The organism is Pontibacter silvestris (assembly GCF_020907275.1).
GTDB lineage: Bacteria > Bacteroidota > Bacteroidia > Cytophagales > Hymenobacteraceae > Pontibacter > Pontibacter silvestris.
Genome location: NZ_JAJJWI010000003.1, coordinates 115,343 through 230,685, shown reverse-complemented (window position 1 = coordinate 230,685; position 115,343 = coordinate 115,343). Strand labels below are relative to the sequence as shown.

Genomic DNA, 115,343 nt, shown 5'->3' with positions numbered 1-115,343 from the left:
GATAAGTACCTGGTAACCTTAACTACTCGCTGGGATGGTTCTTCCCGACTTGCAGCGGGAAATAAGTGGAGTTCATTCCCTTCTGCTTCTTTTGCATGGAGGCTTTCAGAAGAAGATTTCCTAAGAAGTTCAGGGTTGGTGTCTGACCTTAAGTTACGTTTAAGTGCTGGTATTTCGGGTAATAATAATGGAGTAGATCCATATGGAACACTTGCTAACATTAGCTCTCCGCTGCAATATGATTTTGATGGCAGCCTTGCGTTAGGTTACAGATCTAATAACCTGGTAAACCCAGACCTTACGTGGGAAAAAGCCCGCGAATACAACATAGGTGTTGACTTTGGCTTCTTTAATGGGCGGATTTCAGGTTCGATTGATGCGTATGACAAGCGCTCCAACGGTTTAATTCTGGAAGTAGAACAACCAATAGAGTCCGGGTGGGAGAGTGTGTTTGCAAACGTAGGAGCTGTCAGAAACAGGGGTGTTGAGGCTGTGCTTCGTACGGTAAACATTTCAAATAATGATTTCTCTTGGTCTACTAATTTCACCTTCGCTCATAATAAAAATACTATTCTGGAATTGTTGAATGGTGAAGAGGATATGGTTGGTAACGGTTGGTTTATAGGGGAGCCTGTTAACGCAAACTACAACTATGCATTTGATGGTATCTGGCAAGAGAGCGAGCGGGAACTGGCACTGGAATATGGACAGTTGCCTGGTCAGGCCAGAGTAAAAGATTTAAATAATGATGGTGTTATTAACAGTGATGACAGAACTATCATAGGTAGTTCTAATCCAAGCTGGACAGGTGGCTTCTCGACTAACCTTGTCTATAAGCAGTTTGATCTTTCAGCCGCATTATTCACAAGGCAGGGGGTCCAGGTTGTAAGCCCTTTCCACAACGAGTTTCTGAATCTGGCTGACAGAGGGCGTACGAAGCTTAACGTAAACTATTACATGCCGGAGAACACGGTTACACAAGCACGTGAATCAAATGAGTATCCGCAACCAAACAATGTTGGCCAGTACTGGAGCGAGATAAGAGCTTATAAAAACGCTTCTTTTGTGAAGGTACAGAATATCTCTTTAGGTTACACCTTCTCACCTGATCTGCTGCAAAAGCTAAGAATTAAGAGCACAAGAGTTTATGCAAATGTTCTGAACCCATTTGTCTTTACAAAATATGATGGTTTTGACCCTGAATATGCTAGAGAAAGCCTAGTTAACAGTGGTACCAGTAATATTACTTATCAGTTCGGAGTTAATCTGAAATTCTAATTAGAGACAGAAATGAAAAAATATAACAGTTTATTGGGATTTTTGATGGTTCTCTTGGTTGCTACAGGGTGTAGCGACTTCTTAGAGGAAGAAAATCTTTCAAATGCAAATTCAGAAGAATATTTTACCACTGAATCTGGCTATGAGAGCCTGGTGAACGCATGCTATTCACGTTTACGTCCTATATATAAAGAACCATGGCTTTTTACTGCCGGTACAGATATGTATGTGGAAGGACGAAATACGCAGCCAGTTGGAATTAGCGAGTACAGAGACCTTGCTCCCACTACATCAGAGGTAGAGTCTTTCTACAGGAATGTTTATGCTGCTATTCAAACCTGTAACGAAGCATTGTATTTTAATGACAAAACAGAGGCTACAGCTAATCTTAATGTCCTCAAGGGGGAAGTACAGTTTCTCAGAGGATATTATTACTTCCTGTTAGTGCAGCAGTTTGGTGGAGTAAGTATTGTAACAGACAGAATCAATGCGCCTGTTTCTCAATTCGAAAGAAACTCTGCTGAAGAAGTGTATGACTTTATTATAGCCGAAATGAATGAGGCCCTTGACCTTGTGCCTGAAAACAGCAGCGAATTTGGGCGTGTAAACAAGCGGGTAGTTCGCCACTATCTTGCTAAAGTTTATCTGACCCGTGGCTATGAAGAGTTTGGTACAGCGGCGGATTTTGAGCAGGCAGCAGCGCTGGCTGATGAGGCTATCGCAGGTCAATCGCTTACTACTTCGTTCGAGGAGGTATTCACGCCTGGTAGCGAGAAAAATAGCGAGGTATTATTCTCCATTCAGTATGATGCGGTATCAATGCCTAATCTTTCTAATAGTGGCAGCAACCAAAACTACTTCTTTGGCCCTTATATGGGGGGGCAGGGAGCTGCTGAAGGTTATCCTTACCGTTCTTACAGCCTGGTGCCAACCATGTATGTGTTTGACCTCTTTACCGAAAATGACACCAGGTTTGAAGGCACTTTTATGATTAACTATTACGATCGCTACTATGACTATTATGATAGAGCAGATGAGCGGGAAGACCTTAATATTCAATACTACTATGCTCCAAAATGGTCTTTAGCAGATACTACTGCATGGAGAGCCGCTGATCCAGCGCACAGAGCTGAAACTACCATAGTGCCATACTCCCCAGAATGGGAGGCCTCTACATCTACTGTTTTAGACAACGCCACTCCTGCTGTTAAAAAGTTTGATGATCCTACAGCTGTATTTTCTAATGGTGGCAGCAGTACCCGCGATGTATTCTTAGCTCGGTTAGCTGAGACTTACTTAATTGCAGCCGAAGCTTATTATCAAATGGGTGATGCGGGTACCGCCGCAGAAAGAATCAATGAAGTAAGAAGAAGAGCCGCTAAACCTGGTACAGAAAGTGAAATGATGATTACAGCAGCGGATGTGACCATTGATTTTATACTGGATGAAAGAGCAAGAGAGCTGGTTGGAGAGTACCATCGTTGGTTTGATCTGAAGCGTACAGGCACTTTGATGGAAAGAACCAGAGAATATAACCGGGATATAAAAGAGTGGTACAGCTTAGGCGTTGACCCTTTCCTGGGTGTGGATGGTAACTATAAAATACTGAGACCTATACCACAAGATGCTTTAGACCTGAATGATGCAGATATAGCTCAAAACCCAGGGTACTAATCTAAAGCTTATTTGGTAAGCTAAAAAGCAAAGGCAGGTAATAGCTTGTGGAATATAGCTATTACCTGCCTTTGCTTTTAAATCTTGCTTAGCTATAACAAGTTAAGATTTCCTCTTGAATAGTGATTTATTAAACTTACCATATATGGCCTCTCATAGATGCTGTAGTTAAATTATAGCTTAGTATTAAGCAACTTTTGAGGGTTACAAAGGTTTTATCGGGGTTAGTGTTTATACAAACTGGTATTATGCATGATACAACAGGATAGATGATTTATGCTGAAATTATACCTTAGAATGGTAAGTTGTGGAGTTATACTAGTGGCAGTTCACATAGTAAAGATTAAGCAGCACAATTGTGATGGATACTATCGCTATTGATAATTACTATTATGGATAGACGTTCTTTTCTGGCCTTAACAGCAGGATTTCCTTTTCTGTTTACAAGTAATAATCTCTTTGCAGGGGCTGGCAAAACTACTTGTGCCCTGGACAATACTTCGGCCTTTAGCAAAAGACTTAAACCTGTAGGGCGCGTGCTGGAAATGGAAGGGTACTACGTGTGGGGAACAAGCCCGATTATTGGGACTGATGGAAAAACGCATGTGTTCTTTTCGAGGTGGCCTGCCGAGAAGAAAATGGGTGGCTGGATTAATAGCTCTGAAATAGCCCATGCAGTAGCCGATTCACCGGAATCTCCTTTTGAGTTTGTGTCCACGGTGTTTGCTCCCAGAGGCGATGGCTTTTGGGATGGTACAACCTGCCACAACCCCCACATAAAGTTTGTTGATGGCAAATACTGTCTGTTCTATATGGGCAATTCCAATCGGAAAACAGACACCAAACGTGTGGGCCTAGCCATAGCAGATTCGATTTACGGACCCTGGCAACGTCCGGATCAGCCGCTATTAGAAGCAGGTGTAGAAGGAGCATGGGACGATCATTGTACGACAAATCCATCCTTTGTAAAACACCCTAATGGGCAGTACTGGCTCTACTACAAGTCTTGGAACACCTATGAGTACGAGAATTATACAGATCCTAAAATAAGAAGCAACCGAAAATATGGGTTAGCTATAGCAGATAAGCTGCAGGGGCCATATACAACATATGCAGGCAATCCAATAATAGATTATTCTGCTCTTGGTAATAATATACAGGCAGAAGACGGGCATGTGTGGTACGAAGATGGTAAGTTTAAAATGCTGATGCGCGACATGGGGTTCTTTAATCACCAATATGGTTTGTACCTGGAGTCAAAAAATGGTATAAAGTGGAGTGAACCTCAAATTGCTTTTTACAACACCGATCACTATTTCTCACAACCACCGGCACCAGGTCATTTATCAAAGTACGGGCGCTTCGAGAGGCCACAGTTACTCCAGCAAAATGGCAGACCTACACACCTTTTCCTGGCATCACAAGGCGGAAAGTATATGACATCAAGTGCGTTTATTTTTCAGGTAGCGCCATCAACCAAAAGCTAAGGCATATAAACCATTACTATATGAATAACTTTAAATTTGTCGTATCTGCACCAGGTAAATGCATGACTGCTTTTGCGCTGTTACTCCTGCTTGGTTGTAGTGCAACCGATAGCACAATAGGCACATTACCTGAAAAGATAGACCGCTATGGACTGGTGACACGCCACAATATTACCTTAACAGAACCAGATACCTTAGCCTCACTGTCAGTGGGCAATGGAGACTTTGCATATACTGTAGATATTTCAGGTTTACAGAGCTATCCGGAATATTATGAAAATGGCGTATCGCTGGGAACGCAATCGCAGTGGGGCTGGCACTCAGTGCCTACCGATCAAAATTATACTCTAGAGGATGTAGCAAGATATGATACGGCTGCTAATGGCAGAGTTATACCATTCCCGGTGCAGCACAAAGGTAGTGGCCGTATGGTAGATGCCATGAACTGGCTGCGCACTAACCCGCACAGGCTACACCTGGGAGTAATAGGTTTAGTACTGCTGAAAGAAAACGGCGAGCAGGCAGAGATACAGGAGTTACAGAAGGTAGACCAAAAACTGGATTTGTGGACAGGCAAAATTAAAAGCAAATATGAGGTGGAAGGAACGCCTGTAATGGTAGAACTGTATAGTCATCAGGGTGAAGATGCCATTGCTGCACGAATTACGTCTCCGCTTATCTCTAAACAGCGGCTAAAAGTGTCGCTCAAGTTTCCATATGGTGCAGATTGTCATGTATGCCCGGGATACAACTGGGATGATCAGGATAAACACACCACAACCCTTGCCCGGTCTGAGTCAGGTGTAAATCAGGTCCAACTTAAACGACAGTTGGATACGACGGTTTATTATACCAATGTTCGCTGGAATGAGAAAGGGGAGTTTACAGAAAAGGAAAAACATCATTATGAGCTAATACCATCGGCAGATCAGGAAAGCCTGGAGTTTACAGTTCTATTCAGTCAAAACCAGACAAACCGGATACCTGATTACGAAGCCACAGAAGCAAACAGCGAAGCCAACTGGAAAAACTTTTGGACAAAGGGAGGCGCCATAGACTTTTCAGGCTCAACAGACCCAAGAGCAAGTGAACTGGAGCGGCGGGTGGTTTTATCGCAATATCTTACCAAAATACAATGTACAGGAGACTTGCCTCCACAGGAAACTGGCCTTACCATGAACAGCTGGTATGGCAAACCACACCTGGAAATGCACTGGTGGCACGGCGTTCACTTTGCCTTATGGAACAGATTGGATCTGCTGGAGAAAAGCCTGCCTTGGTACAAAAAAGTAATGTCTAAAGCCAGAGCCACAGCTAAATGGCAGGGTTATGAGGGGGTAAGATGGCAGAAAATGACAGATCCTTACGGTAATGAAAGTCCGTCCAGCATTGGGCCATACCTTATCTGGCAGCAGCCGCATATTATTTACTTCTCAGAGTTGGTGTACCGCCAGCATCCTAACAAAGAAACGCTCGAAAAATATAAAGACCTGGTGTTCGAGACGGCTAACTTTATGGCCTCTTTTCCTACTTACAATCAGCAGGATCAGAAGTATCATCTAGCTTCACCCCTTATACCTGCACAAGAATTGTTTCCTGCTAAGGAGACCAATGATCCTCCTTTTGAACTCGCCTATTGGCATTATGCACTGTCGGTGGCGCAGGAGTGGAGATTACGCTTAGGACTGCCTGAAGATGAAAAATGGCAGGCTATTATCAATCAACTGGCTCCTTTGGCTATCAAAGATGGGTTATACTTACCAAGTGCTACGCATCCGCAGGCTTATGAAGATGATTTTTACCGCCGTGACCACCCGGTAGTGCTAGGTGCTTATGGGTACCTGCCACTCAGCGAGAAAATTGATACAGCCATTATGATGAACACTTACAAAGAGATTCTGAGTAAATGGCAATGGGAAACCACCTGGGGCTGGGACTACCCTATGATGGCTATGAGCGCAGCCAAATTAGGTGCTCCTGAAAAAGCAGTGGATGCCCTGTTTCTTGATGCGCAAAAGAACACTTACCTGCCGAACGGACATAATTACCAAGATAAGCGGCTCCGTATTTACCTGCCAGGCAACGGTGGTTTGCTAACTGCTGTGGCCATGATGGCAGCAGGTTGGGATGGCGCACCCGACAAGCCTGCACCAGGTTTCCCGGATAATGGAAAGTGGAAAGTAAAATGGGAGGGGCTGCATAAAATGCCTTAACTTTTAAAATACTGCGTTATGATGAGAAAAGGATTAAGTAGCAATGGCATAAGCTTAGTGCCATTGCTGTTTCTTGTTTTGCTTTTTAAGCAATCAATCGCTGCATCACCATGGCCTGAACCTGAAATTCCGGCATCATTAAAGTGGTCAGAAAGAATGGCTTTGTCTATAATGAAGAACAACCCGGAGCCCTGGATGATTGAGTTTTCGGAAAAGCCTGTTTGGAGTTATCCACAGGGGCTTGTATTGCATGCGTTTGAGGAAATAAACAAGCAAAGCCCAAAGCAGCAGTACCAGGATTACATAAAGGCCTATGCAGATCTTATGATTGATGAGCAGGGCAACATTAAAACCTACGATGCCACTTCGTTCAATATTGATATGCTCAATTCTGGAAAGATACTTTTTAATCTTTATGAAAAGACAAAAGACGAAAAGTACAGAACAGCCATTGAAACACTACGGAATCAACTGAAATGGCAGCCCCGCACTACAGAAGGAGGCTTTTGGCACAAATTGCGTTACCCTTGGCAAATGTGGCTGGATGGTGCGTATATGGGTTCTCCTTTCTTAGCGCAATATGGTAAAACTTTTGGCGACCAGAAAGCTTTTGATGATGTGGCAACACAGCTGATTCTGTTGGAGAAACATACCAAGGATAAGCAGACAGGACTGTTGTACCACGGCTGGGACGAAAGCAGGCTGCAGCCCTGGGCCAACCCACAAACTGGTACTTCTCCTAACTTTTGGGGCAGGGCAATGGGCTGGTATGCTATGGCTATAGTAGATGTGCTCGATTATTTCCCACAGGATCATCCTAAACGAAAAGAAATTATAGCCATACTACAGCGCTTGGCACCGGCACTTCAAAAATATCAGGATGCCAAAACAGGACTGTGGTACCAGGTGGTAGACCAAGGCACGCGCCAAGGCAACTACTTGGAAGCCTCTGCCTCCAGTATGTTTGTTTATGCGCTGGCTAAAGGAGTTAACAAAGGCTATTTAGACAAAAGTTTTCGAAAAGTGGCCGAAAAAGGGCACAAAGGCATTACTGATAACTTGGTAACTGTAAAAGCTGATGGAGAGGTAAACCTGAACCATGTATGTGCCGTGGCAGGTCTGGGGGCAGGCCGTAACGGTACTTTTGAATATTATGTAAACGAAAAAATCATGACAGACGACCCCAAAGGTACAGGCTCTTTCATTTTAGCAAGTCTTGAACTAAATAAATAACATAACCAAATGAAGCAAAATACCCTTAAGTATAAAATGTGTAGTTGGAAATATCTCTTCGCTTATGCGGTGCTGGTTGTGGCTGCCGTAAGCTGCACCAGTAAAACCAGCCCGGTAATAACTGCCGAAGCTAATCCCTGGAGTGGTATAGAAGAAATAAGAAAGCAGATAAAGGCACCAGCCTTTCCTGAGCGTGATTTCCTTATTACGGAATACGGCGCAATAGAGGGAGGAGAAGTGAAGTCTACCGAAGCCTTCAAGAAAGCAATAGAAGCTTGCCACAACAGCGGTGGAGGGCGTGTGGTGGTGCCAGGGGGTGTGTTCTTAACAGGGGCTATACATTTGAAAAGCAATGTTAACCTGCACCTTAAAGACAACGCCACCATACTTTTTAGCCGTGACACAGCCGACTATTTGCCGGTCGTATTCACACGTTGGGAAGGCATGGAACTGATGAATTATTCCCCTTTTATTTATGCTTATGAGCAGGAGAATATTGCCATTACAGGAAACGGAACCTTAGACGGTAATGCAAACAACGAATATTGGTGGCCCTGGTGCGGAGCTAAAAAGTTTGGCTGGGTAGAAGGCACGCCAAAACAAACACCCGCCCGAAATCTTTTGCATCAGCAGAACCACCAGGAGCAGGACCCTGCTACCAGAATATATGGAGCTGGTCATTACCTGCGCCCTCAGTTTGTGCAGCCTTACAAGTGTAAGAATGTACTTATAAGCGGTGTGAAAATGGTTAATTCACCCATGTGGAATCTGAACCCGGTGCTATGCGAGAATGTAACCATAGACAATGTAAAGGTAGTCTCGCTTGGCCCCAATAACGACGGTTGTGATCCGGAGTCGTGCAAAAATGTGCTGATAAAGAACTGCTATTTCGATACCGGAGATGACTGTATAGCCATTAAGTCAGGTCGCAACGAGGATGGTAGAAGAATTGGCAGACCATCCGAAAATATCATTATAGAGGCTTGTGAAATGAAAGACGGACACGGTGGAGTAGTAATAGGTAGCGAAATATCGGGTGGAGCCAGGAATATTTATGCCCTTAACTGTACCATGGATAGCCCAAACCTAGATCGTGTGCTACGTATTAAAACAAGCTCACAGCGTGGCGGCACAGTAGAAAACATCTTTATGAAAGATGTGAAAGTAGGCACTTATAAAGAAGCTGCTGTAAAGTGCAATATGTTCTATGAAGAGGCCGGAGATCATATGCCAAGCATCCGGAACATTTTGGTAGAGAATCTGCAGGTGCAAAACGGGGGGAAGTATGGTGTCCTGGTTAATGCTTATGAGGAGTCACCGGTGGAGAACCTGCGGTTGGTGAACTGTACCATCAATGGTGTGGAAGAACCTGTGAAAGTTGATCATGTGAAAGGTTTGAAGTTTAAAAATGTTACGATAAACAAACAGCCTTACCAATATGATAGTGCTACTGCTAAAGAGTAGTAGCAATCATGATATAAATTATTAGGGTGTTAACTGTTTTTCTGAAGAACAGTTAACACCCTAATAATTTATGACAGTTGGCAGTTTATAACAAGTACTTAAGTAAGAAGATTATAAAATATGGCAGGATGGTGCAGGATGCTTCTGTGACAAACGAATAGTAGTTTTATCTCAAATTAAGTGACTTCTATTCTAAATAAAGCACGAATGCATTTGATAATATGAAGAAAAAACTACATTATGCGCACTATGTATTTTGGGCATTGCCAATGCTTGGCCTCGGGACTACTATTGCTCAGGCTGAAAGCAAAGCTAGCTACAAGAAATTAGCTATCGCTAAAGCAGAAGCTACCTTAGCAACAGCTATTAATTATCACACAGGTAGAGAGGGAAGCAGTGCAGAAATAGTAAAGCTTGCAGATGTTACTGTTACAGGTAGAGTGACCGGAGAAAACGGTGAGGGTTTGCCTGGGGTGACCATTCAGGTAAAGGGTACCACACAAGGTACAGCAACAGATGTAGAAGGAAACTTTTCGCTTATCCTTCCAGATGGGAATGCGACTCTTGTGGTATCTTATGTAGGGTATGCTACGCAAGAGGTTGCTGTTAATAACCGGGCTACGGTTAATATATCTTTGGCAACGGATGCGGAAGCACTGGAAGAAGTTGTGGTAATTGGTTATGGTACCGCACAGAAGAGCGATGTAACAGGTTCTTTATCGTCTGTAACTGCTGAGCAGATTGAGCAGGTGCCAGTGCAAAACATTACACAAGCCCTGCAAGGCCGGGCAGCTGGTGTGGATATAGCTGCCGGTACTTTCAGGCCTGGTGAGGTGCCAGCCATTACGATCAGGGGTAACCGCTCCATAAGTGCCACTAATGAACCGTTATATGTTGTGGATGGTATACCGTTAGCCCAAGGTAGCGGCCTCAATGATTTCAATCCCTTAGATATTGAGTCTATTGAAATTTTGAAAGATGCATCTTCCACGGCTATCTATGGGTCGAGAGGTGCTAACGGGGTAGTGCTGGTTACAACTAAAAAAGGGAGAGAAGGTAAGTTTTCTGTCAATTATGATACTTATGTTAGCTTAGACAGGCCACTGGTTACCCTGGACTTGTTTGATGGCCCTGGGTTTGCAGAACTCAGGCGCGAATCTTACAGGAATCTTGAAGAAACCAATGATCAAATCTATAGTACACCTTATCCTAACCCTGCAGATGATTTTAGGTTATTTGGACGAGACCCCTACACATGGGCTTCGTTGGCAATGGGGTACGAGTGGGAAGACCAGGAAAACCTAATCCCGAGATACAGACAAGCTACCCCAGAAGAGCAGGAGCAATACGGGGTAACACAAATACCCATTTATAATCCGGCAAATGTACGAAGTACAGACTGGCAGGACATGGCTTTGCGTGATGCCGTTACGCAAAACCACCAGATTATGATAAGGGGTGGTTCTGAAAAAATTAGGGCAGCTTTTTCAGCGGGTTATTTAGATCAGGAAGGCATTCAGCCGGGACAGGATTTTAAACGATATAATACCCGCCTAAATGTGAATTATGATGTGGCTAAGTTCCTGACGATGGGAGCCTCTGTTAATGCAAACGTCAATATTCAGAATCTAGGCGGAAATATTTATGGTCGATTTATTTCACAAATACCACTTGCCGTCCCTTATGATTCGGCTGGAAACTTTATACAACTTCCAGGAGCTGACGATCAAGTTTATAATCCTATCCGTGAGGCTGATCTGGTTTTTAATGAGCGTCGTACTACCCGTTTTTTTGGTAGCTTTTATGCCGAAGCAAAATTGCTGGAAGGTTTGCGTTACCGCCTAAACTTCGGCCCGGATTATCGGCAGACCAGAAACGGTACATTTGAGAGTGGCTTGTCCGCTGAACGACAAGGTACTTCGAGGGCTGTAAACAATCAAAGCCAGAACTTTACGTATGTAGTTGAAAACCTGTTATTCTACGACAAAACCTTTGGCGTAGACCATAACTTAGGAGTAACATTACTGCAAAGTATCCAAAAGGATAGAAGTGAATCTATTGGCATTACCGCTACAGATTTTCCTTACGAAAGCCAGCTGTGGTACAACATAGGAACTACAAATCAAGGTCAGCCAAGCGCTTTTTCCAGTGGCTATTCTCTGAGAACATTACAATCCTGGATGGGACGTGTGAACTATAGTTTTAAAGATCGCTACTTGTTAACAGCCTCTGGCCGTTATGATGGCTCATCTGTATTGGCCCCAGGCAACCAATGGGATTTCTTCCCTTCGTTTGCCCTTGCCTGGAAAGCAGAGGAAGAGGAATTTTTAAGAGATGTAGCTTTTATTAACCAATTGAAATTGCGTGTTGGCTACGGTGCGGTTGGGCAGTCTTCTATAGATCCTTACCAGACAGGTGGTATATTGGCACGTACACCTTATGTATGGAACGAATCCCCAGCTTACGGCTACGCGCCATCTGGCCAAAGGTTACCAGATTTAAGTTGGGAAAAAACCAGTACTATTAACGCCGGTATTGATTTTGCCTTTCTTGACTATAGAATCAGTGGTACGGTAGATGTATACCGGGCAAACACTACGAATTTGATTATGCCAAGATCATTACCAACAGCATCTGGTTTTGGGAGTGTATTACAGAACATTGGCGCTACCCGTAACACAGGTATTGAGGTTTCTTTAACTACCGATAATATACGGTCTGTGGATGGATTTAATTGGAGTACTGACTTTATCTTTACTAAAAATAAAGAAGAATTTGTTGAAACTCACCTTGGCGAGATAGACGATGTTGGCAACAGGTGGTTTATTGGCCAGCCGTTAGGAGTTTATTATGACTATAAGTTTGATGGCATCTGGCAAGCAGATCAGGCAGACCAAGCCGCTCAATATGGGCAGGTACCTGGTGACATAAGAGTGGTTGACGTAAATAATGATAATCAGATTAATGCGCAGGACCTGATGGTGCTAGGTTCTAACAGGCCTAAATGGTCGGGTAGTATAAACAACAGGTTTTCTTACAAGGGATTTGAGCTAACGTTCCTAGTATATGCAAGAATAGGCCAGATGATAAATAACGCGATGTATCGCCCAGGACTTGGCGGCCGTTACCAGAGCATCGCTTGGGACTACTGGACTCCTACTAATCCAAGTAACGAATTCCCTCGACCTATCAAAGACATGGACATTTCAGAGTATGGCCAATCATTGCAATATCAGAACGGAGATTTTGTGAAAGTGCGAAATATATCTTTAAACTATACTTTTCCGCAGTCCTTTGTCTCTAAATTTAAGGGAAGCAATTTAAATGTTTATGTAAATGTGGTTAATCCATTCTTATTTACTGATTTCGAAGCACTTGACCCCGAGGTTACGGATCCGGGCACAGGTACTGCGGAGAATAGACGCGCCCTTGGCCTAAGTACCAGGAGCTTTGTATTTGGTTTAAGGGTAGGATTTTAACACATAGATAAAGAAATGAAAAAGAAAAATATATTAATAGCAGCTCTCTTATCGCCACTGCTGCTGTTTAGCACTACCTCCTGCGAGGACTTTATGGAAGAAGAGTTGGTAGGTACGCTAACGGAAGACTATTATAATACCGAGCAAGGGGTAGAAGACTTGATAGATGCAGCCTATGAGCCAACTCGTACAAAGTTTACCTACGAATGGGCATATGCTTTATGGAACTTTGGGACCGACGAATTTACCAATGGTGATCAGGTGAATTTTAATTATTACAACACCTATGATAGTCGGCTAAATGCTAATCCAGCAGACCCGGATGTTTTTATGCATGAGGTTTGGAGCATGTACTATGACGGTATCAACAGGGCAAATACAGGGCTCCAGTACATACCACAAGTTGAGGGTGAGCGAATATTGATAACGCCTGAGGCTAAAGCAAGCCGCATGGCAGAACTGCGTTTCTTGCGTGGGCTGTATTACTTTACGCTGGTACAGCAGTTTGGAGCTATACCTTTGGTGCTTGAGCCAACAGAAGGTATCAGAACAGAGTTTTCCAGAGCCCCGGTGCCGGATGTATACAAAGTTATTATAGCAGACCTAAGATTTGCCTCCGAAAATTTACCCGCTACTCAACCTGACTTTGGGCGGGCAACCAAAGGAGCGGCCCAGCATTATCTGGCAAAGGCTTATCTAACCCGGGGCAGTGCCAGAACCGACCAGCGAGGCCAGCAGCCAACTGATATGGATAGCGCTGCCTATTATGCAGATCAGGTTATTAACTCTCCTGTATATTCTTTAGAGGATAATTATGCTGACCTGTGGGTTCTTTCCAGCTATGATGATAATGTAAATACGTCCCAAACAAGTGAAGAAGTTATTTTCTCTGCACAATGGAACGATGACCCTTTGATTGCCGGACGCTACGGAAACCAGACGCACCTGTACTATATCATGCAGTATGATAACCTCCCTGGTATGATACGTGACATTGAGAATGGGCGGCCTTTCCGCCGATTGATGCCTACGGATTATACCATGGATATTTATGACCGTAAAAACGACTCTCGTTTTTATAAGAGTTTCAAGTTAGCTTGGATCGCTAATAACCCGAATACTATCCCAACATGGAGTGCTGCCAATGCCCCTGACCCTAGCTTAGTGGGTCAGCCTAAGTTTACGGAGGGCGATACAGCGGCTTACATCTGGGTAAATATGCCGGAGACTGCTTTAACACAAAACATGATCGATGCCTCACGCTATGCTATCTTCCCACGTTATTACACAAACGAAAACGGAGAATTAGTATCGGCATTTGCTACCAGAAATAGGTATCCGACGCTGGTAAAGTGGCTTGATCCATTCCGGCAAAGTGCTAACCAGCAACAAGGTGTGAAAGATGGCCTATTGGCTCGTTTAGGAGAAACATACTTAATAGCTGCCGAAGCTTACGGTAGAATGGGAAATTATGCCAAAGCCCTAGAATATGTGAACGTATTACGCCAGCGGGCAGCTTATAAAGCCGGAGAAGTAAAGCGGGCAGAGTATTGGCTTGTAGAAGGCGGTGAGAGAGGCGATATGTCAAGCACATATGAAGAGATAATGGCTACAGAAGAGTTGTTTACCACCAATGCGCCAAGCGAAATGTATCCCGCTAATGTTACGTCAACAGAAGAAAGGTTTATCCATTTCATATTAAATGAAAGAACCCGTGAGCTGGCAGGAGAATTCCATCGTTGGGAGGACCTCGTTCGTACTGAAACATTGGTAACTAGAGCTGAAGCATACAATCCAGATGTTGAAAATATACAGGACTTTCATTCACTGCGACCAATTCCGTTGCAGCACCTGGAACGAGTAACGAGCAATGGGGAACCTCTTACTTCCGATCAACGGCAAGCAGAACAAAACCCAGGCTATTAATTTTCTTTAGACTTTTAAGAAAGGGGAACAGTGATCTTAAATCCTGTTCCCCTTTTCCTATAATAATAGATCTGTTAGATTATCATAAGTGTGTCTTATGACAATCTATTCTTCGTTGCTCTGTTGCCATTTCTTGCTTTAGTGATAGTTTATCTCTTTTTAACTAACAATTGGTAGTATATTCCGTTTAAGCAGTAATCTATAATAGATCCTTACAGTCTCGTTACCGGTTCTAATAGCTTTTCTGGCATGCTAAAAGCCATAGAAAGATGGTCTTCCTTTGGTTTTACAAATCGACAATTATACTGCCAGTAAGTTTGATATTAGAGGTGCACAAGTACCTTTTAAAAGCTATAAAAGATATGAATTCCTTGGTAAGGACATTCGTCAGATAACAGTAAAAGCCATTGCAACATGAGCGAAAAAGTACAGAAAGCACCGCTGATAAGTTCAGGCAACACTTGGGCCTTTGTCCTCATCACCAGCCTTTTCTTCCTCTGGGGGCTGGCCAACAACATGACCGACACGCTCCTGGCTGCCTTCAAGCGGATCATGAGCATGTCTGACTTCCAGACTTCGTGGATACAGATGGCCTTCTACGGTTCCTACTTTTGCCTGGCCCTGCCTGCGGCTATCCTGATAAAGAAATACAGCTACAAGACAGGTATTCTGCTGGGCCTGGGCTTGTTTATATTGGGCTCGCTGCTTTTCTACCCGGCAAGCATTACCATGTCTTACACGCACTTCCTGGTGGCGCTCTATGTATTGGCAGGAGGGCTTTCTGTACTGGAGACGGCGGCTAACCCTTACATTGTAGCTATGGGAGCGGAGGACTCAGGTACCAGAAGGTTAAATCTGGCGCAGGCTTTTAATCCTATCGGTTCTATTACAGGTGTGCTGCTGAGTAAGGTTTTCATCCTTTCACGGCTTAACCTTTCCGGAGCGGAGGAGCGTGCTGCCATGAGTGCCGAGCAGCTGCGTAATGTGCAGTCTGAGGAGCTGACAGCGGTGATGGGGCCTTATGTGGGCGTGGCCTTTTTCCTGATCGTGCTCTGGGTGGTGGTCAAGCTTACGGATATGCCAAAGGGTTCTGATGCGGGTTCTAAACTTGATCTGGGTACTGCTTTCAGGAGATTGGCAATGAACCCGCATTACGTGTGGGCGGTGGTGGCACAGTTTTTCTATGTGGGGGCCCAGATAGGGGTGTGGTCCTTCACCATACGCTATGTGATGCAGGAGCTGCGGCTGGACGAGGAGGGGGCAGTAAGCTATTACATGGTGGCTTTGGTGCTGTTTATGGCCTGTCGCTTTGTGTTCACCTTCCTGATGCGCTACATTAGCCCAAGGCTTCTGCTGTTGGGAACAGCAGTGGCAGCGTGTGTATGTATGCTCATTGTCATCTACGGCAGCGGTCAGGTGGGAGTGTGGGCCTTAGTGGCTACCTCAGGTTGTATGTCGCTGATGTTCCCCACTATCTACGGACTGGGCATCAGAGGGCTGGGGCAGGACACCAAGATCGGTGGCTCAGGACTGGTGATGGCTATTCTCGGTGGAGCGGTACTGACGGCGGTACAGGGGCAGGTTTCCGATGCGGCACAGGATGTCAGTACTGCCTTTTACGTGCCGCTTGCTTGCTTTACAGTCGTGGCTATTTACGCGTTAACGAAGGGTAAGCCTAAGACAGTTTCTAAGAAAGTGCACAGTAAAAGCACTGCGGCTTTATCAGATGAACCTCTTAAAGAGGTGGTGCAGTAAGTCAGATACAGCACCCATAACTCCAAGCCAGTTTGCTTTAACTCATAAGGGTTTATCGTGCCAAACCGGACAGAACAGGATACTTCTGTCAGAACAGCCAACTATATTTATTGTAGTTGGCTGTTTCTTTAACAGAAAAGAAAAGTACAGGGACAAGCGGAGTTGGCATGAGTTGTTTTAAAGTTTATTGATATGAGAAGAATAACAGTATCAGTGTTAGTAGGTATACAGGTCCTTTCTGTCTGTTTCTGTTCTAAGGCACAGCAGGTAATGGAGACTGGTTCTCAAAAGCCTATGCCGCAGGAGTGGATTGATAAAGATACAGGGCACAGAATTAAGCGCATCTCTTTAAGCGAAGGCAGTAACGCCAGTTTTTACTTTCATAATAATCCTTTCCTAAAGCAAAAGAAAATCGAAGGCAATGTGATGGTGTATTATAATACAGATGCAAAGAACAACAAGCAACTTTGTACTGTTAACCTTAAAACATTAAAAACTGAGCAACTTACTGATAATGCTTCTCCAAAAAAAGGAGAATTACTGGCACCAAAGCACCGTGAAGCCTTCTACCAGAGCAACGACAGTATATTTGCCACCAGTATAGACACTAAAAAAACAAGGCTAGTGTACGTTTTCCCCAAGGATATAAGGGGAAGCATTACTACACTAAATGCTGATGAAACATTGCTGGGCGGTAGCTTTGCCGGGCCTGAGAAAGATGAAATTTACAGGAAGTACCCTGAAAAGAGCGATTATTTTAATCGAATCTACGATGCGAAAATTCCACATACCTTATTTACCGTAAACCTTAAAACAGGCGAACTAAAAGAGATACACCAGGAAAATACATGGTTAGGCCACATCCAGTTTTCTCCTACCGATCCTGACCTGCTGATGTTCTGTCACGAAGGCCCCTGGCATAAAGTAGACCGCATCTGGACTTATAACATGAAGAGCGGTAAAGTAAAGAAAATGCATACCCGCACGGTGGAAAACGAAATCGCAGGGCATGAGTTTTTTAGCCCCGATGGCAAAACCATTTGGTTCGATCAACAGGTGCCTAGAAGTGTTGCCTTTTATCTGACTGGGACAGATGTTACTACTGGTAAAGAGAAGCAATACCAGATTGATCGGAATGAGTGGTCAATTCACTTTAATGTGTCATCGGATCAGAAGTTGTTTGCAGGAGATGGCGGTGACCAAGGGCAGGTAGCCAAAGCAGAAGATGGCATGTGGGTTTACCTTTTCCGCCCCGAAGGTAACCGGCTTAAGTCAGAGCGGTTAGTCAACATGAGGCATCACTATTATAGACTCGAACCCAACGTTCACTTTTCACCAGACGGGAAGTGGGTTATTTTCAGGGCCAACTTTGAGGGTGAAAGCCAGGTGTATGCAGTGGAAATAGAAAAGAGTGGGAAAAAGCTAGGTGCTACGTATTAGTTACTCTTGTTAGACATAGCATAAGTAAATGTAAAGTAAAAACTCTGTGCTGATCTACAGGGCAGACAAATGTTTTAACCTGTTTTAGGGGAAGTGTTTTCAGCTTAAAAAAAGTCATGTTAGATGAGAAAAACTGCTAAATGTATTGGTGTGCTGGGTGTTTGCTTATCCATGCTTGGCAGCTTTACAACTTTTGGACAAGATAAGGAACAACCGAAATGGCCTGCTATAACACAGGAGACCAAACCCTGGACCCGCTGGTGGTGGATGGGAAGTGCTGTAAATCAACAGGACCTGACCCAGCTAATGGAGCAGTACCAGAAGGCTGGTTTGGGTGGTGTGGAAGTTACGCCTATCTACGGTGCAAAAGGATATGAAAATCAGTTTATTGATTTTCTGTCTCCGAAGTGGATGGAGATGCTTACCCATACCTTGAAAGAAGGTAACCGGCTGGAGATGGGCGTAGATATGGCACAGGCATCGGGCTGGCCATTTGGCGGTCCGTGGGTAAGTCAGGAAGATGCCTGTAAATATGTAGCGCATAAAACTTATTCACTTAAAGGTGGTGAAAGCCTAAAAGAGCCGGTGCAGTATATGCAGGAACCTTTGGTACGGACCGTGGGGGAGAAGATTGCCATCGCAGAGCTACAGGAGCCAATCTCGAAGAACCCGAACCTTCAACTGCATGCCTTTGACCAGGTAAGGTTTCCGAAGCTGCTTCCGCTGCAGGCATTAATGGCATATTCCGATAAAAGAGATGTACTGAACCTGACAGAAAAGGTAGGTGAAAATGGTAACCTTAACTGGAAAGCACCTGCCGGAAACTGGGCCCTATATGCCATATTCCAGGGGTGGCATGGTAAGATGGTGGAGCGTGCTGGGCCGGGAGGTGAAGGCGATGTGATAGATCATTTCTCGGAGCAAGCAACAGAAAATTACTTAACGTATTTTGATAAGGCGTTTGAAGGACAGGATATAAAATCATTACGCGCCTTTTTTAACGATTCTTATGAAGTAGACGATGCGCAGGGTGAGGCCAATTGGACACCTCAGATGTTTGAGGAGTTCGAAAAACGCCGTGGTTATGATTTACGCAAGCACCTTCCTGCACTATTTGGTAAAGACACTGAAGAAAACAATCAGCGGGTGCTCTGTGACTACCGCGAGACTGTTGCCGACCTGATCCTGGAAAACTACACAAAGGAGTGGCATGAGTGGGCTGAAAAGCATGATGCACTTATTCGTAACCAGGCGCATGGCTCACCCGCGAATATCTTGGACTTATATGCTGCTACAGATATACCGGAAATAGAAGGAACAGATATCCAACGCATAAAGTTTGCCTCTTCTGCGGCTAATGTTACAGGTAAAAAGCTTATTTCTTCGGAGTCGGCAACATGGGAGAATGAACACTTCTTGTCCAGGTTAAGTGATGTTAAGAAAGCCATGGACCTTTTCTTATTAGGAGGCGTAAATCACACCTTTTATCATGGTACCAATTACTCACCTGGGGAGGCAGAGTGGCCTGGCTGGCTGTTTTATGCTGCAGTACATTTTAACCCAAACAACACCTTTTGGACAGACTTTGCAGCTCTTAATACCTATGTAGCACGTTGTCAGTCTTTCCTGCAGTTGGGCAAGCCTGACAATGATGTGTTGCTTTACCTGCCGATCTACGATTCGTTCTCGACACCAGGCAGATCATTACTTCAGCACTTTGACGGAATAGACCACGGCTTTAAAGGAACAGGTTTGGAAGCCAGTGCCGAAACCATGTGGGAGAAGGGCTACAGCTACGACTTTATTTCTGATCGCCAGTTACATAATGTAAAAGAAGATAGCAAAAAATTAGTAACAGGTGACATTGCTTATAAAACTATAGTTATACCAGACGCTCACTTTATACCACTGGAGACATTTGAGAAACTGGTACAACTAGCTAAAGATGGTGCAACTGTAGTAGTTTATAGAAACCTGCCAACCAGTGTGCCTGGGCTAGGTAATCTGAACGACCGACAAGAGGGATATCAGAAACTACTAGCTCAGCTAAACTTTACAAATACTGATAAAGCAGATATCAAAAAAGCTATGGTTGGAGAAGGTGCTTTTATGGTTGGAGACGATTTAGATCAGGTCTTAAGCTATGCTGGTGTACAACGTGAGCAATTAGCAGATAAAGGTTTACAATACGTTCGCCGAAAGCACGATAAAGGCAACTATTACTTTATGGCTAACCCAAACGACAAAGCTTTTGCAGGCTGGGTAGCTTTGCAGGCAAATACTCAGGCAGTGGCATTGTTTAACCCTATGACCGGAAAGGCGGGCTATGCTGATCTGCGTAAATCCACAACAGGCAAAAGCGAAGTTTATGTACAGTTGACACCAGGTGAATCTGTTATTCTCGAAACCTCTGATGCGCCTGCCAATGGAGCACATTATACTTTCCACAAACCAGTTGGCAATGCGCAGGAGCTAAAAGGCAGTTGGTCTGTAAATTTTATGGAAGGAGGCCCTAAAATCCCCTCTGAAGTAAAGACGGCAGCGTTGAAGTCCTGGACAGCTTTTGGTGGAGTAGATGTGAAGAACTTTTCCGGTACAGCAAAATATGCCCTGTCATTTTCAAAGCCTAAGGGTAAAGCGGAAGCTTGGCTACTTGATTTGGGGCGTGTGGAAGAGAGTGCGCGGGTTGTGCTGAATGGTGTCGCATTAGATACACTTATTGGGCCTGCTTATCAGGTAACTGTTCCACAGAGCTTACTTAAGCGGAAGAATGTGTTGGAAGTTTATGTCTCTAACGCTATGGCAAACCGGGTAGCTTACTTGGACCGCAACAACATTACTTGGCAAAAGTTCTATAACATTAACATGTCTGCTCGCTTGCCTGAAAACAGGGATAAGAATGGTGTGTTTACAGCTTCTAAATGGCAACCCAAAAACTCTGGTTTGATAGGCCCTGTAACGTTTACTCCGGTAAAGGCTATATCAGGAAACTCCACAGAAAACAATAAAGAACAAGTATTATCACAATAAAAAAAGCATGCTTAACAGAAAGCTTTTACTGATCTTTTTACTTCTGCTTAGTATCGCAGAGGCTTATGCTAAATCTCCTGAAAAGCGGGAGGTGAAATATCTCTCAGGTACTGATAATAAGAACACTGTAGCTTGGAACTTCTACTGTACAGGTGGCCGGAAAAGTGGCTATTGGACCACCATACAGGTGCCATCGCACTGGGAGCAGCAAGGCTTTGGTACCTACAACTATGGGCGCGATTATGTGACCTATGGTAAAAGCTTCCGCTTTGCTGATGAAAAAGGCATGTACAATCACACTTTCCAGGTGCCAAAAGACTGGAAAAATAAAGATGTGTACATTGTCTTTGAAGGTTCTATGACCGATACCGAAGTTATGATAAACGGTAAGCTTGCCGGGCCCACGCATCAGGGAGCTTTTTATCAGTTTAAGTACAACATCAGCGATAAACTAGAGTTCGGCAAGGATAACTTATTAGAGGTTATGGTTAGTAAAATGTCTGCCGATCCTTCTGTGAACAATGCAGAACGTTTAGCTGATTACTGGATATTCGGAGGAATTTTCCGGCCGGTATATCTAGAAGCCTTTCCAAAAGAGCATGTGGCGTACACCGCCATAGATGCAAAAGCAAATGGCTCTTTCTCCATGAATGTTCACCTGAGCAACCCGCAGCAGAACCACGAAGTGGTGGCAGAAATTATAGATGTAGCTGGAAAAGTGGTTGGGTCAGGTCGAACTACACTGGCTACAGACACTGTGGTTAATATCAAAGCCAACGTGAACAACCCGCTGCAGTGGACAGCCGAAACACCAAACCTATATACTGTAAACACCTATATAAGATCCGGTAAAAAGAACCTGTTCCAGACATCAGACAAATTTGGTTTTCGCACCATTGAGATCAGGGAAGGGGACGGGATTTACCTTAACGGCACAAAAATCAAAATGAAAGGTGTGAACCGCCATGTGTGGTGGCCGGAAACAGGCCGTTCTGTAAACCGTGCTATCGACCTGATGGATGTGAAGCTGATTAAAGAAATGAACATGAACGCTGTCCGCTGCTCGCATTACCCGCCAGACAAAAGCTTTCTGCAGATATGTGATTCACTGGGGCTTTATGTGCTGGATGAACTGGCTGGCTGGCAAAACTACTATAGCACTGAAGCCGGTGCTCCGCTTGTAAAGGAAATGGTCATCCGTGATGCTAATCATCCGTCTATTATCTTCTGGAGTAATGGGAACGAAGGTGGCCATAACATGGAACTGGATGATGATTATGGCTTTTATGACCTTTCTAACCGCCCTGTTATTCATGCACACCACCGGCCTGGCAATGCCTTTAATGGTATAGACTGCAACCATTACGAAGATTACTATAGCACCAAAAACCTTTTAGAAGGACCGAATATTTATATGCCGACAGAATTTTTACACTCGCAGGATGATGGTGGTGGCGGCACATCTTTGGCTGATTTTTGGGAACTGCACTGGAACAGCAGGTTAGGCGCAGGAGGCTTTTTATGGGACTTAGCAGATGAAGGCATTGTGCGGACTGATCTGAATAACATTATAGATGTTAACAAGGTAAATGCGCCGGATGGCCTAATGGGGCCGCACCGTGAGAAAGAGGGCAGCTTCTTTGCCATCAAAGAAATTTACTCTCCAGTGCATATTACAATGGAGGAGTTACCTGCTTCTTTTAACGGTAACATTCCGGTGGAGAACAGGTTTCATTTCACCAACTTAAATCAATGCACTTTTCAGTGGGAATTGGCTGACTACAGAAAGCCAGGAGATGTTTTTACGGGCTACATTACTAGGAAAAAAGGAACAGGTGCAGGACCTGCTGTAGCGCCAGTTGCTAAAGGCAACCTAAAGCTTAACCTGCCGGCAGACTGGCAAGACTATGATGTGCTCCTTCTTTCTGCTTTTGATCCGCACAAAGAGCTTCTGTACACCTGGACCTGGAATATTAAAAATAATAAACAACTGCTGGACGGAATTGTTTTGCTAACAAAAGAACAGGCCGAAGCCGCAGCTAAACCTGATGCTGCTAATCAAAAAGCAAGTAACACTGTAACTGCCGAGTGGAAAGTAGAAGTAACAGAAACAGACTCAACTGTTACACTAAATGGTGGAGAGATTTCTGTAAAACTAAACAAGAAAAATGGTACCATTATAGAAGTTGCGAATACAAAGAGTAAAAACCTGACCTTTGGCAACGGACCTGTAATGGTAGCTGGCAATGCAACAGTGGCAAACATGAGGCATTATAAGGAAGGTGATGGTCATGTGGTGGAAGTAAACTATACCGGCGATATGAACTACGCCAAATGGAAGATGCACGGAAGCGGTTGGCTGAGCCTGGAGTATGAGTACAACCTGGATGGCGAGTATCCTTTTACCGGTATCAGTTTTAATTACCCAGAAAACTTTATAATTGGTGCCAAGTGGTTGGGCAAAGGCCCTTACCGTGTCTGGAAAAACAGGCAGCAGGGCGTGGAGCACAATGTGTGGGAAAACTACTATAACGATGTGCAGACCGGGAGTGCACCCTGGCAGTACCCAGAGTTTAAAGGGTATTTTGCAGACGTTTCTTGGATGGAGTTTAATACCGTGGAAGGAAAATTTTTAGTAGCCACTCTTGAAGACAATTTATTTGTACGCCGCTTCGACTTTTATGGATTATCAGGCATAAAACCTCACCCTGATTTACCCGTTGGTAATGTGTCTTTTTTAGATAACATTCCACCATTAGGAACAAAGCTGGCACTAAACATAAGCGCAAACACAAAGAACCTTGGTCCTGCCGGAGAACTGAATAAAGTAAACGGGCCAATAAAACGGACGCTGTATTTTTACTTTGGCTTACCAAAGACAGATGATACGTCTCCACAGCAGTTCGATCAGCCAGTTATAAATGAATTGTTTTAGTCCTTGAACCCGGTAACTTCAAAGCTCGCTGGGTTTACCCTTTTATTAACTTTCTAAAACATTAATTATGATAAAAAAATGTTTTTTTTCTCTGTTGTGCCTGCTATTGGTAAGTTTCTCTTTTCCTGCTAAAAAGAAAATCACTATTTACATGGCTGGCGACTCCACCATGCAAACTTATAAAGAGTCTGAAACGCCGATGCGTGGTTGGGGGCAGTACTTAGCAGAGTTTTTCACGGATGATGTTACTGTAAAGAACAAAGCTATTGGTGGGCGCAGTACACGAACGTTTATTTCTGAAAATCGTTGGCAGCGAATTATGGACGAATTGCAAAAAGACGATTGGGTGTTTATACAGTTTGGGCATAACGATAACTCCAGTAAGCCGGAACGGCATACTACGCCAGAAGATTACAGGAATAACTTAAGAAAGTTTGTAGATGAGGTACGTGCGAAAGACGCAAATCCAGTTCTGTTGACGTCCATCACCATGCGGAAATTTGATAAACAGGGAGTCGTGCAAACAGCTATTGGTAAATATACAGATATTACCCGTGAAGTAGCCAGAGAAATGAATGTGCCTATGATTGACTTGAACAGGAAAACAGGAGATTATGTGCAGTCATTAGGTGCGGAAGAGGCTAAAAAGCTTTATATGTGGCTGGAGCCGGGAGAGCACCCGAAGTACCCGGAAGGTCTGAAAGATAACACTCACATGAAGGAGGAAGGAGCCAAAAAAGTAGCTGAGTTGGCGGTAGAAGGTATAAAAGAATTAAAGTTAAAGCCTTTGGTATCTTACCTGAAAAAGTAGACTTGAGATAAGGCCGTCAGAACAAGAAAGGGTTAAGCAGAAGTTTATGCTTAACCCTTTCTTGTTTAGCATACAGGACAGCGCAGGATAATCTCCTGAAAATGAATAAATAAATTGGATGTAATCGGAAATAGTGCTACCTCTTCTGCATTATTGTGCGAGTAGTACAACTTGTACAATAATGCAGAAGAGGTAGCCGCTGTTTCTCCTGAATGTAACTCCGCCTAAGCCTTTACTTTACCTAAATACATTGCATTACTGATACTATTGTGAAGAGGTTCTTTTTTTATTATTAAAAACGAACATTAGTTAATTTATGAAAGCAAAACTACAAGTCCCCATCAAAATCCCTTTCATAACAAAGGGTGCATCTGTCAAAGAAAAGTCTTATAATTATTACAAACCATCTTATAAAAAAAAGCTAAGTCTGCTGCTTTTGTTGCTGTTTACTCTTACTTCTTTATATGCTCAGCGGCATATGGAGAGCTTAGGACGTGGTTTGGTAGCTGTAAGAACAGGCACTAACGAAGTGTTCATTAGCTGGCGCATGCTCGGAACAGATCCTGATGATATTGCTTTTAACCTTTACCGTGGCTCCACACTTCTTACAACTTCACCTATAACCGCTGCTACAAACTACACAGATAACACAGGCTCCAATGAGACTTACACCGTTCGTCCGGTAATAAACGGGCAGGAGCAGGAAGCCTCTGATCCGGCTTCTGTTTGGGAGCAGCCTTACTTGAGTATACCGCTGCAGCGGCCTGCAGGAGGCACCACTCCTGACGGAGTAAGCTACACCTATAGCCCAAATGACTGCAGTGTGGGTGACCTGGATGGAGACGGAGAGTACGAGGTTATCCTAAAGTGGGACCCATCAAACGCAAAGGATAATTCACAAAGCGGCTATACAGGTAATGTATACATTGATGCTTATAAACTGAATGGCACCCACATGTGGCGTATTGACCTGGGAAAGAACATTAGAGCCGGGGCACACTATACGCAGTTTATTGTTTACGACCTGGACAGCGATGGGAAAGCAGAGGTCGCTTTTAAAACTGCTGATGGCACTATAGATGGAACAGGCACCTTAATTGGTAACGCTACTGCTGATTACCGTAACAATGGCGGCTATATTTTAGCCGGGCCTGAGTATTTGACTGTTTTTAACGGTGAGACGGGTGCTGCCATGGCTACTACTGACTATCTGCCTGCCAGAGGAAATGTTTCTGGTTGGGGAGATAATTACGGCAATCGGGTTGACCGTTTCTTGGCAGGCGTAGGCTATTTTGATGGGCAGCGGCCAAGTCTTTTAATGACCCGTGGCTATTACACAAGAGCTGTGCTAGTGGCCTGGGACTGGCGCAATGGACAGTTAACGGAGCGCTGGACTTTTGATTCTGATGCTGAAGGTAATGGCGCTTATGCCGGACAGGGAAACCATCAACTGACTGTTGCAGATGTGGATGAAGATGGAAAGGATGAAGTAGTTTTCGGCTCAATGGCCATAGATGATGACGGAACAGGGCTTTATACTACCGGGCTTGGCCATGGTGATGCCATGCATGTGTCAGATTTAAATCCTGACAGACCAGGACTGGAGACATGGACAGCACATGAAGATGTGAGTGCTTATGATGGAAATGGCCTTTGGCTTCGTGATGCCCAAACAGGGAAAAAACTTTGGGGAGTACCTGCTAGCCGTGACATTGGCCGAGCCTTAGCTGCTGATATAGATCCACGTTATAAAGGATATGAAGTTTGGGGTGCTACCGGTACATTATATAGTGTAACCGGGCAGGAAATTTCTGCTGCCAAACCAAGTAGTGCAAACTTTGCTAATTGGTGGGATGGGGACCTGCAACGCGAGATACTGGATGGCACTACGCTGGACAAATGGAATTACACCAGTGGTACTTCAGAGAGGTTGTTAACGGCGTACCAGTATGGAGCCGAGCAAAATAATGGTACAAAAGCCAATCCTGGCTTAAGTGCAGATATACTAGGCGACTGGAGAGAAGAAGTAATATACAGGCACAGTAATAACAGTGAATTATTAATCTTTACCACCACCACACCTACTGAGCATCGATTCTACACCTTCATGCATGACCCTCAGTACCGGGTATCTGTGGCCTGGCAGAATGTGTCATATAATCAGCCTCCACATACAAGCTTTTATGTAGGGGAAGGAATGGAAACTCCTCCGACACCTAATATTGCCTTAGTAGATAATACCGGTGGAAGTACACCTGTTATTTATTTAGGAGCCAGTGGGGGAGACGGAGAAGTTAATTTAAGTTGGTCCGTATCAAATGTAGAGTTAATGAACCAGGAGATATATCGGGACACGGATGCTGATCCTAATGGCAGATCACGTATTGCTTCTGTATCAGCAACTACAACAACTTTCAAGGATACAGATGTTACAAATGATACAACCTATTATTACTGGATTAAAGCTAAAAGCACGGATGCTGTTACTATAAGCTCTAATGTTGCCAGTGCTACTCCAAAGGTGGAAGAAGAGGGGGGAGGCATTCCTTCTGTGGTACTTGAAGCTAATGTAGGAGGCTCTAAAATAGCCTTAACCTGGGAGGTACTGAATACTGAGTTAAGTGGTCAGGAAGTATACCGTGATACAGACTCCAACCCTTCCGGAAGAACACGTATCGCCACTTCTATTGATGGAAGTATCAGGAGCTTTGTAGATAACACTGTGCAGAATGGCGTTACTTATTACTATTGGATTAAAGCAACCGCTGTTGATGGTAGTGTCATTAACTCTAACGGAGCCAATGCTACAGCAGTAGTAGATGGTAATGTGGAGTTACCAAAAGTTGAACTGAGTGCTATGGCAGGCGATGCACAAATTGACTTAAACTGGACTGTTACCAACATTGATTTAAGGAGCCTGGAAATATTTCGAGATATAGATGCTGATCCTAATGGCAGAGTACGTGTAGCATCCGTATCAATTGATAGTAGGAGCTATATTGATAATACAGCCCAAAATGGTATTACCTACTATTACTGGATAAAAGCCACAGACGTAAATGGAGCTGTCACAAATTCTAATGCAGGCAGTGCTATACTAGAAAGTAGCAGTCTTGATGGTACCTACCTTCTTACAGCCCGCCATAGTGAAAAGGTACTGGACTTAAATAAAGACTGTGTCGGTAACAATGGCAATAGCAATCTGGTACAGCACGCGCCAAACGGTAGCAATCAGCAACTATGGACAATTAGCAGCGTGGACGAAGGCTACTATACTATCATAAATGCAACTTGCGGACAGGCATTGGGAGTGAAAGCAAAATCGAGTAGTGCAGAGGGGGCTAACATTCTGCAGTGGAGTTATGCAGGAGGTAGTAACCAGCAGTGGGCTATCAGCAAGATGGATAATGATTACTACAGCATTGTTAACAGAGCAACAGGTTTAGCTGTAAGTGTAGAGGGCAGCTCTACCGCCAACGGTGCTAACGTGAAACAGTGGACTTACGCTGATGGTATGAACCAGCAGTTTAGCCTTGCTCCAGCTAATGTCAGTACAACCAGTGCTGTAGCGAAGCAAAATGATTTAGTAATGGATAGAAAAGGAGAGGGAGTATCTGCTATTATTTATCCAAACCCGACTGCTGAAGCTTTTCTTATAGAAACCAAAGGAGCTTTTGAATATATTGTGTTTGACCAATTAAGTAGAGTTGTGGAGCAAGGTAAGGGTAAAAATGTAGTTAAAGCTGGCTCTAAACTGAAAGCCGGTCTGTATATCATTAATGTTCAAACAGATGAAAATAATCAGCAGTTAAAGCTGATTAAGAAGTAAAGATAAGTTTACTAACTAGCAACAGAGGCAGTGTCATTATGTTATGACACTGCCTCTGCTGCTAGTTCCTTTATATGCGATGCGTGTTCATCAATACTAGGCTGTGTTGATTAGAGCAGCAGTATCATGGCTGCAGCCAAGTGCAGGAAAGCCAGAAAGCAGGAGGCAGTCTTATCATATTGGGTGGCGATGCGGCGGTAGTGCTTGATTCTGTTAAAGAAGCGCTCTATCTTATTTCGGTCCTTGTATAGGTTCTCGTCAATGAGGCGGGGGTGCTTGGCATTAGAACGAGAGGGAACCACCACTTCAGCGCCCAACTCAGCGACGACTCTGGCAAAGGAGTTGCTGTCGTAGCCTTTGTCAGCCACCACAGCCCGGGACTATCCTTTTCCAGCAGGGCCTGTGCCTGCCGGTGGTCAGAGTGGTGGCCGGGAGAGAGGATGAACCGGCGGGGGTTGCCCAAGGCGTCGCAGCAGGCGTGCACCTTGGTTGAGAAGCCGCCCCTGCTGCGGCCCCAGAGACTCATCCGCCGGCGTTGTTTTTTGTCCTGCCGCGTGCTGGTGAGCCCTGACGGTGGTGGAGTCGAGCAGGAGCCAGTAGTCCAGGTCCGGTTCCTGCAGCTCTTCAAAGACACGCTGCCAGACGCCTTTCCTGGCCCATCGTCGGAAGCGCTGGTAGGTCGAGTTCCAAGGGCCGTAGCGCTCAGGAAGGTCTCTCCAGGGGGCGCCGCTGCGGGCGATCCAGAGCACGGCGTTGATGAACTGGCGGTTGTCTTTGGCTGTGCGCCCCACATCTGTGGACTTGCCCGGAAGAAGGGTAGAGAGGCGCTGCCAGTCATAGTCGCTGATTTCGTAGCGTCGCATAAGCTTTTTTTAACTTAAACAACAGAAACAGAAAATCATTCAGTAATTGTCAACACGACCTAGATCATTTCAATCTGTATGCCGTGGCCTGTATCCTATAAAATACGTCTATGTTGATAAGCAATCGAATACAATTAAATAAGTATGTTGTTCTTTGTTATCTGATTTTATGAAAGGCGAACTTAAGCAAATGATATGGGTATTATATATGATCTATAAAGTCTTTGTAGCAACTGTTGTTATTGATGATCTGCTTACTTAATAAACTTAACTTGAGCCTTTAGTTTTAACCTGAATACACATCTCTATTATCAGGTAAAGAGTAACCAATCTAACATGTTTAGGCTTTAACACTATTAGAGTAGCAATATTCTGGCAAAGTTTTTAACTTAATGAGGAAGGTGAAGTCTAACTATTCGCACCATTAAAGGTAGTTATACAAAGTAAACAGATTTGTCTCTTTATTAACTATAGCTATGTCAGTTAGAAAAGTTACTAAAAGTACATCATGTTCAGGTATAAATGAAAAGCCAGCATCAGATGAATACCTGATTCTGGCTCAAAAAAAGTATTGGAAAGAATGTGATCTATAGGTTTATGTTCGAACTGTTTTTAACATCAATCTTGGTGTCATCTTCGGTGCTGATAGAAGTATCATCAAAATTCCAGTTCTTGGCATAAGATATCTCGCCAGCTGTTTTAGCATGAATCCTGATGTTATCGAAGTTAAAGTTCTCCACTAAAGATTTTTCGATACCGGCAGCGAAAAGGGCTTTTTTGGCATTGGTGACAGTAATGTCAGAAATATAAACATCTTTAAACTTAGGAATACCTTTTTCTTCTGGCTCTACCTTTTGGAGCATTGTTTTCCAGTGCTGCGGTATAGTTTCATAAGAATATCCCTCTGGTAGCGTAGAGTAACTATAGCTAGGGTTCCAGTTCATAGCTACTTCAATAGGGGTGCCTACTTCGTTCATTTCTATGTCATGGATGTAGATGTTTTCTACCGTACCGCCTCTGGTAGTAGCTGATTTAAACCGGATGCCTACGCCTGTTCCGTTTGCCTTTAAATTATAAGCTAGCACATGGCGTATACCACCGGAGGTTTCGCTGCCAAAGGTAATAAGTCCTCCTCCTTTACGGGAAATACAGTCGCGGATAACTATGTATTCTGCCGGACGATTTACCCGAAGGCCGTCCCAGTCGCGGCCTGCCTTTAAACAGAAGTTATCGTCGTTGCAGTCAATATCGCTGTTTTGTACCAGCACATAAGAAGACGAGTCTATGTCTATGCCGTCTGTGCTGGGGCCGTGGCCATCTATATTGTTCTGAATAACAACGCCATCAACCGTAATATGATCAGAGTAAAGAACATGAATGGTCCAGAAGCCCGCCTGCTTTAGTGTTATATCTTTTATAGTTACATCCGAAGACTCTGATACCAACAGTGTACGCGGACGCTTAGCGTCATAATCCACAATCCAGCGGAGCCCTTTTGGTTCATACTCTTTGCGCATATTCCAGTACATATCCCAGAACGGTTTACCTTGTGCATGCACAGTGCCTTTGCCGGAAATAGCCACAGTTTCCTGGTCAAGCACATTAATAAGCGCTGATGGCCATTTCATTTCTATACCTGCCACTCGTGTATCTATCTCTGGGTAATCCGCTAGGTTCTGGCTACCTAGTATCTCAACACCCTCATCTATGCGCAGGTGTACCCCTTTTTTAAGGTAAATGGATCCGGTAAGGTAGGCTCCTGGCTGAAACATAACAATGCCGCCACCTTTAGTAGCACAGGCGTCAATAGCAGCCTGTATTGCTTTTGTGTTAAGGGTTTTACCATCGTTTACAGCACCGTATTTGGTTACATCGTAGGTTTTCTTTTTGCCAGGCATTTTCTTGGCACCCACTTCTTTAACCCATTCGGGGGTAGGAAAGTCAGCTGCAGGTTGCTTTAGCTTAAAACACATGATAGCTAAAGCAAGCACTGGCAGAATAAATAAAGCGGAAAAGCTCTTATGTCTCATTTGTAGATAATTGGTTGAATTTATAAATAAGTAGCTCTTGCTACAGTTTATGGCGTTTATCGTGGCTCAGGTTTATATAGGTTGGTTTATCTCTATTACAGGCTAAGTTTCCATTGCTGTATTCTAGCTCCGTTACCTGAATCACACTTCTTTTAGCAGCAGTACTGTTGTCTGGGGCGGGGTTGGATTTTACTCTGCCCGGGTGCGTAAAGTAGAACAGGTAAGCTCTGTCTCCATTAACAACTACGTCAGCATGGCCGCCTATTGCCTGATCGTCGGTTCCTTTACCCGGTGCTTCTAGCAATCGCTCCTCCTGTGCCTGCCATGTCAGCAGATCGTCAGATTTAAACACTTGGAGGCCTTTCCAGGCATCAATAACCATCCAGTACTGGTTTTTCCATTTAAACACTTTGGGGCCTTCTCCCCTTGCTTGTATAGCTTTACCTTTGTCCTGCCAGTTATACAGGTCTTTGCTGTCGGCGTAGTAGATGGACTTCCCGTCCCTTTCATTGTTGTACCACAAGCGCCAGGTACCGTTAGGTAAGCGATAAACACTGGCATCAATAACTTTATCAGTAACCAGGGGCAGCGTAGACTGATAGTTCCAGTTCAATAAATCAGTACTTGTTAAATGGATGATGTGGCGGGGGTGGTTCCAGTCGGAGAAAACACCTGGTACGTAGGTGAGAAACATGTGGTACTTCCCATTATGTTCTATTACATCGGGAGCCCAATGGGTGTAGTCGGGAGTGGGGGTGTAGTTAATATTGGCTGTGTCTCTGTAAGCCCAGGTGGTACCACCGTCAGAAGACTCTGCAATACCTATGCGGGTGCCATGCACCCAGGTAACGCCATCAGCTGTCTCATCGGTTGCTCTTCTGTTGGTGTAAAACATAAACCATTTCTTCTCTTTCTTATTCCAGATTACAACAGGATCAGCAGCACCATCATAAACAGGGTCGGCATATAGAGGCTTGGGAGTAGGGCTGCGGCTCCCGCTCTTTTGTGCAAAGAGCCCAAGCGGAAGCAAGAAAATAAGGAAGAGCAGGTTAAGCTTTCTTTTTGAGCTGCAATTGTAATAAAACCTCATTAAGTAGTTTTTCAAAATAATCCAAAAAATATGTTTAGCGGAGCTTTTCTAGAAAGTTATGCTCCTTATAAAATTAAGCCTCTGGGTTATTTTTTCTATCCTGCACTGTCCTGTGAAAGTTGTTCTTCCGGGCATCATACCTTACACCACAGGATGGTTACTTTTATTTTAGCATTTACATTGTATTTAAAACAGCTATAAGATCATGTTAAATATGAACAACAACTTGAAGTTTAGTGGGAAATATTGTCTGTTGGTTCTGCTTTCAGTTTTAAGCAATAGCCTTCTAGCCAACATTAAGCTACCTGCGCTATTAGCTGACCACATGGTACTACAGCAGCAGGCAGATGTGGCGCTGTGGGGATGGGCTGACCCTGGTGAAACAGTAGAGGTAATAGGAAGCTGGAACAACAAGAAAGTAAAAGCGACAGCCGATGCACAAGGCAATTGGCAGCTTAAGGTCAGCACATCTAAAGCAGGTGGACCATATGCGCTTTCCTTTAAGGGAAAAAATGAAGTTAATTTAAAGGATATATACCTGGGAGAAGTGTGGATATGCTCCGGGCAAAGTAATATGCATTTTCCTGTGGCACCCATTGAGAATTCTGGCTGGGCAACCGGTGTGGAGAATTATGAGCAGGAAATAGCGCAGGCAAACTATCCTAAAATCAGGATGTTTACCGTGGAACGCAAAGTTGCTGATGAACCGCAGAAAGATGTAGTGGGAGACTGGCAGGTATGTAACCCTGCGACAGTGGGCGACTTTTCGGCAGTGGCTTATTTTTTTGCCAGAGAGTTAGTTGAAAAAACTGGCTTACCGGTTGGGCTGATTAATACCTCATGGGGTGGCACGCCGGCCGAAGGCTGGACAAAAAAAGAAGTTCTGGAATCAGATGCCGATTTCATACCTATACTGGAAAGGTACAATGCTGATGTGGAAAAGTACCCGGAGGCCATTGAAGTGTACCGAAAAGAGTTGGAGCAATGGCGAAAAGAAGCTGAGTCGGCTAAGCAAAAAGGAGAAACACCTGCAGCTGCGCCAAGAGAACCTATGGGGCCTAAGCATCATAAGTCACCTTACAAACTTTATAATGCTATGGTTGCGCCTCTGTTGCCTTACACCATCAAGGGTGCCATCTGGTATCAGGGCGAGTCTAATGCCGACAGAGCCTACCAGTACCGTAAGCTTTTCCCGGCCATGATAGCCAATTGGCGGGAAGGGTGGGGGTACAACTTTCCGTTTTATTTTGTGCAGATAGCCCCTCACCGCAGCCAGCGCCCGGAAATCAGGGAGGCCCAGTTGTTAACAATGCAGTCGGTGCCCAATACAGGCATGGCTGTGGTAACAGATGCAGGAGATTCGCTGGACATCCACCCCAGAAACAAGCAGGTAGTAGGAAAACGCCTCTCTCTTTGGGCCTTGTCGAAAGACTATGGACAGAAAGATGTGGTATACTCTGGCCCTATATACAAGTCAATGAAAGTGGATGGCGACAAAATTGTATTGAGTTTTGATCATGTTGATGGAGGTCTTGTTGCCAGAGGAGGAGAGCTATCAGATTTTACCATTGCCGGGGCAGACCAGAAGTTTGTTAAGGCTAAGGCTAAAATAGAGGGTAAGCAAGTAGTGGTCTGGAGTGATCAGGTTCAAAACCCTGTGGCGGTTCGCTTTGCCTGGGAGCTTATACCAGCGCCGAACTTCTATAACAAAGCAGGGCTGCCGGCTTCACCTTTCCGCACGGATGTATGGCCTGCAGAAACCTATGATGCTTTGTAAAGGCTGTTGAGCCCAATTAAAGGCCTTGGTACTGAGCAAAAGCAGTTTTTAAACACGAAAAAAATACAAGCATGCAAACGAGCCATTTTGCTTCTAAAGCTGTAAAACAACAAATACTATTTTCTCCTGTAAAAATCAGTACAAGGTTTATAATAGCTGGAGCTTTCTCCATAGGAATGCTCTCGACTACCTTTGCGCAAACTGTGGGAGGTATAGATTACTCAGACAGAGCCAACGTTGATAAGACCTTTGATATGGCAGGCACAGACATTTTCGGGCAGCGTTTTCCGTCCGAGAGCCTTACCATTACAGATCCTGTAACCGGCGTTGAGGTTTTAGCGCTAACTACCTCCAGGCATAGTAGCTCTAAAATCTATCAGGACCACCCTAACTGGACGGCCGACGGCAAGTACATTATTTTCAGCTCGAACCGGAATACATCTGCAGGTGGTAATATTACTTTTGCGAACAATGCCACACCACGAAGGCAAAGGCAGTTTTACGCTGTTTCTATGGACACGCATGAAATTGTTCAGGTTACAACTGGTGATAACATTGGTGACTTACTTTTAGGGCATAAGCAAAATGTAGCCTTTCGTGTGCGTAATAACCAGGTGGTAGAAGTAAACCTGGGGGAGTTACTTGCCGAGAGCGAACGGGGAAAGGTGAAAGACGCGGCAAGCTATGAAAAGGTAGTTGCAACAATTCCTGCTGATCTGAAGCCGGGCGGCATGTGCCTGGATATAAATGATGAACGAATATTTTTCTCCACAAGAGCAGGAGAAGATGCTTCAGCTATTTATAGTGTGGAGTTAGATAGCAACAAGACTACAAAATTAATTGAAGTGCCTTTCCGAACAGGGCATTTTCAGGCAAATCCTTTTGTGTCAGGAGAAATGATGTACTGTTGGGAAACAGGTGGTGATTCTCCACAGCGTATATGGGTGCTTAGTGTGGATAAAAAAGGCAAAGTGACTAATCGCCCCGTGTACCAGGAAAAAGCGGATGAATGGGTAACGCACGAAGTATTTGTTGGGCCCGATCATATCATGTTTAACATAATGGGGCACCTTGACCGGCTAAGAAAGAACCCTACTGGCTTAATGATGCTGAACATCCGCACAAATGAATCGCAGCTGTTGGGACAGGCTAAAGAATTGGGCGGGTACTGGCATGCCGCCGGAACACAAGATTTGAAATGGGCTGTAGGAGACTCTTTTGACGGTAATATTTATCGTATCGATATAGAAAAAGGTATTGCCACATTACTTACAACAGGCCATCGCCCAAATACTAAGAGCCCGTTTTCAAGTCAGGCACATGCCCATCAGTCCATTAGCCCCGATGGCAAATGGGTACTATTTAATTCAAGCCTGCTTACAGACAGCGACATTATGATGGTGCCGCTGCATCCGGAGGGGATATAAAGCTTGTTGTACATGAATTGCCTGAAAACGACTAAACATGTATCTTCTCATTTATTTCATAGCTTTAGCTTTTATTTTAGAATCTTGATTATTAGGAACAGTAATGTTTGGCTTTGGTGGCTTTTTCATGTCATGCCCTAAATAGAAACTGGTATGGGGTGGTTGGTTATAACCTACATTTTGCCAGGCAATGCTGAGGCGGTACTGTGGGTCGTGCATGAGCGTGTACAGCCGGTGCCTGGTAGGTATGGTAGTAGTATAAATGCGAAGGCTTTTGTTGTCGTTTGTTCTGAAAACTACTTCTTCACGCCAGTCGCCAAACAGGTCGGCACTTAAAGCTGGGTTAGCTTTGGTGCCGTTGTTAGAAGAAGTACCTTCAGCAGTAAACAACCGAACCTCTTTCTCATTCTCGTAATCCCATTTATCAATATGGTTGCCGTCTAAGAGCTCCCGGGTCAGATCGCCATCCCACCAGACAAGAAAGTTAGTAGATCTTGGGCTGTTACCGATGCGTTTGCCTTTGATACTGTACAACCTTCCAGACGCTGACCACCACATTTCTGCACCCAAATGAGCTTCTCTAATGTTTTTACCGAGATTTATCTTCCAGAGTAAAGTTCCATCCAGCTTATAAGCATGAAAGATGGGCTCGTCAGTAAAGCCGTTAGAAGGTGTGTCGCGGCTACGGCCTGTCATGTGTACTACTATTTCGTATTGTCCGTTGCCGTTCAGGTCGGCTACAGCGGCATCATTGGGTGTATAGCCTGTTGGCGTTTGCAGCGGTACAGAGAGGTAGTTCTGCTCCCATACCGTTACTGTTTCAGATGCTTTCTGTTCTTTCCCATTGAGTACCGGTTTTACGAAGTAAGCGTTGGCTTGCGCTAAGTTTACTCCCGTGTCTATAAAGTTCGTGCTTTCTGTTATAGGCTTCTTATTAAGCTTAACTGGCTTGCTTCCCCCGGCTTTACGGTAAAGGTTAAAGGTTATATTTTCTGGTTCTGTTCCGAGTAAACGCCAGCCAACATACACTGAATCTCCTCCTGTGTGCACTGCTACCAGCCCACGGTCTAAATACTCCATATGCCGTTGTGCTAAAGCAGCATCTGGAAACATAAAAGCAAAATAAAGGGCTAGCGTAAAAGATAGGGTACTTAAACGGCTCATATAAGATTTTTTAAGGTAATATTAGCTTTTACTAAATAGGTGACAGAATTTATATATCGTTTCCTGAAGGAGTACAGCCGCCGTTTATGCGATGTTAACTTCCGTCAGGCTTTGTTACTGTCACATCAGGGCTTAAAGGAAGTTGCCATGCTTCTACAGGATCTGGGTTGGCTGGGTCGAAAGGCTTTACATCATCGCGAAGGTACTGTACAAGCTTCAGGTTATTTTTTCTGATACCTTCTACCACACATTTTGCCAGTTCGTAAGCGCCGTAGGTATTAAAGTGAGTGTCGTCTTTAAGTGCTGTGTCCTGGCCCGGAAAAGTGCCTGCCGGATAATGTACAAAAGCCTTTTTAGATTTCTCAGGCCCCATTGCTTCGTAAAACGCTTTACTCATGGCGTTTAGGTCTATCAAGGCAACATTTTCCTCCTTTGCTGTTTGGCGTGCTGCTTCCGGATAATCCCCAAGGGTATTTATAACCTTACCATTCTCATCAAAGTTGCGGCGGTGCATAGAAGTAACCAGTACAGGTGTGGCTCCACGCTCACGTGCTTCTGAAATATAATGCTTCAGCATGTCTTTATAAGTAGTAAATGGCTCCACATGTGAACCTCCCGGCTTCTGATCGTTATGAGCAAACTCAATAAACAGATAGTCATTCGGCTCGATAACACTTAGTACCTTTTGTAGGCGTTTTTCTCCGATAAAAGCTTTTAGCGACTCGCCGGATTCTGCATAATTAGTAACCACTACGCCAGGTTTAAAGAAGCGTGGAATCATTTGCCCCCAGGCGGCCCAAGGCTCATACTCCTGGTCAACCACGGTAGAGTTGCCAGCTAAATACATGGTAATAGCATCGTTAACCTTTGTTATTTCGACGGCGGCTACACAGGGGCGGGAGTTATTAAATTCTAGTGTTAATTTGCTATCCCAGTTCAGGTAGCTTACTTCCCGGGGCTTCAGGCGTATGCTTTCAGTTTCATTTATCTTAGGCGTGCGTACGTTTACCATAAAAGTATGAGCTTCTACTTTGCCGGATGGCGTCTCTATTTTCTCCAGCATCAGCCGGCGCGATTCTGCTTTTACGGTAGTGGTTGAAGTTCCCTGCTGATCACCCAGCAACACCGTTACCTGATAGTCGCCCTCAGGCAAATCTACACTAAAGTAAAAGGGTTCTTTACTGGTGATGAAGTCGCTGTACAGGGCATCTGTTCCTTTTCGGGTAACAGCTTCCACACCAGACTTACTCATGATACCATATCCTTGTTCTTTGGTATATACAGTAGAAGATAGCACTTGCACATAACCAGCTTGTACTTTACCTGGGCCAAAGTCAAATTTTAACGTGGTTGCTTCACTGTTATCGGGAGCTACAGTTATAGTAGAAGTTTGTTCTTTACCGGAGGCAGGTATTTCTGTTGCCTTACAGCTTATTAGGCAAGCAGAAGCTGTAATGGCAAGAGCAATAGTTTTTATAAATTCAGGCTTTACTTTAACAGGGCTCCTTTTCATTCAAGGTTGTTTTTCAGGTGAGTTATTAATCTGGAAGGGTAGCGTTGAATTTCTATACATCTAAAGTTATCCTGTTGCTGTTGAATAATTATCCTGTCATATCCTGTTTGCTTTAGGTATTACTCTTGCTACTACCCACAACTTTTTTAATCTCCTGATGATATGGCACATTAACTTCTAAGAGTTCTCCTTGGTAATATTATTTTCTGCCTAAAATTATTTTAAAGAACAGGACAGAGCAGGATGCGCATAAATGAATAATATTTTAGTATTGTTTTATTCAAGCACCCCTGAGATGGCAGCATTGAGTATATAAAGAGAGGTGGAACATGTGTACGGGTAAATTAATGCATAAAAGCATTAACCTAAAACCTTACCTCCACTCTTATCTGCCATAGAACGTTACCTGCCAACATTCTTTTAATTTAAAACTGTTCTTAAACACTTTGCTCTATCTGTTCTTTTTGATTGAGTAGATAGCAAAATTTTTAACTACTTTGCCTAACTAACATTAGTAAAAGATACTGTTCATAATCCAGGCAAAACATACGATTATAACCATGAACAAATTTTATAAAGCTTTTCCTGTCAGGGCGCATCAGTGCTGCTAGAGGAAAAATATTTCTGATCAGCAAAACGAAGAGTGTTTAATGTCAAACAAAACTGAAAGAGTTATGGCGAAACTTTACAAACCTTTTTTCCAGAAAGTGCTTTTCACGGCAGTGCTCTGTGTTGCACAAGTAGTTGCCTATGCGCAATCTACCATAACCGGAAAGGTTACCTCCAGTGAAAACGGTGAAGCCTTACCAGGTGTAAGTATTATGGTAAAAGGAACTACCACTGGTACTGTTGCTTCTATTGATGGTGATTTTAGTATTGCAGCGCCTGCTAACGGTACACTGGTTTTCTCTTTTATTGGCTTTACTACCCAGGAGGTGGCTATTAATGGAAGAACAACTGTTAATGTACAGTTAGCGCCAGACTCTAAAGCACTGGAAGAAGTGGTGGTAGTAGGATATGGCACCATGAAAAAGAGTGATGTAACCGGTGCAATAGCCTCTGTAAAAACAGAGGAACTTACGGCCATTCCAACTACCAACGCATTACGCTCTTTACAAGGAAAAGTGTCAGGCCTTGATGTAACGCAAAGCAATGGACAACCAGGTGCCAATGTAAACATTGTGCTTCGTGGCAACAGGTCGCTGCGTGCCGACAACCAGCCGCTGGTATTGGTGGATGGTATTCAGTATGGCTCTTTTGTGGATATAAACCCTACTGATATTGAGTCGGTGGAGGTCCTGAAGGATGTTGCCTCTACTGCTATTTATGGTACAAGAGGTGCCAATGGTGTTATCATTATCACTACAAAAAAAGGAAGTGCTACCGGTAGAACCAGTCTCACCTTTAACTCCTATGTTTCCAGCTACCAAAAAGGAAAATATCCCAGAATGATGAACGGCGAAGAGTATGCGCAGCTGAAGCGTGAGGCTTACCGCACTACCAACGGAGATGTGTATCGCAATGATGAGGATATATTTCAGGTTGATGAGCTGGAGTACATTAAGAACAAGCAATTTGAGAACTGGCAGGATTACATCTTCCACAACGGTTTGTTGCAAAACTATGAACTGAACCTGACTGGTGGAAGTGAGAAAACTACCTTTTCGGTTTCCGGTGGTTACCAGCGAGACCAGGGTTTATTATTAAACGATGTTTTCAGAAGAGTTAACGGAAAGGTAAGCATAGATCATAAGTTGTTTGATAGATTTAGAGTGGGCGTTACAGCTATCTATACTTATAAAAACCAAGACAAGAGGGATAACCCACTTAACATGGCAAACAAAATATTGCCAATTGCCAAAGCTTTCAACGATGAAGGCAACCTGATTCTGAACCCGGCTCCTGGCTATAGTGCGCAGTTTAACCCACTGGCAGATGAGCAACCAGGTGTATTTGTAAACAACATTGTGGATAAACGACTGTTTTCTTCTGCTTACCTGGATGTGAAAATATTTGAAGATCTGTTGTTCAAATCTACCATAGGTTTAGACATCAGGGATTACCGGAACGGGTATTACAGAGGGCACAATACTATTGCTAACGTAGGGAGAAACTCTACTTCTGGAGTTGAACTGACTAATAACTTCAATTATACCTGGGAAAACACCTTAAACTATAACAAAGAGTTTGGTGACCATGCCATACAAGGTTTACTGGGTACAAGTACATTAGGGAGAAATTATGAGGAGTTTAAAGCATCTGGTAATAACCAGTCATCACCACTTACTTCATACTATGATCTGAACTCAAATTCAGCTTCAAAAGTAATTGGCAGCAAACTGCTTCAAACGCGTATCGCATCGTTCTTTGGTCGTGTTAATTATAAGTTCAGAGATCGATACATACTGCAAGGCTCCCTGCGTGCTGATGGTTCTTCTGTGTTGGCGGCAGGCCAGAAATGGGGATATTTCCCTTCCTTATCTGGATCTTGGCGTGTAGTAGAAGAGCCTTTTATGCAGGACTTTGCTATGGTAAACGACCTGAAACTACGGGTTAGCTGGGGTAGGTCAGGCAATGCTGCCATAGACCCTTATGCTACCTTAGGCGGACTATCACTTTCAGCTTATGCTTTCGGAACCACTGCAGCCTACGGGTACTGGCCTAGTGTAATTCCTAACCCTAATCTAACCTGGGAAACTACTTCTACCTGGAATGCCGGTGTAGACTTTGGCTTGCTGAGCAACAGAATAGCTGGTAGTGTAGATTTCTATATTTCCAGAACAACTGATTTGCTGTTGCCTAGCTTATTGCCTCCTGCTACGGGATATTCAGAAATAATGGAAAACGTTGGGCAAACACAAAACAAGGGAGTTGAGCTGGCCTTAACTACGCAGAATATTACTACACCTGATTTCTCCTGGTCTACTGACTGGACCTTTGCCCTGAACCGTGAAAAAATTGTTGCTTTAAACGACGGCGTAACAAGGAATGAAGCCAATAATTGGTTTGTGGGTTCTCCTACCAGAGTGTTCTATGACTACAAAAAGATTGGTATCTGGCAGTTAGGCGAAGAGACTTTGGCTAATGAAATGGGAGGCTATAAACCTGGTGATGTGAAGGTGGCCGACCTGAATGGTAATGGAGAAATTGACCCAGGCGACAGAACAACTTTCTCGCAGGTACCTAAGTATTCTTTCGGTTTTAACAATCACTTCGAATACAAGAACTTCGATTTTAGCGTGTTTGTCTATGGCCGTATAGGGCAGTACATCAACTACGAGTACAACGCTTCCGGCTTTAAGCCAAGTGCCTTGGAAAACGGATCAAATGTCGATTACTGGACTCCAGAGAACCCTACCAATGCTTTCCCCCGCCCGAACAGCTCTTACTCAACAACTAACTATCTTTTCCAGTCAACCTTAGGCTATGTGGATGGATCGTTTGTGAAGATCAGAGATATTTCCTTAGGCTATAACCTGCCTGCATCTCTGCTTGGTAAAGCCGGCATAGGCAAGGTGAGAGTTTATGGGACACTACAGAACTACTTTGTATTCAGCGGTATCAAAGACTATGACCCTGAACGCGGAGGTGACCTAAGCTTCCCGCTGCCTAAGCAAGTAATTTTTGGTGTAAATGTTGGCCTTTAAGTTTATCTGAGCCAGGACTTATCAATCTAAAAGAGAAACCCATGAAAAATAAAATTATAGCTTTATGCCTGATGCTTTCCGGTTTTGGATTAACATCATGTGAAGACTTTCTGGAAGAAACCAACAAAAGTGGTTTAACTGGAGATCCATATTATGATACCGAGCTAGGTATTACGAGTGCTGTAAATTCCTGCTATTCGGGCACCAGGCTTTGGTATGGCAAAGAACACCCTTATGGATTCAGCGAAACAGGTACTGATCTTTTCCTGCGCGGCGGCGATAACAAAGCCAATCAAATTTCTGATTATACTGTAGATTTAAATGGTGCCCAAACCAATCTGAAAGACTACTGGATTAATTTATACAAGGCGCTAAATGCCTGTAACACAACTATTGCCTTGTTACCCAGCCCAGTCATAAGCGATGCTTTGAACAAGCAATATGAAGGAGAGGTAAAGTTTCTTCGTGCCCTGTATTTGTCTCTGATTGCTGAAACATGGGGAGACGTGGTTTTAGCTACAGAACCTACATCTGGTGCCGTTAGAACAGCGGAGCGTTCATCGGTAGAGGAATTTTATAAGGTGATCTTCTCTGATTTGGATGTAGCCATTGCCAATCTGGAAGCAAAGAAATCAACAGATGGCAGGATTACACAGGATGTTGCCAAAGCACTGAAAGCCCGCCTGGCGCTGACTCGTGCCAGCGAGACGAACAATACAGGTCTTTATGCCGAAGCAGCCTCGTTGGCAACAGATATTATTAATAGCGGTCGCTATTCCCTTTTTACAGACTACGCCTCGTTGTGGGATATGAAGAACAGTGAGGGAGGTACTAACTCAGAAGTAGTGTATTATGTGAACTACACAAACGACGACACCATGAACGGGGACTACGACCCTGCTGCCGGAAAAGGCAACAACGGCCACCTGTTCTACATTATGGTGTACGATAAACAACCTGGCATGCAGCGTGCGATTAACTATGGTCGTCCTTATCAGCGCTTTATGCCTACACTGCACCTGCTGGATTTGTTTAATGAAACTGTAGACCAACGTTACCATGGTAGCTTCCAGACGGTTTGGTACGCTAACATGGTAAACCTGCAGGATGGCGAAGTAAATGGTTATCCGCAGATGAGCTTAGGCGACACTTCTATGCTTTTCCTGAAGACACCAGCCACCAGCAGCCAGTTGGCGAGAGCAGCAGACAGGTACAAGATTTTTGACCGTACGACCATGTATAAAGCTGACGGATCGCCTTTGCTGCGCTCGCAGTTTATCCAGTTAAAGAAGTTTATGGATCCCACCCGCCTGACAGCAAACCAGGAGTGGAGTTCACGTGATGCTTTTGTGATTCGCCTAGCTGAACTATACCTGATAGCTGCAGAAGGATTAATGAATTCCAATCCTGCAGAGGCCGTAAACTACCTGAATACATTGCGGACTACACGCGCTGTTCCGAGCATGGAAGACCAAATGATGATTACAACTGCTGATCTGAACATTGATTTCATTCTTGAAGAGCGTGCTAGAGAACTGGCCGGAGAGCAGGTCCGCTGGTACGACCTGAAACGTACTGGTAAACTGGTAGAGTATGTACAAAAGTACAATCCTGATGCAAAAGACAATATCAAGAGTTACCACATGGTGCGCCCTATTCCGCAGGTACAATTAGATGCTGTTACCAACAAAGAAGAATTCAAACAAAACCCAGGCTACAATTAATAAGAGCAGGGGATAAGGAGAAGCTGTATAACTCCTTATCCCTTTACTTGTGAAACAGAGTCTTCTAATGATAGCTTCTCTACGGTACATTCTTTTACTCTTGGTTACACTTGCTTGTGCAGGCGTTTCAAATGCTCAGGAAAGCTATAATGCTTTACCCTGGAGAATGAGCACAGCCTACAATGCTTACCTGTTGCGTGATGTACATCAGCAGTATGCTGAGCGGCAGAAGAAATTTCAGGCGGCTTTGCTATCTAAAAAAGCGTTGACAGCTTATCGGGAAAGCTGTAAGTACCGTTACCGTCAGCTATTAGGGGACTTACCTGAAAAAACAGACTTGCATGCCCGTGTAGTAGGGGTTTCGCAACAGAAAGGATATAGAGTAGAGAAAGTTGTTTATGAGAGTGTACCGCATCGGTACGTGACAGCTAATTTTTATATCCCCGATGGCAAAGGGTCTTTTCCGACTACCTTGGTACTCGCAGGTCATGGAATAGCCGGAAAACTGTCAGACCAGAAAACAGCCACAGCTTTTGTATTGAATGGTATTGCTGCTTTAGCCGTTGATCCTGTGGCACAGGGGGAGCGTTTACAATTAACTGATGATGCGGGAAAGCCACTGACGCGCGGTGCCACCACAGCGCATACCTTATTAAATGCAGGAGCAAACCTGGTTGGTACCAGTGTCGCTGCTTATGAGTATTGGGACAATGTGCGGGCACTTGATTACCTGGAAACGCGCGCCGAAGTAGATAAAGATAAACTTGCCTGTATCGGTAGTTCAGGAGGCGGCACGCAAACTACATACCTTATTGGGCTCGATGATCGGATAAAAGTGGCTTCGGTATGCAGTTATGTTTCACAGCGAGAGCGAACGCTGGAGCTAAGTGGTGCTTCTGACGGTTGCCAGCATATTCCCTATGAGGGAAGGGAGCAGCTGGAAATAAGTGACTTCTTGCTCATGTTCGCACCCAAGCCATTGCTCATTATGTCAGGGTATTATGATATGGTGGATTATTGGGGAGCCAGTCATGTGTATGCTGAACTTAAGCAAGCTTATGGTACCTTAAGCCAAAGTTCAAAAGTTAGTATGTTTTCACTGGAAGGTGGCCACGGCATGCCCAGGCAAAAGCGGGAAGCAGCAGTAACCTGGTTCAGAACCTGGCTTTGCAGCGATAAGACACCTGTAAAGGAACAAGATGTTGCTTCTCTTTATGATGAAGACATTCTTTGTACCACCACTGGGCAGGTTGCTACAACTTTTCCCTATAAAGTGACTATTCAACAGCATAACTATACTTTATCAAAGCAATATGCTTCTTCTCGGGAAGCTTTTATGAAAAAAGATAGCAGTGTAATCAGCAGAAAAGTTTTAGAGTTGTTAGGTATTTCCTTGCCAGCTAACCAAATAGAAATAGAACAAACAGGTGCTTCTTCCGCACGAAATTACAAACTGCTAAAATACCAGATCATCCGTCACGGGCAGATGCCAGTTCCTTGCCTGGTGCTGTCTCCTGAAACTGCTAAGCCTGACAGTAAGCTTGTCCTTTACCTGAACGAGAGTGGGAAAAGCGAAATAATGGCTAACGAAAAAGTGCTTGAGAGCTATCTAAACCAAGATGATATTCTGGTGCTGAGTGACCTGAGAGGATTCGGAGAAACTACTGACCCACTGGAGTTAAACGACCCTAAGTACTGGAACAAGGAATACCGCAATGCCATGATTAGTCTACACACAGGTAAAACACTTATGGGGCAAAGGGTGGTGGATATTATGTCGCTTCTGGATTTTATCAGGTCTGAGCCGGAACTGAAAAAACATACAGTTAAAGTTGTGGCAAATGGTGCTTATGGCCCGGCTGTGATACATGCTGCTTATCTAGACCGCAGAATTGCAGAAGCAGAAATTTCTCGATCCGTTAAATCATTTGAGGAGATGGTCCAGAACCCTATGCAAAAAGATGCCTTTTCAAATGTTTTATATGGAGTACTTAAGTATTATGACCTGAAAGACCTTGTCGTTAAAGCAGGAAATAAAAGAATCAGGTTTACTGACTAGGTTAATTACTTAGCTCTTAAATTTAGTTGGCTGAAGGATATAAAAAATAATTTATTAATAACTAACATTTGTTTGTATTAAAGGGCATTATTATTTAACTTAATCCTGATCTTGAGCAGGTTAACGGAAGTTGATTAGAGAAACTGTTTGCTTGAATATGCAATCGTTTGCGCTCCATGTGCCAGGACTAACATAAACGTTTAATAGTTCGCTCCAGAAGAGATAGTTTAAACTCAGAAATAAATCAATTGTCAATAAATAACACAAAAAACGGTTATGGGAAATAGTCGACGAAACTTTATCAGGCAATCAGCCATGGCAGCAGCTGGTACATACTTAGGCGCTATGGGGCTGAGTGCAAAGAGCTACGGTAGAATATTGGGGGCAAATGACAGAGTACAGGTGGCGATAGTAGGTTTTTCGAATCGGTTTAAGAACTCCTTGTTTCCTGCTTTCATGAACCACTCTAAAGACCTCAATTTTGAGTTTGTAGGAGTTTCGGATATATGGAACCGGCGCCGTGATGAGGCAGAAGCCTATCTGAAAGAGAAAAGTGGGGCAAAGATCAAAAAATACCGCAATAACGATGAACTGTACGCACAAAAAGGTATTGATGCTGTTATTATCAGTACAGCTGATTTTCAGCATGCTTTAATGGGAGTGGAAGCTGTGCGCAATGGTAAGGATGCTTACATTGAAAAGCCAATGGCAGAAACGATGGAAGATGCACGGGCTATATTGCAGGCCGTAGAGCAAACAGGTAAAATAGTACAGATTGGCTCCCAACGTCGTAGTGCGCCAAATTATATTGCTGCTAATGAATACATTCGCTCCGGCAAGTTTGGTGACATAAAGATGGTAGAAATGACCTGGAATGTAAACCAGCCTGGTCGTTGGCGTTTGCCTAAGCTGGTGAGCGAGATTCGCCAGGAAGATACAGACTGGGATCGCTTCCTGATGAACCGGCCTAAAGTAGCCTGGGACCCGCGCAAGTATTTAGAATATCGTTTGTTCTGGCCGTACTCGTCTGGTATACCAGGGCAGTGGTTGTCGCACCAGATCGATACAGTGCATTGGTTTACAGGGCTGGAGCACCCACGCAGTGTAGTAGCCAACGGCGGCATTTATATGTGGAACGATGGCCGTGAAAATGCAGATACTATGACAGCTGTGTTTGATTACGGTCCAAATGATGATTTCTCAAAAGGGTTCCAGGTAAGCTATTCTTCCCGTTTCAGTAACAGTGCCGGAGGTGTAAAAGAGCTGTACTACTCCAATGGTGGTATGCTGAACCTGGATACAAACAAGATAACTTCCGAAGGCGGCTTAGACGAAAGAATGGCTGGCCAAATGGGTATGAAACAGAATTTGCTGGATGAGTATACGCTGCCGAACCAGGCAAAAGTATCTACAGATGCAAATACCGGAGGAGACCCGATGACTTCTTTGCACATGCGCAACTGGATGGAGTGTGTGCGTAGTCGTCAGACACCAAATGCTTCTGTACATGCCGGTTACAATCATTCCGTAGCCAACATTATGACTCGCATAGCCATGGAAACGGGAAAGCGCATCACTTTCGATGATACCAAACAGGACGTTATTGCCAGTTAGTAGCAGTTTTTCAGACAAGACTTTAATCAGCAGCCTTTTGTTTAAAGAGACTGCTGATTTCTAACACCTTTTTACTCTATCAACATGACAAAAAAATCTATAACAGTTTTTGCTTCGCTTTTGCTGGTGGTAGCATTTACAATGGCCTATACTTCTAAAGTATCTGGGCCAGGTAAAGCAAAGCGATTTATGTTAACAGAAAATAAACAGGGTAAGCATGTGGACGTAACCATTGATGGAAAGCCTTTCACCTCTTACATTTACCCCGATGATGTAAAAAAGCCGGTGCTGTACCCTATTCTTACAGCTAAAGGCAACCCCATAACGCGTGGGTGGCCTATAAATCCAAGACCAGGAGAAAGGGTGGACCATCCGCACCACGTAGGCATGTGGTTTAACTACGGCGACGTAAACGGGCACGACTTCTGGAATAATTCTAACGATGTAGGCAACCACCCGGGGCCATTCGGTACTATCCGTCACCTTAGCGTTGATAAAATGACAAACGGCGACCAGATGGCAGAGTTGGAGGTTAGTTCAGAATGGCAAAAGCCTGACGGTACGGCTATGGTGCGGGAGAAAACCAGCTATGTGTTTAGCGGAGAAGGCGATAACCGTATTATTGACCGCACAACTACACTTACGGCACTAAAAGAAGACGTCTTATTTAAAGATAACAAAGAAGGTGTTATTGCTATTCGCCTGGCACGTGAACTGGAGCATCCATCCAACAAGCCGGAAGTGTTTACAGATGCCAGTGGTAAAGCTACAGCTGTGCCTGAAATGAACAACAAAGGAGTTACCGGGCATTACACAAGCAGCGAAGGCATTGAAGGTGATAATGTGTGGGGAACGCGTGGCAAATGGGTAAATCTAACCGGCAAGCTAGGAGAGGAACCTGTGTCAGTCATTATTATGGACAACCCGCAGAACATTGGCTATCCTACTTACTGGCATGCGCGCGGCTACGGTTTATTTGCCGCTAACCCCTTAGGTCAAAAAGCTATGAGCGATGGAAAAGAAGAACTTAATTTCAAGCTTCCGGCAGGTAAATCAGTAACTTTTAAGCATCGTGTGGTAGTGCATTCTGGTAGTAATTTAACTACTGACGAGGTAAACACAGAATTTCAGAAGTTTGCCCAAAAGCAATAAAAGGCAGCACTGGTCATAAATTTTGTTTGTGAAAGCTAATAAGACCTAAAGCCTGAATTAAAGTCGTTTTAGTTCAGACTTTAGGTCAACCTACCTGGCTCATGTCTCTTTTTCTTATCAAGAAGAAAAGGAGACACTGTGGTTTTATAGCCCTTGTTTATAAGAAGCTGCAGTTCTGAAGCCGGTTTTACCTAAAATGAAATGAAAAGCGTTCGGATAATCCCTTTACTTTTTCTAACCATCTGTGTATCTCTAACACAGTCATGTCAGTCAGATCGGCAACATATTGGGCAAAACCTTCAGGAGCAACCTTTAGGCACTGATTCATTGGCAATCAGAAAAGCCTATGTTGCATCCCCGGTCTTGTCGCCTGAAGAGTCTTTAGAAAGGATGCAGGTGGAAGAGGGCTTCGAAGTGCAGTTAGTGGCAGCAGAACCTTTCGTAAACTCTCCTGTAGCAATGGTCTTTGATAACAATGGACGTATGTGGGTGTCGGAAATGCAGGGATACATGCCCGATACCTTAGGTACAGATGAGGATAAACCTACAGGTAAAATAGTTATTCTGGAAGATAAAGACAAGGATGGTACCATAGATGACCGTAAAGTATTTCTGGACTCTTTAGTACTGCCTCGCGCTTTATGTTTTGTGGAAAACGGAATAATGGTAGCGGAGCCTCCTAATCTTTGGTTTTACGAAATTGAAGATGACCGTCCTGGCAGACGAACCCTGGTAGATAGTGCCTATTCTGAAGGAGGCAATGTTGAACACGAGGCCAACGGCTTGGTGCGTGCCTTAGATAACTGGATTTATAATGCTAAATCTAGCAAGAGATACCGAAAGGATGGAGACAAATGGCTTACAGAGAAAACGCATTTCCGGGGGCAATGGGGTGTTGCACAGGATGATTACGGCAGACTGTACTACAACAACAATTCCCAGAACTTATTAGGCGATTATTTTTCCCCAGGCATGGGGGCAGGAAATAGTAACCAGCGTAAGGTAGCCGGCTTTAATGAGAACATTGTGCCAGATAACAGAGTTTATCCTGCCAGACCTACACCAGGGGTAAACAGAGGATACCTGGAAGGAATTCTGGATGAGCAGCTACGGCTGGTAAACTTTACAGCAGCCTGTGCGCCGGTATTGTACAGGGGAGAACTGTTTGGCAAAGACTATTACTTAAATGCATTTGTAGCGGAGCCTGCAGCCAATCTTATAAAGCGAAATATTCTGGAAGAAAAAGGCTATAAGGTACAGGGCAAGCAGGCATATAAGGATAGGGAGTTTCTGACGAGTGTGGACGAACGCTTCAGGCCAGTAAGTTTATACAATGGCCCTGATGGTGCTTTGTATGTGATAGATATGTATCGCGGCATTATTCAGCACGAGTTCTTTTTAACAGAATATCTGGCTAACGAAATAAAAAGCAGAAAGCTGAGTCAGCCAATTTCCTGTGGGAGGATTTACAGGATTATTCCTAAGGAAAAAGCCGTGAGTTCTATCACGATGATAAATAATCCTTTACTGCTGATAAAGCTACTCAAGCACCCCAATGGATGGGTACGGGACAAGGCACAGCAACTGCTTGTTGATAATAAGTACACACAAGTAGCCACATTCCTGCGCCAGAACTTAAAGTTAAAGGACAAACCTTTAGCAGTTATACATTCTGTGTGGACACTGGAGGGACTGGGCGAGCTACAAACAACTGATGTAGTGCCACTGTTGCAACATAAAGACTGGCACATAAGAACACAAGCTTTAAGTGTGTTGCCTTCTGTAATGAGTAAGGAAAATTACAGCGTGTATGTGCCAGTGCTGAAGCAATTGCTAGTGCAAAATGATACCTTGGCAGCTCCTTATGTGGCTTTCCTGGTGCAGACTGTTCGTACCTTTGATGGAGTTGCAGCTAACAGTTTACTAAATAAACTTATGCAGCAGTATTCCGCCAACGAGTTTGTAGCCGATGCCGCAATTAGCAGTCTACATAATAAGGAGGAGAGCTTTCTGAAAGATGCTCTTACGTTTAATGCAGATTCAAGCCTTGCAATAAATACACAGCTCCGAAAAGTGCTGTATGATGTAAAGGATAGAGAGAAAAGTCAAAAGTCAAAAAGTGCAGAACAGGAGTTTCCTAAAGGGTATGTTCTGTTTAAAAATACCTGCCAGGGCTGCCACGGTGCTGATGGTAATGGAGTAAAGTCCTTAGCGCCTCCTCTAAATAAATCTAACTGGGTGGTGGGCGATAAAGAGAAACTGATACCAATTGTGCTGTATGGTTTGACCGGGCCTATAAAGGTAAGTGGCAAATTGTATCAAGCTCCGGAAATTAATGGCGATATGCCAGGTATTGGTGCTAACAAAAAGTTATCGGATGAAGAGGTTGCCCAGTTAATAAGCTTTATCAGAAACTCCTGGAGCAATAAGGCTGAGAAAGTGACAGCAGAAGATGTGGTTCAGGCGCGAAACAAGTTTGAAAACCGACAAGCAGCCTTCACCATGGAACAGTTAAATAAATTGTAGTCATTAAATTGCTTTAGAAGTTCTGTCGACCAGCCAACAGAGCTTCTAAAGTTCATTGTCTATCGGGAGGAGAACTGAACAGAGCTATCGTTAATCTCAAACTTATTCCCTTTTAAAAAGTTGATCATTTCAGCACCTGCTAAGAGCACAGGTCCATAGCTGTGAGCTGCATAAACGTTTACTGGGCGATAGTAGTAAAAAGCAGGGTCAAAGCCCATGCCTGTGCCTACGCAAGTACCTTCTACCTGACCTTTGTCGTTAACTTTTGTTGCAACAGCATTCCACGCTAAAAGAGCCATCGGGCCATATGCTTTCTTATCTATCCAGCCCCGGTTAATGGCACGGGTGATGGCATAGGTATAGATAGCAGTGGCCGAAGTTTCCAGATAGGTGTCGTTACGGTCTATGAGTTGGTGCCAAAAGCCTTCGCCTGCCTGGTAAGAAGCCAGTCCTTTTACATGTGCCTGTAACTGCGCCAGTACTTTTTCATACCCCGGATGGTCGTTTGGCAGTACATCTAGCAATTCTACCATTGTCATTACAGCCCAGCCGTTGGCACGAGCCCAGTGGAACTGCGGGTGTGGTTCCATGTCCTGTACCCAGCCGTGCATGTAAAGTCTTTTTTCTTTATTGAACATACGCTCCGAAAATTGAACCACTTGCTTTACAGCATCATCATAATAACGCCGTTCACCAGTCAGTTTTCCCATTTGGGCCAAGGCCGGTACGCTCATAAAAAGATCATCTAGCCAGAGTGTGTTGGGTAGCGGGCGGTTTCGGGCCAGCGTACCGTCAGATAACCTTAACTGCTTATTACTAATGTAGTCAATGTAATTATCAATGAGTGGCCTTGTGTCTGCTTTTATGCCGGCACGCTGTGCTTTAATCATGGCTGCACACATAGCTCCAGCATCATCAAGAGCACCCGGTTCCAGTGCAGAATGAATAGGATTGCTACCTTTTGTATTGGCTTTCATCTGTGCTCTGTAATAAGGCGCAAGGTCAGCTATAAATTTTAAACGGCTGGCAGTATAGTCTGAAAAGCATTTGTCTCCGGTGGCCTCACTGGCAAGTAACATGCCTGCGTAAGTAACTCCCCACTCATAACTGATCAGCCTGTAATCTCCTTGTTTAAAGATGGCATCGCTCCCCGGTTTTTTAATGTCCTTTATCTCCTGGCCCGTCTGCTGGTGTACTAAACCTGGGGGCGTTGTTGCCTCCAGGTAAGCATGCACCCGGTTTAGGACTCTTGTAATTTCCTCTACAGTTGTTTTGCCGTAGGGCGTTGGATATTCTGGCTGCAGCAAGTGTAAAGGAGTAGTGGAGTCTGTTGCTTTAGCAGTCGTAGTCTGGGCTACTACTGGTAAAAAGCTTCCAGCAGCCAAGGCTAAGGTTAAAAAAGATACTTTAGCTCTTAATCTAAACGGAGTGTTGTTGCTGTATGTGGAGAAATCCTGTGTTACTTTCATAAAAGTACCTGATTTTAAAGTTTTTAACCTTTGATAGCTTTGTCTGGTAAGTTAAGAGTTGGATGTTCTCTTCAAAAATAACTACTTGAATACGTCCGCTAATTGCGTAAGCAAATTAAGAAGCCTCACTGATTTCCATTTCCCGTAAACTTTCAGTTAAGATTAGCTATTTCGGCTTACCTCATCTACATTATTTGTATAGTAAACAACTATTTATCAAAATAAATAGAGTGTGCATGAAAGCTATCCTGTACTGTCCGGTAATGAAACGTTACTATATTTTAGAACAATTAAACAAGTCAAATAGTAGCATATCGAACAAGCACCTCATCTGCAAGATACGAGCAGCATATATATAACTTATGTCGTTCATATTTTGGCCCAGAATGTAGATATATTACTGTCTCACCTGCACATTGACCTTAGCAGAAATTTGTTTCGCAAGCGATTTAACATAGCTTCTAAAGTAAGCTGCATCTTTAAAGCCCTCATCGCTTTGTTCCCATCCACCTACAGCGTAGTAACTGATCGGCTTATTTCCCTCTACTTTTAGTTTAGCGAAAGATGCCTGCGCCAGTTTACCAGATGCAGGAGCCTCTGTGTAGCCGAGGTAAGAGCTTTTAGGAATAATAAGTGCCAAGCCCAGTATCCACTCCTTATTATAGGTTTCACGGTCATGTGTCAGCAGAATCATCCATTCATCATCAACGGGAATTTCTTCTAGTGTAGAAGTAGTATCCAAGTTATTCATGCCAATCAGTAGTGTCTCATCGCCTTGTAAGCCTGAAGTTACTTTTACAGTGTTCTGATAGGCGTACATACCCGGCCAGATAGTAGGTTGTTCTTCCAGTGTATAGCTGCGGCTGGTGCCTTCAGGTTGCCAATTGTTGTACACAATGCGGGTCTTAGAACGAACGGGTCCTTCTGTTACAATATTAAAGGCTGTATTCCCTACATTGTTTATAGAATCGTTTGCTGTTACACCCAGTCGTGGGAAACTGTCACCAATCATCAGGGCTACACCGCCAATGCCTACAGAGTTGCCCACAGCCATTATATCACGGCCCCATTCGTGCATTACATGGTAATTGTCTTCCACGGCACCAGCTGCATTTATGCCTACATCTTCCGGCGACATATAAGAAACTTTCTTCCCAAACAAATCTTTTGCATTTCGTCCGTCTAAATAGTGGCGGAATGCTACTTTGTCATTTTCCCATGTGGGGCCGTCGGTTTGGTAAGGCTGGTAGCCAATGCTTTTGGGCAGTTGGTTTGCATGAATGGTGTCATTGGTTTTGGGTTGCACCGGTTTGTCCTTGGCACTGCGCTTTCCGAAGCGGATGTTGGTGCGCTGCGTATACTGTGGCTGAGTACCTACCCATGTAAGGTTTAGCACTTGCTCTCCATTGGCAGGTAAGTCGATTACAAAAAAAAGCTCATCCCATTGCTGGTCGCCATCTAAGTCATCTAACTGAGAGGCAATAGTATCACCTTTCTGTGTCAGGAGCACCGGGTACAATCCTTGTGCTGCTGTATCGGCAAAATTATCTCGCTTAATAGCAATAGCCTTGTCTGTTAAACTAGTGGAAGCGGTGTTTTTTAAAACTATTTCCTGCCCATTATTACTTTTTGTTGACTGGCAGGAGAAAAGGGTTGTGCATGCCAGCAGGTAAACAGGGATACCTTTATTTATCATAAAGAGAATGTATGTTAAGGATTATCTATTTTATATAAGAATGTTTTGTTCACGACCTCCAAATTTATAAGACACAAGATGTCATGCATCCTGCTGTGTCTGCTTATAAGGAAGGTGCTTAATTTAGAAATTACGGCTTGTTGATGAGATTTTATTAGCGAATATCAGGATAGGGCAGGATAGGAAGCTTAATCAAACAGTCTATTTTTATGAGTAAATGAGAAGGTGTTGGCTGGCTGAGCTATAATATAGGCCTGTTAACTCATAAGATATTCTGCAACTTAACAAGTACGTAATATAACATGATGAAAAAAACATTCACTCTGTGGAAGGCCGCCCTTTTAGGTATATTGACAATGGCTAATGCTGCCTGTGCTACTTCAAAAAAAACTGCCAGTTTACCTGAAAAGAGTAAGATTTTAAAAACACTCACCCTTGCAAACGATTATTTTATGCAGAAGTGGCCTGACCCGGGAAAGGAAATTACAACGAATAAAACCCGCCCAAGTAATATCTGGACCCGCGCCGTTTATTACGAAGGCTTGATGGCCTTATACGAGGCAGACCCTCAGCAGCGGTATTACGATTATGCCGTGGAATGGGGTGAAAAGCATAACTGGGGCCTGCGAGATGGTGTGCAGACCAGAAATGCCGACAATCAGGCTGCAGGTCAGACCTACATCGACTTATACAACATCGATCCAAAACCAGAAAGAATAGAAGCTATAAAAGCTTCTATAGATAACATGGTGAACAGTACGAAGGTTGATGACTGGGATTGGATAGATGCTTTGCAAATGGCCATGCCTGTGTATGCGAAGCTGGGCCTGTTGTATAACGACAACACCTATTATGAGAAGATGTACGATCTTTATAATGCTGCCAAAACACAAATCGGGGGTGGCTTATATAATGCTGAAGATGGTTTATGGTGGAGAGACAAAGATTTTGTGCCACCATATAAAGCCCCCAACGGAGAGGATACGTACTGGTCCAGGGGCAACGGCTGGGTAGTGGCTGCACTGGTAAGAGTGATGAATATAATGCCTGAAGATGCACCGCACCGCGAGGAATATGAAAAAACATTTTTAGAAATGATGGAGGCTCTGGTACCACTGCAAAGAGAAGATGGCTTCTGGAACGTAAGCTTACACGACCCAAATCACTATGGAGGCAAGGAGACAACAGGAACTGCGCTGTTCGTTTATGGTATGGCCTGGGGAGTTAATAATGGTTTGTTGGATGCCGATGTGTATAATCCGGTTATTGCCAAAGCCTGGAATGCAATGTCTAAGGATGCTGTACACCCGAGCGGCTTTCTGGGGTACGTACAGGGTACCGGTAAAGAGCCGAAAGATGGGCAGCCAGTTTCCTACACCAGCAAGCCAGACTTTGAAGACTATGGCCTTGGCTGCTTCTTGCTTGCCGGAACAGAGGTAATGAAGATGAAATAATATTTTAAGGTTTATGAAATAAAAACAACAGAGCTAATTTACTACAATTGGCTCTGTTGTTTTTTTTAGTTCCCTCTCATAAGATCAAGACATGCTAAATCTGAAAAGAACTACCTCCTTTCAAAGGGCACTAAAGCACCAGGGGCTAACGCTTACCTTTGTGCTATTCGCTTTGATAAGCAACTTAATAAGTACAGAGTCAGCACAGGCACAAGGTGTTCCTGACAAGGCTTTACCCGCTATTGATTTTTCTCATGCAGGTTATGGCGGTGGAGGGATAGCTATACCCAATGTTCCCGCTGTTATTTCTGTTAATCCAACAGGAGGGGATGATACTCATTTACTACAAGCTGCCATTGACTATGTGGGCGGTTTACCTGTACAAGAGGATGGCTTTCGTGGAGCCGTACAGTTAAAAGAAGGGCAGTTTCATGTTGCTGGCCAGCTACGAGTAAATAAGAGTGGTATTGTACTGCGAGGAAGTTCTAATAAGGAAACAACCATACAGGCAACAGGCAAAAGCAGGCATGCTCTGCTAAGTATAGGGCAGGCAGAGAAGCCAGTTGTTAGTGAGCCAGTACAGGTAACAGATCAGGTGGTGAAAGCAGGAAGTGAAACGCTTACTTTAAAGACAGTTAGTGGGCTAAGCAAAGGAGATAAAGTTGTAATTACCCGCCCCAGCACAAAAGAGTGGATTACTGCGCTTGGTATGGATACGCTAAAAGGTGTGTTTCCGGACCTGCGCTTTCACTGGCCAGCCGGTTCAAGAGATTTAGTGTGGGATCGTGAAATCGTAGCCGTAAACCCTGCCCAAAAACAAATAACATTAGATGCGCCTGTTACCACAGCCCTGGAAGCCCGCTATGGTGGCGGAACAGTAGCAAAAGTTACTTCCAATGAGCCTGACAGCCATATCGGGGTAGAGAACCTCATTATTGAAAGCACGTTTGATCCGGCTAATCCTAAAGATGAGGAGCATGCCTGGTTTGGTGTTGTACTGGATAATGTGGAAGATGCCTGGGTGCGTGGTGTAACTGCCCGGCACTTTGTTTCTTCTGCGGTGCAGGCAGGACCTCGGGCACGGCAGGTAACCGTGGAGAACTGCCGCAGCGAAAAGCCTGTTTCTGAAATAGGCGGCTACAGGCGGCAGAGCTTTTTAATAGAAGGGCAGCAGGTGTTAGTGCAGCATTGTACTGCAGATGAGGGAGTAAACGACTTTGCTATCGGTTTTACTGCCAGCGGGCCTAATGTGTTCCTAACCTGTACTGCAACAAATGCGCAAGGGGCAAGCGGTTCGTATGAAAGCTGGTCTTCGGGTACGCTTTATGAAAACGTAAAAATAGAAGGGGCAGCACTACGACTTACTTATGATGTAGACCGGGCACAGGCAGGAGGGTGGACAGCGGCAAATGCCATAATCTGGAATTGCAAGGCAGAAGAAATAGTTGCCACAGGCCCCGAAGGTGCGCCTGTGGTAGTTGTTTCAGCACCAGAATCTCTTTATGAAAAACAGCTTATAGCAAAGCTAGGGAAACAGGCTCTGGCAGCTATGGAACCAGTTACGGTATATCCTCAGACATTAGCGTCTAACGTAAAAGAGTTTAAGGCTCAGGATATTCCTGCTGGTGTTGCCGCATCAGAAAGTAAAAAAGAAGTACAGCCACTTAATATAGTAAATGGCCGTTTTGTGATAGGAGGGAAAGCAGTATGGGGTGGCGCTGTGAACGATGCCTGGTGGTTAGGGCAAACTTCTCCCAACAATGCGCTTAATGCGGGCAGGAGCGTTTCCCGGTTTGTACCTGGCAGAGTAGGGCCAGGGCTTACAGAAGATCTTCAGGAATTGGCAGCGCAGGTAACAAACCAGAGAACGCCTTTTTACCAGAGTGGTCCAGCCATTTGGTACGACCGTCGCCGGGATGATCACTCCATCATCAGGCGGTCAGGCGGAAATGTGTGGGCAGCTTTTTATGAGTTGCCATGGGCACGGAGTGGGCAGGGCAGTGCCTGGGATGGCCTTAGTCGCTATGATCTGACAAAGTATAACCCCTGGTATTTTAGCCGCATGAAAGACTTTGCCAGCTTAAGCGACCAGAACGGAATAGTACTATACCACCACCTGTACAACAATCATAATTTACTGGAAACGGCTGCACATTGGATTGACTTCCCCTGGAGACCGGCTAATAATATCAACGAAACAGGTTTAATAGAACCTTCTTTAGAATCCAGAGATCGCATACATGTAGCCAATCAGTTTTACGATGCTACAAACCCTAAGCTGCGCGAACTGCACCGGAATTACATTTTTCATGTGCTGGACCAACTGGCATCGTTCGAGAACATCATTTTCGGATTGAGCTTTCAGTATTCCGGCCCTTTTAAGTTTCAGAAATTTTTTATACAAACAGTAGCGGAGTGGGAAAAGAAGAAGAATAGACAGGTAAGGCTGGTGCTGGATACGAGCAAAAATGTAACAGATGCTGTACTGGCAGACCCGGAGTTGGCAAAGCAGGTGGCGGTAGTAGATATGCGTTACTGGCACTACCTGCCCGATGGCTCTCTTTGGGCACCCGAAGGAGGGCAAAACCTGGCCTTTAGAGAAATGCACCCGAAGGAGTTTGGCGACCCGACAACGCCTGAACAGGTATACAGACAGGTGCGAGAGTACAAAAATTTATATCCTGATAAAGCTATTGTGGCCTGGCATAGTGGAGTAGGGCCTGTGCCTGCGTTAATGGCTGGTGGAGCGCAGGTACTAATGCAAAACCCTACTGCAGGACATGGGCAAGGCCGATCAGTTGATCGTACGCCACTTGATTTGTTTGTACAGGAACATTTAGCGAATTCTTTAATGTACATGCTGCCTAAAGATGGCGTGCTGGTAAACGGGCAACAAAATTGGGTTTTAGCTGATGATGCTTTTAAGACTGTGCTGCTGTATTCTTTATCAGGCCCGGAAATAAAATTTGCTCAAAAATTGAAGCAGAAAAATTTTAACGGCACCTGGTTTAACCCTGAAACCGGAGAAAGCCGTTCTGCTACCTTGCCGGCATTATTCAAAAAAGGCACTGTTATTCAGAAACCGGACAATACAAACTGGCTTTTGCTATTAAGGTCCGGTTCAGAGAAGGAGCTATCTAGTAAGAGGTAAAGGCCTTGCTTACTTCCTATTGTCTTCCCCATGCAGCATACTTAGATAACTTTCGTAGCGGGTGAGGGAGATGTTATTATGGCGTACTGCCTCTACCACAGCGCAGCCTGGTTCATTAAAGTGGGTGCAGTTGTTAAACCGGCATTGGTTCAGGCGTTCGCGCATCTCTGGGAAGAAGTGGCTAAGTTCATTTTTAGGGATATCTACAATGCCTAATTCCTTAATACCTGGCGTGTCTATGATAAAGGTTTGTTCATCTACCTCAAACATTTCAGCAAAAGTGGTGGTGTGTACACCTTTATCAGAAAAGTCAGAAATTTCAGAAGTCTTCAGGTCCAGGTCAGGTACCAATAGGTTTATTAGAGATGATTTACCTACACCGGAGTGGCCGGAGAAGAGGGTGGTTTTTCCTTGAATCAACTGTTTGATGGCATCGATACCTTCTCCATTTTTAGCGGACACTGCCAGGCTGCTATAGCCAATGGCCTCATACATGTGGCTGATCTGGCGCTGGTACTCCTGCATTTCCTCGTCGTACATGTCTGTTTTGTTGTATACAAGTACAGTAGGAATGTCGTAAGCCTCAGCGGTAACTAAAAATCTGTCGATAAAGCCAAAAGAGGTACGGGGCGACACCAGCGTTACAATAAGCAGTGCCTGGTCTAGGTTAGCAGCAATAATATGTGAAAAAGCGGTTTTGTGGGTAGACTGCCGGATAATATAGTTCTCGCGGTCTTCGATCTTATGGATAACAGCCGTGTCTTCGCCGGTTTCTTCTACATCAAATTCCACACGGTCGCCCACAGCAAGAGGGTTGCTTACCTTCATGCCTTTCAGCTTAAATTTACCCCGCAGACGGGCACGGTGCAGCTTTCCATCTTTATCACGCACCAAATACCACGACCCTGTCGATTTTACTACAACTCCTTTCATGCCTTATTTTTTAAGAGGTGCTTTATATCCGCTATAATCTGTTCTGTAGCGCCTGCCTGCTTTTTTACGTATTGTTTTTCGGTATCGGTTATAGTTTGCCTTGCTCCGAGTATAAGATGTACCTTTTCAAATGCTGTTATCAACTCTGTAGCATCCTGCACCGGAAAGGCACAATTAAGCTGTACCAGGTCCTTTGCTTCCTGAAATTTATCATAAGCAGGGCCAAAAAAAAGTGGTAACCCAAAGACTGCTGCTTCTAAGGTATTATGTAAACCTTTACCAAATGCTCCTCCCACATAGGCATAAGTACCATAGCTGTACAAAGAGGAAAGCATGCCAATGTTGTCAATCACAAGCACATTGTAAGCTGACAACTCTGCTTCACCTGCCTGAGAAAAACGTATAGCTCCACTACCTAAGGTTTGTAATAAGGTGCTTATGCCGCTCTCATGTACCTCGTGCGGGGCAATGATAAACTTTATGCTCTCTCTGTACTTTTGGATGAGAGGAAACAGCACTTCTATATCAGCAGGCCAACTGCTACCCACCATAAACACTTCCTGTTGCTGCACAAAGGCTTCTACTACGGGTATGGGTTTAACACCTGCGGCAGTTTGCAAAACCCTGTCGAAACGTGTATCTCCAGCTACACTTACTTTGGCTATACCAACACTTTGCAACAGTTCTGCAGAAGCTTGATTTTGAGTATAGATGTGGGTAAAGTTGCGAAGAATAGCACGGTTAAAGCCTCCGTAAGGCTTAAAGAAAATCTGCTCTGGCCGGAAAATAGCGGATATAGAAAGTACAGGCATGTTTCTGTTATGTAGCTCCTGCAGGTAATAATGCCAGAACTCATACTTTACAAACACTGCCAGTTTGGGGTGGACCACATCCAGGAACATACGGGCATTGGAGGCACTATCCAGCGGGAGATAAAAAATATATTCTGCGCCAGCATAGTTTTTTCGTACCTCATAACCAGAGGGGGAGAAAAAGGTGAGCAGTACTTTATATGTTGGAAACTCCTTTTTAAAGGCTTCTATGACCGGCCTTCCTTGCTCAAACTCGCCTAAAGAAGCACAATGAAACCAGACCACTGGCGACTGATTATCTTTAAATGCCTTTTGCAGGTGCGAAAACTGCTGTACACGCCCTGTACGCATCAGCTTTGCCTTCTGGTTAAAAGGAGATGCCAGTGCAAGAGCTGCTTGGTAAGCTTTCAGTCCTATATCGTAAAATAGCTTTGGCAAAAATAAAGTGCTCTATGGTTCAAGTTGCAAATATAGCGCATTGAATTTTGTAATGAAGGTTTCCTTTTAGAAGGCTTTCATTTTGAGTTAGTAAAGGTAGTTATGCGCTTGTAAAAATAAGCTAATCTGCTATATTTGGTAGAATGGAAATTTGAGACACTATAATAAAGCCGCCTTAATTGAAGTAAAATGATCAGGGTATATGCAAGTAAAGATAAAGAAGAACTCTTAGACCTGCTGAGGCTCAACACTCCCCATTATTTTGATGAAGCTGAAGAAGCGGACTTTGTTGTGTATCTTAATAACCATGTGGAAGACTACTTTGTAGTGGAAGATAATGGTAGAATAGTTGGGGCAGGCGGAATAAATTACTTTGCTGACAGCATAGCCCGAATATCCTGGGATATAGTTCATCCTGATTTCCAAGGGAAAGGAATCGGGAGTAAGTTAACTCGCTACAGGGTTGACCGAATTAAAGCGAATACAGATACAGAGGTAATTGTTGTCAGAACAACGCAACTTGTTTATAAATTCTATCAAAAGTTAGGCTTTGAGTTAGTAAAAGTTGAGAGAGACTTTTGGGCAAAAGGTTTTGATTTGTATCAGATGGAGCTGAAGCTAAAATAGGAGTTGCTAACAGTAATGCCTTAGAATACTGCCACAGTAGTAGAGACTGATGAACTATTGAAAAAACTGAGCAAAAATGACAATTGCAATAATTCACCTTTGAACATCAATCTAAAACTATGATAAAGTTAATTAGAACAGACTCCCGTAATAAAGACTTTGTTAGCCTGGTAGCCCTGCTTGATGCAGACCTTAGCGAAAGAGATGGCGACGATCATGCTTTTTATGCACAATTTAACAAAATAGATGCTATCAATACAGCTGTTGTGGCTTATCTGGAAGGCCAGTTGGTAGGTTGTGGCGCTATCAAAAAGTATACAGCGGAAACAGGAGAGGTAAAAAGGATGTTTGTGAAGCCTGCCTTTCGTGGTCGGGGAGTAGCCAAAGCTGTGTTAAAGGAGCTGGAAACATGGGCAAGCGAGTTAGGTTATTCTAGCCTTATTCTGGAAACAGGCAAAGCTCAGCCTGAAGCTATTAGCCTTTATACCAAATGTGGTTACGAAACTATACCAAACTACGGGCAATATGAGAATGTAGAGAATAGTGTGTGCATGCAAAAAGCTGTTGCCACTGCTCAGCAGCCAGCTGTATAAAAGAAAAAATCAGCTGGAGAGCTTCAACATAAAAGCAAAAGCCCCTGCCAGAGCAGGGGCTTTTGTATAAAACAGGTTATTTCTGTTCTTAGTGGCTACCTCTGTTAGCAAGGTAGTTAGAAACACCTTCTTTAGTAGCTTGCATAGCTTCTTTTCCTTCTTCCCAGTTTGCAGGGCAAACTTCGCCTTTCTCTTCAAAGTACTGAAGAGCGTCTACCATACGAAGTGCCTCGTCGATGCTGCGGCCTAGTGGCAGGTCGTTAACAACCTGGTGGCGAACAACACCTTCTTTATCGATCAGGAACAGACCACGGTAAGCAACTGGCTCACCAACAAAAGTTACTTCACCTTCTTCGTTATAGTCATAATGACCGGCTAACACATCAAAGTTCTGAGCGATAGTTTTAGCTGCATCAGCAACAAGCGGATAAGTTACCCCCTGGATACCACCTTGGTCTTGTGGCGTGTTTAACCAGGCAAAGTGTGTAACATGTGTATCTGTAGAGCAACCTACTACTGCTACTCCTTTACGCTCGAAATCAGCTAATCTGTCCTGGAATGCAAGAATTTCAGTTGGGCATACGAATGTGAAGTCCATTGGCCAGAAGAAGAACACTACGTGCTTCTTGCCAAGGTACTGCTCTAAAGAGAAATCCTCTTCGAATTCTTCTCCGTTAACTACAGCTGTAGCTTTGAATGAAGGCGCTTTTTTACCTACTAATACTGCCATATTTCAATAGTTTATTAAGTTGAAAATTTATTTAGGTACTTGTGAAATTCTGATCTGCTTACCTGGTTCCTTCTTATTACCTGTCAGTTGTACGGCAAAGCTCTTGATTTCGAAGTTTTCCATGTTCCGCTTCCGAAAGAAGTCAGTTAATAACTGCTCCAGTTCTGCGTCTTCGTAATCAATAATTTCTTTGGTGTTACTGCAGTAAATGTGGCTGTGAGCCATGGTGTTAGCATCGTAGCGTTTCCCGCTTTCTTCTGATAGTACCCGCCTGATCAGGTTGGTTTCTACAAAAGAGTCTAATGTTTTATAGACAGTGCCAAGGGAAATACTTGGGTTGGCTGGTTTCAGAAGCTGGTATACTTCCTCTGCCGTTGGGTGATGCCCATGCTGTTGTACCAAAGCCTCATATACTACAATGCGCTGCTGCGTCGCCTTTAGGCCACTTATCACAATGCGCTCACGTAGTTCGTTTCGGTTTAGTAACTGCATGTATCCAGATAAGAAAAATTCTTATTTGAGAAGAATTACTGCAAAGATAGAAGATACCTTTACAAGCTCCAAACCGATACAGTTATTAGTTTGTTAATGGCGGAGGGTACCCGTATTAGAAAGAGAGGGGAATGAAAGACTGAAATAAAATAAATGGAGCCATTGCCTGAACATCAGGAAAGAGCATTACGGTTACTAATTTAGCTATAAGTAAAACGAATGTGAGCTTTCAATATTTCCCGATCTATAATCAATTGAGCTATACCTTCAGCAATAGCTTCTTCATTATCTGCTAACATAGCCTCTTTTACTTTCTGTTCTTCAACATCAATACGATAAAGGATATGGAGCAGGCGGCTAAGGTCTGTATTTAGCAGATGCTTAACAATTATAGTGAGCTTACGCAAAAGCTTCTGCAAATCTTTAGAAGGCAAGGCTTTGACTCCAAATACTTTTTGCAGGTGATTAGCTGTGCTGGAAAGAATAGCAGGGGAGTACTGCATAAAGTGAACGCTGTTTTTGGTAATAAATAAACAGTTATATTAAGTGCATTTATAACTGAAGAATCTGTAAACTATTGCATAAGCCAACCGGTAGTAAAAGCTTAAATATAAAAGCCCTCCGGTCTGGAGGGCTTTTATATTTAAGCTTGCTCTTCTGATCCTTCTTCAGTCTCAGACTCTGCAGGAGTAGTATCTTCTTCAGAAGCTTTTTCTTCTGTGAAGCCTACAAATTTATTCACAATTGTATACCAGGCGGCAAGCTTTTTCATGTCTGATACATACACACGATCTTCATCATATTCAGGCACTACTTCAGCTATAAAAGCTTTGTAATCTTCGTTGCTTGGCTTTTCACTTAATGGCAGATCATCGCCATACTTTTGGTGGATTCGGTCAAACACGTCAGCCAATGGGATAGTAGCCTCTTCGTCTGTCGTGTAGATAGAAATCTCTTCCAGCAAAGACATACGATGGCGTGCCTGTGCCACCATGTTCTTTGGGTTCTCTTCTAAACTTTCCACAATAACGCCGGTACGCGTTGGCTTTACTACACGGTATAACCCGCTCTGGCCAGAAATGGCGGCAACTTGTCTTAAATCAATAGGCATAGTAAGGTAAAACTTGGTATGTATATTATAATTTAAACATAATCGGAAGGCTAACTACAGTGCTGTAGCCGGGAGCCTTAAATTTAAGAAGGTTTACTACACGAAGGGCCTCCTCGCCAGTACCAGCACCTGGGTTGCGCAGCACCTTTAACCCTGAAGTAGAACCGTCTTCATTCAAGGTAAAGCTGATAATCGATTCACCCTGTATTCTGTTGCGCTTTGCCATTGGCGGATAGTTCAGTTCTTTATAAATAGCTTTATACAGAGCTTCCTGCCCCCCTTCGTAATGTTCTGCTACCGGAATAGTTTTTTCAGGCATCCAATATTTATCTTCCTGCTCTTCCTGCTGCTGTTGGGCTGTTTCAGCAGACTGGGCAGAAACTGTTAGTGTTGATAAGGCAAATAAAAGGAATAAAAAAGAAATCTTACTTTTCATTAAGGTAAAAATTAAAGGTACTACTACACTTGCTGGGACTAACACTTAATCAAAATGCATACCAAATTACACACTATTTGTATTGGTTCTGCACCTGTTCATTCACTTCTTCAATAAAATTTAATATTTCGTCTCGGCCAATATGTTTTTCGGCCGATGTCTGGAAAAAGCGGGGAAGTTCATCCCACGTTTCACGAAGTTTACGCGCGTAAGCAGCTATGGTTGAATCCGTTTTAGTAGCAGACTGCTTATCAAGTTTAGTGAAGACAACTACAAAAGGTAGACCTAAAGTCCCTAGGTGATTTATAAATTCGAGGTCCTGCTTTAGTGGCTCATGCCTGGAGTCTATCAGTACAAATACACAGGTTAAATTCTCCCGTTTCTGAAAGTAATAGTTAATCATCTTGCGCCATTCCTCACGGGAGCCCTTACTTACTTTGGCATAGCCATAGCCTGGTAAGTCTACCAGATACCAGTCATCGTTTATCAGGAAGTGGTTAATGAGCTGGGTCTTGCCCGGAGAAGAAGATGTTTTAGCCAGGTTCTTCTGCTCTGTCAGCATGTTTATAAGCGAAGACTTTCCCACATTAGAACGACCAATAAAGGCGTACTCTGGTTTGTTGGGCGTGGGGCATTGTTCCACACGAGTATTACTCATTAAAAACTTTGCTTCCTTTATAACCATATTGCTCGTCTGTTTGGTGCCTTGCCTTTTATGAGGAAAGACTGTGAAAAAGTAGTACTAACTATTACATCTCGCCACTTAAAAGAAGCTGAGACTATAACAGGATTACAAAGTTACCACATATTTTTCAAAGATAGGGTCTAAGCTACACTTGTCTGCAGGCAGCTAAGACAAAATACCTGTGCCTACCTTTTATAATAGTACATAAGGTGAAAAGAGTTCTGAGTTTAAAAGGAATTTTTAAATCTGTATACGAAGAACATTTTATGTAGAGGCCTCATTACTTTTATGCAGCTCTGTAAATCTAAACTTTCTTGAAAATGATAAATGTTCTGCTTCAAACAAGACAGCTAAACTGCTCCTGTAAAGTTTTTGATAGTTAACTAGGTGAATAAAAGTGTCTCATTAATAGTTATTTATAACAACTAAATATAAAAATATTCAGTAAGTGTTTTATAATGACAGTTGAGGTTTATATAGGGGTGGCTTAATAAGCATATCGATACAATTAGATGTTTTGTATAAATATATTGGTGTGTCATTTCGTGGCTTAAAAGTTATGTTTTAGTTATGCACTTGATTCAAACTATAGCAGAGATGGCTTGAACAGGCTTGTTAGGAGTAAGTTTTATTAAAGCAGTAATTATGCTGGCGCAGTGAAAGTTATTTGCATTCATCTATTCCCCCCACCGATGATCATACGCTTACTTAAAAATAAAATTCAGGAGACACAGATGTATAAATAAATACTTTATAAATATGAGTTACTTAGCCAAATCGTTCTTAAGATTTTTCTCAGTCTTGGCGTTGCTTTGCTTTATGGCTGTTTCAGTATCAGCCCAAAGCACTGGAAAACTATTGAGGACCGGAAAGAAACTCTTTGACAGAGAAAACTATCGGGAAGCTGTACCTTATTATGAAGAGGTGTTAGCCAATGATCCGAATAATGCCAAGGCACTGTACTATGCTGGCATCAGCTATATGACCTTTGATAAAGAAAAGGCAGCAGATTATCTGTACCGGGTACAGCAAATAAACCCTAATATAGACCGCGACCTTGAGTACTGGTTAGGACGGGTAGAACACATAAATTACCGCTTCGACAGAGCTATTGAACACTTTCAGAGTTACCAGCCTAAGATTCGTAACCGTGATGACTGGCGCCGGGAAGAAGTAGCCATGCTGATACAACATGCACGGAATGCCAAGCGGGAAGCGTCTAACCCGAAAGACATATTTGTAAAGAATCTGGGAGAAACTATAAACACTGCTTATTCTGAACATAGTCCTGTTATTGCTTCTGATGATAACTACCTGTTATTTACCTCCCGGAGTGCTGCCTCTACAGGTCAGAAAGAAGCACAGGATGGAGAGTATTTTGAGGATATATTTGAATCGACAAGAACAGGTGAAGCAGGTGAGTGGGGGGCACCACAGTCAATAGCAGGGGCTTTAAGCAGTACCGGCCATGATGCCTCTATTCAGATTTTTGATAACGACACAAAAATGCTGCTGTATCGCTCTGTTAACAATGGGGATATCATGGTATCGGAGCGTCAGCCAGATGGGCAGTGGGGCACACCCAAAAGTATCAGCAACAGAATTAATTCATCTGATTTTGAATCGGATGCCTATATTACACCAGACGGGCAGACTATTTTCTTTTCCACCAGCCATTATTCAAACAGGGGAGACCTGGATATTTATACTGCCAAACGTCAGTCCAATGGGGAGTGGGGTAAGCCAGAAAGCTTAGGAAGTACTATAAATACCTCTTATGATGATGACAGCCCTTATTTAGCTGCTGATGGTACACTATATTTTTCTTCAAGAGGCCATAACACCATGGGTGGGTACGACATATTTAGTGCTCGGTACGACTCCATAGCCAGAAGATGGGCACGTCCTGAGAACCTGGGTTCTCCTGTTAACACACCAGATGATGACACTTACTATCGTTTAAGCCCCGATGGAAGCTATGCTTATTTATCGTCGTATCGCACTGGTGGCTATGGAGAAAAAGATATTTATACCATTAACTACATTCGTACCGGTAATGTAAAAGGAAAAGTATTTGCTCAGGGAGACAGTGTTGCTATTCCGGGAGTCGAGCTTATTTTTAATGCCACACAGGCAGACAGGAGGCCAATTGCTTACCGTGATGTGACACGACCTGATTCTGCTGCTTATGACATCAGCGTTCTTTCTGGACGTAAATATCAGGTACAGTTGTCGGTAGATAACAAGCTTATTGCTACAGAAGAGTTTGATATGCCTGTTGTATTGGACGACACGACTACCGTTACCAAGAATTTTTATATTGCTTATGAAGATGCGGGTGATGAAGGAGGTGGTATAAATATTAATGCCGGGATAACGGCTGCCGGTGAACGTATTGCAGCGCAGCGCCTTTACTTTGACACTGATGAGTATATGCTCCGCCCGGAGTCAACGCAGAACCTAGATGATATTGCCCGTCTCATGGAATCAAATCCAGATATCAACTTAAGTATTGAAGGCCATACGGACTCCCGTGCAAGCAATAGCTACAACGTCACATTAGGGCAGAATCGTGCTGATGCTGCTTATGATTATCTTATCAGCAAGGGCATTTCTCCTAAGCGCTTGGTAACTGTTACCTATGGCGAGAGCAGGCCAGTTGTGCCGAACACGTCTGCTGAAAACATGCAGCTAAACAGAAGAACAGTATTTAAAGTATTATCAAGAGAAGACGATTCTGAACAATAGCGGAATGATTAGTAGAAACAGAAAATAAAATGGCTGTAGGAGCTTCAAGAGCCAACTATTTAAACAGGCTGGGTTATTCCCAGCCTGTTTTTTTACTTTTAAACACATAAAAAATGTTTTATAGTTTAAGTCAGCGTATTTTTGCATGAATTACCATCAACAAAGAGCCAATGGCAGTAGTACCTTACAAAGACCAGAATAACAATAAGAAATCGCAGGTAGCCCAGATGTTTGATAACATCTCCGGCAAATACGATTTCCTGAATCATTTTCTGAGTGCTGGCATCGATATTATCTGGAGAAAAAAAGCTATAAGCTTACTGGAATCACAAAAGCCAAAATTGATTTTAGACATAGCTACAGGCACAGCTGACTTTGCTATTGAGGCACTGCGTATTAACCCGGAGAAAATAACCGGAGTTGATATATCAGAGGGCATGCTGGCCGTAGGACGTGAAAAATTGGCTAAAAAGGGGCTTTCAAATAAAATAGAACTGCAGTATGGTGATTCTGAGAACCTACCCTTTGAAGATAATTCTTTCGATGCCATAACAGTGGCTTTTGGTGTACGTAACTTTGAGAACTTAGCCAAAGGACTTGCAGAAATGAACCGGGTGCTGAAGCCTGGCGGAACAGCAGTTGTGCTAGAGTTTTCTAAACCTCGTATGTTCCCGATGAAGCAACTCTATCATTTTTATTTTAAAAATATACTACCAGTAGTAGGAAAGTTCGTTTCAAAGGACAATGCTGCCTATACATATTTGCCTGAATCAGTGCAGGCATTCCCGGACGGGCAGGATTTTATAAGTATCTTTGAAGAAGTAGGATTTAAAAATACAAAATGGCATTCTCTCACATTCGGAATCAGCTCTATCTACACAGGAAGAAAATAACATTACTGTTTTTATTTGTGCTTTTGCTCTTTGGAGGTAACAGCGCCATAGCACAGAAAAAAATATATACTCAGAACAAACCTGGTTATGATGAAAAACGCGTGCATTATGGGTTTTACCTGGCCCTGCCTTTAACCAAGTATAATGTAACGCAGTCACAAGAGTATGCCAATCAGCTGTCGCCAAACCTTGATACAGCCATGACGGTGAATGCCAAAGTGTCTCCAGGGTTTTATACAGGTTTGGTACTTAATGTAAGGTTGGCTGATAACCTGGATGCCCGTTTTGTGCCGGGCGTAGGCTTTTATGTTCGCACGATAGAGTACGGAAATATGAAGCAGGATAATGGGGAATGGCTAGATGAGAATAAATCTATAAATTCTACTATGGTAGAGATGCCGTTACTTTTGAAGTATAAATCTAAGCGACGAACAAACTACAGAATGTATTTCGTAGCCGGCATAAAACCAGCAATAGATTTAGGAAATAACAGAAGTGATGAGACAGATGAAGATGCGTTGGTTGTGAATAACTTGGACTTAGCGCTCGAGTACGGCGTGGGGCTGGATATTTTTTATCCTTATTTTAAATTTGCTCCGGAGCTACGCTTCTCGCATGGTATTATTAATCAGCATAAGCCTAATAACAGCATTTACAACAACAGCATTCAGAAGCTGACCAACCACAACGTTTCACTTATACTTTTCTTTGAATAGAAATGGCAAAAATTGCATTTGTGACAGGAGCTACTTCGGGCATTGGCTGGGCCACTGCTATAGAACTGGCGAAACAAGGTTATCATATTGTAGCTACAGGCCGTCGTACTGAGCGCCTGCAGGAACTAAAGCAGCAGATTACAACTGTTCCGGTGTTTACGCTGGAGTTTGATGTACGCGATAAAGAAGCGATACAACAGGCTGTAGACTCTCTTCCGGAAGAATGGCAGCAGATAGAGGTGTTGGTGAACAATGCCGGAAACGCCCATGGCTTGTCACCTGTACAGAGTGGCTCTCTGGAAGATTGGGATGCCATGATAGACATAAATGTTAAAGGGCTGCTGTATGTAAGCCATGCGGTAATTCCGCTTATGCAGAAGTACAGGAAAGGGCACATTATTAATATAGGTTCAATAGCCGGTAAAGAGGTTTATCCGAACGGGAACGTATATTGTGCTTCTAAACATGCCGTAGATGCTATTTCTAAGGCTATGCGCATTGACCTGGTGCAGGAGGGTATAAAGGTCTCGGAAGTAAACCCGGGTGCTGTGGAGACAGAGTTTTCTGAAGTACGTTTTAAAGGAGATAAAGACCGTGCTGCTGCTGTGTATCAGGGGTTTGAGCCCTTGTCCGCACAAGACATAGCTGAACTGATAGCCTTCATGGCAACAAGGCCAGCACACGTAAACCTAGCGGAGGTATTGGTTTTACCATCAGCCCAGGCTAGTGCAACTATCATAAACAAACAGTAAGCAATACATATACAAAAGCGCCTCAGGACATTGTTCTGAGGCGCTTTTGTATATGTATTGGTAGCAAAGATTAGATTATTTAAACCCTTCCCGGTCGAACAGGTGCACACTAATGCTTTTGCTGGTCTTATCTTTTGTCTCTGGTCCAAACTCCAGTTCGTTACCCCGCCTGGTATCATATACAATTGTTTTCTTGCTCCATCCCTTTACCCGTGATGTGTCTTTTATTTCATCCTCGCCAGGGCCTCCTACAATTACTATTACTATTCCTTTGTCAACTTCTCCGCTTACATCAAACTCGTCATCCTCACCTAAGCCATATAGCTTTATTATTTTTGTTTCGGAGCGGTAGAATGTGCGCTTATAAACAACTTTATCATCAGAGTTTCTATAAACAGTCACAGATGTTTCATTATTATTCAGTCGCTTTACTTCAAAGCGCTCTTCCTCGTCTGTGCCTGCTATCACTACTTCTTCTGCCAAGATCTCATAAAACTCCTCTGCAGCCCTAACTAATTCGGCCCTGCGGCTCTTTAGTTTACTCCTGGTGCTTTCTCCAATAATTTTAAACACCTCTTTAGGGTAACGCTTTACAGCTTCATCAATTACCTCATCTGTAACTTGCTCCTGAATATCTTTGGCAATAGATACAAAGTCCTGGCGTGAGAGTTCTGCCATTGACCGGGTGTCTATAAACTGCGAGTTTATGCTAAGTGCCTTTACATCATTTATTTCATCGTCAAAAGACTCAAATTTCCTTATAGCCCAGTTGCGGCCAAAAAGCCAGGGAAAAACCCCGTCCTGCATGCGGTAAAAAGCATTGTCACGGTCTTTGGGTATAGGGCGGTAAATAGTTTCACCATCTGCATCATACTCAGCCCATTCCCACTGTCCTCGGTGGCGGTCCCAGTCGTTGATGAGTATGTCTAACATACGGGCTCTTGCAAAGGCTTTCTGGTCTATAAAATGATCGTCTTTCTGATACCTGTCGCGTAGCACTTTTTTCGATCCGGCAATGTCTATGGCATTACCTAACGAAGCATCTAAAGCACGATCATCATTATATTTTTCCTCTATTGTATAGAGTCTGTCGCTGGCAATATGTTCAAACTCTCCAAAACTACTATCATGTGGGCGAACATAAACAAGTTTGGGAGTAGCGTGTGGTACACCTGCAGCTTCTGCCAGTGGGGGGATAATCAGAGCACCGTAAGGGTTAAGGGCACTCATCTGATCCCTGATTACGTTGGATATAAAAGATTTTTTCAGGGTTTTAGATAATACTGTAGAAGGGTCTTTATCAACAGAGCGTAAGGCATAGGTAAAACCATTGCCTCCTACCAAAGCAAAGCTGGTTGTCTGAAAGCCGCCACCTTTTCTTTCTACTTCAAGGCCACCTTTTAAAGTATCCATATCAAGAATAGGCGCTTTTACTGGTGCAAGCCAGACCGACCTATAGTGCTCTCCCCAAAAAAGCTTATAAAACCAACTGCGTTTATAGTGCTTGCCTGCCTGTACAGTTACACTGTCTACGGTTTCAGGGCTGCTTTGTAATTGCTTATAAACAGTAGCGTCTGAAACGGGTGTTGTAGCAAAGAAATTTTTTCTGGCACAACCAGAAGAAAATATAATTATCAGCAAACACAGAGTTCGCCAGTAATGGAATCTCATATGTATATTGTCGTATTTGTATAAGACTATATAACGTAAAACTCCTATAATGTTTTCATGGGAAGTACGGCCTCGGCAGGTTTAATATGAAAAATAATAATCAATAAGTAGCGAATACAATAACTGTAAAACAACCTATACTGGTTGAGCTTTATCCGAATAAACACGAGTACTTTAAACTTTTATAACTCTTATGTTATTTTTGTTTCGTTGTTCTGCACCAGATAATGTTTTATAGCTTTTAACTACTTTAGGCTTTTCTTTTTTTGCCTTTTTTCTTCTGCCCCACCAGATAAGGAAGCCAGTAATAGGCATACTGGCAGCGAGTAAACTGGCAAAAAATGCGATAGTTTTTCCGGCCAGACCTCCAATAGCTCCTACGTGTATGTCGTAATTCATGCGCATGATTTTATCAGCAGCTGAGGCTTCTGAAAACCTGCCATACATGTGTGTTACTGGAACTTCCTGTAGTGTGTACTGGTCAAAATACCGGTAGTCGCTTTGCCAATAAGTATCAGTGTTTGGGTTTAAGGCTGTTTCTATGGTGGCTCCTTTTCCTGCAGGAGCATGCACTTCCAGGCTACCTCCAACCAGCTTGTGCTCTTCCTGCATTTTAAGCCAAACAAGGTCTATTGCAGGGGCGTTTCTGTTAGTTGTGAGCTTTGTGGTGTCTGATAAGGGCTCATAAAACTCTGTTAGTTGTTTACCGCCGGATGCCACCCAGTAAACAGATTTTGAAAACCATTGAAAACCCATCACCAAGCCTGTAATGGCAATAAACACAGCAACCCAAGTCATATAGAAGCCAAGGACATTGTGCATGTCGTAGTTAGTGCGCCTCCACTTTGCATTCCACTTAATAGTGAAGCGTTGCTTTCGGGCTGCTTTGTTTTTAGGCCACCAAAGCACAATGCCCGTAATCAGTAATATTAAAAATATAAGGGTGCCACCTGCTACTATAGGCTGGCCTATTGCAGGAGGTAACCATAAGTAGTAGTGCCCCATAATAACTATTCTGAAAAAGTCACGGTTCATGTTCTTCACCTTTAGAACCTCCCCATTGTAAGGGTTCAGGAAAACCATGTCATAATACTGAGGATCAAACCCGTAGTAGACAACTTCTGAAGCTTTGCCCTTTTCGTAGCTAATGCTGTGGGCATGTTTACCTGGTAGCTGGGCATCAGCAATAGCCTTTAGCTTAGACGGAGGTAGCTTAGCTATGTTTTGAGCTGCAACAAACTGATAAGGTTGTGTAGCAGACTCTATTTCATGTTGGAATGCCAGTATACAGCCTGTTATACCTAAGAAAAGCACCAATAGCCCGGACGCAAGCCCGAGCCATAGGTGAATTTTGTTTATTACTTTCTTTAAAGTCATATTACCTTTAGAATCTGTATCCGATGCTTACACGATAGCTGCGAGGTGTTTCTGTTTGCCACTCATAACCATCCAGTGTGCCGTCATAGTCAAAATCGTAAGGGGCTCCTGAGTATAAGTACTCATCTAAAAGATTATTAACATTAACAGCCAGGCTAACTTTCTTTATCTGATAAGAAACAGCGCCATCCAGGCGGAAGTAATCAGGTAAAGTGCCGATAGTACCTTCTGTCAAAGACCATGGATAGCGGTCTACTTGCCATTGGTAACCAAGCGATATACCTGCACCTTGCAGAACTCCTTTATTTAGTTTGTAAGCTAACCAGGCATTGGAAATATGCTTTGCAAAACCGGGAACTTTATCGCCTTCTGCTAGAGTTGCCGTAGTTTCTGTTGCTTTAGAATCTGTGTAGGCGTAGTTAAATGTCAGGCTCAATCCTCTTGCTATTTCGCCTCGTACATCAAGCTCAACCCCTTTGGTTTGAGTTTCCCCAAGCTGTAAATAAGAAGCTCCTGTTGGATCGTTAGGGTCGCCGACTAACTGGTTATTTTTGGTAATCTGATAAAGAGCTACTGTCGAATTCCAGCGTCCGCCAAACCAGTCTCTTTTAAAACCTGCTTCTATGTTATTGCCTGCAATAGGCTTTACCTGATCTCCATTCGATAACTTACCTAACTGTGGTATAAAAGCCTGGTCATAGAGTGCGTAGAAAGAGGTGTTGGCATTTACAGAGGCATTTATACCCACTCTAGGGGTAAACTTGCTATTTTTGACAATGCTGCCATATTGGTTAGTTTCTGCTTTGGTGTATCTTCCGGCCAATGTAAGTCTTAACTTATCCTGGAAGAACCCTAGCTCATCCTGAACATATAAAGCTCCATATTTCTGAGCTAATGTACTTACGCCAGGTCTGTCTTCTAACGGTAGGGAATGATCTATTCTTTGCGTCGTAATAGAGCCATATACAGGATTATAGATATTAAAAGGAGTTTCTACATCCAGAGCTATAGACTGGCTCCAGTCTGCCAGATACTTTTTATCGCCTAGATCGAGGCCACCTAATATACGGTGTCTGATTGTACCTGTCTGTAGTTCTCCGTTTACAAAAAGCTGCCCGAATTTACTTTTATTTTGCGCATCCCAGCCACTCAGTACCCGTTGCATATTCCCTTCCTGATCTAATCCTCCTGGCCAAAGTGAGCTGCCTTCCTGGTTGTAAAGGAAGTACGATGTTTGTGCAGTTAATTTCCAGTTGTCGTTAAACTGATGCTCAAAGATAAGGTATGCACTGTTATCTTTCATGTCAGAAGGCTCCAGGTTAGGGTCTGCAATGGTGGAGTTTCGTGGCAGATCTGCATAACCTTTAGGGGAGAACACATAAGCAGAACCAATAGCTGACATGCGGGAAAACTGGTAGGTATACTCAGCGGTTAAGGAAGTTCTGTCGCTAAACTTGTATTTTAATACAGGTGCTATTGAATAGCGGTCGTTGTACTCATAGTCTCTCCACGAATCTTTTTTCTGGCCCATCACATTTAAGCGGTACAGCAGTTTACCATTGCTTGTAAGTTGACCGTCAAGGTCAGCTGTAGCTCTTAAAGTGTTATAGCTGCCAAAAGTAAAGTTTACTTCCTGCTTGGTTATACCTGTTGGCTTTTTGGTTACCACATTATAAAAACCTGAAGGGTCGCCGTTAGCCAGCATAAAACCAGCAGGACCTTTCACAAATTCAATGCGCTCAACAAAAGACATATCCTCAGAAAGTGGCCCCCAGGTGGATTCTATGTTCATGCCGTTTCTGAAAGGTGCTACTCTGGCCCCACGCATATTCATTCGGGTGTAGTTGCCCCAGTGCTCCTGCATCGTAACGCCGCTTACGTTTCGGCCTACACCTTCCAGCAGGTCAAATATCTGCTGACTTTTAATCACATCATTTGTAATGACCTGTATGTTTTGCGGAACGTCTAAAAGTTTAGTTTGCAGGCGCAGTGACTCAGATGGTTGATCAGCCTTAAAGCTTTCGCGTTGCCCTCTGATGACGATTTCCTGAATAGCAGCAGCACTTTTGTTAAGCATAAAGTTTGCTGTAACGGTTTTGCCTGTTTCTACAGTTATGCCTTGTTCCTGTGGTTCCAGTCCAATCATCTGTACCCGAAGTGTATAGGTGCCAGGCTTTACTTTTGATATAGTATAATTACCATCTACATCAGTAGTAGCTCCTATTGTAGTTCCTTTTAGGCCAATTGAAACCCCTGCAGCAGCCTGATTGTCTGTAGTAGTAACATGGCCTTTGATTGAGTCGCTTTGTGCGAAGGCTGCAGTACAGGTTAATAGTAAAGTTACTATAGTTGCTACTATTGGAGGAAGTAATTTCCTTTTGGTATATGTTGGCTTCATAAAAGTTGTTGGTATTATTTAGAATTAATCTATATAATGCAAAGGTAGGAGCTGCTATTTACAGAAAAAGGCAAAGAGCAAAGAATGTTGTAGCAGAAGCTAAAAATCACTAGTTGTAGCTATTTGCTTCGCTAGTAGTAGTTACTTAAAAAGCACAAAGCCCTACCTGCTTCAAGATAGGGCTTTGTGCTTTTTAAGAGTTGATGAATTAAAAGCCACTGCTACAAGGGCCATTGCTCTTGCCTGTAAGCACTGTCCCAGAACATCCATTCCAGTTTAGTTGCCATAACAAAAGCATCTGTCATAGTCTGTTGCTGAGCTGGTGTACAACTTTCTGCTACCTCATCACATATTTTTATAGCTCTTTCTACTATACCGGCAAACTCTTCTCCTGCATAAGTATCTATCCACTCCTGATATGGATTATTTTCTTTTTGCTGTTGTTGATAAATAAAGTCTCCTACCTCCTTATAAATCCAGAAGCAGGGGAGAACAGCTGCCATGGCTACCTCTACCTGTGCAAGAGCAGCTTTAGTAAGTAAATAGTGCGTGTAATGCTGGCAGGAAGGTGAGGCAGGCAAGGTTTCCGTGATGCCGAACTTCTGAAAATAACCGGCATGTAGGGCATGTTCTACTACTACAGCGCCTTCTGCAAAGCGGGCAAATTCCAGTACGTGCTCCGTGTGGTGTGCCCTTCCTGCAATTAATGATAAAGCCCTGCTAAATTCTGCCAGGTAAAGCGAGTCCTGTGCTATGTAAAACTTAAACTTTTCTTTATCTAATGTTCCTGCTATCAACTCCTGATTAAAAGGCATAGAGGTAATTTGCTCGTAAATCTGATAGCCTGCTTCCCAGGCTTTTTTAGTCCAACTCATATTTTTCTAACTTTTGTGGTTGAAAGAAATGATTCAACGGGCCATGTCCTTCGCCTGTTTTAACATCTTTGCCTTTGTCTATAGCCTGGTGTACATACTGCTTTGCCTGTATAATAGCTGTTACCATGTCGGCGCCTTTAGCCAAAAGAGCTGCTATAGCCGAGGAAAGGGTACAGCCAGTACCGTGGGTATTATTGCTCGCAATAGCCTCCGATTCAAACACCTGTTCAGAACCGTTCTGGTGCAGGTATACGTCGTACAGGCGGGGGCCCTGTAAATGGCCTCCTTTTACCAATACAGCTTTACAACCTGTATCCAGTATTAAGCGGGCTGCTTTCTTCATATCCTCCAGGTTATGAATAGGTATGCCTGCCAAAATCTGGGCCTCATCAAGGTTAGGTGTAACTACTTCGGCTAATGGAAGCAGCTGTTGTTTTAGAACAGAAATGGTGCTGTCTTCAATCAGCTTATCGCCGCTGGTAGCTACCATAACAGGGTCTACTACTACAGGCAAATAAGCATATTGCTGTAGTGTTTCAGCAATAGCCTGTACCAGTTCCACACTATGCACCATCCCGATTTTAATGGCGGCAGGTTTTATGTCATCCATTACTGCCTTTATTTGCCCCTGAACTATAGCAGGAGGTATGCTATGTATACCTGTGACGCCTAAAGTGTTTTGCACCGTAATAGCTGTGATAGCCGATGTGCCAAAGCAGCCTAGAGCGGAAAATGTTTTTAGGTCTGCTTGTATGCCTGCTCCGCCACCGCTATCGGAACCAGCAATAGTAAGCACAGCCGGATATTTATATGTCTTCATAAGTTGCTTGTCTGGTATGGTGTCAGTAAGTCTACCTGAACCGGAGAAGAGTAGCTTTAAGCTTTTTCAATTTCATTCCTGATTTCTTCAGCTGCTTTGGCAGGGGCTGGAGCAGAGCAAATAGCTGATACTACGGCCAGGCAATCTGCGCCTGCCCGGATAATGTTACCAGCATTCTTGGCGTTTACCCTGCCTATTGCAACGATAGGCTTTGTGGTGAGAGAGCGTATGTGAGTTATACCATCCAGGCCCCATTCTGTAACCGTGTCTGTTTTGGTGGGGGTGGAGAAAACAGGGCTTAAAGCAACATAATCTGCCAGTTTTACATGCGAGCTTTGTAAATGCTCCTCATACTCCAGCGAGTATCCTAAAATGCCGCAGGCTGACCACTGCTGCAATATTTCAGCAGGAGCTATGTCGTTGTTACCTACATGAATGCCGGCAGCCCCGGCTCTGGAGGCAACCTGAAGGTTATCGTTTACAATAAGCGGAGTGTTGTATTTATCCAGCATTTCTTTCAGGCGAAGCGTTTTCTCCAGAAAAGCATTTTCCGGTAAATACTTTTCCCGAATCTGCACCAGGTCTACACCTCCCAGCACAGCGGCTTCCACAACAGTTACCAAATCCCGTCCAAGGCAGGCAGCATCATCTGTTACTAAGTAAAGCTTATGGTTAAAAGCCGCCATTGTATTCTTCTAGCTTTACTCGTTGCACAAATTCATCCTTATTTATTTGGTACAAAGTATCCAGGAAATGTAGCTGCAAACTCCCGGGGCCTGGTGATTTCTCGGCTGCTATTTCGCCCGCTATACCCATTAAAGCCATTGCCGCCACTGTAGCTTCAAAGTAATGAGTTGTAGTGGTAGCACAGAATGCCCCAATAAGAGCACTGGCCGTACAGCCCATGCCTGTCACCCGAGTCATTAACTTATCGCCATTAGTAAGTGTTAGGCATCCTTTTTCCTGCACTATCAGATCAGTTGCACCAGACACACATACAACTGACCCATGAGCTTGGTTAAGCTGAATAGCAGCATCAAGCGCTTCGTCTGTATGGTTGGTGCTGTCTACGCCTTTAGTGCCAGCACTCATGCTTGCCAATGCCATAATTTCTGAGGCGTTGCCCCTGATAACAGTAGGCTGATACTCCAGCAGTTCCTGCAGTACTTTATTCCGGTATGGTGTGGCTCCTGCGCCTACGGGGTCTAATAACCAGGGCTTGCCTAATGTGTTTGCCTGGCTAATGGCAAGCTTCATGCTTTCCACCCAATATTCGTCCAGTGTACCTATGTTTATAATCAGGGCACCAGCTATAGCTACCATATCATGCACTTCACTATAAGCATGTGCCATAACCGGTGATGCACCAACTGCCAGTAAGGCATTGGCGGTATTATTCATAACTACATAATTAGTGATGCTGTGTACCAGCGGCGATTTTTCTCTTACGGCCAGTACACTATTCCAGAGTTGCTGCTCCATTTAATGCTTTTTTAAGATTGAGATCAGGCTAAGGAGCTCCGGAAAAGGAGAGTTGAAAAGAATAAATGGCTATAAAAGCCACTTTTGCTTTTCCCTTCGCCGGCATTACCCGGATCAGGTTCAAAGGGTATTGTCTCAGTTCCTTTTCAGAACACCCCTAAAGCCAGTACAATAATACTATTTATCAGTTACTAAACGTAAGCAAACACAAATGCTTTTTATATTTATGATAGTACGTTATTGATTTAAGCTACTACTTTCCCATTCGCAAGGCGCAATACTTTTGTTACACATTTCGGAATCTCCTGTTGATAGTGGGTAACATAAACCAGAGTTGTCTTGCTATTTCTGCAGATGGCATCCAGTAGTTGTTTAAATTGCTCTTGCTGATGCTGATCAAGGCCCTGACATGGCTCGTCTAAAATAAGTAAAGGCGGGTTCTTAATCAGTGCTCTTGCCAATAAGCATAGCCTTTGTGTACTGGCAGATACATCTTTTAGCAGCTTGTCAGCTTCCTGCTCAATTTCCAGTAAGTGCATCCAGCGCAGTGCTGTGGCTGCATACTGTGGGGCACTTTGTTTTATTAAACCTAATGTGTCACAAATGCCCGACTCTATTACCTGTAGGCAGGTATTGTTGTAAGGGAAATACTGGTACAGTTCAGGCGAAACAAAGCCTATTTTCTTTTTAATGTCCCAGATGGTTTCGCCGCTGCCTCTCTTTCGATCAAAAAGAATAATCTTTTTAGCGTAAGACTGTGGATTATCGCCGCTGATCAGGCTGAGTAAAGTTGTTTTGCCAGCTCCATTATGGCCCAACAGTGCCCAGTGTTCCCCCTGTTTTACTTGCCAGTTTATATTATCCAGCACAAGTTTGTTCCCATACTTGATAGACACATCATCCATTTGCACAATGGTATCAAAGGCTGGTATGTTGTTTACGGAGAGCAATGCCTGAAGCTCTTCCTGGTCTGGTAAGAAGACAGGAGCAAGAGCTACCAGTGCCGGAGTAAATTCTCCTTTAGATAATCTATGCACCATCTTTCCTTTTCTTAAGACTGCCACATGCGTTATTGTATCTGGTAATTCCGTAGGCGATGTCGCCATCACAATTGTGATACCTGATTTTGTAATCTCTGAAAGAATGAGGTTAAACGCTGCCCGGGTTTCCACATCCAGACCTGTCAGAGGGTTGTCTAGCAGCAGGAGTAGCGGATGCTTTAATACGGCAGCTGCCAATAAAAGCCTTTTTGTTTCTCCGTTAGATAGCTTGATCAGTTGTTTATCCAGCAGGCCTTCCAGCTTAAAAGTAGAAATTGCTCTGTCATAGTTCCAGTAAGCTTGAGGAACTTCTGGTGCTTCAATGGCTGAAAGATAGCTTTCTACGGTTGGTGCATCTTCTGAGTCGGAAGCATGGTAACGCTGCTGATAGTAAAACTCGGATGCATTGGAGGAAAGGTTTCTGAAGTTATGCTTTTGTGACACTTCTGCTATCAGGTTATGGTGTGTAAACACTTCACCATGCAATGGGTTTTGCCGGAGGTACTCCTGGTAATAATAATGCTGTATACTACCACCAACTACATTATTCTTGCCTGCGATAGTTTGAAGTAGGCTGGTCTTACCTGAGCCGCTTTCTCCTACTAGTGCCCAATGTTCGCCTTTGTTAATATGAAAGCTTAGGTTTGTAAAAAGCGTGTGGTTTAGGTAACGTACGGTAATGTTGTTAAGAGAAAGCAGGGGAGAGGAATCAGGCATGAATTAAAAAGGTGATGGTGTTACATGTAAAAGCCCCGTCAGACTTACACCAAACGGGGCTTCAAAAAATCACTAAAGCTAATTTAAACTAACAAGTTCAGGAAGTCCTGTTTGCCGTTAAGGTATTCATAGGCGAAGCCTTCTTCTGCCATACGATATTTAATGTTTTCTACATCGTGTGGCTGCTTTACTTCTATGCCTACAAAAACAGGGCCTTTCTCTTTGTTGTTCTTTTTAATATACTGGAAGTGGATAATGTCATCATCAGGATGCAACACTCTGTTTACAAAGGCTCTCAAAGCTCCTGGTTTCTGGTTAAAGGTTACCATAAAGTAGTGCTTCAGGCCCTGGTGTTGCATGGCACGCTCTTTAATATCCTCCATACGGGTAATATCGTTGTTGCTGCCACTGATGACGCATACTACTTTTTTTCCTTCTATCTCATGGGCGTAAGATTTCAGAGCAGATATAGTCAGAGTACCGGCAGGCTCCAGCACGATTCCCTCCTCATTATACATCTTAAGGAGATCCTCACACACCTGGCCTTCCGGTACCAGCACTATATCGTCGAGCAGTTCACGGCAAATTTCAAAAGTCAGCTCGCCCGGGCATTTTACAGCGGCACCATCCACAAAGCTCTCTATTGTTTCCAAAGCTTGGCGTTTCTGCTCTTTAATGGATTTGTACATGGAGGGTGCTCCTAAAGGTTGTACGCCAATTAGCTTTGTGTGCGGGCTTAGCTGTTTAAACACACTTGACACACCTGATGCCAGTCCGCCTCCTCCAATCGGCATAAAGAGATAGTCGATGTTAAAGTCGGCGCTTTTCAGTACTTCCAGCCCAACGGTGGCCTGTCCTTCTATAATAGCTAGGTCATCGAAAGGATGAATAAAGGTGCTGCCACGGCTGTCGCAGAGCTCTCTGGCAGCCTTGTAGGTGTCGTCGTAGGTGTTGCCGGTTAGAATAACCTCTACCATGTCTTTCCCAAACAGGCGCACCTTACTTACTTTTTGTGCAGGTGTGTTGGCTGGCATAAAAATGTACCCTTTGATACCCAGTAACTGACAGGCATAAGCAACTCCTTGTGCATGGTTACCGGCGCTGGAGCAAACAATTTCCCACTCTGACTGCTCCGGGCGCTGTAAGGTGCACATTTTGTTGTATGCTCCTCTTATTTTATAAGAACGTACTACCTGCAGGTCCTCACGCTTCAGATGAATGTCAGCATTATAGGTCTGCGATAGCCACAGGTTCTTTAATAGAGGAGTTTTATAAATTACACCTTTCAGGTTCTTTGCTGCTTTCTCTACATTTTCTAAAGAAACAACGGTATCTAAAGAGGCTACATCTTTATGCATTTGCTTTTAACTTTTACTTAGAGCGGAGTTTTCTAACAACTGCTCCGGTTTGCCATAACTCTGATTCGCGTATTTCTTTTAGTTCTTCTTCCAGGTCCTGACGGTAGCCTGGGGTTGATCCTCTTTGGATGGTGCGCTCCGCTTCTTTGCCTGATGCTACGCTATCATATAATTGATTTAGTACAGGAAGCGTTGCGTCTTTAAACTTGCCTTTCCAATCAAGGGCGCCACGCTGTGCTGTAACAGAGCAGTTGGCATACATCCAGTCCATACCGTTTTCGCCAACCAGTGGTACTAAGCTTTGTGTTAGTTCTTCGACTGTTTCGTTGAAGGCCTCCGACGGAGAGTGTCCACGCTCACGTAGTACCTGGTATTGTGCCTCAATGATACCAGCTAGGGCACCCATCAACACACCACGCTCACCGGTAAGGTCGCTGTATACTTCTTTTTTGAAATCTGTTTCGAACAGGTAACCAGAACCTACTCCTATACCCATGGCAATAGCTTTTTCAAAAGCTTTGCCTGACGCATCCTGGAACACAGCAAAAGACGAGTTTAGGCCACCACCGGCAAGGAATAACCTTCGAAGGCTGGTGCCGCTGCCTTTAGGGGCCACCAGTATTACATCCACATTAGCAGGAGGAACAATGTTTGTATGTTCTTTAAACGTAATGCCGAAGCCGTGAGAGAAATATAAGGTCTTGCCTGGCTTAAGTCTTTCTTTGATAGTAGGCCAAACAGCTATTTGTCCGGCATCAGAAAGCAGGTTGCAGATTATGGTGCCACGCTCTACTGCTTCTTCAATAGGAAATAAAGTCTCACCTTCAATAAAGCCATCACTTTTCGCTTTCTCCCAGGATGAAGAGTCTTTGCGCTGTCCAACTATAACATTAAATCCATTGTCTCTCATGTTAAGAGCCTGACCCGGACCTTGTACACCATAACCGATTACGGCGATTACTTCATCTTTAAGTACTTCACGGGCTTTAGATAGAGGAAATTCGTCGCGGGTGATTACTGTTTCGTCTACTCCTCCAAAATTGATAGTTGCCATTTTTGTTTTTAGCTAGTTTTAAGGTTTATATAATTCTATTAATATGCTAGAATCTAGACTCTAGAGATTAGCTGTGCTAAGACTGAATGTTTAGAAATGTGCAGTCAAAGAAAAGTCTACGTTCTATAATTTAACTTCTAGCATCTACACTTACATTGTAAATACTTTGTCTCCCTTATTCAGGTATTCGTTTTCCACTACATCGTGGCCTGGTTCGCGTTTCTCAAACTCCTGCAACTTACGATGGAAACCTTCGCTACCTTTAATAATGGCGATCCTGGCACTACGCACAAACTCAATCAGGCCATAAGGCTGCAGCACATTTATCAGGTTTTCAGTTTCTTCGCGGTGTCCGGTTGTTTCAAATACTGTATAGTCTTTGCGTATCACTACAGCACGGGCACCGTTTTCTCTTAATAGCCGTTCTACCAGTGCTTTTTCCGCTATCACGTCAGTTGGTACTTTATAAAGTGCCATTTCCTGCCAGATAACATCTTCGTTAGTATTGTAATACACTTTTAGCACTTCTACCTGCTTTTCGATCTGGGATGCCACTTTCCGGACTACCTCTTCTGTTTCATGAATGAGAATAGTGAAGCGGTGTATTCCCTCTATTTCGGAAGGGGAAGTATTCAGACTTTCAATGTTGATCTTTCTCCTGGAAAAAATAATCGCGATACGGTTAAGCAGACCGATCTGATTTTCGGTGTAAACAGTAATGGTAAATTCCTGCTTTTCTATAGGATGTTGCGTACTCATAGCTGATTCTATTTATCCGGTTTCTTCTGTTTCTGAAGATTATTTAAGCCTGATCTCGCTTACACTGCTTCCCTGAGGCACCATCGGGAAAACGTTGTTTTCTTTGGTTACCATTACCTCCAGCAGGAAAGACCCTTTATGGGAAAGCATTTCCTGTAAGGCTTCTTTTAAACCTTCTCTTTCGGAAATGCTTTTTCCTGCAATGCCATAGCCACTTGCAACTGTTACAAAGTCGGGGCTGGTGATATCCACAAAAGAATAACGTTTGTCCTGGAAAAGCTCCTGCCATTGTCTTACCATTCCGAGGAACTGGTTATTGAGAATCAGAATCTTTACATCAACGCCACTCTGCATAATGGTGCCTAGTTCCTGTAGTGTCATCTGGAAGCCACCATCTCCGATAACAGCTACTACTGTTCTGTCTAAAGCACCAAACTTTGCTCCTATGGCTGCCGGAAGGGCAAAGCCCATTGTACCTAAGCCACCGCTGGTAATATTGCTGCGTGTGTGGTTTAATTTTGCGTAGCGACAGGCTACCATCTGGTGCTGACCAACATCACTCACAACAATGGCTTCGCCTTTCGTCAGTTCATTCAGTTGTTGTATTACCTCGCCCATGGTTATTTCACCGGTAGCAGGAAACAGTTCATCCTGAATGACTTCTTTAATCTCCTCCTGCTCATATCTCCTGAACTTTTCTAACCATTCTGTATGAGCTGTTGCTTCTATCAGTTCAGTTAGCATTGGCAGTGTTTCTTTACAATCGCCCCAAACCGGTACAGTGGCTTTTACATTCTTGCTGATTTCAGATGGGTCAATATCGAGGTGAATGACCTGAGCTTGTTTTGCATACTTATCTAACCGGCCTGTAACACGGTCGTCGAAACGCATGCCAATAGCAATGAGTACATCGCACTCGTTGGTCAGTACATTTGGCCCATAGTTGCCATGCATGCCCAACATTCCCACATTAAGTGGATGATCGCTTGGTAGGGCACCTGCTCCCATTATTGTCCAGGCGGCAGGAATGCCAGCTTTCTCTATAAAAGTTTTAAACTCCTGCTCTGCAGAGCCCAGCATAACGCCTTGTCCCCATAGTACAAAAGGCTTCTTAGCGTTGTTGATAAGCTCCGCTGCCTGCTGAATATATTCCTGGCGAACAATCGGCTTAGGGCGATAGCTGCGGATATGTTTACAGGATGTGTACCCCTTAAAGTCAAACTTTTGTATCTGAGCGTTCTTTGCAATATCAATCAATACTGGCCCGGGACGACCACTTCTGGCAATATGAAATGCTTTGGCAACGGCATCCGGTATTTCAGATGCATCTGTTACCTGGTAATTCCATTTTGTTACAGGAGTAGTGATGTTAACGATGTCTGTTTCCTGGAATGCATCCGTTCCTAAAAGATGCGCAAAAACCTGCCCAGTAATGCATACAAGCGGTGTACTGTCTATCAGAGCATCAGCCAGGCCTGTAACAAGGTTTGTTGCACCAGGCCCACTTGTAGCGAATACCACACCTGCTTTACCAGATGAACGCGCGTACCCTTGCCCGGCATGAATACCACCTTGCTCGTGGCGCACTAATATATGATTCAGCCTGTCGCGGTAATCGTAAAGGGCATCATATATGGGCATAATTGCACCACCTGGATAGCCGAAAATGGTATCTACTTCTTCCTCCAGCAGAGCTATTAAAAGGGCTTCTGCACCGGAAATTGTTTTTACTTTATCCAATAACTCCGGAGCTTGTTTCTCTTTCGTTAACATAAGATTCATCTAAGTCTGTTATACATCCATTACTCGCATCACTAACAGTTCTGGCATATTTCAGTAGCACTCCCTGCGACACATTAGGCTTTGGTTTTCTCCATTTGTCTCTTCTTAGCTCAAGCAGCGCATCGTCTACATGCATATGAATAGAATTGGTGGTGACATCCAGTGTAATCAGGTCACCGTCTTCTACCAAGGCAATGTTGCCTCCTTCGGAAGCTTCCGGGCAGACGTGGCCAATCACGAAGCCATGTGTTCCACCTGAAAAACGACCGTCTGTAATCAGTGCTACTTTATCTCCTAAACCAGCACCCATGATGGCAGAAGTGGGTTTTAGCATTTCGGGCATGCCAGGGCCACCTTTAGGGCCTACATACCGAATGACGACGACATTGCCCGGCTTGATTTTGTTTTGTACGATACCCAGGTTCAGTTCTTCTTCGGAGTTGAACACAATAGCAGGGCCTTCAAATTTTAAACCTTCTTTACCACTTATTTTGGCAACTGCACCTTTAGTAGCCAGGTTGCCATACAATGTTTGTATGTGGCCATCAACTTTTATTGGGTTAGAAAGCGGCCTTAACAGATCTTGCTCTTCGCCCAGGGGTTTCACATCAGCCAGGTTTTCAGCAACAGTTTGACCAGTTACTGTCAGCAAGTCTCCGTTGATAAGTTTTTCATCAAGTAAGGTTCTCATCACAGCTGGTACACCACCCAATGCAGAAAGGTCTTCCATCAGGTATTTCCCGCTAGGTTTAAGGTCGGCCAATACAGGAACTCTGTTGCTAACAGCCTGAAAATCTTCCAATGTCAGCTTAATACCTGCCGCGTGTGCAATGGCTATCAAATGTATAACAGCATTAGTAGAGCCACCCAACACTGTGATTAGCACTAAGGCATTTTCAAATGCTTCCCGGGTTAAAATATCCCGAGGCTTGATATCTTTCGCTAATAGGTTCAGGAGGTATTGCCCAGTAGTTAAACACTCCTGTTTTTTATCATCGCTGATAGCAGGAGAGGAGGAAGAGAAAGGAATGGACATACCTAGTGCTTCTGCAGCAGAGGCCATGGTGTTCGCCGTATACATACCGCCACAGGCACCTGGGCCAGGGCAGGCATTTCGGATAATACCCCGGTAATCCTCGTCAGATATTTTGCCGTTAAGTTTCTGCCCATAAGCTTCGAAGCAGGAAACAATGTTCAGCTTCTGGCCTTTAAAGTCACCGCCCTTTATTGTTCCGCCATATACCATGAGCGATGGCCTGTTCAAACGGGCCATTGCCATTAAAGAACCCGGCATATTTTTATCGCAACCTACTACACAAGCCAACGCATCGTAGTTATGAGCACCGGTTATGGTTTCTATAGAGTCTGCTATAACTTCTCTTGATACCAAAGAATAGCGCATGCCTGGCGTACCGTTCGTAATGCCGTCGCTTACACCAATGGTGTTAAAACGAAGCCCTACCATGCCGAGCTGATTCACGCCTTGCTTCACATCATCAGCAAGTCCGTTCAGGTGCATGTTACAGGTGTTACCATCAAAACCTGTAGAGCAGATGCCGACAAATGGTTTGCGTAAATCTTCTTCTGACAAGCCAGAGCCGATTAACATGGCCTGTGAAGCCGGAAGGCTGTCGTCTTGTGTGTAAATGCTGCTATATTTATTTAATGCCATTACTGTTTGTTTTAAGGTATCGGATTCTACTATGCAGAAAGAGCGGTTTACACTGCTGCAGAATTTTAATTTATATTGCAATTTCTATTATTTACTTCTGCTATTGAAACTACGGATTCTACTTTTATACTATTTCTAAAATTAAAATACTTTAATGTAACATGCTTTAATTCAGTATGTTGTTATGTTGCTGAATACAATGTCTAACCTTCAAATTGATCTTGATTTTCAATTTATCAGGCTGAGAATTAACTTATCTGTTTAAAGCCTAAACCTTTATAGGTGTATGTTTCAGCGACAGACTCTTTGAAAGCAAAAGCCTTTCCGGCTCCGGGCTGGAAAGGCTTTTGTGACATGCAATATCAGGTCATTCCTTTCAACCCGGCGGTAGAGGACGAATGACAATAATAACGAGGCCGATTATGTATGATAAATGCATATGCGCTTTATTCCTGTGCCGTAAAACAAAACAGCCATCTTTGTAGAGATGGCTGTTATCGCTTTACTAGTGTTTTAACTTTAAGTTCAGCAAACCATCTCCATTCCACGTGAAATAATCACGAGGACCAGAATGATAATCTTGATGATCTGCTGTTGCTTTTTCATGTCTATAACAAAACTACAGGATAATATTAAATATCAAAATTATTCTTGCTGTTTTTTAGATTATGGAGGTAAAGAATGTGCTTTAATGTAGCCTGACTAAAGATCTTATTCTAGTAAAATCAAATCTGTACGTTATATAATTAACTGTACTAGTTTTTCCGTAAAGAATAGGGCTATTTTACCACTTCAACATATAAAATAATTATAATGACATATACACCAAGTCCTGATCGGTATAAGAAGATGGAATACCGGCGTTGCGGGCAAAGTGGGTTAAAGCTTCCTGCTATTTCTCTTGGCTTATGGCACAACTTCGGGTATGTAGATGTGCTGGAAAACTCCAGGAAAATCGTGCAAACAGCTTTTGATGCTGGTATTACACATTTTGACCTAGCAAATAACTATGGCCCTCCGGCAGGCTCAGCTGAAGAAAACTTCGGGCGTATTCTGAAGCAGGACTTTCGTACTTATCGCGATGAACTAGTCATTTCCACGAAAGCAGGGTATGGCATGTGGGATGGCCCTTATGGCGATTGGGGCTCTAAGAAGTACTTAGTGTCGAGCCTCGACCAGAGTTTGAACAGAATGGGGCTGGAGTATGTTGATATTTTCTATCATCACCGTCCTGATCCGGAGACTCCTTTAGAAGAAACAATGGCTGCCCTTGATCTGATTGTACGTCAGGGGAAAGCGCTATATGTGGGCATTTCAAATTATCAGCCGAAAGAGGCAGCAAGAGCGTTTGAAATACTAAAGCGACTGGGAACACCTTGCCTGATTCATCAGCCAAAGTACTCTATGTTTGTCCGTTGGGTAGAAGACGGGCTACTAGACTTATTAGGGCAGGAGGGTGTCGGCTGTATTCCGTTCTCACCCTTGGCGCAAGGTCTTTTAACAGACAAGTATCTGAAAGGCATTCCGGAAGGTTCCCGTGCTGCTAAGGCTACAGGGCACCTGCAGGAGGAAGACGTTACCGAAGAAAAGGTGGAAAAGGTGCGCCAGTTGAATGACTTAGCTCAGCAGCGGAACCAGTCGCTGGCCCAAATGGCTATTGCCTGGTTGTTGAAAGATGATCGTGTTACCTCTATACTGGTAGGTGCAAGTAGACCTGAGCAGTTAATCAACTCTGTCCAGTCTTTAAATAATCTGCAGTTTTCAGCAGATGAACTAGCCAGAATAGAAGCTATTCTAAAATAAGGAACATAAGTTTGTAAACATAAGAGGACTAGCTTTCACCAGTTCTCTTATGTTTACCTAGTTTGAATGCTTGTATTACTTCATCTTTAGTGAGTTGTTTATGCTATAAGAAACCAAAGCCAGTATTCCTAAACCAAAACCAGTGCCCCAAAAAATTACCTTATCACAAGGTACAAAGTCATACTTAGTCCAGAAGACACGCATGTTAGCAGTTGTTGAATTTGGATTGCCTGAGTTAGGTAAAGCCGTAGCTGTAGCATCTGAATTAGAGGAGGGAACTGCTGCTCTCGGAATATTCTTATGTTAAAGAAGCAGGTAAGTTGCCTGCTACTACCTACTGTTACTTGTTTATCTTGTTATACTTTTTCATTACTTTCATTACCTCTTTCACTGGCAAAGAATCTACGTTGTTCCCGTCTCTTCCCTCTAATGTTTCTGCTGTAAATAAGGAATTAAGAATGGCCTCTTCAGTAGCCTCTATGGTAGCTAAAAACAAAGGTGAGATGTCATCGTTCTTTAGCACCTTAGATTCATAAAACATCGATTCTCCGGAATAAGGTACCAGATTCTCTCTTGCTGTGGATAAGGCTATAACGTAATCGCCGCTGCCGTTTGAGGCAATGCCTCCTGTTTTGGCTAAACCCATAATGGCTCTCTTTGCCAGCCTTTTTAAGTTCCTTGCATCCAGCGGTGCATCAGTAATAACTACAATCATGCAGGAGCCGTCAACATCATTCAGTATTTTGTCCTGGTAAGGATACTTTCCCAGTTCTTTGGCAACAGGCACGCCATTTACTTCCAGTACACCGCCAAAGTTTGTTTGTACCAGCACACCTACAGTGTAACCTCCTAACGATGAAGGAAGAACCCTGGAAGATGTTCCGATTCCTCCTTTGTAGCCAAAGCAAACGGTTCCTGTGCCAGCACCTACATTTCCCTCTTCAACTTTTCCCTCTCTGGCATTGCTTATGGCGCTAAGTACATGTTCTTCTTTTACATGCCGCCCTCTGATATCATTCAGAAAGCCATCATTTGTTTCACCTACGACCGGGTTAACAGATCGTACATCTTCATTTCCTGGAAGTGCCAACGTATAACTAATGAGTGCATTGGATGCAGTAGGAGCACTTAACGTATTAGTAAGTACTATGGGCGTTTCGATATTGCCTAACTCTTCTACCTGGCTATAGCCAGTAAGCTTCCCGAACCCATTGCCAATGTAGATAGCCGCTGGTACTTTAGCCTGAAACACATTTCCTGTATGCGGTATAATAGTCGTAACACCAGTTCTAATGTTTTCTCCTTCTATTAAAGTTTCATGTCCGACTTTTACGCCAGTCACATCTGTAATAGCATTAAGCTTGCCAGTCTTTAAAACACCTATTTTTATACCATAATCTCTCACCCTCATCTTGTGTTTTTGTGCATAGGAGTAGCTGTATGCTATGAACAGTAGTACCAATAATAATGCGTTTTTCATGCTTATACTTTATCTGAATAGAAGTTAACAATCTTATATCTGCCCTTAATATGGTGCAGATTCAGTAGGAATATAACCAAAATGTACTTTTCTTTTTTTAACATGTAAAGAAATTAAATGCTAACCTATATACAGCTGCCAGTGCTTTTTTTACATCATGATAATTGACTACACCTTAATGAGCTAAAGACTTTTGTTTAATTCTCTTGCTTATGACTAAAGGTGCTTTTATACATGTGCTGATAAATGCAATTTTGTGTTAGGAATGCTGCATTGTAAACTCTTAATAATTTGATAATTACAACTTGTTAAAGTGGTAGACGTTAGAATGTGCATAAATAAATACTATTCTATAAATAAAGCTATGAAAGACAACTTACACAATGAAAGAGATTACAGAGGAGCACCATATAATGAGGGGAGAAGACCTGCTGCAGGATTAAGTGCTTTGAAAAGAATATCCTGGGGAGCTGTTTTTGCAGGATTAGTCGTAGCTATGGTGCTGCAGCTAACGCTGAGTTTGCTGGGGTTGGGAATCGGCATTGGGACCATTAACCCTGTTGAAGAGCAGAATCCGGCATCAGGGCTTGGTACAGGTGCGCTCATATGGTGGATTGTAAGCATGCTGATCTCACTGTTTGCCGGAGGTTGGGTTGCCGGACGGCTTGCAGGTATGCCAACGGGTTTCGACAGTATTCTACACGGCATCCTGACCTGGAGCTTATTTACGCTACTCTCTTTTTACTTGTTAACTACCGCAGTCGGGAGCCTGATTAGTGGTGTAGGAAGCGTAGTGGGGCGTACCCTTTCGCTTGCCGGGCAGGGAATTGCTGCTGTAGCTCCACAGGCAGCAGAAGCCATTCAGTCCAGCACAGGAGGAAGTGGTGGAGTAGATTTGCAGGCTGTTAAACAAGAGGCACGCCAAATTCTGCAGCAGACAGGAAAGCCAGAACTACAGCCCGATAATATTGAGCAGCAGGCAAGGAGTGCTGGTAGTACAGTAGAGGGAGCAGCTGGTGAGGCAGCCTCTGACCCACAGGCAGCTGGTTCTACTTTTGATGAAGTGATGGACAGGCTGTATGGCCAGGGGGCAGACATAGCCAACGCAGCAGACCGTGATGCAGCAGTAAATGTTATTATGCAGCGTACTGGTAAAAGCAGAGAAGAAGCAAATGAGGTTGTTAACAGTTGGGTATCAACCTATGAACAGGCTAAAGCGCAGTATAAAGAAACAAGAGCGCAGGTTGGCCAGCGAGCACAGCAAATAGGAGGAGATGTTGCTTCGGCTATTTCTAAAGCTGCCATCTATGCCTTTTTTGGTCTGTTGCTGGGAGCAATTGCAGCTGCTGTTGGTGGTAAGGTTGGTGAGCCGCATGATTTAGCTGTTACTAGTAATGATGCAGTAAGACCTGTTTAAACATAAGATATATTTAAATAAAGAAAAAGCCAGCTTATATAGCTGGCTTTTTCTTTTTACGCTTTTTTTACAAGCCTGCTTCAAACCAAGCATGGCTCTTTCTCTTTCCTTTCTATTCGCCAATGTCTCAGCTGCTTTGCTTTAGTGCCTGTCTTACTTCCGAATCTCAAGAACTAACATAGCTGTAACCTTCGAAGCTTGTGCTTATCAGAAGGCTTAGAAGTAAATGCTGAGTTCTGTTTAATATATAGGTTTTGTTATATTGTTTTTGATTTCACTTTGCTCCAATCTGAAGCCTCATCACTACTGCCATGTCTTAAATAAGAATGCTACAGATAGTGCTGCTACTAATATATGCTGGCTTACATCAAGTTTATGTTTTATATGATTACTTCTATTCGTTAGGATTTCTTACGTTGGTGAATTTAGTGTGTGTTGTCATAAATATTATAATTTTTAGTAATATTTTTATTCAAACTAAATTTGGACTTTTCGTAGTAAGTAAATTTTTAAAAAAAGTATCAAGAACATCTTGTTCAGAGAATTAAGATATTATATTTGCGGCAAATATAGTAGATAAATATTATATTTTTAATATATAGTAAACTTAGATTTTAATAAAATAGTTATTGATTCTTTTCAGCTTTTACCGCCATTTATGATGAAAAAATTACCATGCCTTTCCCGCTCAAAGCGGTTGATGAGATTGTCAGCCATGTCTTTGTTCGGAACTCTTACCTTGTTTGGATGCCGTCCGGATAGCGAAGAGACTGTTACGCCAACAATGTCTGCTAATGTTAATGATTGGATTGTGCCTGTAAATTTTAATTTTAACACTACCGCAGAAGTGCAAATTTCTATTGCTGCATTTGATTCTGAGAATAATCCAGTAAGGATGCCTTATGTGCAGGTTTTTGATAAGGATCCTAAAGATGGAGGAACGCAACTATTCCTTGGTGGTACTGACGAATATGGTAAATTAGAAATTGTTAAGAGTTTGCCTGTCGCACTAACATCTGTAGTGATAGTAAGTAATTATGTTGGCGTGTTAAATCAGGTAACTGTCCCTGTTATTAATAATAAAGTTGAATACATATTTACTCCTGTTGCTTCTACCGGTGCATCATTACGTACCGCCTCCTCACAAGCTCTGAAGGGGGTAAGTATTCAGAACCAGACAGCAGCTACAGGCTGGAATGAGCAGGGAGTACCGAATGTTTTGGCTTCGGCTAACCAGTGGACAAAGAATGCTGAGGAAGCAGTAGGGGATGCCTCTTTCCTTCAAAGCTTGAATGCCATTTTGCCGGAGCGTAAGTCTTTGCCAGCTTATCACCCGGAATATTTAGCATCTGGAAGCCAAAGTAATATAGCTGTTTCCAGTGCTGCTGATGTATGGGTTACTTTTGTAGCAGAAGGCACAAACTATACAAACACATTGGGCTTTTATACTTATGATCTTTCAAGTCCTCCGCAATCTGTAAATGATATAAATCCAGAGAACAGGCATTACATTTTCCCGAACATGTCTGCTGTGGGAAGTGGAGGAGGATTAGTGTCAGGGAGCTCTGTTTACTTAGGTAACTTTCCGGCCAACACAGGTATTGGTTTATTTCTGGCAGTAAATGGTTGGAACTCTAATACTAAAAGTATCAATACCACAAGCTCGTACACAATTTATTCTGATCCTAAGTTTAACCCGGAGGCAAATGAGAACCAGAAGCAGCATTGTGTTTTAATTAAGGATCAGGCGCGTGAGACACTTATAATTGGGTTTGAAGATATGCGCAGGGATAATGGTGGATGCGACAATGACTTTAATGACGCCCTTATAATTGTTTCTTCTAACCCTGTTGATGCTGTTCTGGCAGGTGGTATACCGAGCTTGCCTGGCCCTGAAGCTGATGTTGATGGAGATGGCGTTCCTAATACACTGGATGCTTATCCTAACGACTTTGAGCGTGCCTACAACAACTATGCGTCTGGTTCGCTGGCTTTCGAAGATCAATGGCCAAGAAAAGGCGATTTTGATATGAATGATTTCGTAGTTAACTACAATTATACCATAGTAACCAATGCACAGAACAAAACAAAAGATATTAAAGGAACTTTTGAGATAGCGGCCTTAGGTACTATATATCATAATGGCTTCGGTTACGAGCTGCCTTTAACACCTGATGATGTACAAAGTGTGACAGGCAGCAAGCTTAACCACAATTATGTAACAAGGGCTGGTAATGGAGTAGAGGCTGGGCAAGAGAAAGCTACTATAATTGTTTTTGATGATGCCTTTGACTTAGTAAGTACACCAAGCTTTTTAAATACTGATCCTAAAAGGCCTAAGTACAATACGGTAAGCTTACCTGTAGATGTAACCTTGACTAAGCCAATGGACTTGCCTTTAAATGCTCCCTTCAATCCTTTTATTATGGTGGGGCAACAGCGAGGCCGTGAGGTCCATTTATCAGGTATGGCGCCAACATCTAAAGCAAATACTGACTTGTTCGGTACAGCAGATGATGCAACCAATCTTGCTAACGGTGTTTATTATAAGACAAAAGATAATTTGCCTTATGGTATAAATGTTCCTGAAAAGTTTCAGTATCCGTCTGAGTGGGTTTCTGTTGCAGAAGCTTATTTAAAACTTTCTGAGTGGGTTCAGAGTGGTGGAAGGGACTTTGCTGACTGGTATTCTTCCTCTAAGGCTAGCTCTTACCGCAACCAAAATAAAATTTATAACAAGTAAAAGTAGTACTTATCTTAAACATTAACAGAAAAGCCTGTCAGTTTTGACAGGCTTTTCTGTTAATGTTCTTTGCTCTTTTTATTATGCCCGAAGGGGTGTTTCTATAGCAAGGTAGCTGAACTGTTTAGTGTACCCTGGTTTCTCTATCTTCCATGACGGGGAGAAGCTCCTTTTTGTGGGGAAGGGCTTTTGCATTATAAAGTTTTACTAACTTAATTGTTTATGAGGGAAGAAACAGAAAGGCCAGCTATGAACATAGCTGGCCTTTCTGTTTAATTAAGTAGCTTAAAGCTTATGCATCAGATCTTGACATACGGTTACGCTCGTTTTCATCGAGGTAAATCTTACGCATACGGATGCTTTTTGGAGTTACCTCCAGCATCTCGTCTTTCTGGATGTATTCCATTGCTTCTTCCAGTGAGAAATGTCTGGCAGGTGCAATCTTTACGTTGTTGTCAGAGCCAGAAGCACGCATGTTAGTCAGCTTCTTACCTTTCTGAATGTTTACTGTAATATCGTTCTGACGGCTGTGCTCGCCAATTACTTGCCCCATGTAAACCTCAACGCCCGGATCAACGAAGAACACGCCACGGTCCTGCAGTTTATCAATAGAATAAGCAGTACCGGCTCCTGTTTCCATAGAGATGATAGAGCCGTTATTACGTCCAGGTATAGTTCCTTTATATGGTTCGTACTGAAGGAAGCGGTGGTTCATGATAGCCTCACCAGCTGTAGCTGTCAATACGTTATTACGAAGACCGATCAGACCACGGGCTGGAATGTTGAACTCCAGGTGCTGCAGGTCGCCTTTTGGCTCCATGATAATCAGCTCACCTTTACGTTGCGTTACCAGTTCAATTACCTTACCGGCAGTTTCTTCTGGTACGTCCACTACCATGTGCTCAATAGGCTCCTGGCGCTGGCCATCAATTTCTTTGAAAATTACCTGAGGCTGGCCAACCTGTAACTCATAGCCCTCACGGCGCATCGTTTCAATAAGTACAGACAAGTGCAGGATACCACGACCGAATACCAGGAAAGTATCTTCACGGTCTGTTTCCTGTACGCGAAGTGCAAGGTTTTTCTCAGTTTCTTTGAACAGGCGATCGCGCAGGTGACGAGAAGTCACGAACTTACCCTCTTTACCGAAGAAAGGAGAGTTGTTGATCGTAAAGAGCATGTTCATAGTTGGCTCATCAATAGAGATGCGCTTCAACGGCTCTGGATTTTCTGCATCAGCAATGGTATCACCAATATCAAAACCTTCTATACCTGTTACTGCGCAAATCTCGCCAGCTGTTACCTCTGGAACGCTCTTTCTGCCAAGTCCTTCAAAAACCTGAAGTTCAGCAATCTTTCCTTTTTTAATGGTGCCATCGGCTTTGCACAAGCTAATAGGCATGCCTTCTTTTAATGTTCCACGGTGAACGCGGCCAATGGCGATACGACCCACGAAAGAAGAATAGTCTAGGGACGTAATCTGCATTTGTGGTGTACCGTCCAGGTAGGGTGCTGGAGGAATAACCTCAATAATAGCATCCAGCAGTGGCGTGATATCTTCAGTTGGTTTTTGCCAGTCTAAACTCATCCAACCTTGCTTAGAAGAGCCGTACAGCGTAACAAAGTCAAGCTGCTCCTCTGTTGCCTCCAGGTTGAACATAAGGTCAAACACTTGCTCGTGTACCTCGTCCGGACGGCAGTTTTCTTTGTCTACTTTATTTACTACTACAATTGGCTTCAGGCCAAGTTGGATAGCTTTGCTCAATACGAAACGTGTCTGAGGCATGGCTCCTTCAAAAGCGTCTACAAGTAGTAATACACCATCGGCCATTTTCAATACACGCTCTACCTCGCCACCAAAGTCAGCGTGACCAGGTGTGTCGATGATATTGATTTTAACGTCTTTGTAGCGAACCGACACGTTCTTAGAAACGATCGTGATGCCTCGTTCGCGCTCCAGGTCGTTGTTGTCCAGGATTAGGTCGTCGAACTGCTGGTGCTCTGCAAATAATTTTGAAGCATGAATGATTTTGTCCACAAGCGTCGTTTTGCCGTGGTCAACGTGTGCGATAATCGCGATATTTCGAATGTTCTGCATTGAATTGGTTTTTCGAGGTGCAAAAATACAAAAAAGCCTTTACATATTTAGTATTTTGCTCGAAATAAACAGGTTATGATTTTATTAAGTTCTTCTTAACCAACAATCTCTGTGGGTTTAAAAAGCAAACATAGCTATTTGCTACTTCGTTTCTTTTGGGCCAAAGAAATTCTTAGTGTACAAAAAACAGTGTTTCTGTCATTTAAAGGGCTTAAATAAATGTTGTCACAATTATAGAATAATAGGCTTACATCTCTTTCTCTGTTGTACTTTTGCTAAACAAGTTGTTTTAACATTTTTATATTCATTCTTATTCTATCAACTATTTGAATCATTAAGCTGCTAGTGTATTTCTATAAAGTAAAGTAATGAATAGCGGTTTAGGAGTAGTACATAATTATCAAAAATGAACAACCGGATTAAAGAATTACAAAAAGGACTTCAGGAGCACAGACAGCGTCTGTTAAGGCATAATGTCTACCAGTCGTTGCAGACCTTGGATGATTTAAAAGTGTTTATGGAGCACCATGTGTTTGCCGTATGGGATTTTATGAGTCTCCTGAAAGCTTTGCAGGCTGACCTGACTTGCGTAACATTACCCTGGCTGCCTAAAGGCAGCCCTTCTACCCGCCGCCTGATAAATGAGATTGTGCTGGAAGAAGAGACAGACGTAGACCAATTGGGAAACCCTGTAAGCCATTTTGAGCTGTATTTACGTGCTATGGATGAGTGCGGAGCTGACAAAGCAGATATTAACCAGCTGTTGGAAAGCCTACAGGAAGGAAAAGATGTTAATGGAGCTTTAGACAAAACAAATGTTCCTGCTTCGGTAAAGCTCTTTGTGCGCAATACATTCCGTATTATTAACTCTGGTAAAACGCACGCTGTTGCTGCCGCGTTTACCTTTGGCCGCGAAGATCTGATACCCGATATGTTTCGCAAACTGATCTCTGATTTGTATCAGCGCTACCCGGAGAAGCTAAATACCTTTGATTATTATCTGAACCGCCACGTGGAGCTGGATGAGGAGGTACATACACCATTAGCCCTAAGAATGGTGGATGAGTTTTGCGGCGATGATGAAGATAAATGGCAGGAAGCGTTGGAGGTGTCGAAAGAGTGCATTGAAATGAGAATTGAGCTGTGGAATGGTATCCGGATGATGTTACCATCAGAAGCTTAAACGTAAACCTGAGAATTTAAAATTAACAATTAAAAGCAGCCTGCCGTATCTTTTAGTCAACACTAATCAAAAATAAGACTATGGCAGAATTACATTCTGATGCAGATAACGTTGAAAATTTAGCGCAATGCATCGTAGAGGCTTTTAGAACCATGAACGTGCAGGAAGGGCAGGTACTACTTTATGATGACTTATACCCTTACCTGCAGGAAAAATATCCAAAGTACAAAGATGTGCAGACTGAGGCAGAGCATCATCTTGCAAAGGAAGCTATCATAAATCCTGCTCCGGATGGCTTAATGCTCACTCAGGTAGGATCTAAAGCCATTTATGGCGGATAATGCTGTAAAGGATTCATATAGAGGAGGTCACTGGTAAGTTATCAGTGACCTTTTTAAATTATACAGGATTCCGGTGTCAATAATTTAAAGTTGTACAGGCCAAATTATGGTACAGAAAGTAATCTGTAGTAATGACCGCCAAACATGGTTATGACAAATAAGAAAAGCCTTGTTTGAATTTACAAACAAGGCTTTTCTTATTATATTATAGTAGAAGTTATGCTAAAACTTACTTCTGTCTTTTTCTTTCGGAAAGAACTTTCTGTCTAAGCTATACTTGCCAGGTCCAACAAAAATCATCGAAAAGAACAGGACTCCTGCTTCTAAAGCATGAGAATAACCCCCGAAGCCATCACCAGCGGTAACATGGCGTAGTGTGGCTACTACCATGGTAAAGGCCAGTAAAATACAAACCGGGCGGAAGAATAGCCCTAGCATTAAAAAAAAGCCTCCTGCTGCTTCGGCAAAGCCGGCCATAAAACCCCAGAAAGCAGGGGCAAAGTCTATGCCTAGCAAGGCCATATTCTGGCCTATTGCTTCCCAACGTTCCAGGCCACCGGCCAGTTTTGGCCAGCCATGCATAATAAACATGAAACCTATTCCTAGCCGCAGCAAAAGCAGCCCAACATCTTTATATTTATAACGGGTGTAGATGATAGCCATATAGGCAATAATAAGAATAAGGCACCAATATTACAAAGCTAATATATTAAAATGCTTTTTACTATGGTGTTAGCAGGCACATCTTCAGGTTTCAGCTTTGCCAACTGCTCTGCAGGCAAATGGCTGGAGTCTAGTACAAAGGAAAAGTTGGCATCTTCAGAAACGGCTACTAAACCTGCTTCTCCTGGGCTAACATAGCTTATCGGGTAAGCACTCTGCACTTCGCTGTACTTAGAGCCTATGCCAATGCCACTGCTCGTCTTAAAATCTGGATGTTGAACTTGTATACGCCACACTTCGCAGGTGGGGGCACAAGTTTGTTCTATAAGCAGACCCCTGGCAGCATCTTTAGCTTGTAACAGATAGGCAGTGCTTGGTTGTCCTTTTGTTTGCAGGGTAGTATCGGCTATGTCCATGCCATTGGGTACAGACTGGCGCATTTCTTCTATGGGCATGTTCAGGCGTACATAACCTGCGCGATCTTTAGCTATTACAAAATTCTCCGGTGCCGGTACTGCCATTTCCTCATCGTTAGTAGGTATGCTCTCTGTAGCTGGCTCAGAAGCAGTTGCTTTGCTTGTCTCTTGTTTATTATTGCTTTGAGAGAGGCAGGCAGCCATACCCACTCCCAATAATATTGCGTAGATTATATTCTTCAGCATGACTGTGTAAATCAAACGTTAATATTGCTGTTAAACTTGATGTACAGCAGCAGGTTGTTGTATATTAGCAAGAATATAGAAATTAGTTTCTTTTGTTATAGATCAACTTAAAATAATAAAATGGCTAAACCATTAATTTTAGTTTCCAACGACGATGGCATAACTGCGCCGGGGATACACATGCTTGTGAAAGTGGCAAAGAAGATAGGGGATGTAGTAGTTGTAGCCCCGGATAGTCCGCAATCTGGTATGGGGCATGCTATTACCATTGGTAATACCTTGCGTTTAGATAAATCAATTGCTTTAGAAGACCTGGATGTGGAAGCGTACGAATGCTCCGGTACACCAGCTGACTGTGTAAAACTGGCTAAATTTCATGTGTTAAAAGACAGAAGGCCTGACCTTGTGGTAAGCGGCATCAACCATGGTTCGAACTCCAGCATTAGTGTTCTCTACTCCGGTACTATGTCAGCAGCTATTGAGGGAGCTATTGAGGGTTTTCCTGCTATTGGGTTTTCACTTTGCGACTATGGGCATGATGCTGACTTTTCCCATACCGAAGAGTTTGTAGAGCAGATTATTCGCCAGGCTATTGAGAACGGGATACCTGAAAATGTTGCACTCAATGTAAACTTTCCTAAAAAGAGCAGCGAGAAGATAAAAGGAATAAAAATTTGCCGGCAGGCACATGCTAAGTGGCAGGAGGAGTTCGACGAGCGCCTGGATCCTAATAATCGCCGCTATTTTTGGATGACAGGCAGCTTTGTGAATTTTGATAAAGGAGAGGACACAGATGAGTGGGCTTTGGTAAATAATTACGTTTCTGTAGTGCCTTGCCAGTTCGATATGACAGCGCACCATGCAGTTGCAAGGCTAAACAACGAGTGGGAGTTTTAGAAATAGAAATTGTACCTGTTAAACAACAAAGCCACTGCTTTAGCTGTGGCTTTGTTGTTATTCTTACTGCTGATTGACATATTTTATGATCATGATGTGCCATTGCTATTCTTCTTTCATTGCAAACCTGATAGGCAAAGTATACTGTACGCGTACTAGTTCGCCAGCTTGCTTACCTGCTTTCCAGTTTCCACTCATTTGTTTTACCACGCGTTTAGCTTCTTGGTCTGTTTCAGGGCTAAGGCTCTTTAGAGTAGCAATGTCTGAAACGGTGCCATCTTTTTCTACAACAAAGCTTACTATGGTAAGCCCTTCAACTCCTGCGTTTCTTGCCGCTTCAGGGTATTTGATATTAGTGCCTAAAAAGTTTAACATGGCTTCTTCACCTCCTCTAAACTCAGGCATCTGTTCTACAAAGGTGTAAGGTTTTGACCCAACAGATTCATTAAGAGTAGCCTGTTGCTCCTCTTGTTGTTTGACAGCTACTGCTGCAGACTCTTCATCTTTAGAACAGGAAACAAAGGTTAAACTAAGAGCTAAAAATGAAACCGGTAATAAAATTTTGTTTGAAACAGGCTTTTTCATAAGTATTGATCTTTTAATTGTTAAAAAAATATAGGCAATAAATATCCTGCTCAGCTTCTATGCTGAGTGGTTTTGTACTTTGCAAGTATAAACTAGGGTGCTAAGGTTCTTTTATTGCGAACCTAATTGGGAGAGTATATCTAACAGGTACAGGGTTCCCGTTTTGTTTGTCAGCAAGCCATCTTCCGTTCATTAGCTCCACTACACGCATGGCTTCTTCGTCAGTGCCCATGCCTAGGCTTTTTAATACCTGAATGTCACTTATGGATCCGTCTTTTTTTACAATAAAGCTAAGCACGATTAAACCCTCAGTACCTTTATCCTGCGCTTCTGCAGGGTAGTGAATGTTCTGCCCCAGGAACTTTAGCATCTCCTGTTCCCCTCCTTTAAACTGTGGCATCTGCTCTACATAAGAGTAAGCATTTTCCTTTTTGTAAGCAGGTGTTCTTTTCTCTGCTTTATCGTTGGCTATAGGCGTTTTGTCTGTGCTTTTATTTTGAAAGACTGGCACTCGTTCAGAAGAGGTTGCTTTGGCAGGGGCTGGTATTGTCGGAGTGCCTTGCGCTACTGCTGTTTTATGAGGCGTGGAGGCTATTTTAGATGCTATACCGGTTGTTACCTGCTGTGCCGAAAAGATAAACAGAAGTATCAGCAAAAGCGGCAGTGTAAGAAGTGGCCTTAACCAACCAGACTGTTTCCCATGTTGCTGTAACATGTGCAGGCGTTTAATTACCTGAGGCTTTTGAAAATAGCTACCAACAGGCAAACCCATTTCAAATAGTATTTTTTTAGAGAGAATAGAACTATATTCCTTTGGCTTATACTGTTTCATTACCTGCTCGTCTGCCTGGTACTCATGTACATTCCTGATCTCTGTTTTAAGAAGCCAGATAACTGGGTTAAACCATAATGCAACAGTTAGAAGTTCATAGTACAGTATATCAATAGTATGATGAAACTGCACATGTGCGGTTTCATGAGCGAGTACCTGCTTTTTTTCCTGAGGAGTTAGCTGCTCTTCGTCTCCTAAAAAGATACTATCCAGATAAGCAAAAGTAGGTAAATTGCCTCTGTGCCTGTATACATTCACTGTTCCTGAAAGTGATTCAATTAGGCTTGCTTGAGACTTTAGCTTTCTGACTTTCCAGACCTGCTTCATTAACCTGAACAGATAGAAAGCAGTTACTGCTAAATAAATGACTTTCGCTATAACAATGGGAGTAAGGTAAACCAGTGCATCAGTTGAGCCAGAGAAGGCATTGGACGTTACTGCTAATTCTGGTAGTTGTATAGCTTTCAATGTTTCCGCTACAGCTAAGTCTGGTGCTAAGCCTAAGTGCCATTTAACCAACGGGAATGCTAAAGCAAGAGGCGGAGCTAATAGTAAGTAAAGCCGGTTAAACTTAAAGTGGGTTTGGTTTCGGAGCAGTGCATAATAAAATATGTATAACACCAGCAGGCATAAACAATATTTAATGCAGTAATTAATTATCTGTTCCATCTTTTAGATCCTCCTCATCTAAGGTGTTCTTTACATGCCGCATCAGTTGGTCAAGTTCCTGCACATTCAGGTTGTTGTCTTTAGCAAAGAAGGATACCAGTTTCTCGAACGATCCTCCAAAGTAGCCGCTCATAAAGTTCTTCAGGAAGTAGCTCTTGTATTGATCCTGTGGTACGACTGGATAGTATTGGTGCGATTTACCAAATGCTTCATGACCTACAAAACCTTTGTTTTCCAGAATCCGCACAATGGTAGAGACGGTGTTATAAGCTGGTTTAGGCTCCGGTAGCTTTTCCAGTATGTCGCGAACAAAACCTTGCTCCAGTTTCCAGAGTACTTGCATAATTTCTTCTTCTGCTTTAGTTAGTTCTTTCATGTACAGGTATGGAGTGTCTGTGTATCGAATATATAACTAAATACTTAGTTTTGAAACTAAAAGTTTAGTTTATTTTAGTGTGAAATAAAAAAGGCTCCTTTTCAGGAGCCTTTTAAAACTAATTAGTTAATTGCTTAGTAACCCTGATTCTGCTGTATATTAGGGTTAGCATAGATTTCACGTTGTGGAATTGGGAATACTAGCTTAGGTGAACTGTATGGTAGTGTTCCTATACTCTGTTCTGTTCGTTTTGCATCATGAAAGAAGCTTCCCACTTCAAAAGCTAATTCTAGCTCTCTTTGTTTTAAAACATCCTGCACTGTTACAGTTGTAGCAGGTGATAGGTTTGCTCTTGTTCTAATCTTATTAATATCATTCAGGGGAGTATCTCCAATAGTTGTACCTAATCTAAGATTGGATTCGGCACGTGTCAAGTAAAGTTCAGCGAGTCTGATTACTTTAATGTTTCCATACATGTTGTCAAATTTGCTCGTCCTTGTTGAGCCGGCATCATCGTAGTAAACAGAAGTACGTTCATCACCTTCTTCATATTGCGCAATAAAGCTTGACTTTATTTCAATGTCTCCTCGTCCTCCGTTATCTGATGATGCATAGAACTCATTTAAGCTGTTAGAACCCTGTTGTGGTGTAACTTGAAAAGCAAAAATGTCTTCTAAAGTGTTATCTACGTGTACTGCACCTGGATATGGAAATTCATCGGCAAAGTTATCAACTAGTTGATATTTCTCAGAGTTGATAACAGTTGTTGCTTCATTAGCAGCATTTTGGTAATCTCCTTGCTGTAAATATACCCTCGACAGAATTGCAGAAGCAGCATAGCTGTTAGCATAAAAGCTATTAGAAGCTGGAAGTTTTACTTTAGCATCTGTTAAATCTGCTAACACCTGCTGATATACAGCCACAACAGTAGCTCTTGAGACATATGATTCTTCATCAATTACTGATGTTGGAGTTAGTACCAAAGGCACTCCAAGATTAGTGGCTGGGTCACCATCATTCCAGGCTTTTCCGTACAGTCTTACTAAATCAAAGTATATAAGACCACGTAAAAACTTTGCCTCACCTTCAACGCGGTCACGATCTTCTGTATCAACCTTATCTATAGAACCAAGCACATTGTTAAGCAAGTTAATGGCTTCATATGCACTAATCCATAAGTTAGAAACAAAGGTATTATTTGTGGGGATACTCTGGCTATAAATTTGAGTTAAGCCAGTATACGTTCCTCCCCAAGCAATAGCACTTTGACCGGCTAACAAATCCGGTTCTAAAAAAATACGACCTCCATATAGGTCGCTAACCCCTAGGCGATTATAAGCACCTATTAAAGCACTTTTTACATCCTGAGAAGTAAGAAGTGCCTCACTTTGCTCAATAGTATTAGCTGGGCTAAGGTCAAGTTTTTCGTCACAAGCATTTAAAGTAGCAGTTAAGCCTACTCCTAATAATGCAATATATATTCTGTTTAATAATTTCATTTATAGAATTTTTTAATCTTAAAAGCCAACATTAACGCCAAATGTGATCGTACGAGGTTGTGGAGCTGAATAAAAATCCACTCCAAGATTGATATTGGAAGCTTGATAATCAGCATTAACTTCTGGATCCCAACCTTTGTAACCTGTAACCATGAATAAGTTATAAGCATTCATGAACAACCTGGCTTTTTGCATTTTAAATTTGCTTATCAAGTTCTTAGGAAGGTTGTATCCAAAAGAAAACGTTTTTAAGCGTACATAGTCTCCATCAGATAAATAACGGCTTGAGGCTGCTGTACCGTTTCCGTACCACAGTCTTGGCTCAGGAACATCAGTTATATCTCCTGGTTGATTCCAATAATTTATTTGATCAGCTGTCTGATTATCAAAACCATTGCTGCCGTTGGCACTCATATATTGGCCTCCTCCGTTGTAAATCTTGTTACCGGCAACAGCTTGAAAAGTAAATGAAAGGTCAAATCCTTTGTAAGCAAAGTTGTTAGTTAAACCTCCAGTAAATGTTGGAGTTGGGTTTCCCAATATAACATTTTCTGCCTCATTGTAATCACTCGTAGTGGCACGATTGATTGTTCCATCAGAGTTTTCGGTGTTAAGATAATACAAAGCATCACCGTTGGCTGGATCAACTCCTGCATATTCTTTACCGAAGAATACTCCAATTGGCTGACCTTCAATTACACGATTCAAGTCGTTAGTGCCTAGCACCTGACCTTGTATATCTGTAACTCTGTTTTTATTATAGGCTGCGTTAAAGCTTGTAGACCATCTGAACTCACCAATAAAGTTTTCAGAATTCAAAGTGAGTTCATACCCTTGGTTGTACAGCTTTCCTAAGTTTTGAAGTTGTGTAGCAAAACCAGATGTAGCTGGTACGTTTACGTTTAAAAGTAAATCTCTTGTATTCTTTCTGTAATAATCAAATGATCCTGTTAAACGGTCATTCAAGAAGCCAAAGTCCACGCCAAAGTCTAATTGAGCTGTTGATTCCCATTTTAAATCAGGATTTGCGATTTGTGTGATACGTTGTCCTGCAACTCCATTATAACCTGCATCGCCCGAGAATAAGCCAAGAGATGCAAAGTTGTTTATCTGCCCATCTGTTAATATATCAGCGTTTCCTGTTAAACCATAACTTGCTCTTACTTTTAAATTAGTTAAGACATTTATGTCCTGAAAGAAATCTTCTTCTGATATAATCCAACCTACTGAACCTGCAGGGAAGAATCCATAACGGTTTTCGCTACCAAAACGAGAAGAACCATCTACTCTTGCACTGGCAGTTAAAAGATACTTGTTTTTGAAAATATAATTAGCCCTACCAAAGTATGATAAGAAGCTATATTGTGTTTCTCTAGATGACCCCTCTGATATTAAAGCCGCAGAAGATATTTGTCTATACGCATCAGATGGGAATTGCTGGCCTTGTACAAGGTTTGAATTCGTTTTAGAATACTGGTAGCTCATACCAGCTGTAACATCTAAAGAATGGTCATCATTAAAGATGTTCTTGTAAGAGAAGTAATTGTTAGTGTTGTAGTTGAGGACTTGTGTATAGCCATCCTCGCTAAATCCATTCTGAGTACCAGTATTTCTGAAAGTTAACTGACCATAGTAGCTATTCTCATTCTGGTTTAGCTGATCTAGACCAAACTCACTACGGAAAGAAAGGCTTTCTGATAGTTTTAACTGTCCATAAATGTTGCCAATAGTGCGGTACACATTTGTCTGGTAAGAAGCATTGTCAACACTTAACAGAGGGTTATAGTACACAGGATAAGTTGATGCTTCACCTGGTAGGCTTCCGCTTAATAAACCGGTTCTGGGATCTATAATTGGTGTAATTGGTGACAAGGCAACAATCTGAATAGGGGTTGAGAAAGCATTGTCATTTGCTACACGATCATTCTGGGTATTGGCAAAGCTTAAGTTCATGCCAATGTTTAAAATGTTATTAACTTTATTGTCTAAGTTAATGCGGCCAGAATACCTTTTAAAAGCGTTACCTACTATTATACCTGTTTGATCTAAATATTGACCACTAATATAGTAAGTGGTTTTATCGTTACCTCCAGAAAAGTTTAGATCATATTGTGCCTGAGACGCACTTTGGAATGCTTCACGTTCCCAGTTAGTGTTTACCGCTCCTGTTAACCAATCTTCGTTACCAGCAGAGTAGCGAGTTAGACGGCCGTTTACATAACTGGTATAATAGTCTTGTGCCTCTTCGAGAGTTTCAAAATAACCAGCTGCAAAATCCTGAACGGCAGCACCTTGGCCAGCACGTTGCATGGTCTGTACGTATTGCTCAGCATTCATGAAATCTCTATGACGGGATGGCTCGCTAGTACCCCATTGTGCTGTGAAATTAACCCTTGAAGCGCCGGATTTACCTTTTTTTGTTGTGATAATCACAACTCCATTTGAAGCTCTTGCTCCATAAATTGCTGCTGCAGAAGCGTCTTTTAAAACTTCTATAGACTCAACATCATTAAAATTTATGTCAGCAAGAGGGTTAGTACCTGCTGAAGTCCCTGATAAGTTTTCTGAAGTAATTGGGATTCCGTCTACTACGTATAATGGCTGGCTACTTGCCGATAATGAAGAGGTGCCTCTAACGCGTACCTGAATGCCCTGCCCAAGTTTACCGTTGTTAGATTGAATAAATACACCGGCAGCTTTTCCTTGTATAGCTTGTTCAACAGAAGTAACAGGAGTTTCAGCTATATCTTTTGATGACAAAGATGCTGTAGAACCTGTTATAGTTTGCTTACTTTGTGTGCCATAGCCTACAACAACAACCTCGTCTAGAACTTTTTGGTCTGTTTCTAATTGTGCATTAACTGTTGATCTATTATTTACAGGTATTTCTAGAGTTGACATACCAATAAACCTGAATACTAGGACCGAATTAGGACTAACAGTAAGCTGGTATTCCCCATTTAAACCAGTTGTTGTTCCATTAGTGGAGCCTTTTTCCAGTACTGTAACACCTGGTAAAGCTGAACCGTCAGATGCAGCTGTTACCTTTCCAGTCACAGTTTGAGTTTGTGCCAGTACACTATTGATTAGCGTAAAGACAAGAAGTAAACTCATTGATAAATGTTTCTTCATGTGTTGGATAAATTAGTTAGATTAGATAGTATTAAAAAACTTGGTATTTTAAAAAATGTAACCATAAAGATACTTGCCAATTTTCATATTTTAAAATATTTTGTTTGGTTGATGATTAACTTGTAAAATAAAGCTCTTCTTCTTGGCCGGATTCCTGTAAACCTGACCTTATTCTTACATTCAATTATTTATAACTCTACAAGGAACAAGGCTCTCACAGTTCATTGAAGATATATTAAATTTGATCAGAAAGCCTTAGCAGTCGTTGGGTGAAAGGAAAGTTTTATGTCCAATGCCAGCTCTTTTCTCTTCAGAATTATAATCAGCTATAAGCTACTGTGTCGAATTGTGTTGGAAAGGTATCTTTTGTCCACTAGACTCTATATGTATGTGGGAAGAACATCCAAACAACATCACGTTTTTCTATGGTACTGTAGAGGCTTAAGTCTTTCTTGATTTCCTCTGCACCTACTACAGTAAATCTTTAAACACAGTCAATTTCAACGTTTCCCACTCCGGCTTAAGAATACTGTAGTAAATCGTATCACGACGGCGGCCATCCTGCATAAGAGTGTGGTTTCTGAGAACACCTTCTTCCGTAGCGCCAATTTTAAGTATCGCCTTGCGTGAGCGGGTGTTTAATACATCGGTTTTTAGTTCTACCCGTTCAAACTGCAGCACTTCAAAGGCGTACTGAAGTAGTAGAAACTTGCATTGCCGGTTTAAGCCACTGCCTTGGTAGCTTCTCCCAAGCCAGGTCCAGCCAATTTCAAGTCGACTGTCACGTACTGAAATATTCCCATAACTGGTGCTGCCAGCCAACTTGCCAGTGGTTTTATCAACAACCACAAAAGTGTAACGCTTCTGCTGCTGCCGATCCTGAACAGCTGCTTTTCCCCATGTATCTAACTCTTCCATGTTAGAAATGCGGTTGGTCATGTAGTGCCAGATATTTTCATCAAAAGCTAAGCTCTTTAACTGCTCCAGGTCTTTTGGTGAAAAAGGACGAAGCTGGACAAGGTTATTTCCAAGCACAATATCTGAGCTAAAGTTTATAGAAGGAAAGTTCATGCTAATTGTTAAACTGAATTTTTCATTTGAAACTTAGGCAGAATCAAGGTAAAAACAAACCTTTTATGTAGCCGTATGCGGGAGAATTACTCTTTTGGGAACTGGCTCAAAAAATATATAGGTATTTTTTTCTATAGTGAATCAGCAGCATCTACAACCCTCTGCGCTTGTCCTACGTTCAACCTAACATTTATGGATTTTAAATTTAATATATATAAATAAAATAAAGGCTTAACGTATACGTGCATCATTTAAAAGACAGAAAGGCGGTTATTTCAGGAGGAGGAGCAGGCATTGGACAAGCTGTAGCAAGTAGTTTAGCAGCACAGGGAGTGCGTACAGCTGTTGCTGATGTACAACTGCCTGAAATTATGCAGGAGAACATACATGCTTTTAAATGTGATGTAAGTTCTGGCCCTTCCATAGACTCTCTTTTTGCCAATGTGCAGGAAAGTATAGGAAGCCCAGACATGCTTATTTGCTGCGCAGGGCGTGGCATACACGAAAAGCTTACGGAAGGAGACCCTGAAAAGTGGCGGCAGATTATCGACGTTAACCTGATGGGAGCTCTGCGTATGGTCAGAGCTTTTGTACCGGGTATGCTGGAGGCTGGCTTTGGCGATGTGGTGTTTATCTCTTCTGTTTCAGCTGGGCAAGCCTATCCTTATGGCGGTATATATGCCGCTACTAAATCAGCTTTGGAGATAGTCGCTGAAACACTGCGGCAGGAAGTGCTACCAACGGTGCGGGTATCAGTTGTCGCTCCGGGGGTAACTAACACAGCTTTCTTTGAAAACACAGTTTCTGGCTCTCAATCAGTGGAGAGTATAGGTTATGGTTTTATATCTCCTGAAGAGGTGGCGGAGGCGGTTTTATATGCCTTGGCGCGCCCTAAAGGTGTGTCGGTAAACTATATGACGGTGCGCCCGACAGGGCAGCCCTTTTAGTTGCTGAGAGATAAAGTTATTGAATAATATATAGCAGAGTGACGTTTTCATTCGGTTATGCAAAATAAAATCAATTAGAAAAGAGTAAACTATGAAACAGAAAGTTCTAATAACAGGTGGTGCAGGCTTTATAGGGTCACACCTGGCCGATGAACTACTTAGCCAGGGATATGAGGTAAGAGCACTGGACAACCTGTCGGAGCAAGTACATGGTAAAGGTTGTGTGCGTCCGGAGTACCTGCATGATGATGTGGAGTTGGTGGTTGGTGATGTTCGTAACCGTGAAGATGTGGAGAAAGCGTTGGAAGGTGTTGATGCTGTGTTCCATTTTGCTGCGATGGTAGGTGTTGGCCAGAGCATGTATGAAATAAAGGAGTATACTGATGTTAATAATATTGGTACTACTGTACTACTGGAGGCGCTGATTAAGAAGCCAGTGAAAAAGCTGGTGGTAGCAAGTAGTATGAGTATCTATGGCGAAGGGATGTATAAAAATGCTGCCGGAGAAAAAGTAACTGTTAACGAGCGGGGGCTGGAGCAGCTGAAGTCTGCTGACTGGGAACTGTATGATGAGCAGCAACAACAGTTAATTCCTGTAGCTACGCCAGAGTCTAAGATACCTTGTCTTTCTTCTGTTTATGCGCTTTCTAAGTATGATCAGGAGCGTCTTTGTCTGATGGTAGGGCGGGCATACAATATTCCGACAGTGGCTATGCGTTTCTTTAACGTATATGGTACACGTCAGGCGCTTTCGAACCCGTACACAGGAGTGCTGGCCATTTTTGCTTCACGTTTGCTGAACAATAATGCTCCCATGATTTTTGAAGACGGAAACCAGCAGCGTGACTTTGTGCATGTGCGTGATGTTGCTTTGGCCTGCCGCTTAGCTATGGAGAAAGAAGAGGCTAACGGTAAAGTGTTCAACGTAGGCAGTGGTAATAACTATACCATCAGCGAAATTGCAGAACGCCTGGCTACTGTAATGGACAAACTGCACCTGATGCCGGAGATTACGGGTAAGTACAGAGTGGGTGATATTCGCCATTGCTATGCAGATATAACGCTTGCAAACCAAGTGCTGGGCTTTTACCCGCAGGTAGAGTTTAACAGCGGTTTAGAAGAACTGGCAAACTGGCTGGAAGGGCAAATTGCTTACGACCGTGTAAGTGAAGCTAGTGCTGAGCTGGCAGCCCGCGGACTGACTGTATAAGCGCAGCACAAGCATTTTGTCTCCAATCGATAAGTATCTTCACGAATGAAAATAGAGAAAAGCATGAATAAAAAATCGTCTCAACCCACTGTTGGGCTAGTTGAGTGGTTTAGACCAGGTGAATATGAGCATGTACAACAAGTATTGTCTGACTTAAAAGAACTTGGAATTACCGAACTGCGCACAGGTGTATCATGGGCCGATTATTACACAGGTGCAGGTAAAGAGTGGTACAACTGGCTGATTCCTACGTTGGCAAAAGAGGTAAACGTACTACCTTGCTTTTTGTACACGCCACCATCTATTGCTGAGCGCCCCAAAACATCAGCTCCCCCTAAAGATCTTAAAGCTTATGCTGATTTTCTGGATGTGATTATCACTGACCTTGGGGCGCACTTTGAATGGGTAGAACTCTGGAATGAGCCTAATAATAAGGTTGAATATGATTTTACCCTGGATTATGGTTGGTTTAAGTTTGCCGAGATGGTAGGCGGAGCCGCTCACTGGTGCAAAAAGCGGGGTAAAAAAACTCTGTTGGGTGGTATGAGCCCTATCGACCCTAATTTTCTGCGTGCCATGTTTGAGCGGGGCGTAATGCAGTATATAGATGCTGTAGGCATACATGGTTTCCCGTATGTTTTCGACCAGATGTGGGACAGTTGGGAAGACAGTATAAGGCCAATCAGGGAGATACTTAAAGAAAACAATTCTTCTGCAGAGCTCTGGATAACAGAGGCCGGCTTTTCTACCTGGCAGTATGATGAGTTTAAGCAGTTACAGGAGTTTAAAGAGGCACTGCATGCAGATGCTTCGCGTGTTTACTGGTATGGACTTCGTGACCTGAATGCTAACCTACCTACCGTGGCAGGCTTTCACCTCGATGACCGTGAATACCACTTTGGGTTGAAACGTGCTGATGGTACTTCCAAATTGCTATACAGACTATGGGAATCTCATGGGCTGGCAGAGTTAAGCAATCTTGACTTTATAAAACGTACTATTGATATTACAAATACTTCCGACAAAGAGCCTTATACATTGATAACAGGTGGTGCTGGTTTTGTGGGTACTAACTTGGCCAAAAGACTCTTGGAAGAAGGTAAACGTGTGCTGGTATTCGATAACCTCTCCAGAAATGGAGTAGAGCGTAACCTGCAGTGGCTGCACGATACCTATGGTGACAAACTGGAAGTATACATAGGTGATATTCGTGACCTGCAGACAGTGCGCAAAGTAGTGAAGCATGCAGAAGCTGTGTTCCATTTTGCAGCACAGGTAGCAGTTACAACTTCTCTTGATTTGCCTATCAACGATTTTGAGATAAACGCACGTGGCATTATCAATTTACTGGAAGCCATTCGTGAGCAGGATAATCCGCCTCCATTAGTCTTTACTTCCACCAATAAAGTATATGGTGGTTTAGAGGACCTGGAGTTCGTTTCCAATGGTTCCCGTTATTATCCTGCCGATAAAACAATAAAGGCAAACGGTATCGGCGAAGCCAGACCACTAGACTTTCATAGCCCCTATGGTTGCTCTAAGGGTGCTGCTGATCAGTATGTTATCGATTATGCGCGTACATATAACCTGCCGGCAGTTGTGTTCCGTATGAGCTGCATCTATGGCCCGCACCAGTATGGTAACGAAGACCAGGGCTGGGTAGCGCATTTTGCCATCAGAGCTATAGAAGGTAAGCCAGTTAATATTTATGGCGATGGTAAGCAGGTAAGAGACATACTTTTTGTAGAAGACCTGGTGGATGCTTTCCTGACGGCACAGAAGTACATGCCTGAAATTTCCGGTCAGGCCTTTAATATAGGTGGTGGCCCTGATAACACGGTAAGCTTGCTGGAGCTTCTTAAGACAATAGGCCGGTATCGTGGTGAGGACATTGATTTAAGCTTTGGCGACTGGCGCCCTGGAGATCAGCACTACTATGTTTCCGATATTGCTAAGTTCAGGAAAGCGACAGGCTGGTATCCCAAACATAATGTAGAAGAAGGTGTAGCAAAGCTTTACCGATGGCTCTGTGAAAGCCGCGGAATAGAAGCACCCCTTGCCTCCCTCAAAGTAAAAGAAGAATCCATTAAAAAAGTAGCAGTAGTATAATGCAAGACACCCTTATCTCTGATTCCCCAACTGTAGCGAATACAAAGGATACTACCATGAAAGCGGCTGTGCTTACAGCTCCAAAAACAGTAGAAGTACAGGAAATAAATTTACCTGCGCCGCAGGCAGGGCAGGTACGCCTGAAACTGGAAGGTTGTGGCTTATGTGCTTCCAACATACCTGTGTGGGAAGGGCGTGAGTGGTTTACTTATCCTGTTGATGCTGGTAATCCTGGTCATGAAGGGTGGGGAGTAGTAGATGCTGTAGGAGAAGGTGTAGAAAATGTGAAGGCTGGTGATCGTGTGGCGGCACTGTCTTATCATTCTTATGCGGAGTATGATATTGCGGATGCTGATAAAGTAGTAAAGCTGCCCAATACATTGGCTGCTAAGCCTTTTCCGGGAGAGCCATTGGGCTGTGCCATGAATATCTTTAAGCGCAGTGATATTTCTGGAGGGCAAACGGTTGCTGTACTTGGTGTAGGTTTCCTGGGAGCTTTACTGATACAGCTAGCAAAAAATACTGGCGCAAAAGTTATAGCCATATCTCAGCGCGATTTTTCTCTGGAAATAGCCAAAGAATGTGGTGCTGATGAAGTGGTGAAGATGGATGATCATTGGGAAATTATTAACCATGTCAGTCAGCTGACCGGCGGTAAGTTCTGCGAGCGTGTGATAGAGTGCACAGGCAAAGAGTGGCCACTGAACCTGGCGGGAGAGCTTACAGCAGAGCGTGGCAAACTTGTTATAGCCGGGTTTCACCAGGATGGTATGCGACAAGTTAATGTGCAACTTTGGAACTGGCGAGGCTTGGATGTTATAAATGCACATGAACGTGATCCGCAGGAGTACATAAAAGGTATACAGGCAGCAGTTAAAGCCGTAGAAGAGGGCTTGATGAATCCTGATTTGCTGTATACCCACTCCTATACTTTAGACGATATACAAAATGCTTTCCATAACCTGACCAACCGCCCTGACGGTTTTGTAAAAGCTCTTATTTCTTTCTAATCATGCAAGAGACAATTATTGATGATAAGCCGATAACCACAGCTTCTTCTTCAACTAAACCTAAATTAGGCTTTCTGGGTGTTGGCTGGATTGGCCGTAACCGCATGGAAGTAATAGCCTGCCACGAGGCCGGAGAAGTTGCTTGTATTGCAGATCCTGCTCCCCAAAATGCAGAAGAAGCTTTAAAAAGTGCGCCAGCCGCAAAGCAGGTTACCTCTTTAGAAGGCATCATAAATGAACCGGAAGTGGATGGTGTTGTTATTGCCACTCCAAGTGCCCTTCATGCAGCACAAAGCATACAAGCTTTAGAGGCAGGCAAGTCTGTCTTCTGCCAAAAACCATTAGGCAGAACTGCTTCTGAGACAAAAGCAGTGGTAGAAGCTGCCAGAAAAAACAACAAATTACTAGGTGTAGACCTATCTTACCGCTACACGGCTGCCATGCAGCAGGTGTACAAGGTCGTACAATCTGGCGAACTGGGGCAGATCTATGCTATTGAACTTGTTTTTCATAATGCATATGGCCCCGACAAAGCTTGGTTCTACGATCCAAAACTATCCGGTGGAGGCTGCGTGATAGACTTAGGCGTACATTTGATAGATTTGGCCTTATGGTCTATGAACTTCCCTGCAGTAGAAAACGTAAGCAGCCATCTCTTCTCGAAGGGAAAACCTGTAAACGTAGCAGATGAAGAAGTCGAAGATTACGCGAATGCAAGTGTAACACTGGCAACGG

General features: G+C 43.3%; 78 protein-coding genes, 1 pseudogene and 1 riboswitch (2 of these 80 running past the window's edge). Of the genes and pseudogenes, 41 read left to right on the top strand and 38 right to left on the bottom strand.

Annotated elements, in window-relative coordinates; all coding sequences use genetic code 11:
* The 14 genes from LN995_RS04090 to LN995_RS22015 all read left to right on the top strand — a co-directional run.
* Positions 1-1,278, top strand: the end of a protein-coding gene (locus LN995_RS04090; protein WP_229958625.1) for a SusC/RagA family TonB-linked outer membrane protein. It extends 1,860 nt beyond the left edge of the window; the window shows 1,278 of its 3,138 coding nt (coding positions 1,861-3,138); its start codon lies off the left edge, out of view; it ends in the stop codon at positions 1,276-1,278.
* Between the two features lie 12 nt (positions 1,279-1,290).
* Positions 1,291-2,952 carry a RagB/SusD family nutrient uptake outer membrane protein gene (locus tag LN995_RS04085; RefSeq protein WP_229958623.1) on the top strand — a complete coding sequence of 554 codons (1,662 nt, stop codon included), beginning with the start codon at positions 1,291-1,293 and terminating at the stop codon, positions 2,950-2,952.
* A gap of 392 nt (positions 2,953-3,344) precedes the next feature.
* Positions 3,345-4,439, top strand: a complete 1,095-nt coding sequence (locus LN995_RS04080; RefSeq protein ID WP_229958621.1) for a glycoside hydrolase family protein — start codon at positions 3,345-3,347, stop codon at positions 4,437-4,439.
* A gap of 20 nt (positions 4,440-4,459) precedes the next feature.
* Positions 4,460-6,652: a hypothetical protein gene (locus LN995_RS04075; RefSeq protein WP_229958619.1), complete on the top strand. Its 2,193-nt coding sequence runs from the start codon at positions 4,460-4,462 to the stop codon at positions 6,650-6,652.
* A gap of 18 nt (positions 6,653-6,670) precedes the next feature.
* A complete protein-coding gene (locus LN995_RS04070) occupies positions 6,671-7,885 on the top strand; it encodes a glycoside hydrolase family 88/105 protein (protein WP_229958618.1) in 1,215 nt (404 codons plus the stop codon).
* 9 nt (positions 7,886-7,894) lie between these two features.
* Positions 7,895-9,349, top strand: a complete 1,455-nt coding sequence (locus LN995_RS04065; protein ID WP_229958617.1) for a glycoside hydrolase family 28 protein — start codon at positions 7,895-7,897, stop codon at positions 9,347-9,349.
* Positions 9,350-9,570: 221 nt separating this feature from the next.
* Positions 9,571-12,828: a SusC/RagA family TonB-linked outer membrane protein gene (locus LN995_RS04060; RefSeq protein WP_229958616.1), complete on the top strand. Its 3,258-nt coding sequence runs from the start codon at positions 9,571-9,573 to the stop codon at positions 12,826-12,828.
* Positions 12,829-12,843: 15 nt separating this feature from the next.
* A complete protein-coding gene (locus LN995_RS04055; protein ID WP_229958615.1) occupies positions 12,844-14,754 on the top strand; it encodes a RagB/SusD family nutrient uptake outer membrane protein in 1,911 nt (636 codons plus the stop codon).
* Positions 14,755-15,168: 414 nt separating this feature from the next.
* A complete protein-coding gene (fucP, locus tag LN995_RS04050) occupies positions 15,169-16,509 on the top strand; it encodes an L-fucose:H+ symporter permease (protein ID WP_229958614.1) in 1,341 nt (446 codons plus the stop codon).
* 192 nt (positions 16,510-16,701) lie between these two features.
* Positions 16,702-17,949: an oligogalacturonate lyase family protein gene (locus LN995_RS04045; protein ID WP_229958613.1), complete on the top strand. Its 1,248-nt coding sequence runs from the start codon at positions 16,702-16,704 to the stop codon at positions 17,947-17,949.
* Positions 17,950-18,072: 123 nt separating this feature from the next.
* Positions 18,073-20,979, top strand: a complete 2,907-nt coding sequence (locus LN995_RS04040; RefSeq protein ID WP_229958612.1) for a glycosyl hydrolase — start codon at positions 18,073-18,075, stop codon at positions 20,977-20,979.
* 7 nt (positions 20,980-20,986) lie between these two features.
* The gene (locus tag LN995_RS04035; RefSeq protein WP_229958609.1) at positions 20,987-23,914 is read left to right on the top strand and encodes a glycoside hydrolase family 2 protein; all 2,928 of its coding nucleotides are present in this window, start codon (positions 20,987-20,989) and stop codon (positions 23,912-23,914) included.
* Positions 23,915-23,981: 67 nt separating this feature from the next.
* The gene (locus LN995_RS04030) at positions 23,982-24,725 is read left to right on the top strand and encodes a rhamnogalacturonan acetylesterase (RefSeq protein ID WP_229958607.1); all 744 of its coding nucleotides are present in this window, start codon (positions 23,982-23,984) and stop codon (positions 24,723-24,725) included.
* Positions 24,726-25,203: 478 nt separating this feature from the next.
* A complete protein-coding gene (locus LN995_RS22015) occupies positions 25,204-28,554 on the top strand; it encodes a rhamnogalacturonan lyase family protein (RefSeq protein ID WP_317206927.1) in 3,351 nt (1,116 codons plus the stop codon).
* A gap of 110 nt (positions 28,555-28,664) precedes the next feature.
* Here the strand turns inward: LN995_RS22015 and LN995_RS04015 are convergent.
* From LN995_RS04015 to LN995_RS04005, 3 genes and pseudogenes are all read right to left on the bottom strand, one after another.
* Positions 28,665-29,417: pseudogene (locus LN995_RS04015) on the bottom strand (IS5 family transposase).
* Positions 29,418-30,004: 587 nt separating this feature from the next.
* Entirely contained in the window at positions 30,005-31,447 is a 1,443-nt protein-coding gene (locus LN995_RS04010) for a glycoside hydrolase family 28 protein (RefSeq protein WP_229958605.1), read from the bottom strand.
* 40 nt (positions 31,448-31,487) lie between these two features.
* Complete coding sequence (locus LN995_RS04005; protein ID WP_229958603.1) at positions 31,488-32,537, bottom strand: glycoside hydrolase family protein; 1,050 nt, start codon at positions 32,535-32,537, stop codon at positions 31,488-31,490.
* A gap of 214 nt (positions 32,538-32,751) precedes the next feature.
* On the opposite strand from LN995_RS04005, the gene LN995_RS04000 reads away from it, so the two are divergent.
* Together LN995_RS04000 and LN995_RS03995 are read left to right on the top strand one after the other, a co-directional pair.
* Positions 32,752-34,314: a sialate O-acetylesterase gene (locus LN995_RS04000; protein WP_229958601.1), complete on the top strand. Its 1,563-nt coding sequence runs from the start codon at positions 32,752-32,754 to the stop codon at positions 34,312-34,314.
* Between the two features lie 71 nt (positions 34,315-34,385).
* Complete coding sequence (locus LN995_RS03995; RefSeq protein WP_229958599.1) at positions 34,386-35,741, top strand: TolB-like translocation protein; 1,356 nt, start codon at positions 34,386-34,388, stop codon at positions 35,739-35,741.
* A gap of 51 nt (positions 35,742-35,792) precedes the next feature.
* Here the strand turns inward: LN995_RS03995 and LN995_RS03990 are convergent, their stop codons facing one another.
* Positions 35,793-36,905 carry a rhamnogalacturonan lyase family protein gene (locus LN995_RS03990; RefSeq protein WP_229958597.1) on the bottom strand — a complete coding sequence of 371 codons (1,113 nt, stop codon included), beginning with the start codon at positions 36,903-36,905 and terminating at the stop codon, positions 35,793-35,795.
* A 94-nt stretch (positions 36,906-36,999) separates the two neighbouring features.
* Entirely contained in the window at positions 37,000-38,418 is a 1,419-nt protein-coding gene (locus tag LN995_RS03985) for a rhamnogalacturonan acetylesterase (RefSeq protein ID WP_229958595.1), read from the bottom strand.
* Positions 38,419-39,092: 674 nt separating this feature from the next.
* Here LN995_RS03985 and LN995_RS03980 point away from each other — a divergent pair.
* The 6 genes from LN995_RS03980 (at position 39,093) to LN995_RS03955 (ending at position 51,140) form a co-directional block, all read left to right on the top strand.
* Positions 39,093-42,065 carry a SusC/RagA family TonB-linked outer membrane protein gene (locus LN995_RS03980; RefSeq protein WP_229958593.1) on the top strand — a complete coding sequence of 991 codons (2,973 nt, stop codon included), beginning with the start codon at positions 39,093-39,095 and terminating at the stop codon, positions 42,063-42,065.
* Positions 42,066-42,106: 41 nt separating this feature from the next.
* Positions 42,107-43,789: a RagB/SusD family nutrient uptake outer membrane protein gene (locus LN995_RS03975; protein WP_229958592.1), complete on the top strand. Its 1,683-nt coding sequence runs from the start codon at positions 42,107-42,109 to the stop codon at positions 43,787-43,789.
* 67 nt (positions 43,790-43,856) lie between these two features.
* Positions 43,857-45,848, top strand: coding sequence for an alpha/beta hydrolase family protein (locus tag LN995_RS03970; RefSeq protein ID WP_229958591.1), 1,992 nt, complete (start codon positions 43,857-43,859; stop codon positions 45,846-45,848).
* Positions 45,849-46,124: 276 nt separating this feature from the next.
* Positions 46,125-47,462, top strand: coding sequence for a Gfo/Idh/MocA family protein (locus tag LN995_RS03965; RefSeq protein ID WP_229958589.1), 1,338 nt, complete (start codon positions 46,125-46,127; stop codon positions 47,460-47,462).
* Positions 47,463-47,603: 141 nt separating this feature from the next.
* Positions 47,604-48,614 (top strand): DUF6807 domain-containing protein, encoded by a 1,011-nt coding sequence (locus tag LN995_RS03960; RefSeq protein WP_229958787.1) that lies wholly within the window; start codon positions 47,604-47,606, stop codon positions 48,612-48,614.
* Positions 48,615-48,941: 327 nt separating this feature from the next.
* Positions 48,942-51,140, top strand: coding sequence for a DUF7133 domain-containing protein (locus LN995_RS03955; RefSeq protein WP_229958587.1), 2,199 nt, complete (start codon positions 48,942-48,944; stop codon positions 51,138-51,140).
* Positions 51,141-51,199: 59 nt separating this feature from the next.
* Here the strand turns inward: LN995_RS03955 and LN995_RS03950 are convergent, their stop codons facing one another.
* Both LN995_RS03950 and LN995_RS03945 read right to left on the bottom strand, forming a co-directional pair.
* Complete coding sequence (locus LN995_RS03950) at positions 51,200-52,609, bottom strand: glycoside hydrolase family 88/105 protein (protein ID WP_229958585.1); 1,410 nt, start codon at positions 52,607-52,609, stop codon at positions 51,200-51,202.
* Positions 52,610-53,006: 397 nt separating this feature from the next.
* A complete protein-coding gene (locus LN995_RS03945) occupies positions 53,007-54,305 on the bottom strand; it encodes a DUF4861 domain-containing protein (RefSeq protein WP_229958583.1) in 1,299 nt (432 codons plus the stop codon).
* Between the two features lie 302 nt (positions 54,306-54,607).
* Between LN995_RS03945 and LN995_RS03940 the strand changes: the two genes are divergently transcribed.
* Both LN995_RS03940 and LN995_RS03935 read left to right on the top strand, forming a co-directional pair.
* Entirely contained in the window at positions 54,608-55,759 is a 1,152-nt protein-coding gene (locus tag LN995_RS03940; RefSeq protein WP_377470039.1) for a glycoside hydrolase family 88/105 protein, read from the top strand.
* 91 nt (positions 55,760-55,850) lie between these two features.
* A complete protein-coding gene (locus LN995_RS03935; RefSeq protein ID WP_229958581.1) occupies positions 55,851-58,910 on the top strand; it encodes a DUF6298 domain-containing protein in 3,060 nt (1,019 codons plus the stop codon).
* A gap of 9 nt (positions 58,911-58,919) precedes the next feature.
* Here the strand turns inward: LN995_RS03935 and rsgA are convergent, their stop codons facing one another.
* Together rsgA and LN995_RS03925 are read right to left on the bottom strand one after the other, a co-directional pair.
* Entirely contained in the window at positions 58,920-59,843 is a 924-nt protein-coding gene (rsgA, locus tag LN995_RS03930) for a ribosome small subunit-dependent GTPase A (RefSeq protein WP_229958579.1), read from the bottom strand.
* Positions 59,840-61,093 (bottom strand): 3-deoxy-D-manno-octulosonic acid transferase, encoded by a 1,254-nt coding sequence (locus LN995_RS03925; RefSeq protein ID WP_229958577.1) that lies wholly within the window; start codon positions 61,091-61,093, stop codon positions 59,840-59,842. Before LN995_RS03925 ends, rsgA begins: the two co-directional genes overlap by 4 nt.
* A gap of 189 nt (positions 61,094-61,282) precedes the next feature.
* Here LN995_RS03925 and LN995_RS03920 point away from each other — a divergent pair, with 189 nt between their 5' ends.
* Both LN995_RS03920 and LN995_RS03915 read left to right on the top strand, forming a co-directional pair.
* Entirely contained in the window at positions 61,283-61,720 is a 438-nt protein-coding gene (locus LN995_RS03920) for a GNAT family N-acetyltransferase (protein ID WP_229958575.1), read from the top strand.
* Between the two features lie 119 nt (positions 61,721-61,839).
* Entirely contained in the window at positions 61,840-62,313 is a 474-nt protein-coding gene (locus tag LN995_RS03915; RefSeq protein WP_229958574.1) for a GNAT family N-acetyltransferase, read from the top strand.
* Positions 62,314-62,401: 88 nt separating this feature from the next.
* On the opposite strand, the gene LN995_RS03910 is transcribed toward LN995_RS03915, so the two are convergent.
* The 6 genes from LN995_RS03910 to yihA form a co-directional block, all read right to left on the bottom strand.
* Complete coding sequence (locus LN995_RS03910) at positions 62,402-63,043, bottom strand: peroxiredoxin (RefSeq protein WP_229958572.1); 642 nt, start codon at positions 63,041-63,043, stop codon at positions 62,402-62,404.
* Positions 63,044-63,070: 27 nt separating this feature from the next.
* On the bottom strand, positions 63,071-63,535 hold the full coding sequence (locus tag LN995_RS03905) for a Fur family transcriptional regulator (protein WP_229958570.1): 465 nt from the start codon (positions 63,533-63,535) through the stop codon (positions 63,071-63,073).
* Positions 63,536-63,735: 200 nt separating this feature from the next.
* Positions 63,736-64,038, bottom strand: a complete 303-nt coding sequence (locus tag LN995_RS03900; RefSeq protein ID WP_229958568.1) for a hypothetical protein — start codon at positions 64,036-64,038, stop codon at positions 63,736-63,738.
* Positions 64,039-64,178: 140 nt separating this feature from the next.
* Positions 64,179-64,646, bottom strand: a complete 468-nt coding sequence (locus LN995_RS03895) for a DUF5606 family protein (RefSeq protein WP_229958566.1) — start codon at positions 64,644-64,646, stop codon at positions 64,179-64,181.
* Positions 64,647-64,671: 25 nt separating this feature from the next.
* A complete protein-coding gene (locus LN995_RS03890) occupies positions 64,672-65,082 on the bottom strand; it encodes an energy transducer TonB (protein WP_229958563.1) in 411 nt (136 codons plus the stop codon).
* Between the two features lie 73 nt (positions 65,083-65,155).
* Positions 65,156-65,767 carry a ribosome biogenesis GTP-binding protein YihA/YsxC gene (yihA, locus tag LN995_RS03885; protein ID WP_229958561.1) on the bottom strand — a complete coding sequence of 204 codons (612 nt, stop codon included), beginning with the start codon at positions 65,765-65,767 and terminating at the stop codon, positions 65,156-65,158.
* Between the two features lie 819 nt (positions 65,768-66,586).
* On the opposite strand from yihA, the gene LN995_RS03880 reads away from it, so the two are divergent.
* The 4 genes from LN995_RS03880 to LN995_RS03865 all read left to right on the top strand — a co-directional run bounded on the left by LN995_RS03880 (position 66,587) and on the right by LN995_RS03865 (position 70,876).
* Entirely contained in the window at positions 66,587-68,515 is a 1,929-nt protein-coding gene (locus tag LN995_RS03880) for an OmpA family protein (RefSeq protein ID WP_229958559.1), read from the top strand.
* A 170-nt stretch (positions 68,516-68,685) separates the two neighbouring features.
* The gene (gene ubiE / locus LN995_RS03875; RefSeq protein ID WP_229958557.1) at positions 68,686-69,408 is read left to right on the top strand and encodes a bifunctional demethylmenaquinone methyltransferase/2-methoxy-6-polyprenyl-1,4-benzoquinol methylase UbiE; all 723 of its coding nucleotides are present in this window, start codon (positions 68,686-68,688) and stop codon (positions 69,406-69,408) included.
* A 17-nt stretch (positions 69,409-69,425) separates the two neighbouring features.
* A complete protein-coding gene (gene porT, locus LN995_RS03870; RefSeq protein WP_229958555.1) occupies positions 69,426-70,124 on the top strand; it encodes a type IX secretion/gliding motility protein PorT/SprT in 699 nt (232 codons plus the stop codon).
* 2 nt (positions 70,125-70,126) lie between these two features.
* Positions 70,127-70,876: an SDR family NAD(P)-dependent oxidoreductase gene (locus LN995_RS03865; RefSeq protein ID WP_229958554.1), complete on the top strand. Its 750-nt coding sequence runs from the start codon at positions 70,127-70,129 to the stop codon at positions 70,874-70,876.
* A 75-nt stretch (positions 70,877-70,951) separates the two neighbouring features.
* Here the strand turns inward: LN995_RS03865 and LN995_RS03860 are convergent, their stop codons facing one another.
* The 13 genes from LN995_RS03860 to ilvD form a co-directional block, all read right to left on the bottom strand.
* Positions 70,952-72,517, bottom strand: coding sequence for a hypothetical protein (locus tag LN995_RS03860; protein ID WP_229958552.1), 1,566 nt, complete (start codon positions 72,515-72,517; stop codon positions 70,952-70,954).
* Between the two features lie 204 nt (positions 72,518-72,721).
* Positions 72,722-73,924, bottom strand: coding sequence for a PepSY-associated TM helix domain-containing protein (locus tag LN995_RS03855; protein WP_229958549.1), 1,203 nt, complete (start codon positions 73,922-73,924; stop codon positions 72,722-72,724).
* A 7-nt stretch (positions 73,925-73,931) separates the two neighbouring features.
* The gene (locus LN995_RS03850) at positions 73,932-76,322 is read right to left on the bottom strand and encodes a TonB-dependent receptor (RefSeq protein WP_229958547.1); all 2,391 of its coding nucleotides are present in this window, start codon (positions 76,320-76,322) and stop codon (positions 73,932-73,934) included.
* A 221-nt stretch (positions 76,323-76,543) separates the two neighbouring features.
* Positions 76,544-77,197, bottom strand: a complete 654-nt coding sequence (tenA, locus tag LN995_RS03845; protein WP_229958545.1) for a thiaminase II — start codon at positions 77,195-77,197, stop codon at positions 76,544-76,546.
* Positions 77,184-78,017 carry a bifunctional hydroxymethylpyrimidine kinase/phosphomethylpyrimidine kinase gene (gene thiD / locus LN995_RS03840; protein WP_229958543.1) on the bottom strand — a complete coding sequence of 278 codons (834 nt, stop codon included), beginning with the start codon at positions 78,015-78,017 and terminating at the stop codon, positions 77,184-77,186. Before thiD ends, tenA begins: the two co-directional genes overlap by 14 nt.
* A 56-nt stretch (positions 78,018-78,073) precedes the next feature.
* The gene (thiE, locus tag LN995_RS03835) at positions 78,074-78,703 is read right to left on the bottom strand and encodes a thiamine phosphate synthase (RefSeq protein ID WP_229958542.1); all 630 of its coding nucleotides are present in this window, start codon (positions 78,701-78,703) and stop codon (positions 78,074-78,076) included.
* On the bottom strand, positions 78,690-79,499 hold the full coding sequence (gene thiM, locus LN995_RS03830) for a hydroxyethylthiazole kinase (RefSeq protein WP_229958540.1): 810 nt from the start codon (positions 79,497-79,499) through the stop codon (positions 78,690-78,692). The genes thiE and thiM overlap by 14 nt, the downstream gene beginning before the upstream one ends.
* Before the next feature lie 74 nt (positions 79,500-79,573).
* Positions 79,574-79,668, bottom strand: a riboswitch (TPP riboswitch).
* Positions 79,669-79,744: 76 nt separating this feature from the next.
* Positions 79,745-81,256: an ATP-binding cassette domain-containing protein gene (locus LN995_RS03825; protein ID WP_229958537.1), complete on the bottom strand. Its 1,512-nt coding sequence runs from the start codon at positions 81,254-81,256 to the stop codon at positions 79,745-79,747.
* 83 nt (positions 81,257-81,339) lie between these two features.
* Positions 81,340-82,614 carry a threonine ammonia-lyase IlvA gene (gene ilvA / locus LN995_RS03820; RefSeq protein WP_229958535.1) on the bottom strand — a complete coding sequence of 425 codons (1,275 nt, stop codon included), beginning with the start codon at positions 82,612-82,614 and terminating at the stop codon, positions 81,340-81,342.
* A gap of 13 nt (positions 82,615-82,627) precedes the next feature.
* Complete coding sequence (gene ilvC, locus LN995_RS03815) at positions 82,628-83,668, bottom strand: ketol-acid reductoisomerase (protein ID WP_229958533.1); 1,041 nt, start codon at positions 83,666-83,668, stop codon at positions 82,628-82,630.
* A gap of 150 nt (positions 83,669-83,818) precedes the next feature.
* Positions 83,819-84,427 carry an acetolactate synthase small subunit gene (ilvN, locus tag LN995_RS03810; protein ID WP_229958531.1) on the bottom strand — a complete coding sequence of 203 codons (609 nt, stop codon included), beginning with the start codon at positions 84,425-84,427 and terminating at the stop codon, positions 83,819-83,821.
* 39 nt (positions 84,428-84,466) lie between these two features.
* Positions 84,467-86,209, bottom strand: coding sequence for a biosynthetic-type acetolactate synthase large subunit (gene ilvB / locus LN995_RS03805; protein ID WP_229958529.1), 1,743 nt, complete (start codon positions 86,207-86,209; stop codon positions 84,467-84,469).
* Positions 86,160-87,881: a dihydroxy-acid dehydratase gene (gene ilvD / locus LN995_RS03800; RefSeq protein ID WP_229958527.1), complete on the bottom strand. Its 1,722-nt coding sequence runs from the start codon at positions 87,879-87,881 to the stop codon at positions 86,160-86,162. Before ilvD ends, ilvB begins: the two co-directional genes overlap by 50 nt.
* An 813-nt stretch (positions 87,882-88,694) precedes the next feature.
* Here ilvD and mgrA point away from each other — a divergent pair.
* Complete coding sequence (gene mgrA, locus LN995_RS03795) at positions 88,695-89,684, top strand: L-glyceraldehyde 3-phosphate reductase (protein ID WP_229958525.1); 990 nt, start codon at positions 88,695-88,697, stop codon at positions 89,682-89,684.
* 340 nt (positions 89,685-90,024) lie between these two features.
* Here mgrA and LN995_RS03790 read toward each other — a convergent pair whose 3' ends face one another.
* Positions 90,025-91,164 carry a DmpA family aminopeptidase gene (locus LN995_RS03790; protein ID WP_229958523.1) on the bottom strand — a complete coding sequence of 380 codons (1,140 nt, stop codon included), beginning with the start codon at positions 91,162-91,164 and terminating at the stop codon, positions 90,025-90,027.
* Positions 91,165-91,528: 364 nt separating this feature from the next.
* Between LN995_RS03790 and LN995_RS03785 the strand changes: the two genes are divergently transcribed.
* Together LN995_RS03785 and LN995_RS03780 are read left to right on the top strand one after the other, a co-directional pair.
* A complete protein-coding gene (locus LN995_RS03785; protein WP_229958521.1) occupies positions 91,529-92,581 on the top strand; it encodes a hypothetical protein in 1,053 nt (350 codons plus the stop codon).
* Between the two features lie 658 nt (positions 92,582-93,239).
* Entirely contained in the window at positions 93,240-95,324 is a 2,085-nt protein-coding gene (locus tag LN995_RS03780) for an LruC domain-containing protein (protein ID WP_229958519.1), read from the top strand.
* 292 nt (positions 95,325-95,616) lie between these two features.
* On the opposite strand, the gene typA is transcribed toward LN995_RS03780, so the two are convergent.
* Positions 95,617-97,422: a translational GTPase TypA gene (gene typA, locus LN995_RS03775; protein ID WP_229958517.1), complete on the bottom strand. Its 1,806-nt coding sequence runs from the start codon at positions 97,420-97,422 to the stop codon at positions 95,617-95,619.
* 406 nt (positions 97,423-97,828) lie between these two features.
* Between typA and LN995_RS03770 the strand changes: the two genes are divergently transcribed.
* Both LN995_RS03770 and LN995_RS03765 read left to right on the top strand, forming a co-directional pair.
* Complete coding sequence (locus tag LN995_RS03770) at positions 97,829-98,605, top strand: DUF3050 domain-containing protein (protein WP_229958515.1); 777 nt, start codon at positions 97,829-97,831, stop codon at positions 98,603-98,605.
* Positions 98,606-98,685: 80 nt separating this feature from the next.
* Complete coding sequence (locus LN995_RS03765) at positions 98,686-98,946, top strand: hypothetical protein (RefSeq protein ID WP_229958514.1); 261 nt, start codon at positions 98,686-98,688, stop codon at positions 98,944-98,946.
* A gap of 222 nt (positions 98,947-99,168) precedes the next feature.
* Here the strand turns inward: LN995_RS03765 and LN995_RS03760 are convergent, their stop codons facing one another.
* Positions 99,169-99,609, bottom strand: a complete 441-nt coding sequence (locus LN995_RS03760; protein ID WP_229958513.1) for a DoxX family protein — start codon at positions 99,607-99,609, stop codon at positions 99,169-99,171.
* Between the two features lie 38 nt (positions 99,610-99,647).
* Positions 99,648-100,271: a mechanosensitive ion channel protein MscS gene (locus tag LN995_RS03755; protein WP_229958512.1), complete on the bottom strand. Its 624-nt coding sequence runs from the start codon at positions 100,269-100,271 to the stop codon at positions 99,648-99,650.
* Between the two features lie 120 nt (positions 100,272-100,391).
* Between LN995_RS03755 and surE the strand changes: the two genes are divergently transcribed.
* Positions 100,392-101,168, top strand: a complete 777-nt coding sequence (gene surE / locus LN995_RS03750) for a 5'/3'-nucleotidase SurE (RefSeq protein WP_229958511.1) — start codon at positions 100,392-100,394, stop codon at positions 101,166-101,168.
* Positions 101,169-101,273: 105 nt separating this feature from the next.
* Here surE and LN995_RS03745 read toward each other — a convergent pair whose 3' ends face one another.
* From LN995_RS03745 to LN995_RS03720, 6 genes are all read right to left on the bottom strand, one after another.
* Complete coding sequence (locus tag LN995_RS03745) at positions 101,274-101,753, bottom strand: energy transducer TonB (protein WP_229958510.1); 480 nt, start codon at positions 101,751-101,753, stop codon at positions 101,274-101,276.
* 100 nt (positions 101,754-101,853) lie between these two features.
* Positions 101,854-103,206: a TonB family protein gene (locus tag LN995_RS03740; RefSeq protein WP_229958508.1), complete on the bottom strand. Its 1,353-nt coding sequence runs from the start codon at positions 103,204-103,206 to the stop codon at positions 101,854-101,856.
* A 31-nt stretch (positions 103,207-103,237) separates the two neighbouring features.
* Positions 103,238-103,630 carry a BlaI/MecI/CopY family transcriptional regulator gene (locus LN995_RS03735; protein WP_229958506.1) on the bottom strand — a complete coding sequence of 131 codons (393 nt, stop codon included), beginning with the start codon at positions 103,628-103,630 and terminating at the stop codon, positions 103,238-103,240.
* A gap of 134 nt (positions 103,631-103,764) precedes the next feature.
* Complete coding sequence (locus LN995_RS03730) at positions 103,765-105,129, bottom strand: RagB/SusD family nutrient uptake outer membrane protein (protein ID WP_229958504.1); 1,365 nt, start codon at positions 105,127-105,129, stop codon at positions 103,765-103,767.
* Positions 105,130-105,147: 18 nt separating this feature from the next.
* Positions 105,148-108,243 carry a SusC/RagA family TonB-linked outer membrane protein gene (locus LN995_RS03725; protein WP_229958502.1) on the bottom strand — a complete coding sequence of 1,032 codons (3,096 nt, stop codon included), beginning with the start codon at positions 108,241-108,243 and terminating at the stop codon, positions 105,148-105,150.
* Positions 108,244-108,732: 489 nt separating this feature from the next.
* On the bottom strand, positions 108,733-109,332 hold the full coding sequence (locus tag LN995_RS03720; protein ID WP_229958500.1) for a GNAT family N-acetyltransferase: 600 nt from the start codon (positions 109,330-109,332) through the stop codon (positions 108,733-108,735).
* Between the two features lie 242 nt (positions 109,333-109,574).
* On the opposite strand from LN995_RS03720, the gene LN995_RS03715 reads away from it, so the two are divergent.
* From LN995_RS03715 to LN995_RS03695, 5 genes are all read left to right on the top strand, one after another.
* Positions 109,575-110,279 (top strand): SDR family oxidoreductase, encoded by a 705-nt coding sequence (locus tag LN995_RS03715; RefSeq protein ID WP_229958498.1) that lies wholly within the window; start codon positions 109,575-109,577, stop codon positions 110,277-110,279.
* A 91-nt stretch (positions 110,280-110,370) separates the two neighbouring features.
* Complete coding sequence (locus tag LN995_RS03710) at positions 110,371-111,489, top strand: SDR family NAD(P)-dependent oxidoreductase (RefSeq protein ID WP_229958495.1); 1,119 nt, start codon at positions 110,371-110,373, stop codon at positions 111,487-111,489.
* A 63-nt stretch (positions 111,490-111,552) separates the two neighbouring features.
* Positions 111,553-113,598 (top strand): SDR family NAD(P)-dependent oxidoreductase, encoded by a 2,046-nt coding sequence (locus LN995_RS03705; protein ID WP_229958493.1) that lies wholly within the window; start codon positions 111,553-111,555, stop codon positions 113,596-113,598.
* Positions 113,598-114,608, top strand: coding sequence for an MDR/zinc-dependent alcohol dehydrogenase-like family protein (locus LN995_RS03700; protein ID WP_229958491.1), 1,011 nt, complete (start codon positions 113,598-113,600; stop codon positions 114,606-114,608). The genes LN995_RS03705 and LN995_RS03700 overlap by 1 nt, the downstream gene beginning before the upstream one ends.
* Positions 114,609-114,610: 2 nt before the next feature.
* On the top strand, positions 114,611-115,343 hold the 5' portion of the coding sequence (locus tag LN995_RS03695; RefSeq protein ID WP_229958489.1) for a Gfo/Idh/MocA family protein. It continues 305 nt past the right edge of the window; 733 of the gene's 1,038 nt are visible here — the first part of the coding sequence; it begins with the start codon at positions 114,611-114,613; its stop codon lies off the right edge, out of view.

Bases quoted from the DNA above. Each gene is read 5' to 3' on its own strand.
- LN995_RS04085 (WP_229958623.1), top strand. From the start codon at position 1,291: ATGAAAAAATATAACAGTTTATTGGGATTTTTGATGGTTCTCTTGGTT.
- LN995_RS04080 (WP_229958621.1), top strand. From the start codon at position 3,345: ATGGATAGACGTTCTTTTCTGGCCTTAACAGCAGGATTTCCTTTTCTG.
- LN995_RS04075 (WP_229958619.1), top strand. From the start codon at position 4,460: ATGAATAACTTTAAATTTGTCGTATCTGCACCAGGTAAATGCATGACT.
- LN995_RS04070 (WP_229958618.1), top strand. From the start codon at position 6,671: ATGATGAGAAAAGGATTAAGTAGCAATGGCATAAGCTTAGTGCCATTG.
- LN995_RS04065 (WP_229958617.1), top strand. From the start codon at position 7,895: ATGAAGCAAAATACCCTTAAGTATAAAATGTGTAGTTGGAAATATCTC.
- LN995_RS04060 (WP_229958616.1), top strand. From the start codon at position 9,571: ATGAAGAAAAAACTACATTATGCGCACTATGTATTTTGGGCATTGCCA.
- LN995_RS04055 (WP_229958615.1), top strand. From the start codon at position 12,844: ATGAAAAAGAAAAATATATTAATAGCAGCTCTCTTATCGCCACTGCTG.
- fucP (WP_229958614.1), top strand. From the start codon at position 15,169: ATGAGCGAAAAAGTACAGAAAGCACCGCTGATAAGTTCAGGCAACACT.
- LN995_RS04045 (WP_229958613.1), top strand. From the start codon at position 16,702: ATGAGAAGAATAACAGTATCAGTGTTAGTAGGTATACAGGTCCTTTCT.
- LN995_RS04040 (WP_229958612.1), top strand. From the start codon at position 18,073: ATGAGAAAAACTGCTAAATGTATTGGTGTGCTGGGTGTTTGCTTATCC.
- LN995_RS04035 (WP_229958609.1), top strand. From the start codon at position 20,987: ATGCTTAACAGAAAGCTTTTACTGATCTTTTTACTTCTGCTTAGTATC.
- LN995_RS04030 (WP_229958607.1), top strand. From the start codon at position 23,982: ATGATAAAAAAATGTTTTTTTTCTCTGTTGTGCCTGCTATTGGTAAGT.
- LN995_RS22015 (WP_317206927.1), top strand. From the start codon at position 25,204: ATGGAGAGCTTAGGACGTGGTTTGGTAGCTGTAAGAACAGGCACTAAC.
- LN995_RS04010 (WP_229958605.1), bottom strand. From the start codon at position 31,447: ATGAGACATAAGAGCTTTTCCGCTTTATTTATTCTGCCAGTGCTTGCT.
- LN995_RS04005 (WP_229958603.1), bottom strand. From the start codon at position 32,537: ATGAGGTTTTATTACAATTGCAGCTCAAAAAGAAAGCTTAACCTGCTC.
- LN995_RS04000 (WP_229958601.1), top strand. From the start codon at position 32,752: ATGAACAACAACTTGAAGTTTAGTGGGAAATATTGTCTGTTGGTTCTG.
- LN995_RS03995 (WP_229958599.1), top strand. From the start codon at position 34,386: ATGCAAACGAGCCATTTTGCTTCTAAAGCTGTAAAACAACAAATACTA.
- LN995_RS03990 (WP_229958597.1), bottom strand. From the start codon at position 36,905: ATGAGCCGTTTAAGTACCCTATCTTTTACGCTAGCCCTTTATTTTGCT.
- LN995_RS03985 (WP_229958595.1), bottom strand. From the start codon at position 38,418: ATGAAAAGGAGCCCTGTTAAAGTAAAGCCTGAATTTATAAAAACTATT.
- LN995_RS03980 (WP_229958593.1), top strand. From the start codon at position 39,093: ATGGCGAAACTTTACAAACCTTTTTTCCAGAAAGTGCTTTTCACGGCA.
- LN995_RS03975 (WP_229958592.1), top strand. From the start codon at position 42,107: ATGAAAAATAAAATTATAGCTTTATGCCTGATGCTTTCCGGTTTTGGA.
- LN995_RS03970 (WP_229958591.1), top strand. From the start codon at position 43,857: ATGATAGCTTCTCTACGGTACATTCTTTTACTCTTGGTTACACTTGCT.
- LN995_RS03965 (WP_229958589.1), top strand. From the start codon at position 46,125: ATGGGAAATAGTCGACGAAACTTTATCAGGCAATCAGCCATGGCAGCA.
- LN995_RS03960 (WP_229958787.1), top strand. From the start codon at position 47,604: ATGGCCTATACTTCTAAAGTATCTGGGCCAGGTAAAGCAAAGCGATTT.
- LN995_RS03950 (WP_229958585.1), bottom strand. From the start codon at position 52,609: ATGAAAGTAACACAGGATTTCTCCACATACAGCAACAACACTCCGTTT.
- LN995_RS03945 (WP_229958583.1), bottom strand. From the start codon at position 54,305: ATGATAAATAAAGGTATCCCTGTTTACCTGCTGGCATGCACAACCCTT.
- LN995_RS03940 (WP_377470039.1), top strand. From the start codon at position 54,608: ATGATGAAAAAAACATTCACTCTGTGGAAGGCCGCCCTTTTAGGTATA.
- LN995_RS03935 (WP_229958581.1), top strand. From the start codon at position 55,851: ATGCTAAATCTGAAAAGAACTACCTCCTTTCAAAGGGCACTAAAGCAC.
- rsgA (WP_229958579.1), bottom strand. From the start codon at position 59,843: ATGAAAGGAGTTGTAGTAAAATCGACAGGGTCGTGGTATTTGGTGCGT.
- LN995_RS03920 (WP_229958575.1), top strand. From the start codon at position 61,283: ATGATCAGGGTATATGCAAGTAAAGATAAAGAAGAACTCTTAGACCTG.
- LN995_RS03915 (WP_229958574.1), top strand. From the start codon at position 61,840: ATGATAAAGTTAATTAGAACAGACTCCCGTAATAAAGACTTTGTTAGC.
- LN995_RS03910 (WP_229958572.1), bottom strand. From the start codon at position 63,043: ATGGCAGTATTAGTAGGTAAAAAAGCGCCTTCATTCAAAGCTACAGCT.
- LN995_RS03905 (WP_229958570.1), bottom strand. From the start codon at position 63,535: ATGCAGTTACTAAACCGAAACGAACTACGTGAGCGCATTGTGATAAGT.
- LN995_RS03900 (WP_229958568.1), bottom strand. From the start codon at position 64,038: ATGCAGTACTCCCCTGCTATTCTTTCCAGCACAGCTAATCACCTGCAA.
- LN995_RS03895 (WP_229958566.1), bottom strand. From the start codon at position 64,646: ATGCCTATTGATTTAAGACAAGTTGCCGCCATTTCTGGCCAGAGCGGG.
- LN995_RS03890 (WP_229958563.1), bottom strand. From the start codon at position 65,082: ATGAAAAGTAAGATTTCTTTTTTATTCCTTTTATTTGCCTTATCAACA.
- yihA (WP_229958561.1), bottom strand. From the start codon at position 65,767: ATGGTTATAAAGGAAGCAAAGTTTTTAATGAGTAATACTCGTGTGGAA.
- LN995_RS03880 (WP_229958559.1), top strand. From the start codon at position 66,587: ATGGCTGTTTCAGTATCAGCCCAAAGCACTGGAAAACTATTGAGGACC.
- ubiE (WP_229958557.1), top strand. From the start codon at position 68,686: ATGGCAGTAGTACCTTACAAAGACCAGAATAACAATAAGAAATCGCAG.
- LN995_RS03865 (WP_229958554.1), top strand. From the start codon at position 70,127: ATGGCAAAAATTGCATTTGTGACAGGAGCTACTTCGGGCATTGGCTGG.
- LN995_RS03855 (WP_229958549.1), bottom strand. From the start codon at position 73,924: ATGACTTTAAAGAAAGTAATAAACAAAATTCACCTATGGCTCGGGCTT.
- LN995_RS03850 (WP_229958547.1), bottom strand. From the start codon at position 76,322: ATGAAGCCAACATATACCAAAAGGAAATTACTTCCTCCAATAGTAGCA.
- tenA (WP_229958545.1), bottom strand. From the start codon at position 77,197: ATGAGTTGGACTAAAAAAGCCTGGGAAGCAGGCTATCAGATTTACGAG.
- thiD (WP_229958543.1), bottom strand. From the start codon at position 78,017: ATGAAGACATATAAATATCCGGCTGTGCTTACTATTGCTGGTTCCGAT.
- thiE (WP_229958542.1), bottom strand. From the start codon at position 78,703: ATGGCGGCTTTTAACCATAAGCTTTACTTAGTAACAGATGATGCTGCC.
- thiM (WP_229958540.1), bottom strand. From the start codon at position 79,499: ATGGAGCAGCAACTCTGGAATAGTGTACTGGCCGTAAGAGAAAAATCG.
- LN995_RS03825 (WP_229958537.1), bottom strand. From the start codon at position 81,256: ATGCCTGATTCCTCTCCCCTGCTTTCTCTTAACAACATTACCGTACGT.
- ilvA (WP_229958535.1), bottom strand. From the start codon at position 82,614: ATGCATAAAGATGTAGCCTCTTTAGATACCGTTGTTTCTTTAGAAAAT.
- ilvC (WP_229958533.1), bottom strand. From the start codon at position 83,668: ATGGCAACTATCAATTTTGGAGGAGTAGACGAAACAGTAATCACCCGC.
- ilvN (WP_229958531.1), bottom strand. From the start codon at position 84,427: ATGAGTACGCAACATCCTATAGAAAAGCAGGAATTTACCATTACTGTT.
- ilvB (WP_229958529.1), bottom strand. From the start codon at position 86,209: ATGAATCTTATGTTAACGAAAGAGAAACAAGCTCCGGAGTTATTGGAT.
- ilvD (WP_229958527.1), bottom strand. From the start codon at position 87,881: ATGGCATTAAATAAATATAGCAGCATTTACACACAAGACGACAGCCTT.
- mgrA (WP_229958525.1), top strand. From the start codon at position 88,695: ATGACATATACACCAAGTCCTGATCGGTATAAGAAGATGGAATACCGG.
- LN995_RS03790 (WP_229958523.1), bottom strand. From the start codon at position 91,164: ATGAAAAACGCATTATTATTGGTACTACTGTTCATAGCATACAGCTAC.
- LN995_RS03785 (WP_229958521.1), top strand. From the start codon at position 91,529: ATGAAAGACAACTTACACAATGAAAGAGATTACAGAGGAGCACCATAT.
- LN995_RS03780 (WP_229958519.1), top strand. From the start codon at position 93,240: ATGATGAAAAAATTACCATGCCTTTCCCGCTCAAAGCGGTTGATGAGA.
- typA (WP_229958517.1), bottom strand. From the start codon at position 97,422: ATGCAGAACATTCGAAATATCGCGATTATCGCACACGTTGACCACGGC.
- LN995_RS03770 (WP_229958515.1), top strand. From the start codon at position 97,829: ATGAACAACCGGATTAAAGAATTACAAAAAGGACTTCAGGAGCACAGA.
- LN995_RS03765 (WP_229958514.1), top strand. From the start codon at position 98,686: ATGGCAGAATTACATTCTGATGCAGATAACGTTGAAAATTTAGCGCAA.
- LN995_RS03760 (WP_229958513.1), bottom strand. From the start codon at position 99,609: ATGGCTATCATCTACACCCGTTATAAATATAAAGATGTTGGGCTGCTT.
- LN995_RS03755 (WP_229958512.1), bottom strand. From the start codon at position 100,271: ATGCTGAAGAATATAATCTACGCAATATTATTGGGAGTGGGTATGGCT.
- surE (WP_229958511.1), top strand. From the start codon at position 100,392: ATGGCTAAACCATTAATTTTAGTTTCCAACGACGATGGCATAACTGCG.
- LN995_RS03745 (WP_229958510.1), bottom strand. From the start codon at position 101,753: ATGAAAAAGCCTGTTTCAAACAAAATTTTATTACCGGTTTCATTTTTA.
- LN995_RS03735 (WP_229958506.1), bottom strand. From the start codon at position 103,630: ATGAAAGAACTAACTAAAGCAGAAGAAGAAATTATGCAAGTACTCTGG.
- LN995_RS03730 (WP_229958504.1), bottom strand. From the start codon at position 105,129: ATGAAATTATTAAACAGAATATATATTGCATTATTAGGAGTAGGCTTA.
- LN995_RS03725 (WP_229958502.1), bottom strand. From the start codon at position 108,243: ATGAGTTTACTTCTTGTCTTTACGCTAATCAATAGTGTACTGGCACAA.
- LN995_RS03720 (WP_229958500.1), bottom strand. From the start codon at position 109,332: ATGAACTTTCCTTCTATAAACTTTAGCTCAGATATTGTGCTTGGAAAT.
- LN995_RS03710 (WP_229958495.1), top strand. From the start codon at position 110,371: ATGAAACAGAAAGTTCTAATAACAGGTGGTGCAGGCTTTATAGGGTCA.
- LN995_RS03705 (WP_229958493.1), top strand. From the start codon at position 111,553: ATGAATAAAAAATCGTCTCAACCCACTGTTGGGCTAGTTGAGTGGTTT.
- LN995_RS03700 (WP_229958491.1), top strand. From the start codon at position 113,598: ATGCAAGACACCCTTATCTCTGATTCCCCAACTGTAGCGAATACAAAG.